We start from the raw sequence: 115343 nt of genomic DNA on the forward strand, positions 1-115343 counted from the left end.
TGAAGCCGGAAGCGGGGCCGACACGGCGACGCGGGGCCGACCTGGAGGATGCGATCCTGCGGGCCGCCGCCGACGAACTCATCGAATCCGGGTACGCCGGCCTGACCATGGACAAGGTGGCGACCCGCGCGGGCACCAACAAGAACGCGCTGTATCGCCGCTGGCCGAACCGGCTCGCCCTCGGCATCGCCGCCTATCGACAGCTGACCACGACGGTCCGGCCCCCCGACACCGGCGAGTTGCGCGGCGACGTCCTCGAGTTACTGCGCCGCGCCAACCGCCACTGGAGTTCGCCACTAGGCGCGATCCTTCGCGAACTCATGGCAGCCGCCGGTGGCGCCGCCGAACTCCTCGCACAGCTGCCCGATCAGTCCGTCGACGCCACCGCGCCCCTCTGGCTCACCGTGCTGGGCCGCGCGGTCGCCCGCGGCGAATGCGCCCCCGAAGCCCTGCGCCCCCGCGTCGCCACCGTAGCAATCGTCTTGCTACGCAACGAGTTCGTCACCCGAGGCCTCCCCACCGCCCCCGACGACGTCCTCATCGAAATCGTCGACGAGGTCTACCTCCCCCTGATCCGCCACCGCGGCCCCACCCCCTCTTGACCGGACCGGATTCCGGCACGCCCACAACCACTTTCCCAGTCGGCCACGCAGCAACGGCGGCGAAACGGCTCGCGACCGGTCGGCCATGGATGTGCGTGCCAGGACCCAGCGGGTCAGCCGAGGCGGCGGGGGCCTGTGTCGAAGCGGCTTGGTTCGGGGCCGATTCGGCCGCGGGCGTAGAGGATTTCGGCGGAGTTGGTGGAGGCCAGGACGGGGTCGAAGGAGAGTTCGCGCATGTGGGGGAGGTCGTCGAAGAGGGCTGAGATGCGTTGGGCGAGTTCGGCTAGGGCGGCCTTGTCTACGCGGGGGCTGGCGGGGGTGCCGGAGAGCAGGGGGGCTGCGCGGGGGGCGTCGATCAGGGCGGTTGCCTCGTCGGCGGTGAGGGGTAGGGCTCGGTAGGCGCGGTCGCCGAGGAGTTCGATGATCAGGCCGGAGAGGCCGAATTCGATGACCGAGCCGAAGGACGGGTCATCCTGGACGCGCAGGACGCAGCCGACGCCCTTGGTGGCCATCTTCTGGATGTGCAGCACCGGGTCGCCACACAGTTCGACCAGGTCCGCGTACGCCTGCCGCACCGCTTCGGGGCGCCACAGGTCCAGCCGGACACCGGTGAGATCCGGTCGGCGGCGCCACAATTCGCCGGTCGCCTTGGCCGCGACGGGGTAGCCGAGTTCTTCGGCCGCGGCGACCGCCTCGTCGGCGCTGCGCACCTCGCGGAACTCCACCACCGAAATGCCGTAGCAGCCGAGCAGTTCGACGGTTTCCAGGTCGGTGAGCCGGCGGCCGCCTGATTCGGCCATCCACTGCGCCACCAGCGTGCGCGCCCGTTCGGTGTCGATCCCGTCCGGGCGCATCACCTGCGACACCGGTCTGGTTCGCCACTCCGCATAGCGACGGACCCGAGCCAGCGCCCGTGCGGCGCGCTCCGGGTCGGGATACGAAGGAATCGATCCGCGGACGGCCGTCGCACCCGCGCCGCGGACCGCCAACAGATGCGGAATGCCCTGTTCGGCAATGAAAGTGGTCAGAATCGGTTTGCCCGAGTCAGGGACCGCCGCCGCGGCCTCGCGGATGGCATCGGCGAAACCGGCCATCGGCAGCGGGACCGGTGGCGCGAAAACCACTAGCACCGAGTCGATGTCCGTCGATTGCAGCGCCGCCACCGTCGCGTCGAAGTAGGCGCCTGGAGTCGCCTGCGGTCCCAGGTTCACCGGGTCGCCGACCGTTAGCCCCTCGCTCTGCGCGGCATCGACGGCCAGCCAGTTCAGCGCCGCACTGTTGCCGACCACCGCCAACCGGGAGCCGCCGGGGAGCGGCTGATAGCCGAGCAGTGCGGCGCAGTCGAACAGCTCCGAGATGGAGTCGACCTGCACGATTCCCGCCTGCGCGAACAGGTCTCGCACGATCGAGCGGTCCATATCGCCCGCCGGTTGAGCGGCGTGGCGACCGCTACTCACCGCGACGATCGGTTTGGTCCTGGCCACGCGGCGCGCGATCCGGGAGAACTTGCGCGGGTTACCGAAACTCTCGAGGTAGAGCAGCACGACGTCGGTATCCGGGTCGGTGTCCCAGTATTGGAGCAGGTCGTTGCCGGACACGTCGGCGCGGTCGCCGGCCGACACGAATGTCGACAGTCCCAGATTCCTGGCCGCGGCCTCACCGAGGATGGCCGCCCCCAACGGCCCGGACTGACAGAAGAATCCGATCCGCCCGCGGCTGGGCAGCACCGACGCCAGCGTCGCGTTGAGCGCCACGTCGGGATCGGTGTTCACGATGCCGAGCGCGCTCGGCCCGACGACCCGCATCCCGTGTCCCCGTGCGGCGGCGACCAATTCCTGCTCGGCTGTCCCGCCCGCGACACCGGTCGTGTCGAAGCCGGCGGTGAGCACCACAAGCCCTTTGACGCCCTTGGCCATACAGTCGTCCAGCACCGAGCCGATCGCCTCCGGCGGCACCGCGACCACCGCGAGGTCGACCTCGTCGGGGATCTCCCGCACCGTCGCGTAGGCCCGCACCCCGCGCACCGAGCGCCGATTCGGGTTCACCGGGAACACCGGACCTTGGAACACACCGGACAGCAGGTTGTTCAGCACCGCGCCGCCCACCCGGCCGGTGCTCGGTGTCGCGCCGATCACCGCGACCGATCGCGGGGTGAGCAGATTGCCCACGCTGCGCGCCTCGGAGGCCCGCTCGCGCGAATCCCGTACGGAGAGCAGGGCTTCGGTGGGGTCGATGGCGAACTCCAGGTGCAGCACCGACCCGTCCCTGCTGCGCTCCACCTGATAGCCCGCGTCCCGGAAGACCGTCACCATGGTGGTGTTCTCCGCGAGCACCTCGGCGACGAAGGTCTCGATCTTGTTCTCGGCGGCGGCACCGGCCAAGTGCTCCAACAGGATCGAGCCGAGCCCACGGCCTTGATGCGCGTCGGCCACCACGAACGCGACCTCCGCGGACCGCCGCCCGTCCCGGTCCAGCAGTTCATACCGGCCCACCGCGACGATCGCGGTGCCGAGCACCAGCACCAGGCCGACCCGGTCGTGATAGTCGACATGGGTGGTCCGGTACAGATCCTTCGGCGAGATCCGCGGGTACGGCCCGAAATAACGCAGATACCTGGTGCGATCGGACAGCGCGGCGTGGAACTCCTGCATCGCCTCGGCGTCGTCCGGCGTGATCGGCCGCAGCCGGACCACGCCGCCGTCGGAGGCGAGCACGTCGGCGAACCAGTGCTGCGGCGGCGGAGGCGGGACCGCCGGTGTGTCCGGAGTGTCTACGGGGTCAGTCACGAGGGTCCTCCGGGTCCAGGCCGAGCAGCCCGAAAGTCGCTCGGCGGGTGGCCAGCACGGCCGTGTCGATGGCGCGTTGGGCGCGGTCGAAGCGCGCGTCCCCAGTCTCCCCCGTGCCGCCAGGGCCATCCCACGGGCGGTAGGCGATGTCGCCGCCGTCACCCATGGTGCGCGGCGGTTCGACCTTCGGCGCCGCCGCGCGAACCTGGTCGATCCACTGCTGGGGGATCTCGGTCTCCGGTGCGATGGCGCGGTCGAGCGCGGTGGCCAGCAGGTGCGTCCATGCCCGCGGCACCACCCGGATCAGCCCGTAACCGCCACCTCCGACGGCGAGCCAGCGCCCTTCGGCGTACTGGTCGGCCAGGTCGCGCATGGCGCGGAAGGCGGCGCGCTGGCCGTCCACGGTGAGTTCCAGATCAGCCAGGGGGTCCTCCCGGTGGGTGTCCACCCCGCATTGGCTGACCACGATCTGCGGGCGGAACGCCGCCACCGCACCGGGCACGACCGCGTGAAAACCGCGCAACCACTGGGCGTCTCGGGTGCCGGGCAGCAGCGGCAGATTGATCGCGCTCCCCTCGGCGGCGCCCGCGCCCGTCTCCTCGGGCCAGCCGGTGTTCGGCCAGAGGGTCGCCGGGTGCTGGTGTAGCGAAACAGTGAGCACCCGCGGGTCGGCGTAGAACGCGCGCTGCACCCCGTCACCGTGGTGCACGTCGACATCGAGGTAGACGATGCGGTCGAAGCCGTGATCCAGCAGCCAGGAGATGGCCACCGCCGCATCGTTGTACACGCAGAACCCGGATGCCGAGTCCGCCATCGCGTGGTGCATGCCGCCGCCGATACTCACCGCACGCCTGGTCCGGCCCTCGGCGATCTCCTTTGCCGCGGCCAGTGTGCCGCCGACGATCACCGAGGCCGCCTGATGCATGCCAGGGAACACCGGGTTGTCCGGTGACCCCAGACCGAACGGCGGGGCCTGCGGCGAACCGGCGGGCGCCGTGACGTGCTCGACCGCGTCGATGTACTCGGCGGTGTGGATGCGCAACAAGTCGGCGCGATCGGCCGCTGCGGGTGCCAATAGCTCGACACCGTCGAGTAATCCGAGACTTTCGGCGAGCGCCATGGTGAACTTCAGGCGCGCAGGTTTCATCGGATGCTGCGGAGTCCAGGTGTAGTCGAGAAACCGGTCGGTCCACACGACAGTTCCTGGGCTGCGCTGTTCGCCGGGTGGCGCCGGACGTTCGCCGCGCGGTGCAGTGGCCATGCTCGCAACGCTACGCGGGAAGGTACGGACCCTGTCGAACGTTGGTATGCAGTAGAAATACAGATAAGTGCGATCGCGGCGGCTAGCCGTGCGCCGAACGGAATCCCGCATTGCCGCCGACCATGCGGCGCGACGCCGTCCGGCGCAGGGCCGTGTCGGTGTGCGTAGGTAGAATTCGTGCCGACGAAGGGGTAACTGGTGAAAGATCTGGTCGACACCACGGAGATGTATCTCCGTACCATCTACGACCTCGAGGAGGAGGGCGTGGTGCCCCTGCGTGCTCGCATCGCCGAGCGCCTCGAACAGAGTGGACCGACGGTGAGCCAAACTGTCGCTCGGATGGAGCGCGACGGTTTGCTGCTGGTCGCCGGAGACCGTCATCTCGAACTGACCGAGAAGGGCCGCAGCATGGCGGTCGCCGTGATGCGCAAGCACCGGCTCGCCGAACGACTGCTCGTCGACATCATCGGCCTGGACTGGCAGAACGTGCACGCCGAGGCCTGCCGCTGGGAACACGTGATGAGCGAGGACGTCGAACGGCGTCTGGTCGAGGTGCTCAACCACCCGACCACCTCCCCCTACGGCAACCCGATCCCCGGCCTGGACGAGCTGGGCATCGCGCCGCCGGCCTCCGCCGAGGAAACCTTGGTTCGGCTCTCGGATCTGCCGCAGGGTCAGGTGCACGCCGTGGTCGTGCGCAGGCTGGCCGAGCACATCCAGACCGACCCCGAGGTCATCGGTCAGCTGCGTGAGGCGGGCGTGGTGCCCGACGCGCGCGTGACCGTCGAGAACAAGCCGGGCTCGGTGGTCATCACCGTGCCGGGCCACGACGGGTTCGAGCTGTCCGACGAGATGGCGCACGCCGTCCAGGTCAAGCTGGTCTGACGCGTGAAACTTCTGGTCACCGGTGGTGCCGGGTACGTCGGCGGGGTCTGCGCGCAGGTGCTGCTCGAAGCAGGTCATGAGGTCGTCGTGGTCGACGACCTGTCCACCGGCAATGCCGAGGGCGTCCCGCCCGCCGCTCGCTTCGTCGAGGGCGATATCGCGCAGGCCGCGACCGCCCTGCTCGGGGCCGAATCCTTCGACGGCGTCCTGCATTTCGCGGCGCAATCGCTGGTCGGCGAGTCGGTGCAGCAGCCGGAGAAGTACTGGCACGGCAATGTGGTGAAGACCTTCGAACTGCTCGAGGCGATGCGCAAGGCGGGCACGCCACGACTGGTCTTCTCCTCCACCGCAGCCGTCTACGGCGAACCAGAACAGGTCCCGATCACCGAGGACGCGCCGACCCGGCCCACCAACCCGTACGGTGCGTCGAAGCTCGCCATCGATCACGCCATCACCTCCTACTCGATCGCGCACGGACTGGCGGCGACCAGCCTGCGCTACTTCAATGTCGCCGGCGCCTACGGTGGCCTCGGCGAAAACCGCGTGGTGGAAACACATCTCATTCCGCTGGTGCTGCAGGTCGCGCTCGGACATCGCAAGGCGATCTCCGTCTTCGGCACCGACTGGCCGACTCCGGACGGCACCGCCGTGCGCGACTACATCCACATCCGCGACCTCGCCGAGGCTCACCTGCTGGCCCTGGCCACCTCCGAGCCGGGCACCCACCGCATCTACAACCTCGGTAGCGGCACCGGATTCTCGGTCCGCGAAGTGATTTCGGCGTGCGAACGGGTCACGGGCCTGCCCATCGCGGCCCAGGACGCCCCCCGCCGACCGGGCGACCCGGCGACCCTCATCGCCTCCAGCGAGCGGGCCATCGCCGACCTCGGCTGGCACCCGGAGCACAACGATCTCGACGAAATCGTTTCCGACGCCTGGGATTTCCTCCAGTCCCTCGGTTCCCGCGCGCACAGCGCTCGCTGAGCACCCGCGTCCCGCATCGACCGGGGCAGCACGGCCGTCCACCTCCGCCGAGCTGCCCCGGTCGTCTGCTTCGTACCCGCGGGACCCAAAGGATCGACTGTCGCCGAGCACTGGTCCGCGCCCGGTGGGTCGTCCACGCCGCTGTTCATCGTGTGCCCTTCGCGGACACAACCGGCGTAGCGGCCCGCGACGGTGCCGACCCGCGAGCCAACTCGGTGACCGCTGGAGACCGACAGCACAACCCCGTATCGGGCTGGGGCTTCACGGGGCCGGAGAACCCAGATCGATACCGAGGTCCGCAGCCGTGTCGTAACCGCTGCGGGCCAAGCGACGCAGTTGGTCGGGACGCATACCGAGGTGCAATGAGGTCTCCAACAGTGTCGCCAAAGGGTGATCGGGGTCGGCATCCAACGCGGCGTCCAGTGCGATGCCGGCGAGTGGTCCGTCGCCGCGCACATAGGCGCTGTACCCGAGCAGTGCTGCCGCTTCGGCTCGATCGCGACCGGTCAAGGCGCGGGTCAGGGCCGCCCACAAACCCTCGGCGGCGACGGCGTGATCGCCGACGGCCAAGGCGAACATGGTGTCGCGGACCGCTCGATCCCGCAGGGCCGCAGCGAGTTCCGCGATCTCGGGCACCATGAGTTGCCCACCGGATTCGGTGTTCGCGATCTGCCACAGCACATAGTCGAGCGCTTCCCTGCTGTAGGAGCTCGGATCACCGCGCCGCACCGCCCGCGCATACCGATCACGAGCCACGGCGACCGCACTGTCCAACAGCGACGCCACCTGATCTTGCAACTCGACGTCCTCCACCACCATCGCCGTCAGTTCCGCTCTGGAGCCGCGCACGTGCTTGCCGTCGAGCACGTTCGACAGCGCGACCACCGAGGTCGCCGGATCCGGCAGCGCCCCACGCCGATCCGGGCCGAGCAAGCTCCACCAGCCTTCCTCGGGCTCGATCGCACACACCGCCCACGCGCCGGCCAGCGCGATATCGTGCGCGGCGAGCCGCCGGTCCAGCGCGTCGATCAACACCTCGAATCGCCCGGTGCCGCAATGCTCCCCGATCTCCGAGCGGTGCTCCGTGGGTTCCACGGCCCGATCATCGACCACCACCGCCAGCACCTCGGCCACGTCATCGTGCGCGCAGATCTGCATCACACATTTCGCCACCATCCCGGCCCGCAGCCTGCGCCGCCCACCGTCCTGGTCCAGATCGAACCGCACCACCGCGTCGATGATCGCCCCGCCGCCGCGCCCCGGCGCCGACCGCAACACCAGCACAACCAGCGACCGCTCCGGTGGAAACCCGATCATCGCCGGCACCGCCGCGATCAACTCCCCCGGCTCATCCACGTGCACAGCACTATCCGGCACGTCCGCCTCGAACGGTGGCGCCTGATCGGCACACACCACCATCCGCCCGTGCTCGGCCAGCTCGAACACGTCCCCCTCGTTCAGCGCGCCGAACCCGGCATCCAGCGAATCGCCGATCCGCTCGATCTCCGCATCGAACAGGGACGCACCGGCCTGATCGATATCCGCAGCGAGCACTGCATCTTCCGCTCGTACGGGGTCACCCCGTCGCACTGTGTCGTCTGTCCGGCCGGGATTTACGCCGAGCACGGCCGCCCCGGTCAGGTCGATATCAGCGGGGAGCGTGGCGTCTTCCGCCCGCGCAGCACTTTCCAACCACGCAGCGTCCGCCCGCACATCGGCTTCCGGTCGCACGTTGTCTTCAGGTCGCACAGTGGCACCCGCCCGCCCAGCGTCGCGGACTCGCTCGATGGCTTCCCCCAGCACTGTTGTGACATCCGGATCTGTATCAGAGGTGAGCACGACGCCGCCCAGTCGTACGGTGTCGTCGGGCTGACTGCCATCGTCGGAAGAAGTACTGCCAACGGGGTTCTCGCTACCGTCGAATCGCCCGTCACCGTCCGCCCGCTCCGTACCGTCCTCCTCCTTCTCACCTCCCGGCCGAAGAAACTCGCACGATCGCATCGCCGCAGCGAGACTCACGGGCGCTCGGGAACTGGATTTGCCGCGCAGCAGCGACGGACGCGCACAGAAAAGCTCATCGCCGGTCGCCCCGGCATCGCTGTGCTCGGAATCGGCCTGTGCCGCAGCACGACCGGTGGGTCGAGGGTTCGAGGGAGTGGTCATGGCGTCGAGACTGCCCGCCACCCGCACCGAGCACGCCACGCTGACCAGCCGGTTCAGTCACCCTGGGGAATTCCCCCGCGCTGTGGACAACTCAACCGCGGCGGCCCGTCACCACCACTCACCTGTCCGCGAGAACTGCTATCGTCCCGCGCCGGCTACCCGCCGCACCGCCGTGGTGAACAGCTCGTCCACCGCCGCCACATCCGGCTCGGCCCCGGAAAAAGACATATACGTCACAGTGATTCGCACATCGCCGACCTGCCCGACCGCCGTCCGCATCGTCTCGGTCAACCCGGCCCCACCGACATCCGGAGTCACCGTCCGCCGCAATGCCAGCGCATCGTCCGCTTCGATCGACGGCGCGGGCACGAGCTCGGTCGCCACGGTCGTCAGCGCCCCACCCCGGCTGACCCGCACCGACGCACACTGTTTCAGCTGGCTGCGCAGCGCGGCGAGCGGCTGCTCGGTCCGCGTCAATTCCAGCGTCAGGGTGGCGCGCGTGGCATCGTCGGTACCGACGGCGATCTCAGTCTTGTTGGCCCCGAACACCTGCTGCGGCGGCGTACATCCCTCCGGCTGCACCCGCGCACCCCGTCCGGCTCCGGTCAGATCCCCGGCCGCTTGCGCCGCCGCTTCGGGCGGCAGTACCACCGCCGGATACCTGGCCGGAAACTGCGCCGGTTCGACCAGCAAAGCCGACAGCGCGGCACCCACATGCCGCGTCACCACCGTCTGCTCGACCGCGACCGGATGACCGGCCACCGTCGCCCCACACCCGGCGAGCAACCCCGCACACGCCGCGGCCATGGCGAAGCTCACCCCCCTGCGCGCCGAATCCGCCACAGTCACCCGACCCACTGTGCCAAACTCCCGGTGCCCACCCGCCTCGCCACGCCGCCCCACCGGGAATGCGCGGGGCGCCGATGCTGTTGGCTCGTCGTATGGGTCGGTGTCCTGCCCGTGCTCGGTGACAGTCACCGGCATGGGGGACAATGGACATGGTCCCCGTCTCGGACGCCGCTCGTCTCGAACGACTCAGGTGTCGAACGCCCGAGCAGCAGCCGTGCCGGCGGACCCGCGCAGGAAGGAGTACGCGATGGACCACGAGTCGCGAATGTACGAACTGGAGTTCCCAGCTCCGCAGCTGTCGTCCGACGACGGCGCGGGTCCGGTCCTGGTGCACGGACTGGAAGGTTTCACCGATGCGGGGCATGCGGTGCGGCTGGCCACCACGCACCTGCGCGAGAGCCTCGAAAGCGAACTGGTCGCCTCGTTCGATGTGGACGAGCTGCTCGACTACCGCTCGCGGCGCCCGCTCATGACGTTCAAGACCGACCACTTCTCCGAGTACGCCGAGCCCGAGCTCAACCTCTGGGCCCTGCGTGACACGGCGGGTACCCCGTTCCTGCTGCTCGCGGGCATCGAGCCGGACCTGCGCTGGGAGAAGTTCACCACCGCGGTCCGCCTGCTCGCCGAGCAGCTCGGCGTGCGGCGCAGCATCGGCCTCAGCGCCATCCCGATGGCGATCCCGCACACCCGTCCGCTCGGCGTGACCGCGCATTCCTCGGACCGCGATCTCATCCCCGAGCATCAGCGCTGGCCCGGTGAGTTGCAGGTGCCCGGCAGCGCGTCCTCGCTGCTGGAATACCGGATGTCCCAACACGGTCACGAGTCGGTCGGCTTCTCCGTGCATGTGCCGCACTACCTCGCGCAGACCGCCTACCCCGAGGCCGCGCAGACCCTGCTGGAGAACGTCGCCGACAACGCGGGCCTCGACATCCCGCTCGCCGCACTCGGCGAGGCGGCGGCCAGGGTGCGCGAACAGGTCAACGAGCACATCGCCGGAAACTCCGAGGTGGAGACCGTCGTGCACGCGCTGGAGCGCCAGTACGACAGCTTCGTCACCGCTCAGGAACGCCAGTCGAGCCTGCTCGTCGGTGACGGCGAACTGCCCAGCGGCGACGAACTCGGCGCGGAATTCGAGCGCTTCCTCGCCGAGCAAGGCGGCTACGAGGGCGAGGAAGGCCCGGAACCGGGCGAACAGCGGTAGCAAGCCCGTATGCGGCAGCCCGTAGGGTGTTCGGAGTGGATCTGACCGAGCTGCTGGAGATACCGGGAACCGACGCCGACGCGCTGTACGAGTCCTTCGGGGCGTGGGCGGCCGAGCAAGGCACCCCGCTGTATCCGGCGCAGGACGAGGCGCTGATGGAGTTGGCGTCGGGATCCAATGTCATCCTCGCGACGCCGACGGGCTCCGGTAAGTCCCTGGTAGCGGTCGGCGCCCACCTCATCGCGCTGGCCCAGGGCAAACGCACCTACTACACCGCGCCGATCAAAGCGCTGGTCAGCGAGAAATTCTTCGCCCTGTGCGAGGTTTTCGGCGCTGACCGCGTAGGCATGGTCACCGGCGACGCCGCGGTCAACGCCGACGCACCGATCATCTGCGCCACCGCGGAAATCCTCGCGAACCTCGCCCTGCGCGAGGGTTCGGCGGCCGATGTCGGCCAGGTCGTGATGGACGAATTCCACTTCTACGCCGACCCCGACCGCGGCTGGGCCTGGCAGGTCCCGCTGCTGGAACTCCCCCGCGCCCAGTTCCTGCTGATGTCCGCCACCCTCGGCGAGGTCGACTTCTTCGCCAAGGACATGGAACGCCGCACCGGCCGACCCTCAGCGATCGTCGCAGGCACCGAACGTCCGGTGCCGCTGACCTTCTCGTACGCGCGCACCCCCATCACCGAGACCCTGGAAGAGCTCGTCACCACCCACCAGGCCCCGGTCTACGTGGTGCATTTCACGCAGGCCGCCGCCCTCGAACGGGCCCAGGCCCTGACCAGCGTGAATTTCGCCACCCGCGCCGAGAAGGACGCGATCGCCACGGCACTGGGCGAATTCCGCTTCGCTTCCGGCTTCGGCAAGACGCTGTCGCGGCTGATCCGCCACGGTATCGGCGTGCACCACGCGGGCATGCTGCCGAAATACCGCCGCCTGGTCGAACGACTGGCCCAAGAGGGCTTGCTGAAGGTGGTCTGCGGCACCGATACCCTCGGCGTCGGCATCAATGTCCCCATCCGCACCGTGCTGCTGACCGGCCTGACCAAGTACGACGGCGTGCGCACGCGCAGGCTGAAAGCCCGTGAGTTCCACCAGATCTCGGGTCGGGCGGGCCGGGCGGGGTACGACACCATGGGCACGGTCGTCGTGCAAGCACCGGAGCACGAAGTGGAGAACACCCGCCTGCTCGCGAAGGCGGGCGACGACCCGAAGAAGCAGCGAAAGGTGGTGCGGCGCAAGCCACCCGAGGGTTTCGTCTCGTGGAGCGAGGAGACCTTCGACCGTCTCGTCACCGCCCAGCCGGAGCCGATGGTGTCGCGCTTCAATGTGACGAACTCCATGCTGCTCAACGTGATTGCCCGTCCGGGCAACTGCTTCGACGCCATGCGCCACCTGCTCGAGGACAATCACGAGCCGCGCCCCGCCCAGCGCAAACACATCCTGCGCGCCATCCGCCTCTACCGCGCGCTGCGCGACGCCGGAGTGGTCCAGCAGCTCGACGAACCCGACGCGCAGGGCCGCCGCGCCCGCCTCACCGTCGACCTGCAACGCGACTTCGCCCTCGACCAGCCGCTGTCGCCGTTCGCGCTGGCCGCCTTCGAGCTGCTCGACAAAGACGCGCCCGGCTATACCCTCGATGTGGTGTCCCTCATCGAATCGACCCTGGAGGATCCGCGCCAGCTGCTGATGGCTCAGCAGCACAAGGCGCGCGGCGTGGCGATCAATGAGATGAAGGCCGACGGCATCGAGTACGACGAGCGGATGGAGCTGCTCGAAGAGGTCACCTGGCCCAAACCGCTCGCCGAGCTGATCGAGCCCGCCTTCGAGACCTACCGCGCCGGGCACCCATGGGTGTCGGAGTTCGCGCCGTCACCCAAGTCGGTGGTGCGCGACATGATCGAACGGTCGATGACCTTCGCCGAGCTGATCTCGCACTACGAACTGGCCCGCTCCGAGGGCGTGGTGCTGCGCTATCTCGCGGATGCTTACCGCGCGCTGCGCCGCACCGTGCCGGACGCCGCGCGCACCGAGGAACTCGACGACATCACCGAGTGGCTCGGCGAACTGGTCCGCCAGGTCGACTCCAGCCTGCTCGACGAGTGGGAGCAGCTCACCAACCCCGGCGCGGAGATCGACGCCGACCAGCTCGCCTTCGGCGCCGAGACGGTGCGCCCCATCTCCGCCAACGAGCGCGCGTTCCGGGTGATGATCCGCAACGCCATGTTCCGCAGGGTCGAGCTGGCCGCGCTGCGCCGCTGGGACGCGCTGGCCGAGATGGGCATCGGACCGGATTGGGAGACCGAACTGGCCCCCTACTTCGCCGAGTACGAGCGCATCGGCATCGGTCAGGACGCGCGCGGACCGCAACTGTTCCAGATCGAACGAAGACCCGGATTCTGGCAGGTGCGCCAGGTCCTCGACGACCCGGCGGGCGACCACGGCTGGTCGATCGTCGGCGTGGTGGACCTGGCCGAGTCCGATGCCGCCGGTGAGGTCGTCTTCGATGAAATCACGGTGTCCGCAGGCTGACCCCGCACCGCCGCTCCACCCGAAATCTACAGAATCCATACAGGTCACCGCCCTCTTCGCGCCCGTATTCTGGTGCGGTCCGGGGGTGCTACCGACGCGAGGTTTGACGGATTCGTTTCTGGGTAGGGGCCGCTGATACTCTCTCCGCTGCTGCCAAGCGAAAGATCAACTATGCCCGAATCACCGTTCCTTGTCATCTATCCCGAGCGAGTGCGCGAGAACTACAGCGCACTCCATGCCGTCATGCCCGCGGCAAGGATTCGCTTCGCGGTCAAGGCAAGTCCGGTGCCGGAGATCATTCGAGCACTCGACGAGGAAGGCGCCGAGTTCGATGTCGCCAGCATCGGCGAGATCGAGCTGTGCCTCGCGCTCGGTGTCGAACCGGACACACTCTGCTACGGCAATCCGATCAAGAAGGCCGCCGACATCGCCCGCGCCTACGCGCTGGGGGTACGCCGGTACGCCTTCGACACCGAGGACGATCTGCTGCGCATCGTCGAGCACGCGCCGGGCTCGGAGGTCGAATGCCGCTTCCTGGCTTCGGCGCCGGAGTCGCGCACGCCGTTCGGCGCCAAGTTCGGCTGCACGCCGGGCGAGGCGTTCCGGCTGCTGGTGCGGGCCCGCGATCTGGGGTTGATCGTCGGCGGGCCGTACTTCCACGTCGGGTCCCAGCAGCTCGATCCGGACGCGTGGCGGATCGGCATCGAGCAGGCGGGCCGGATCGTGGAAGCGTTGGCCGACAAGGACATTCACGTCCGATCCGTGAATATCGGTGGCGGACTGCCGATCACGTACGCCGACCCGGCGCCCGCGTTGCCCGAGATCGCGGCGGTGGTCGACGCCGCCGTGACCGAATTCCTGCCCGAGACCGCCGGATTGGTGGTCGAACCCGGCCGCGCACTGGTCGGTTCGGCGGGCATCATCCATGCCGAAGTCGTGGGCGTGCGCGTCGCGCCGGACGGCCGACGCTGGGTGTATCTCGACATCGGCCGCTACAACGGAATGGCCGAGACAGAGAACGAGTACATCGCCTATCGGTTCCGCACGGACCGGGACGGCGACCCCGTCGACGAGGCGGTGGTGGCCGGTCCGACCTGCGACGGAGACGATGTACTGTATCAACGCACGCGAGTCCTCCTACCGACCACGTTGCGAGCCGGTGATCGCATTCAGATCCTCGACACCGGCGCCTATACCGCGAGCTATTCGTCGGTGTCCTTCAATGGTTTTCCGCCCTTGACCGTTCATGTCTCGGGCGCTGAACCTACCCGCCCCGCCGGCTTCGCCGGCTGCCATCCCCCTAGGCGAGAGTGAGTATGCCATGACGGCGGATTTCACCGGCTGGCATGTGCTGGCCGAGTTCGGTGGTGTCGACGCGACCCTTTGCGACGACCTCGAACGCCTCGAATCGGCGTTGCGTGAGTCTTTGATCGCGGCGGGCGTCACCATCTGCGATGTCGTACACAAGAAGTTCGATCCGCAGGGGGTGACTGTCCTCGCGCTGTTGTCGGAGTCTCACGCCTCGATTCACACCTATCCAGAGTCCGGCGACATCTTTGTCGACGTCTTCACCTGCGGCAGTATCGGCGCCGGCGCGTCGAAGGCCGTCGAACTGTTGCGAGACAAGTTGTCTCCCAAGGATGTTCGCATGCAGGTCATCCGCCGAGGGCACGGCTCGCAGCGGATCGAGGAGCCGGTGGGCGCGGGCCTGACCCGCATCTGGGATCTGCACGAAGTGATCGTGGACACCCGTACTCCGTTCCAGCACATGGTGATCGCGCGCACCGAGCAGGGCATCAGCCTGTTCTCCGACGACGATCGCCAGTCCACGGAGTTCTCCCAGCTGACCTACCACGAGGCGATGATGGTTCCGGCCTTCGCGCTGGCCGCGAAGCTGGACAAGGTGCTCATCATCGGCTCCGGTGAGGGTGTGGCCAGTCAGATGTCGGTCGCCGCGGGCGCGACGCTGGTCGACCACGTCGACATCGATCAGCTCGAGGTCGAGCTGTGCGCCGAGCACCTGCCCTACGGCTACACCAGCGCCGACCTGGCCGCCGCCGTCAAGGGCGAAGGCCCGATCAAGGTGCACTACGCCGACGGCTGGGACTTCCTCGCCAAGGCCGCCGAGGCCGGGACCCGCTACGACGTCATCGTGATCGACCTGCCCGACGAGCGGGTCGAGGACGCGCAGCACAACCGCCTCTACGAGTCGGAGTTCCTGTCCCGATGTCGGGCCCTGCTCGCTCCCGGCGGCGTGCTGAGCGCGCAGGCCGGTTGCGCGACCATGTGGCGCAACGAGACATTGAAGCGGTCCTGGAATCGGTTCCACGAACAGTTCGGCACCGTCGTGCAGTACGGCAGCGACGAACACGAGTGGACCTTCCTGTTCGGCACGAACGAGCAGCTGGCCGATCCGGTGCAGACCATGACCGACCGTCTGCCCACCCTGCCCTACCACCCCGAAACCGTCGACGCGCGAGCACTCGTGCGCGGCGCGATCGAACCCCACGCCCTGCGCGTGTAGAACACCCCCGAAACGCACCGGGCCCCAGTTCCACTGGGACCCGGTGCGTTTCGGCGTTCAACGTGACGTACGTTGCATGCTCTTGACGTAGGTTGCAGCATGCGTCACGAGCACCTTCCATGCGTCAAGTCGCCTGGGCCTTGTGATGTTGTGGTCAGGTGCGGTTGCGGTATTCCTCGACGTTCAGGCCGCCTACGCCCCAGTTGGTGAGGTCTACCTCATCGATGACCACGTAGGTGGTTTCCGGGTCCTTGTCGAGGACGGTGTGGAGTAGGTCGGTGACGCCTTTGATCAAGAGCGCCTTCTGTTCTCGGGTGACGCCTTCGTTGGTGACCTTGATGTTCACGTAGGGCATCAGGCTGACCTTCCGGAGATGAAACCGCCGTCGATGGGGAGGATGTGGCCGGTGGTGAATTCGGCGTCGGCGAGATAGAGGACGGCGGCGGTGGTTTCGGATACCTCGCCGATGCGGTTCAGCAAAGCTAGTCGGGCGGAGGCGGTTTCGTCGCCGGTGCCGAACAGTGGGGTGCGGATGATGCCGGGGGCGACGGCGTTGACGCGGATGCCGTCGGCGGCGAGTTCGGCGGCGAGGCTGGTGGTCAGTGCGTGTACACCGCCCTTGCTGACCAGTGCTGCGGAGGCGGGTAGGTCGGCGAGGGCGTGGTCGACCAGCACCGTGCCGATGTTCACGATGCTGCCGCCGGTCGCCTGCCGCTGCAGCTGACGCACCACCGCCTGCGTGGTGAAGTAGGTGCCCTTCAGGTTGCCGTTCACGAAGCTGTCGAGGTCCTCCTCGGTGACGTCCACGAACGGTTTGGCGCCGAAGATGCCCGCGCTGTTGACCAGCACCTGCACACCGCCGAACCGTTCGACGGCAGTTCGTACCAGCTCTGAACCCGTTGCGGGAGAACCGATATCGCCCGCGAAGGTAGCCACTTGCTCCGGCGCACCGAGCTCCGCAGCCACGTCGGCGAGCTTGGCTGAGTCGCGGCCGTTGAGCACCACGTTGTCCCCGCGCGCCACGAAGGCACGGGCGACATCACGCCCGATCCCACTGGAGGATCCGGTCACGATCACCGTTTTCGTCATGTTCTCCTTCTTCCTTGAATACGACCGGTCGTCTTGGAATGTGCACAACGACCCGAAGCCTCGAATTAAATCTCTGATGAATGCCCTGGTTCAGGGCCGAAAATAGTCGTCCAGCAGACGATCCAAACACTTCTGCAGCGGTTCCAGCGTCCGATCGATCTTCATCCGGATCACCGCCCCCTCCCACGACTCCAGCAGCAGGTCAGCCAGGTCGGTCGCGTCGATATCGCTCCGAATCATCCCCAGCCCCTGCGCTTCTCGCAGCTGCTCCGCCACCCGATCCCGCCAAGCCCCCCAAGCCTTCGACAACGACTCCCGAAGCAGCTCACTACCTTCCAGCTCCCCACCCAAATTCGCGATCAAACACCCCCCGGTGAACTCCGCCTCGACGAACTCCGCCATCAACCGTCCGAAAAACGCCCGCAACCCACTCACCGGATCCGCCGCCGCCCCGAACGCCGCACTCAAATTCCGCTGCACGCACAGCGAATGATGCTCGATCACCGCCCGCCCAAAACTCTCCTTGCTATCGAAGTAGTTATAGAACGACCCCTTAGGCACCCCCACCTTGTCCAGCACCTGCTTGATCCCGGTCCCGTGATACCCACTCGCCAAAAACCCAGCCGCCCCCTCCTCCACCAAAAGCTGCCGAGTATCCCCACTCCGTCGCGGTCGCGCCATTCCCCGAATATACGACCGGTCGTCTACTAACGCAAATCCGGCTGGACGCATCATCAGGCGGAAGCCGCCATCGCGAAACCCGTTGCTCCGACTCCGCACTGGCGGCAACATCATGGGTGGGCCGGATGCCCGATGAGCGACCATGCAACGAGGACAGAGGGACGGGCGGATGGACGAGGTTTCTTCGGGCGTCAATACAGACGTGGGTCAGCTTCTGGCCGAGGAGATTCGGCGAGGCGTTGCCGAGGCCGAGGCAGGTTCGACGGTGGATCTGGGCGACTTCACACAGTTCCTCCGGGACATGCCGAAGTAGACCGTGTCGCTATAGCTGTTGGCGCCATTCGAGGCAGTGGGCTGCAAATTGGGTTAGGTGGGTGGTGGCGAAGGGTTGGGGGTGCCAATCGTTTTGGGTGACAGTGGATGTCCAGATATAGGTCCAGACCGGGGCGGTGGAGTCGGCTAACTGGATTGTGCGGAGGTCGTATTCGGTGTCTTCGAAGGCGTCGAGGATTTCCCACTCCGCTGCGGTGAGACCGCTGAGTACGGTGCCGTGGGCGAGGCCGTTCGGGGCTGGGACCAGGCCGGGATATAGGCGGTCGGTGAGGGTTGCGACTCGCCAGCCTGGTGCGGTGGCGGGTTGCAGTGGTGGGACGCGACCGATCAGGACCTCTAGTACCTCTGGAAATTGGAGCGTTCCGTAGACGAACAACTCGTGCTGCTGTCCAGCGTGTTGAGCAAGCCGGCTGGCATTTGGTGGTAACGAGTCCATCCGCATCCCTCTCATATCCGCGACATCCGGCTCACTGTGCGTGCCCGTCGTAGGTCGCGGGCGCCCTCCTGGTTCGAAGCCGCCTCCTGAGTCGCAGCCGCCCTTCTAAGTCGAAGCCGCCCTCCTAGGTCTCAGCCGGCCTCCCGGGTCGCGGGCGCATTCGCATGTTGCCACCTAGCCACCAGATTCGAAACCGACTGCCGCCGAACACCTTCGACCGCTACACCGGCCGCATCGTCCGAATAATGGCGGCAAGGTATTCATAGTCTTCCGCGCGGGCGGTCGAAGTGCGATACGCGAGACCGATGGTGCGCCCAGGTGCGGGCGTGGCGAAGTGGGCGGTGCCGAGGGTGCCGCGGGCGGTTTCGGAGGCGACGGCCATCTCCGGGATGAGGGTAACGCCGAGACCGCCTGCGACACACTGCACTACGGTCGCCAAGGAGGCGGCGCGGGTATCGCCGACGGCGGCCGGATGGACTTCGGCGGAGCGGCACAGGTCCAGGGCTTGGTCGCGCAGGCAGTGGCCCTCGTCGAGCAGCAGCAGGGGCAGCGAGTCGAGGACGGCGGGGGCTAGGTCGGTGCGGCCGGCCAGTTCGTGCCCGCGTGGCGTCACCAGCACGAATTCCTCGGTGTACAACGGGATCTCGATCAACCCCGGAACGTCGGTCGGCAGCGCGAGCAACGCGACATCGAGCACGCCGGTGCGCAGCCCGTCCAGCAGCCGCGCGGTCTGGTCCTCGATCACCTGCGGATGCAACGCGGGCAACTTCTTCTGCAACTCGGGCAAAAGGGCGGGCAGCACATATGGGGCAACTGTCGGAATTATCCCCATTCGCAGTGTGCCGCCGAGACCGTCGCCGGTCGCCGACGCGACGAAACGATCGGCCGCCTCGAGCGTCGCCATCGCTTTGGGCAGCAACCGCATGCCCGCGGCGGTGACGAGCACCCGCCGCGTACTGCGCTCGATCAGTTGCAGTCCGAGCCCGTGTTCAAGTGCCGCGAGCGCCTGCGATAGCGTGGGCTGGCTCACACTGAGCCGCGCTGCGGCAGTGCCGAAATGGCGATATTCCGCGACCGCCACGAACGCACGCAGCTGTGACAGGGTCGGCTGATAAGTCTGATCGGTCACGGCTATCAGTGTAGTGCGACTGATCACCTTTACCTTTCATCAGCCCGTCGGGCAAGATCGAAAGGGAGCTTTTCTGCTTTTCTGCACAGTGCTAGCAAACCCACCAGAACGAGGAGATTAGGCATGGCCTTGCTGACCATCGGCGACCAATTCCCGGCATACAACCTCACCGCTGTCATCGGTGGTGATCTGTCCAAGGTCGACGCTCAGCAGCCTGACGACTACTTCACCCAGATCACCAGCGACGATCACGCGGGCAAGTGGCGGATCGTCTTCTTCTGGCCCAAGGACTTCACCTTCGTCTGCCCGACCGAGATCGCCGCATTCGGCAAGCTCAACGAGGAATTCGCGGACCGCGACGCGCAGGTGCTCGGCGCCTCGGTCGACAACGAGTTCGTGCACTTCCAGTGGCGCGCCCAGCACGAGGACCTGAAGACCCTGCCGTTCCCGATCCTGTCCGACCTGAAGCGCGAATTGGCCGCTGCCACCGGCGTTCTCAACGCCGACGGCGTTGCCGACCGGGCCACCTTCATCGTCGACCCGAACAACGAGGTGCAGTTCGTCTCGGTCACCGCGGGTTCGGTCGGCCGCAATGTCGACGAGGTGCTGCGGGTGCTCGACGCGCTGCAGTCCGACGAGCTGTGCGCCTGCAACTGGAAGAAGGGCGACCCGACCATCAACGCAGGCGAGCTGCTCGCGGCCAGCGTCTGAGTCGAGTCGCAACGCACGATCCATGTACGAAATCCCATGCACTGTTCCCCGTTCACGCGGGGATGATCCGAACCGAGGAAGCAACGTATGAGCATTGAGAACCTGAAGAACTCCCTCCCCGAGTACGCCAAGGACCTCAAGCTCAATCTGTCCTCGCTGGCCCGCACCACGGTGCTGAACGAGCAGCAGCTGTGGGGCACGCTGCTGGCGTCGGCGGCCGCGACCCAATCGGCGACCACGCTGCGTGAGATCGCCGAGGAGGCCGCGGATGTGCTGTCCGAGCAGGCGTACAACGCCGCACTCGGCGCCGCCTCGATCATGGGCATGAACAATGTGTTCTACCGGGGCAAGGCGTTCCTCGGTGGCCGCTACGACGACCTGCGGGCCGGTCTGCGCATGCAGATCATCGGTACCCCGGGGGTCGACAAGGCCGACTTCGAGCTGTGGTCGTTCGCGGTCTCGTCGATCAACGGCTGCCAGCACTGCCTGGAGGCGCACGAGCACACGCTGCGTGAGGCGAGCGTGTCTCGTGAGGTGATCTTCGAGTCGCTGCGCGCGGCCGCGATCGTCGCCGGTGTCGGCCAGGCTGTGCAGTCGACCGAAACGCTTGCCGCCGCCACGGTCTGAGCACTCGATCCGAAGCCGCCGACGGTTCAGCCAATGAACCGTCGGCGGCTTCTTTCGTCTCTACCTGACCTGCGACGACAGCTCGATGAACAGCCGGTGTGGGCTACGCGACAGCTCAGTGTCGGACGGGACTAGTAGGGTCGAAAACATGGGCACACAGGTTGACGTGGTGCGGGTGTTCACCGACGCCGCCGGACGATTCGGCAACGAGCTGGGCGTCGCGCGGGCAGCGGACGTGGCCGAAGCCGACCGGCAGGCCCTCGCGACCAAAGCGGGCTACAGCGAGACCGTCGTGGTCGAGGACCCGGTCGACGAGGTCGCGCGGGTACGGATCTACACCCCGACCATGGAGCTTCCGTTCGCCGGACACCCCTCGGTCGGCACCGCATGGTGGTTCGCGGAACGCGGCGTACCCGTACGCCGGCTCAGCGTGCCCGCGGGCCCGGTGGCGATCGAGCTGACCGAGGGCCTCACCTGGATCACCGCCCGCGGCGAATGGGCGCCCGACTTCACCTTCCACCAGATCGCCGACCTCGACGAACTGGCGAACCTGCGCCCCGACGACTTCACCGGCGGCCCGCACTACTTCTGGGCCTGGACCGACGAGAACCGCGGCGCCCTCCGCTCGCGAATGTTCGCCCCCACCTTGGGAATTGCCGAGGATGAGGCGACCGGTGCCGCCGCCGTCGCCATCACCGCACTGCTGCGCCGCGGTCTGGTCATCACCCAGGGCAAGGGATCACAGCTGTTCACCGCCTGGGACTCCGATGGTTGGGTCCGCCTCGGTGGACGCGTAGTCGCCGACCAGTCCGTGGAGATCTGACCGTCGACCTCGAGTAAGTCGGAATCGTTTACGGCGCAGCCGCATACAGTCCGAAACCTCAGACCAACGGCACACCGGCGATAGGTGGACTGGTCGGCGCCACCGATCCACCGGAGGGTTCGACACTGACTGCCAGCGTCTCCCCGGGATCGAACGTCGTCACGAATGGCCTTGCCGTCGAAGGCAATTCGACGAGCACCCCCGCCGACCGCGGCCTCGGCTTTTCCCCAACGGGCACCAACCACACCTGATACACCCGCCCGGACGGCGGCTCGGCCACTCCGGTGAACGCGACGACCGCGAGCCGCTGCTGGGCGGAGAACTCCACCATGACCGTGCCGCCGCCGACCACCGGTTTGGTCAGCGTGCGCGAGTCCGGCTGCCGATGTATCCGCTCCGCGGTCGGCACCCCATCGGGCGGACTGCTGATCCGGTCGGCGATCACGCTCCCGCCGATCACCAGGCAGGCCGCCGCGGCCGCCGGCGCCACCCAGCGCATGCGCCGCTGCCAGGCGGACGGGAGCCTGGCGCGCCCGTCGTCGGGCAGTGCCGCCAGAATCCGCGCCTCCAGTTCGGGCGGCGGGGCCTGGGCGTCGAGCGCGGCCACCTGCGCCATCACTTCGCGCAACCGCCGCACCGTGTCCGAGAACTCTTGCCGCACAGCGGGATCGGCGGCGGCCAGCCGCTCTTCGATGCGCCGGCGTTCGATCTCGCCGACGGCGTCCAACGCGCACGGGTACGCCAGATCGAGCAGTTCCGCGTCCGATCGTGGCGGGTTATCGGCCATCGGCGCATTCTCCGGACAAGCAGCTCTCCAGTCTCTTCAGCCCGTCACGGATGCGGGTTTTGACGGTCGGCAGCGGCACCGATAGGTGGTCTGCGACTTCACGGTACGTCCGCCCGGTGTAGTAGGCGAGCGTGATCGCCTCGCGCTGCGTCGCGGTGAGCGCGGCGAGGCAGCCGAGGACCTCCTGTTCGTCCATGTGCTGCGTCACCGATTCGGCGACGACATCATGGTCGCGGCCGCCGTGTGAGTGCGCGTAGGCCGATTCCCGGACCGCGCAGGCGGCTTCGGCGCGCACCCGGTCGACGGCGCGCCGGTGCGCGAGCATCATGAGCCAGCCGATCGGACTGGCCAGTGCCGACTCGTAGCGATCGGCGGTCGACCACACCTGGAGGTACACCTCCTGGCTGACTTCCTCCGCCGCGGCCCGGCTGCGCAGGATGCGGGTGGCGAGCCCGAAGACCCGCGGACTGGTGAGCCGGTAGAACTCGGTGAAGGCAACGCGATCTCCGTCGCCGATCGCGGCGAGCAGTGCGACGAGGGTGCGACCGGACAGCGCCGATCGCTGTCGGTCGAACGCGGCGGGCGTCGGGCATCCGCATAACGAGTGGCTGTCCGCGTCGTCCAGCACGAGAGCACCGACCCGGTGTACAGCGGAGAGAACGCGGTCATTACCCGCCCCTCCCCCGCACCTGTCGGGTGCACACCGCACGTCGGCACCTGATTCGTTCGCTACCTCATCGATGACCGAATCTGCCCGCATAGACAGGGGTTCGGTATGGGATGGCGCGCGGATTGGTCTGCGGCACCAGTCAACTCGAAACAGCCGCGATGAGCATGTAGGCGGTGCCGAGATCCATCACCACGTGCGGCACCACCGCCGAACGTTGCCTCGGCCCGGTCAGTGCCGCGACACACCCACCGGAGCGCAGCAGAATGCCCAGGTGGCCCGGCGTGTCGGCGAGGGGGCGGCCGACGGCGAGGATGACCAACAGCGCGTCCGCGGCGAACAGTGCGGCGAGCCCGAGCGCCGGAATCATGGCGGGGCCGTCGGTGTGGCCCGGCACCGCGTGCCCGGACATGGCGTACAGCATGGCGGCGGCGGTTACCGTGTGGTAACCCAGCGGCACCAACCGGTCCAACGGGGTCGCGCGAGGCGCGCTGCGCCACTCCAGAATTCGGCTCGTCAGCAGGATGGCGAATACCACGGTCATCGCGGTGAGCACGCCGCGCACCGCGACCGGACTGGCGCCTGCCGGGAACACCAGCATTGCGAGCATCACCAAGCACATGATCAGGTGCGCGGCATCGGATTCATGATACCCACCGGTCGGTACGGACTCTGCCTTACGCGTCGAATCACGTTGCCGCCGGTCAAGTTCGGCCACCGGAACGAGAACAGCGCCCGCGGCATCCCTACCCGCGACCAGTGGCACAGGCGCAGCCAACCGCCCGAGCACGATCGCCACCGCGAGCAGAAACGCCGCCACCACCGACCACCGCAACGCGGCGTACTCCTGCACGAACTGAGCCACATCCACCACCCCTCCTACGGCGACCGTGGACCTGCCCATTCCATGGTCGCACCCGAGATCGATCAGGGTGCCCTTTTAAGGACGGCCGCCGCGACTTCAGCGCGGCACGGACTGCCGGTACCGGTCGACCGTCGAACGAGCGAATCGCCCCGGCGACACCCCGCGCCACTGCTTGAACGCATTCGAAAAGCTCGGCGCGCCCGAATATCCCATCCGATACGCGACGTCCTCCACGGTCAACCCGGTGGCGAGCAGTTCCTCGGCGAGCGTGCCGAACGTTTCCGCGCAGAGCTGCCGATAGGAGGTGCCCTCCTCGGCCAACCGCCGGCGCATCGTGCGCAGACTCATGTGCAGCCCGGCCGCGACGTCCTCCTGGCTGAGCCTGCTGTTCATCCGGTGCATCAACATTTCCCGCACCGTGCCCGCCACGCCCTGGCGCAGTCCGCGACGCTGCAGCAGATCGTCGCATTGCTCCTCGAACAGCTGCGCGGTGAGCGGACTGGCCTGCGGCATCGGCTCATCGATCCCGGTGGCGTCGAACACCGCGAGCTGCAGTTCCGCGGATTCACTGCTCGGAATCTCGAAGCTGTCGAACAGCGGTGCCAGCCGCGGCCGCAGCCCGCCCGCGATCTCGACGCGGACCACCGGCGGCGGCACGCCGAACACCATGAACCAATTGGTCAGCAGCGCAGAAACATCGCGTTCGGCAAGGAACGCGCGCAGCTCGCCGGGCAGGTCGCGGTCGTCGCCGTAGAGCAGAATCTCGTCGTCTCGGTAGATGTGCCAGGCGCGGGCGAACGAGGTCATCAGGCTGAAGTAGCGCATGGCGACATCGATGGCCTGGCGCATGGTCGGGCTGCTGAGCACCGCCAAGGCGAGTACGCCGTGGGTGGTGAGGTGCGTGCGCGTGCCCGCTTCGACGCCGAGACCCGGCGGATCGTCCAGCAGCGTGACGAGATTGCCGACGATGGCGAGTTCCTGCGCCGCGGTGATCTCGCCACCGGGCGTTTTCAGCAGCCGAGGATCGACGTCTGTGCCGCGTAGGCACTGATCCTGGGTGAGCCCGTGATCGTCCCCGAGTTCGACGAGGATCGCCGCGTTTGTTACCGACCGCCGCCACTCCCATGAGGCCACGTGTCCATCGTTGCCTGTCGTGGCCGATTTGCGCAAGGTTTCTGGCCGGAGATCGTATGTTCTGCTCTCCCAATGCGGTTCGGCCGCCCGAGCAAACCGTCCGACCGGTTCGTCATGGCCACAATCCGCAATGTTCTTGGCCGAAGTCGCGATGGACAGCAAACCTGCCACGCGACTGGCGATCGACCCTATTCGCCCTGGCCGGATTGTGCAAAGTGCTGACCCGATATCGCATGGAGCACCGCCCAGCGACCCTCTAGCGTGGTACAGAGACGAAGGCAGGCGAAACCATATGTCTCGGAAGACGCTCACTGGCAAACGGATCGCGATCACCGGGGGCGCGCACGGCATCGGCCGCGAGACAGCGATGGCGTTCCTGGCCGAGGGCGCCGATATCGTCATCGGCGACGTGGACGTCGGCGCGGTGCGGGCGGTCGCCGACCAACTCGGCAGATCCCGCGACGGCACCGTCGTCGGACTGGCCCTCGACGTCACCGACAGCGCCCGCTTCGGCAGCTTCCTCACCTACGCCGAACGCAGACTCGGCGGCCTCGACGTCCTGGTGAACGCCGCCGACGTGATGCCGTCGGGCCCCTTTCTCGCGGAGTCGGAAGCCGAATCGGACCGGCAGATCGATATCAACCTGCGCGCGGTGATCATCGGAACCCGGCTCGCCGCAGAACGATTCGCCAGTCAGGGACACGGCCAGATCGTGAACATCGGCACGGTGGGCGGGGTGACCGCGGCGCTGGGTGTCGCCGTGTACTGCGCGACCAAGAACGGCGTGGTCGGTCTCGGCGCGGCGCTGGACCAGGAACTGTCGGGCCAGGGCGTCACTGTCAGCACCGTCGCCTCGGGGTCGCTGGAGGACCCGGCGGCCGTCGCCGATTCCGTGGTCGACTGCGTTCTGCACGGGCGTGGCGGCCTGATCAGCGTGCCGCCCACCAGCTTTCTGCGGGCCGCGTTCCGGCCGCCCGGACTGGTGCGCCGGGTGTTCACCCGCAACGGCCGGTAGCGATCAGAGTTCGCGCAGAACGCGTTTGAGCACCTTCCCGGTCGGGTTGCGCGGCAGTTCATCGATGAACACGACGTCGCGCGGTACCTTGAACCGCGCCAGATGCGCCTTGACGTACTCGCGCACCTCGTCCTCGTCTAGCGAATGCCCGTCGCGCACAACGATTACCGCGCGCAGGCGCTGCCCGTATCGATCGTCGGGCACGCCGAAGGCGCTCACCTCGGCGACGGCCGGGTGCGCGGCCAGCAGTTCCTCGATCTCACCGGGGAAGACGTTCTCGCCGCCGGAGACGATCATGTCATCGTCCCGGCCATCGATGAAAAGCCTTCCCGCACTGTCGAAATGGCCGACGTCACCGGTGGACATCAGGTTGCCGACCCGCAGCTTGTCACCGCCGCCGGTGTACCCCTCGAACTGCAAGCTGTTGCCGACGAAGATCCGGCCGGTCTGCCCCGGCGGCAGCTCCGCACCGTCCTCGTCGAGGATGCGCACGGTCGCACTCGGCACCGGGCTGCCCACACAGCCCGGCTCGACCGCCAGGTCGGCGGGGGTGGCGACGGTCGCGTAGGCCACCTCGGTGGAGCCGTACATGTTGTAGACCACCGGGCCGAACGCCTCGGTCACCCTGGTGCACAGCTCGGCGCCCAGCTGTGAGCCCGCGACGAAGATGATGCGCAGCGCCGAGAAGTCGTGTCCGGCACGGGCTTCCGGACCGAGGTCGACCAACCGCTGCAGCATCACCGGCACCGCGACGAGGGCGGTGGCGCGATGGCGGTGCAGGCTGTCCAGCACCGCCTGCGGGTCGAAGCGGCGGCGGATCACCAGTGTCGAGCCGAAGCCGAGCGCGATGAACAGGTGCGCGAAGCCCAGCGTATGAAACAGCGGCGCCGGGCATTCGGTGATCTCGCGGGCCCGGAACGGCACCTTGTCCAGGATCGCGGCGAGCGGGGCCAGCGAGGTCGGTTCGCCGCGCGGGGCGCCCTTCGGGGTGCCGGTCGTTCCGCTGGTCAGCAGGATGACCTTCGCGGTGGTGGTGGCGCGCCGCGGTGCGGAACGGCTGGCGCCGGCGATCAGGTTGTCCAGCGTGTCGACACCGGGCCGATCGGCCCAGGCGCGATAGCGGCCACGCGGCGGGGTGAGGTCACCGAGCATGTCGGTGTACTCGTCATCGAACACCAGCAGATCGATGCCCTCCCTGGCCACCACCTCACGCAGCTGGGGGCCCGCGAAATCGGTGTTCAGCAGCACAATTCGGGCGCCGCACTTGGCCGCGGCGAAGACCGCGTAGTGGAAGCCGCGGTGGTTGCGGGCCAGGATCGCGACGCCCTCGCCGTCGCGCAGGCCGCGGGCCCGCCAGGCATTGGCCAGCGCGCTGGTGCGCTCGTCGAGTTCGCGGAAGGTGATCGAACCCAGTTCGTCGATGAGCGCGGCCCGGTCCCGGTAGCGCAGCGCGGCGACCGAGACGAGCCCGCCGAGCATCCCGGACCGAACGACTGCCGCACCCATCTGGGCGAGCCGGTCGGGCCGTTCCAGGGTCACCAGCCCGGCACGGACTGCCAATGAGGCGTAATAGGTTTCGTCGGCGACCCGGCGGGCTGCGCCCGCGGCCAGCGCGGTGACCTTGGCAAGCTTCATCATTGGACCCCTTGGCCGGACAGCGAGGTCCGTCTAGCAAGTGCGGGCGAGTGCCCTCTCAGTAAAGCGTGTCCGATCGGGGTCCGTCGAGTGATCGCCGCGGTGCGCCGCCGGGCATGATGAACAAATGTCTAGCAACACCGACCAGTCCGCTCCCGCGGGCGCTGCTAACGGCTCGCTGCCCGACCTCCGCATCGTGGTCGACGACCTCTCCGGACCGGAGATCGCAGCCCTGCTCACCGAGCACCTGACCGACATGGCCGCGCACTCCCCCGCCGAGAGCATGCACGCCCTCGACCTGGACGCGCTGCGCCGCCCGGAGATCACCTTCTGGAGCGGATGGGACGGCGACACCCTGGCCGGCTGCGCGGCCCTCAAACAGCTCGACCCCGAGCACGCCGAGATCAAGTCCATGCGTACCGCCGCGACGCACAAACGCCGCGGCATCGCCTCGATCATGCTGCGCCACCTGCTCGCCGAGGCCACCGCACGCGGGTACCGGCGGGTCAGCCTGGAGACCGGTGCGCCCGAGTTCTTCGTCCCGGCCCAAAAGCTTTATGCCGCGCACGGTTTCGAGTTCTGCGGGCCGTTCGGGGATTACGAACTCGACCCGTTCAGCGTTTTCATGACCCGGACGCTCTGAGGAGACCAGCACTCACCCGAGGGCGCGGGTGAACCCCTCGACCATCTCGTCGACCTGAGCATCGGTCATCACGAACGACGGCGAGATCTGCATCGCGCCCTGCCCGGCCGCACGGCTGGAAACACCGTGCGCACGAAGGGTTTTCACCATCGGCAGCCCCTCGGCCGGATCGACCAGCTGAACGGCGGCCACGGCACCCAGCCCGCTGCGCACCTCGGCCACGCGCGGATGCTCGGCCAGCGGGGCGAGCTTCTCGTGCAGGGTGGCTTCCAGGCGAGCCGACTCATCGAGCAGGTTCTCCCGCTCGATGATGTCCAGGTTGGCCAGCGCGGCCGCGGCGGCGCCCGCGTGCCCGCCGTAGGTGTAGCCGTGCCGCCACCAGACGCCGCCCGCGAAGAACGGTTCGGCGATGTGCGGTGCGATGAACACGGCACCCATCGGGACGTAGCCGGAGGTGAGGCCCTTGGCGGTGGTCATCAGGTCCGGTTGCAGGTCGAAGCGCGAGGAGGCGAACCAGGATCCGCCGATCCGGCCGAAGCCGGTGACGACCTCGTCGGTGACGAAGAGGATGTCGTTGTCGCGGCAGATGCGGCGCACCTCGGCGAGGTAGCCGGTCGGCGGCAGGTAGATGCCGCCCGCGCCGATGATGGGTTCGCAGAAGAACGCGGCGATGCGTTCGGCGCCGATCTCTTCGATCAACGCGAGCAGCGACTTGGCGTCGTCCCAGTCGACGGTGCGCGCGTCGGACATCAGCTCGCCGTAGCCCTCGCGGTTGGCCGGGATGCCCGCCAGCGCGGTGCCCGCGACATGCATGCCGTGATAGGCCTTGCTGCGCCCGACCACGATCGTCTTGTCCGGCCTGCCGAGCTCGTGCCAGTAGCGGCGGGCGAGCTTGGCCGCGGTGTCCACCGAGTCCGAGCCGCCGGAGGTGAAGAAGATCTTGCTACCGGGCACCGGCGCCATCGCGGACAACCGCTCGGCGAGTTCCTGGGTGGCCGGTTCGGTGAAGTCGCCGAAGTTGGAGTAGTGCGCGACCCGGCGCAGTTGCGCGGCGACCGCGTCGGCGATCTCGCCGCGGCCGTGGCCGACATTGGTGAACCAGAGCCCGGCCGTCGCGTCCAGGTAGCGGTTGTCGTCGGCGTCGTAGATGTAGGCGCCCTCGCCACGGGCGACGACGAACGCGCCGTCCCGCTCGACCGCACCCATGTCGGCAAATCCATGCCATAGCGAGTTCATGTGTCCACCTTTACCGGAGGGAGGTGTCGCCTTCCGAATCGTGCCGAATCCCGTCGAGGCCGCTCAACCCGGAGACAACCCGGTCAACCAGGGAAATTCACGATCACTGCACCTCGACCCTATGGCCATTACCACGTTCGACCGCGGCCGACCCGACTCACGGCGTTCGGAGCCGCGCTCGCCCGCCGACGGCCGCTATCGCGATGGCGAGCAGGGTGAAGACGCCGAGCAGGACGATCAGGCCGATCGTCAGCGAGATGTAACCCTGCTGCCGGGGATCGAGGAACGGGTACGGATACCAGTCGACGATCGGGCCGCGGATCAGCGTGTAGACGCCATAGACCACCGGGTAGATCAGCCACAGCAGGACGAGCCGCGGCGACAGGGCGAGCCGCTCGCGGGCCGGGACGAGCACCCAGTCGGCGACCAGCACGATCGGCAGCACGCGATGCAGGATGTCGTTGATCCAGCGATCGGTGAGCATCACGTCGATATTGGACAGCAGCACCGCGTAGACCACGCCGGTGATGAGCAGATACAGCGCGCAGGCCCCGCGCAGCACCTCCCAGCGGCGCCCCTGCGGGTCACGCAGTCCGCCGATCAGCAACACCAGCATGCCGAGCACATTCGATTGAATGGTGAAGAAGCTGAAGTAGTTTCCGGTGGAGAACGCGGCCTCGTGCAGATTGCGCAGCGGGATCCAGGCCAGCGCGACGGCGGCGAGCACACCGAAGGCGATCCGCAGTCCGCGGTATATCCAAGGCGTGCCCGACTCGGCGTCCATTGCCCGATCCTCGCATATCAAGCCCGGTTAACGTGCTAGATCCGAGCAGTCCGCACACTGTCGGCAACCCGGCCGCACCGCCTGACGGAAATACCAGTTGCCGCCCTTCGCTACGCTTATGAATGCAATGACCAGGACAGCTGACACCGGACCCCGCGAGCTCCGCACCCGCCTGGCGAATCTCTCCCTCCGCGACGAATACCGGCTGCGCCGCCGGCTCGACCGGGCGCGCGGCGGCGACCTCGGCGAGGTCGAGGCCGAGATCGCCGCGGCCGAGCTCCGCATCGACGCGCGCCGCGCCGCCGTACCGGAGATCCGCTACCCCGAGCAACTGCCGGTCACCCAGCGCCGCGAGGACATCGCCGCCGCCATCGCCGCGCATCAGGTGGTGATCGTGGCCGGCGAGACCGGCTCCGGCAAGACCACCCAGATCCCGAAGATCTGCCTGGAGCTCGGGCGCGGCATCCGCGGCACCATCGGCCACACCCAGCCGCGCAGGCTGGCCGCGCGCACCGTCGCCGAGCGCATCGCCGAGGAACTCGGCACCGAACTGGGCGACGTCGTCGGTTACACAGTCCGCTTCACCGATCACGCCTCGGACCGCACGCTGATCAAGCTGATGACCGACGGCATCCTGCTCGCCGAGATCCAGCGCGACCGGCTGCTGCGCCGCTACGACACGATCATCATCGACGAGGCGCACGAACGCAGCCTCAATATCGACTTCCTGCTCGGCTACCTCAAACAGCTGCTGCCACGCCGACCCGACCTGAAGGTGATCATCACCTCGGCGACCATCGACCCGGAACTGTTCGCCCGGCATTTCGCCGACGAGAACGGCGCTCCCGCACCGATTGTCGAGGTGTCCGGCCGGTCCTATCCGGTGGAGTTGCGCTATCGCCCGCTGTCGCTGGAACTGCCCGGCGCCGACGACGAAGACGACGAGGACACCCGGGTGGTCGACCGCGACCCGGTGGACGCCATCGGCGACGCGGTCAGCGAACTGTTCGCCGAGGGCGACGGGGACGTGCTGGTGTTCCTCTCCGGCGAACGCGAAATCCGGGACACCGCAGACGCTTTGCGCGATCTGAAGCTGCCGCGCACCGAGATCCTGCCGCTCTACGCTCGGCTGTCCACGGCCGAACAGCACCGGGTGTTCGCGCCGCACCCCGGCCGCCGCGTGGTGCTGGCCACCAATGTCGCGGAGACCTCGCTCACCGTCCCCGGCATCCGGTATGTGATCGACCCCGGCACCGCGCGCATCTCGCGCTACTCGATGCGCACGAAGGTGCAGCGACTGCCGATCGAACCGGTCTCCCAGGCTTCGGCCCGGCAGCGCGCCGGACGCTGTGGCCGCGTCGCCGACGGCATCTGCATCCGGCTCTACTCCGAGGAGGATTTCGAGTCCCGGCCCGCGTTCACCGAACCGGAGATCCTGCGCACCAACCTGGCCGCCGTCATCCTGCAGATGACCGCGCTCGGGCTCGGCGATATCGAGAACTTCCCGTTCGTGGAGGCGCCGGACAAACGAGCGATTCGGGACGGCATCGCGCTGCTGGAGGAGCTCGGTGCGCTGGGGCGGCGGACCTCCGACTCGAAAGACGCGGCCGAAACCCGCACCGATGACTACGGATTGACGCTCACCCCGATCGGGCGCGACATGGCGCAGCTGCCGGTCGATCCGCGGATGGCGCGGATGCTGGTGGAGGCGCACAGCAACGGCTGCCTGGCGGAGGTGCTGATCATCGTTGCGGCACTGTCGATTCAGGACGTTCGCGAGCGGCCCGCCGATAATCAGCAAGCCGCTGACCTCAAGCATGCGCGGTTCGTCGTCGAGGGCTCGGATTTCCTTGCCTACCTGCGACTCTGGGACTATCTGACCGAGCAGCGGAAGTCGTTGTCGTCCAACCAGTTCCGGCGGATGTGCCGGGAGGAGTTCCTGCATTACCTGCGGATCAGGGAGTGGCAGGACCTGCACGGGCAGTTGCGCACCATCACGAAGGGGCTCGGGTGGTCGGCCGACACGTCGGAGCGCGCCGAGGCGGAGGGCGAATCTGCCGCGGGCAGCTCGCGACGCGGGCGAGGCCGCGGCAAGGGCGGTCAGGACGCAGAAGGATCACCAGGCGGGCAGTCCGGCGTGCGGCAGCAGGCCGAGGCGGGTACGCGGCGTAGGCGGTCGGGCGGCAAAGCTTCTGCGCAATCCGCCGACGGCCGTCAAGGCGATGAACGCCCCAGCGCAGGGGGCTCGAACCGGCAGGACGCCAATAATTCTCGGGACGGCCGGACCGATTCCGCGACCGGTGGCGGGCAGCGGGGACGGCGCGGCGGTGCGCCGCAGGCTGCCAACGGTTCCTCGCTCGACTCCGATGACATGCCGTGGGATGCCACCGGCATCCATCAGGCTCTGCTGGCGGGCATGCTGTCCCATATCGGGCTGCGCGAAGCGGAGACGCGAGAGTTCCTCGGCGCGCGCAATGCAAAGTTCATGATCTTCCCCGGCTCCTCGCTCGCGAAGAAACCGCCGCGCTGGGTGATGGCCGCGGAGCTGGTCGAGACATCGCGGCTGTGGGGGCGGATGGCCGCCAAGGTCGAGCCGGAGTGGGCCGAGCGGCTCGCGGGCGATCTGGTGAAACGCACCTACTCCGAACCGCATTGGTCGTCCAAGCGCGGCGCGGCCAGCGCCTACGAGCGCGTCACGCTGTACGGGATACCGCTGGTGACCGGCAGGCAGGTGGATTACGGCCGGATCGATCCGGAGCTCTCGCGCGAGCTGTTCATCAGACACGCACTGGTGCAGGGCGAATGGCAGACCCGCCACGAGTTCTTCCACCGCAACCGCGAATTGATCGACGACGTCGCCGATCTGGAGCACCGCGCCCGCCGCCGCGACATCCTGGTCGACGACGAGGTGCTGTTCGAGTTCTACGACAAGCGCCTGCCCGCCGACATCGTCTCCGTGCGGCATTTCGACAGCTGGTGGAAGTCCGCGCGCCGCAAAGACCCCGCGCTGCTGGACTTCTCGACGTCGACCGTGGTCAACGCGGGCACCGCGGCGCTGGATCCGGCCGCCTTCCCCGATGCCTGGCGGCAGGGCGAGCTCAGTTTTCCGCTCACCTATCAGTTCGAGCCGGGTAACGAGGAAGACGGTGTCACTGTACGGATCCCGGTCGAGCAACTGGCGCACGTGCGGGCCGTCGGCTTCGACTGGCTGGTGCCGGGCATGCGCGACGAACTGGCCGCGGCACTGATCAAGACACTGCCGAAAGCGTTGCGGCGCAGCGTGGTTCCGGCGCCGGACTTCGCGGCGCGGGCACTGGCCGCGCTCACCCCGCGCGCCGAACCGTTGCGTATCGGGTTGGCGCGGGAGCTGTCACGGCTCGGCGCGATCACCATCGACCCGACCGACCTCGATACCGCCGCGCTGCCGGATCATCTGCGCATGACCTTCGCGGCGGTCGACAGCGAAGGCAAGGTGCTGGCCCGCAACAAGAGTCTGCCTGCGCTGAAAACACAGCTGGCCGAACAGGTTTCCGCCTCGGTTGCCCGCGCGACGGCCGGTGCCGAACGAGCGCCCGCTGCGGTGTGGACGTCGGAATCGCTGGGCACGGTCGAGCCGACGGTTCGCCGTGAGGTGGCCGGGCAGACCGTCACCGGCTATCCCGCGTTGGTGCCCGAGGGCGAGGGTGTGGCGGTCCGGGTGCTCAGCTCCCCCGCCGCGCAAGCCGCCGCGATGCGCGCAGGCACCCGTGCGCTCGTCCTGAACGCGCTGCCGACCTCCGTGCGCACCGTCACCTCGAGCCTGCGCCCGACGGAACGCCTTGCGCTGAGCCAGAATCCGTACGGATCGCTGGAGGCGCTGGTCGAGGACTGCCGGGCCGCGGCCGCCGACGAGCTCATCGCCGCCGCGGGCGGACCGGTGCACAATCCGGATGACTTCGCGGCACTGGTGGCGAAGATCCGCCCCGACTTCGTCACCGCGGTAGCGCGACTCGTCCGCCTGGTGGTGCCGATTCTGGCCGAGGCACACCGGGTTTCGGTGGCGCTGGCGCAGACCTCCGAACGCGACATCGCCGACGACGTCCGCGACCAACTCGACAACCTGGCCTTCCCCGGTTTCATCTCCGAATGGGGCAGCGCCCGGCTGCGCGAACTCCCCCGCTACCTGAAAGCCGCCGTCGTCCGGCTGGAGGCGCTACCCGGCTCCGCTGTTCGCGACCGGCAAGGCATGATCGAACTGGACCGCGCCCTCACCGCCTACGACCGGCTGGTCAACTCGCTACCGGAGAACCGGCGGCACGCACCGGCCGTCACCGAGATCTGGTGGATGATCGAGGAGTTCCGGATCAGCCTGTTCGCCCAGAAGCTCGGCACGCCATATCCGGTCTCCGCCAAGCGCATCGAGAAGGCGATCGCCGCCATCCGCCGGTAGCCGAACCTCGCATACCTGCTTGCCGCCTCGCATCGCGGCAACCTGGTCGCCGACCATGAAGCAGCAGACGCACGGAAACTGATTTCCCGCACCAGGAATCGCATGCGATTCCTGGTGCGGGAAATCGAACCGTCTGCGGCTGTTGCTATTCGGCGGGCACTGCGGCCGCCTCACGGGCGCTACGCATCTCCTGGATCTCGCGTTCGAAATCCGCTGCGGAGGTGAAGGATCGGTAGACGGAGGCGAAGCGGAGGTAGGCGACCTCGTCCAGGTCGCGCAGCGGTCCGAGGATGGCCAGACCGACCTCGTGGCTGGGTACCTCGGGAGAACCCTTGGCGCGCACCGCGTCTTCCACCTTCTGCGCGAGCAGGTTCAGTGCGTCGTCGTCGACTTCCCGCCCCTGGCAGGCGCGGCGGACACCGCGGATGACCTTTTCCCTGCTGAACGGTTCGGTGACGCCGCTGCGTTTGACCACGGACAGGATCGCGGTTTCCACCGTGCTGAACCGCCGCCCACAGTGCGGGCACGCGCGGCGGCGGCGGATGGCCGCGCCTTCGTCGGCCTCGCGCGAGTCCACCACCCGGGAGTCGGGGTGTCGGCAGTACGGGCAATGCATCCGGGGGATCCTTCGTCGATGCGCGTGCTCGCGGCCGGCCCGGCAACCGATCGGGGTGACCGTCCCGGCGAGCACGTGTACAGGGGCCTAGACCCCGGCACCAGGTAAACCTCAGGCGATATGCGGAATACCTGCATAGCACTTCGAGGATACCCGTCCGGGTACCCGGGATGTCTCACTCACCCTGTACCCACCGGCATTGTCCGTGGGATCGCCGGTCCGCTCGCCGCTGATCGTCGCCACTTCGTCGGCACGCACCTGCGCTGGGCGCTGGGCGCATGATCGGCTGGCCGACGGTGGCGGCGGAGCTATTCGACGATCTGCCACTGCGAGGTCAGGTCGGCGATCAGCTCGGGCAGGCGCGGGATCAGGCGGCCACGGGCCAGCTTGTTCCAGAACGACTCGCCGAGCACAGCGGGGGCGAGTGCGGGGTTGATCTCCATGTCGATGTGCCGCGGGACGAGGTCACCGGTGATGTAGGTCCAGCGGGTGTCGCGGTCGGCCCAGTTGAAGTCGGGCAGCGAGGTGCGCAGGGCCAGGGTGCGGCCGCCTAGCTCGGCGCGGACGGTGGCCGGTGCGAACACGCCCGGGGCGCGGACACCGGGCACGGCGGGTTTGCCCGCGATGGTGCTCACGTAGGTGAGGACCCGGCCGATCGGGGCGCGGCCCGCGGCGGTCGCGTCCCACTGGTCGGCGATCACCCTGTTCTGTTCGCGATCGGTCATCCGAATCAGCGCGTCGATATTGCCCTCGCGGGTGCCCTGGGCGATGGATTGCCATGCGGTGTGGATGTCGTCGTCGAGCACGCCGGCCTCGTACATCTCGTCGATGCCACGCATGCCCAGCGCGATGTAGGCCTCGTGCATCGGGACCAGGTCGGTGAAGATGTGCTTCTGCATGATCATCAGCCGGGTCTGGTACCAGGCGACGTCCTCGACGGTGAGCCGCGAGCCCTCGGTGGCGAGCAGCCGGATGTCGGCGGGCAGTTCGCGCACCAATTCTGGTGGGGTGTGGCGCAGGAGGTCGGCGACGGTGTCACCGAGTTGGTGGATGCCGGGCACGTCGAGCACCACGCCCACGTCGCTCATGTCGAAGAAGCCCGAGGCGAACGAGCCGCCCGCGATACCGGCCAGGCCGGTCCAGTAGAACTGCGGATGCTGCGTGGTGAGCCGCAGGTAATTGACGTACACCTGATTGAAGGTGCGTTCGTTGGCTCGGACGCCGCGGGCCGGATCCCAGGCCGCGAGGTCGATGGCGGCGTTGCGGGTCGCGACGACCAGCCAGTACTGATGCAGCAGGGTCGCGTACCGGCGCGGGGACACGCCGTCGGCGCGCGCCGCGTCCACCGCGGCGGACAGGGTCGATTCGTCCAGCGGGAGCGCCGGATTCAGCCCGCCGCCGCCCGCGCCGTCACCGTTGGCGGCGGGTAGGTCGAGGTAGTCCGCGTAGGCGGGCGCCGCATGGGCGGCCGGGATGGTGGCGGCCCCGAAGACCAGACAGAGGGCGATCCCGAAAGTTCGGGCGAGCAGCCGGGTGGAGCGTCCGGCGGTGGCGAGATGCGTCATTGCTAGATGTCCCGAACTCGTGCGTAGGCGACGGCCGCGTGTGGCAAAGAGCTTTGCCAGATCACGTGTTCAGCACACTAACAACATGTTCTAGTTGATGATCAACAAATTCGGCCACTCTGCGGCTGCACGGTCGAGGGCTGCCACACTGCTCCCGCAATGCGCGCGTTTGCCGAGAGGTTTCGACCCGAAGTGCAGCATCGCCGCCACCTCGGAGGCCGATTCAAGCGTGCTACTACGGCGGCAGCAACTAGTTGGCTGGCAGGCCGAGAACCATCCAGGAAGCAATGCCCGAAATGTCGGGCGATGTCGTCAACGGGTGCTGACACCTTGCGGCAGCACACTTCCGGGCACGGAATCCACGACCACCGACTGCCCGTCGATCACGGCGGGCACCGTGCCGGTACCGGCATCCCCACCCCAGTCCCCCGCCCGCAGATGCGCCAGCGTGATCAACGCGGCCACCACGAGCGCACTCAACAGCGCGGCCACCGCGAGCACGGCGAAACCGACCTGCGCCTGCTCGACCAGCTCGACCGGGTGGGCGCCGCGGGCCTGGCGCACCGGCGAATTCCGTGTGCCACGGTCGTATACGACGACCCCACCACCGGGCCGCGCGCCACGCGGGCGCCGGTCCACGGTCGACCGATGCGCCGAATCCACTGCGCGCGTACGCAACGTGCCTCGATGCACGCGCGGGACCGTCGCGAACGCGAGATCTATCTCGGCGGAATCGGTGTCGCGCGAGTCGACCTCACGCGTGCCGACATCGCGAACATCGTCGACACGCCGTGCGAGATCCGTGCCCGGCGCGCCGATCTCCGTGTTGATGTCGCTGATCGCAGTGCTCATCGGACAAACCTCCGTGGTGGGTGCTCCGTCTGTGTTCGAGCTGGGGTGTTCGAGCTGGGCGGACCGGTGGGGCTGCTCGGTACCGCTGTTCAGTGCCGCTTTTCGATGCATTGTTCGCTCAGGTGTTCGAAGAACTGATGTTCGATTTCTACCACGTGCCGCCGACAATGTCAGCAGGAAACGCCCGACACTCCTCGAACAGATGTTTGAAACATCGGCCCGACCGGACTAGATTCGAAAGACGAAATTCAAGACAGGCCATGCAGGGATATGCCGGGCGGCGGATCAGCCCGGATACAGCACGGAAGGGCGGTTGCGGTGAGGCACACAGACGACACGGGCGTAGAGAGCGAAGGCGGCGTCGACACGGCGGTTACCGAAGCGGATCTCACCGTGCGTCAACGCAAAGTGCTGGAGGTTATCCGGTCTTCGGTGAGCGAGCGCGGCTACCCGCCGAGCATCCGGGAGATCGGCGACGCCGTCGGGCTGACGTCCACCTCCTCGGTGGCTCATCAGCTGCGGGCACTGGAGCGCAAGGGCTTTCTGCGTCGCGACCCGAATCGTCCACGCGCCGTCGATGTTCGCGGCCTCGACGAGGTGGGGCGCGCGGTGACCACCCTGCACGCCGCCGCCGTCGACGAATCCGATACGGGCGCAGCCGATCCGAACCGGCCAACGCCGACGTTCGTGCCGGTCCTCGGCCGAATCGCCGCCGGTGGACCGATTCTCGCCGAGCAAGCCGTGGAGGACGTGTTCCCGCTGCCCCGCGAACTGGTCGGCGAGGGATCGCTGTTCCTGCTGAAGGTCGTCGGGCAGTCGATGATCGACGCGGCGATCTGCGACGGTGACTGGGTGGTGGTGCGGCAGCAGAACGTCGCCGACAACGGTGACATCGTCGCCGCCATGATCGACGGCGAAGCGACCGTGAAGACGTTCAAGCGCACCGGCAAGGATGTCTGGCTGATGCCGCACAACCCGGTGTTCGAGCCGATTCCCGGCAATGACGCACAGGTACTCGGCAAGGTCGTGACGGTCATCCGTAAGATCTAGCCGGAGTTCGATACGCGAACGGCCGCACGGTGATCCGTGCGGCCGTTCGCGTCTGATACCGCCGTCGCGGATCCTGCGGCATCGTTCACAGCACATTGCCAGCGAGCGCCCAGCGCCTTCACCGCTGCGCGGGTCATGCTCCAGCAGTGACCGTGATCAGTGCTGAACCGGCCCTGCCCGAGGCAACCACCGCAACGGCCCTATCCCCGGCTCGCCGCTGGGAGCGGGCCGGACTTGCCGCGCTGCTGATCGGTACGGCGGTCGCGTATCTCTGGCACATCACCGTCAACGGCATGGGTAACAACTTCTACGCCGCCGCGACCTGGGCCGGTTCACGGAGCTGGAAGGCGCTGCTGTTCGGGTCGCTCGATCCCGGCAACTTCATCACCGTCGACAAGCCGCCGGTCTCCCAGTGGGTGATGGGGCTGTCCGGGCAGCTGTTCGGATTCAGCAGTGCCAGCATGCTGGTCCCGCAGGCTTTGATGGCGGTCGCCGCGGTCTGGTTGTTTTATGCGGCGGTTGCCCGCGCGACCGGCAGCCGGAGCACCGGGCTGCTCGCCGGGGCGGTGCTGGCATTGACCCCCGTGGTGGCGTTGATGTTCCGGTTCAACAATCCCGACGCCGTGATGGTGCTGCTGATGACAGCGGGTGCCTACTGCACGATCAGGGCGCTGGAGCGGGCGAGCGCACGCTGGCTGGCATTGGCGGGCGTCGCCCTCGGATTCGCGTTCCTGGCCAAGATGCTCGAAGGGTTGATGGTGCTGCCCGCGCTGGGTGTCGCCTATCTGATCGTTGCGCCGACGACGCTGCGGAATCGGTTGTGGCACTTGGCCGGTGCCGCCGTCGCGCTGATCGTTTCGTCCGGCTGGTACGTCGTGCTGACCATGTTGTGGCCCGCTTCGTCGCGGCCCTACCTCGCCGGGTCGACCAACAACACGTTCATGGATCTGGTGCTCGGCTACAACGGATTCGCGCGCTTCCTCGGCCAGAATCACAAGGGCGGCAACCGCTTCGAGCTGCCGCCGGGTTACGAGATGCCCCACGACCTCGGGGCAGGCTTCGGCGGCGTCGGTGGATCGGGGCCGTGGCGGCTGTTCACCGGTGAGATCGGATTCGAGATCTCCTGGCTGCTGCCCGCGGCGCTGCTGGCCTTCGGGATTGTGCTGGCGTCACGCCGGCGGGCGCCGCGCACCGATCCGATACGCGGTGCGGCAATGGTTTTCGGATTGTGGTTGATCATCGACGGCATCGCGTTCACCACCATGCAGGGTGGCATGCACGCGTACTACACACTGGCCATCGGGCCTGCCGTCGCGGCGACCTTCGCGCTCGGTGTGCACGAAGCTTGGCGGCGGCGCGACGAGGCGTTCGGCCGAATTGCCGCTGCCGCATTGGTTCTGGCTACGGCCGGGTGGGCTTTCGTTCTGCTGCAACGCAACTCCGAGTGGCTGCCGTGGCTGCGCTGGATTCTGCTCACCGTGGCAGCGCTCGCCACGCTCGGGCTGCTGGCCGGCGCCTTCCCCGCCGTATCGCGTCGGCTGCGCACCCGGACCACCTCGGTGCTGGTGATCGTGGGCGTGCTGGCCGGACTCGGCGGTTCCACCGCTTACGCGGCGGCAACCTTGCCGCAGGCGCACGTGGGCGGCGGCCCGACCGTCGGTCCCGCCGAACCCGAAAAGTCTGGCCCCGCAAACGAAGTCCGCCGCGCGGTCACCGCGTTCCTCGACGGCTCGACCGAACCGCAGGTCGTCGAACTGCTTCGGAATACCACGACCACCTGGTCGGCCGCCGTCGATCGGTCCTCGACGGCCGCGAGCCTGGAGCTGGCCAGTCGCACCCCCGTGATCGCCATCGGCGGCTTCACCTCCGACGATCCGGTGCCCACCCTCCCCGACTTCGAGTACTTGGTCAGCACCCACCAGGTCACGTATTACCTTGCGCAGGAAGTGAAGTTGCCCGACGCCTGGAAAGTCGCCGATCAGCCGGGAATCATCCCGGAACCGGGCCAGCACACCGGCAACGGCCTGTGGCGGCCGACGGGGAACAAGGACATCGCGGAGTGGGTTGCCGTGCACTACACCCCGGTCCACTTCGGCAACGTAGCTGTCTACGACCTGACGGTGACGCCGCATTGACGTTCATGATCGACGGGACATTGCGGCGGCAAAGTGCGAGAAGGGCCGCCGCCATGTCCCGTTGGATCACGAAGTTACGGCCGTGCGGGACATGGCGATTCAGGCGGATCCCCGTTGCGGGTGCCGCCGGACCGAATCAGGTCGTCTCGGCCCGCCGGCAAAGTACGAGAAGCGCCGCCGACGTGTCCCGTTCGGTCATGAAGTTACGGCCGTGCGGGACATGGCGATTCAGGCGGATCCCCGTTGCGGGTGCCGCCGGACCGAATCAGGTCGTCTCATCGGGTGGCGACGACTCCCGCGAGGATGACGCGCAGGCCGTGGTCGAACTCGGCGTCGGGATCGGCGGTGAAAAGCTCGTCGACCAGCGCGGTGGTCAAGGGGTATCGAGTTGCGTCGATGAGGTTTTCGAGGCGCTCGGGCCGGTAGGGGTTGTCGTCGTATTCGGCGCCGGCTCGCGCCTGCTCTTCGATGACGAAGCCGATGGTGTAGTGCAGCAGGATCGGGAAGACGCGGACCGATTGGACCATCGCGAAGCCCGCGTCCTCCAGCGTGCGCAGCGTCAATTCCACTGTGCGCCACATTGCTTCGTCGTTGACGTAGGTGCCCGCGAGCACCTTCGCGCCGTCACGGTAGCGCAGCATCGACCGGCGCAGTCTGCTGGCGAGCTGGATGGTCCAGTCCTGCCAGCCCTGCCCGCGCCGCGGTGCCTCCAAGCCGTCGACGGCGGCGACGAAGACGGTACGTGCCATCGCGTCGAGCAGTTCACGCTTGTTCTTGACGTGCCAGTAGAGCGCGGGGGCCTGCACGTCGAGCGCGGCCGCCACCTTGCGCATGGTCAACCCGTCGAGGCCGACGTCGTCGAGCAGGTTCAGCGCCGCCTGGGCGATGACCTGGGTATCGAGCTTCACAGCCGCCTCCTGTTTCGAACCGGTTGACAGCTTAACAATGTTCATGTCTCCTTAACATCGTTAAAGAGCTTAACATCGTTAAGGAGAAGGTCATGGAGACGACCCAAGTAGTTGTCGCTGGTGGCGGGCCTACCGGACTGATGCTGGCCGCCGAATTACGACTAGCCGGCGTGGACGTTGTCCTGCTCGACGGGCTCGCGCAGCGCACCGGCGAATCACGGTCCGGCGGCATCCACGCCCGCACCATGGAGATCCTCGACCAGCGTGGACTACTCGACTGTTTGCTGCCACAGGGACGCATCATGCAGGCCGGCCACTTCGGCGCGCTCCCTTTGGATTTCAGCGACTTCGACACTCGTTATCCGTACATGCTCGCCGTGCTGCAATCGGTGGTCGAGCGCGAACTCGACCGGCACGCAACCGAACTCGGGGCGCCGGTGCGGTGGGGATCGCCGGTCGTCGGGTTCCAGCAGGACGCGACGGGGATCGACGTCGAAGTCGGCGGACCGGACGGCACCCGCCGAATTCGGGCCGACTACCTGGTCGGTTGCGACGGCGGGCGCAGCGCGATCCGCAAGCTGGCAGGCATCGACTTCGTCGGCACCGACGCGACGATGACCGGGATGCTGGCCGACGTCGAACTGGCCGAGCCGCCCTCGGAGCAGTTCTTCGGCCACCGTCGCGGCGGCGGCGATTTCTCCGCAGTCCAGTTCGAGCCCGGTTGGTATCGACTGGTCGTCCAGCGACACGACCTCGTCATGCCGCGCGGATCAACCCTGACGTTCGAGGACTTCCGGGCCAATTTCGCCGAGATCGCCGGCACCGATTTCGGCATGCACAGCCCACGCTGGGTGACCCACTACGGTGACGCGTCCCGTCAGGCGACGAGCTACCGCGACGGACGCGTGTTCCTGGCCGGAGATGCCGCACACATCCACTACCCCGCAGGCGGCCAAGGCCAGAACCTGGGCGCCCAGGACGCAGTCAACCTCGGCTGGAAACTCGCAATCGCCTTGCACAGCAACGGATCAGACGCGGTGCTCGACACTTACGAATCCGAACGCCATCCAGTCGGCGCCCGCGTCCTGAACAACACCAGGGCGCAGACCGCACTACAGCGGCCCGGCGCGCACACCGAAGCGCTGCGCACTGTGCTGAGCGACCTGATCGACATGGACGCGGTGCGGCAACGGCTCGGACTCATGATCACCGCCCTCGACATCCGCTACGACGTCAAGGGCGATCATCCACTCGCCGGGCGACGGGTGCCCGACGGTGACCTCACCACCGCCGCAGGCGCCACCCGAGTATGCGAACTACTGCGCTCGGGCCGACCAATCCTGGTGCGCCTCAACGGAAACCAGATCCCATCGGCAGCAGGATGGCACGACCGAGTCGACGTGATCGACGCCCGCAGCAGCGCCACCCACTGGCCCATCCCCGGCGTAGGCGACATCGCAGTTCCCGCCGCCATCCTCATCCGACCCGACGGCTACGCAGCCTGGGTAAGCGCCGAACCCGGTACCGACGGCCTCGCCGAAGCACTGACCACCTGGTTCGGCCCAGCGGTCTGAGCCGTCGGCGGGCGGCAGAGCGCCCACCCGCCGTTCACCTCCATGCTGTCCCGGTCGGTGGTCGGTGGTCGGTGGTCGGTGGTCGGTGGTCGGTGGTCGGTGGTCGGTGGTCGGTGGTCGGTGGTCGGTGGTCGGCGGTCGGTGGTCGGTGGTCGGTGGTCGGTGGTCGGCGGTCGGCGGTCGGCGGTCGGCGGTCGGCGGTCGGCGGTCGGACCTCAGCGGTCGATGCTCGGTGGCTGGTGCTTGGCGCTCGACGGTCGATGCTTGGTGGCTGATGCTTGGCGCTCGGTGGCCGGACCGTGGCGGTCAGCCATCAGCGCTCGGCCCTCGGCGCTCGATGCTCGGTGGCCGGACCGTGGCGGTCGGCCCTCAGCGGTCGGCAGTCGGCAGTCGGCAGTCGGCAGTCGGCAGTCGGCAGTCGGCAGTCGGCAGTCGATGCTCGGTGGCCAGCGGTCGGCCCTCGGCGCTTGACGCTTGGCGCTCGGTGGCCGACCCTCGGCGCTTGGTGCGATGCTCGGTGGCCGACCTTGGCGGTCGACCCTCGGCCCTCGGCGGCCGGACCTCGGCAGTCGGCAGTCGGCAGTCGTCGGCCAAGGTTGGATGACCACGGCCAGGGTAGGGCGTCGGGCCACGACCAACGCCGGGGATCGAAGGCTGGGGGCAAGGTTCGGGACGGAGGCCAGAGGTGGGCCGGAGCCGAGGCATTGCCGAGTGCCGACTGGGAATCTCACGGTGGACGGGTTGGCGGCGTCTTCCTCATGTGAGCCTGCAACTCAGATTGTCCGGAAACCACGCTTCGCGCTCGGCTGAGCTCCCTTGGCGGGTGGCCGAGGTGATGCGCGGCGACAGTCGTCCATCGCCGAGGTTGCGAAATCTGGCTCCCATCGGTGCGACTCCCCTACCGCACACCGATGCCGAGCTGGAGCGGCTGCTGACGATGGTGCGGCAAGGTCTGCGCAACGGTACGACCGTCAGCATTGGGCACAGTCGAGATGCCAACTCCGTCGCTGCGGCGGACGCATTCGCCGCCACATGGCGCGAGCGCGGTTTCCATGTGTCAGCGGTCGTCGACTGGCCGGAGGATGCTGCTTCCTGGCTGCGGCAGGCGCGGCGGCTCACCGCAGGGGCGCCCGACGCTTGGGTGATCGCGGCGGAAGTCGCGGGTTTCGTCCAATTGAGCAGACGGCTCGTGCACTCCACGGACTGGACCGCGCGACGCACGTTCGCGTTCGGGTCGCTGGCTGATCCGCGGTGTGGCGCGCTGGCGGGCGCCGGGGTTCGCGATGGACTGCGCGGTGCGACCCGCGACGGGAAAGGGTGGGAGGTCTGCGGCGGCGCGATCGTTTACGGTGCCAACTGACCTACTCGGTTTGGTCGTCGATTGTCGCGACGGAGGCGTTCTTCTTGACCGACTCGATGCCGTTCTTGGCTGCGGCCTTGCTTTCGTAAGCCTGGCTCGCGGCGATGACCTCGCCATTCGACGCCTTCAGTCGCCAGCGGGTCTTCGATGCCTTGTCCGTGTACAACTCGAATTTGGCGGCCATGGTTGCTCTTCTTTCGCTCGACCGGATAACTCCTGTCGTTCGAAGGAGTAACCGTCCAGCGTTTTCTCAATCCTCGCGAAGGAGTCACTACCGGTAGCTAACCATTTGCGGTTAGCAGAACTGGGGGCTCGCTCCCGCGAGATCAAGTGGTCGCCGCTTCTTTCCCGAGCGGTTCCTCCGCATGCGTCGCACCGATCCAGTGCAGCAGGTCGTGGACGGTGTCGTCGGCGAGGCGGTAGCGGACGATGCGGCCGTGTTTGGCGGCGGCGACCCAACCCTGTTGGCGGAGTAGGCGTAAGGCGTGCGAGACGGCGGTGCCGGACATGCCGACCGCGGCGGCGAGGTCGCTGACGCTGATGTCGGGGGCGTGGTGCAGGCACAGCAGCAGCCGGAGCCGGTTGGCATCGGATAAGAGCTCGAAACGGTTCGCCCAGCGTTCGATGCCTGCGATAGCCAGACCCGATGCGGCGCGGTCGGCGTGATCGGGATCCAGCGGAATGCTCACTGCCACACGTCTACTCTGCCGTTCCTGGGCGAATACGACCAGCGCTTGTGAACATCAGAACATATGTTCAGTTGATCAGGTATCGCGGGTATCGTCTCGAGGAGTGAGCAGTACAACCCAAGCCATGCACATGAGCGACGGCATCGTCGACGCGCCGACCTCGTTGATCTTCGCGGTGATCGCGGTCGCGGGCCTGGGCTTCGCGGCGTGGCGGGCCCGCACCGAGCTGGACGAGCGGGCCGCACCGATGGCTGGTCTGGTGGCGGCGTTCATCTTCGCGGTGCAGATGGTGAACTTCCCGATCCTGCCGGGGGTGAGCGGGCATCTGCTCGGCGGCGCGCTCGCCGCGATTCTGGTCGGCCCCTATGTCGGGGCGCTGTGCGTGGCGATTGTTCTTGTCGTGCAGGCACTTCTGTTCGCCGATGGCGGGCTGACCGCGCTCGGTACGAACATCACGAACATGGCATTGATCGGGGTCGCCGTCGGTTACACGGTCGCCCGCCTCTTGCTGCCGGTGCTGTCCCGGCGGCGCGCCGACGCGGGGATCGGGATCGTCGGATTCGTCGCGGCGTTCGTCGGAACCGTCGGCGCGGCTTCGGGTTTCGTCGTCGAGTACCTGGTCGGCGGCGCGGCAGGCTCGACCGTCGGCGCGGTCACCGGATACATGCTGATCACCCACGCGTTGATCGGTGTCGGGGAAGGGATCATCACCGCCATCACACTCGTCGCCGTGGTCAACGCCCGACCCGATCTCGTCTATCTGCTGCGGGTAAGCGGTCAACGTCGCACCGCCACAACACCATTGCGGCCTAAGCTCTCGATGACCGGATTCCTGCTGGCGTTCGCCGCGGTGGCCGTGCTCGTCGCGGGACTGCTGTCCTATGTGGCGAGTTCGCAGCCGGACGGGTTGGACGCGACCACGCAGCGCGGCTGCACCGTGGTCCAGGTCGATGGCGCCGAAGAGCTCCAGGGCGACTGCATCGCCAAGAACGCGCAAGACCACCATCTCGCGAACTCACCACTGGCCGACTACACGATCGACGGCGACGACAAACTGACCGGTGTCGCAGGCATTCTCGGGGTGGCCGCGGCTTTCGCGGTGCTGTTCGCGGTGGTGAACCTGATCCGGATGGGACGACGGAAAGACACTGCCGCGGTGACCGAGTCGGGGTCGACGTAAGTGGCGGTTGCCAGTCACCGCCTGTATCTGCCGGGAAGTTCACCGGCGCACCGGGTACCGGCCGAAGTGAAGATCGTCTGCGCGGTACTCACCGTCTTCGCCGTCGTGGCGACTCCGCGAGAACTGTTCTGGCCCTTCGGTTGTTACGCGCTGGGCTTGGTCGCGCTGTGGCGCTGGGCGGATATCCCGTTGCGCTGGATCGCGCCGCGACTGCTCATCGAACTGCCCTTCGTGGTGCTCGCCGTCCTGCTGCCGTTCGCGGCGGGTGCGCCGAGGACGACGTTTCTCGGACTGTCGCTGTCGACGACCGGGCTGTATGCCGCGTGGGGCATTGTCGCGAAAGGGACCATCGGCGTGGGAGTTTCGCTCACATTGGCCGCGACGACGAGCGTGCGCGAATTGCCGGCCGGCCTGACCAGACTGCGCGTGCCCGGCATGATCGTCACCATCGTGGTGTTGATGCTCCGCTACGTCGACCTCCTGCTGGAGGAAGCCGGCCGGATGCGTGTGGCGCGGATTTCTCGCGGCGACGACCCACGAACCCTGCGCCAAGCAGGTGCGACCGCACGCGGTGCGGGCACATTGTTCCTGCGTTCCTATGAACGCGGGGAACGCGTCCACCTGGCGATGCTGTCGCGCGGATTCACCGGTGCCGTACCGGATTTCGGCGCCCGGCCCGCGACGCGGACGCAATGGATGCTCGGCTGTGTGCCCGCTGTCATCGCGGTCTGTATCTGCGTCACTGCTTGGGTGATCCGATGACCGAATCCGCAACGCCCGCAGTACGTCTGGTCGACCTGACGTTCGCCTATCCCGACGGCACCGGCGCCCTGCACGGCGTGAACCTCGACATCGCCCCCGGCGAACGGATCGCCGTCCTCGGCCCCAACGGCGCCGGGAAATCCACCCTGATGCTGCACCTGAACGGCGTGCTCACTCCGGCATCCGGCGAGGTGCGGATCGGTGGAATCCTGCTGGACCGCAGCACTGTCCGCACCATCCGCCAACGCGTCGGCCTGGTCTTCCAGGACCCCGACGACCAACTGTTCATGCCGACCGTCGAACAAGACGTCGCCTTCGGACCCGCGAATTTCGGCGTCCGCGGCGCCCAGCTCACCGAGAACGTCCGCGATGCCCTCGCCGCGGTGGGCATGTCGGATCGTGCCGAGCGCTCCCCCACCCAGCTCTCCGTCGGCGAGCGCCGCCGCGCCGCACTGGCCACCGTCCTGGCCTGCCGACCAGAAGTACTCGTCTTGGACGAACCCGCCGCCAACCTCGACCCCGTAGCCCGCCGCGAACTGGCCGACGTACTGACCACCCTGCCGACCACCATCCTGATGGTCACCCACGATCTCCCCTACGCCCAACGCATCTGCGACCGCGTGGTCATCCTCGACGCAGGCCGCATAGTCGCCGACGGCCCCACCAACGAAATCCTCGATGACGCAGTGCTTCTGGCCAAACATCGCCTGAGCTGAGCCGCTCGAGCGGACCATTGAAGGCTTGCACCGGCGTCTGGCCGACGGGGCGGCCTCCTCACATGACGTCGGAAGATGGCTTCAGCTAATGACGAATCGGGACTCACTGGGCGGGAGACATCATTTCGCCGCCCCGGCCGAGGACACCGCGATCGACCTGGCGCAGGCGCTGCTCGCCTACGGCTTCGCATACGTGGGTGTGTCGCCGTGGCAGCGGGAGTGGATGGTCACCGTCTTCGATGAGGGACCCTACTCAGCCGACGAGCTGGGCGAGCGCACGATGACAGCGGTCCGCAAAGCCGCTGCCGCGATCGCGCGCGAGAACGGCGCCCGATCGGCCGGCGCGTTGGTCGAGTACGTCGAGGACGTAGCCGAAGGTATCGCAGACGCTGACCTGCTGTTCCGCAATCCCGGTGCGCGCCCGCCGATCCCGCTGCTCCCACCGCTTCCCGATCCTCCGCCGGACGCCCACTGGGAGCTGCCAGCCGACGTGGTCCCGTCGGCCGACGCGTTACTGCCCGCCGACGAACTGGCCGGTCTCGGCGACATCGACTGGCCGATCGTGTCGCAAGACGACCCGGACGAGATCCCGGGGGACGTCCCTACGCTTTTCGCCGCGCTGCGACGGGAAGACGAGGACTGGGAGTGGCTGCTCGCCGAGCTGTGCTACGTCCATCTACTGCCGCACGGAACCTGTTATCAAGCCACCCCGATAGGGATGCGGCACCTCGCGAGGCTCGCGGCGCCCGGCACGCTGCCCCTGGTCGCCGAGATCTCGGCGTGGGCCCGGCTCGACCTCGACGACATCGGCCTCACACCGCAGCTGACAGCCGCCTTCATCCTCACCGACTGCCGCAAGTAGATATCGCTACCCGCACCGAGTAGCGACCGGCGCCGACGACCTCAGGCGCCGCGACCAGTGCGCTGCTGGAGCTCATCGATCAGCTCCGACGCCTGCGCTTTGGTCAACCCCTCCGGCACCTCCTCGCCCGCCTCCTGGGCCAGGGTCTGCAGGTAGGACTTCTGCGGCCCGGTCATCGGCTCGTCACCGGTGGTCCACTGCTCGGGATCCTTCTCCGGATTCGGCTGCACCATCATCGCTCCTCACACTCGACAGAACGCATGTTCGACCCCTACTTACCCGGATCATCGATCCTCAACCACCGCAGTCGAGCGGCAGTGTCGGGTGGTGCAACCGAATGGAGACCTCCGTATCAGGACAGCTTCAGCGACCGCCCGATGATTTCCTTCATGATCTCGGTGGTGCCGCCGTAGATCGTTTGCACGCGAGCGTCCATGTACGCCTTCGCGATCGGGTATTCCTTCATGTAGCCGTAGCCGCCGTGCAGCTGCAGGCAGCGGTCGATGAGCTCGACCTGCTCTTCGGTGCTCCACCACTTGGCCATGGCGGCGTCCTCGACCGAGAGCTTGCCGTTGTTGAGGTCTTCGATGAAACGGTCGACCAGCACGCGGACCGCAGTGGTCTTGGTGGCCAGTTCGGCGAGGACGAAGCGGGTGTTCTGGAAGGTGCCGATGGGCTTGCCGAACGCCTTGCGGTCGCGCACGTACTGGATGGTCATGTCCAGGCACGCCTCCATGGCGGCGGCGGCCATCACGGCGATGGAGAGGCGCTCCTGCGGGAGGTTCTGCATCAGGTGGATGAAGCCGGCGCCTTCCTGACCGAGCAGGTTGGCGGCGGGCACCCGGACGTCGGTGAAGCTCAGTTCGGCGGTGTCCTGCGCCTTGAGGCCGAGCTTGTCGAGGTTGCGGCCGCGCTCGAAGCCGGGCATGTCGCGCTCGACGACGAGCAGGCTGAAGCCCATCGCGCCCTTCTCGGGGTCGGTCTGCGCGACCACGATGACGATGTCGGCGTTGATGCCGTTGGTGATGAAGGTCTTGGCGCCGTTGAGCACCCAGTCGTCACCGTCGCGGACCGCGCGGGTCTTGATGCCCTGCAGGTCGGAGCCGGTGCCCGGCTCGGTCATCGCGATCGCGGTGATGATCTCGCCGGAACAGAAGCCGGGCAGCCAGCGCTGCTTCTGCTCCTCGTTGGCCAGTTCCAGCAGGTACGGCGCGATCACATCGTTGTGCAGGGCGAAGCCGAGACCGGAGTACTGGCCGCGGACCGACTCCTCGGCCACGATCGCGTTGTAGCGGAAGTCCTTGACCCCGCCGCCGCCGTACTCCTCCGGCATGGCCATACCGAGGAAGCCCTGCTTGCCCGCCTCGAGCCAGACCGCGCGGTCGACGATCCCCTGCTCTTCCCACTCAGCGTGGTTCGGCGCGACATGCTGATCGAGAAACTTGCGGAACGACTCCCGGAACAAATCGTGCTCGGGTTCGAACAGTGTGCGCTCCACACCAACCTCCTAGGGGACAACACCCGGCCGGTCCACACCGACCCGTCGTTGCCTAATACGGTACCCGGAACGAGAATCGCAGTTCACTTCTGGGCCAGAATCGCGAAGTGACCAGGCGTGAAGACGCGGCACGTGGAAGAAGACCGAGATTCTCGACAAACCGCGGCGGGTGCGGCAGTGTCCGCAACCACACAGTTCCGACGCGGTGTTTACCCGCTGTCCAACTTTTGGTGAACATCACCATGCGACGGTGGGGCCATGGCGGCGACCCTCATCGCGACGGCTCCGACCGGTTCCGTTGCCTCATCCTCCAGTACGACAGCCCTGCCCCCGGTCCGACCGGTGGAGCGTCTCGGGTTGGCGGTGCTGCTGCTCGGAACCGCGCTCGCGTACCTGTGGCACATCACCGTGAACGGTATGGGCAACAACTTCTACGCGGGCGCCACCTGGGCCGGCTCGCGGAACTGGAAGGCGCTGCTGTTCGGGTCGCTCGATCCGAGCAACTTCATCACCGTCGACAAGCCGCCGGTCTCCCAGTGGGTGATGGGGCTGTCCGGGCAGCTGTTCGGGTTCAGCAGTGCCAGCATGCTCGTTCCGCAGGCTTTGATGGCGGTCGCCGCGGTCTGGTTGTTGTCTGCGGCGGTGGCGCGGGCGACCGGCAGCCGGGGCGCCGGGCTGCTCGCCGGGGTGGTGCTGGCGGCAACACCGGTGGTGGCGTTGATGTTTCGGTTCAACAATCCGGATGCGGTGCTGGTGCTGCTGATGACGGCAGGCGGCTACTGCACGATCAGGGCGCTGGAGCGGGCGAACGGTCGCTGGCTGATGCTGGCCGGTGTCGCGCTCGGGTTCGCGTTCTTGACGAAGTTGCTCGAAGGGTTGATGGTGCTGCCCGCGCTGGGGGTGGTGTACCTCGTGGTCGCGCCGACCTCGTTGCGGAATCGGTTGTGGCACTTGGTCGGTGCCACTGCGGCGTTGATTGTTTCCGCCGGTTGGTATGTGCTGCTGACCATTCTGTGGCCTGCCTCGTCGCGGCCCTATCTTGCGGGGTCGACGGACAACACGTTCATGGATGCGGTGCTCGGCTACAACGGATTCGGGCGGTTCCTGGGTGACACCCCGGCGTCGGGCCAGATCGCGCTGCCCGCCGGCTATCAAACGCCGCCTGGGCTGGTGCAAAGTTTCAATGATTTCGGATCGCCCGGAGTTGGTCGACTCTTCTTGGGCGAGAGCGGATTCGAGATCTCGTGGCTGCTTCCTGCGGCGCTGCTGGCGTTCGTGGTGGTGCTGGCTTCGCGGTGGAGTGCGCCGCGTACTGATCTAATACGTGGTGCCGCATTGCTTTTCGGGCTGTGGCTGATCACCATGGGTGGCGCCTTCAGTGCGATGAAGGCTATCGAGCACTCCTATTACACGTTGACGCTCGCGCCCGCTGTGGCCGGGTTGGTGGCGGTCGGGGTGCACGAGCTGTGGCGACGGCGCGACGAGCTTTTCGGCAGGCTCGGTGCCGCCGCGCTGGTGCTTACCATGGGATTATGGTCTTCGGTTGTGCTGCAACGTAATTCGGATTGGCTGCCGTGGTTGCGCTGGGCCGTGGCGGGGACGGCAGTGGTTGCGGCGCTCGGGCTGCTGGTGACGGCGATCCCGGTTACGGCCGGCTGGCGGACCGCTCGAGCCAGAGCGACCGCGCTGCTGGTGATCGTCGGCGTGTTCGCCGGACTCGGTGGGTCGACAGCCTATGCGGCGGCCACCCTGCCGCAGGCCCATGTCGGGCGCAGTCCCGTCGTCGGGCCGGCCAAGCCCGTCGAGACCGGGATCGAGGCGCTCATCCATCGGCAGACGCAGAACTTCGCCGACGGCGGCGCGTTCACCAACCCGCAGCTCGTCACCATGCTGATGAGCACCACGACGAAATGGTCGGCCGCGGTCGATCGCGGCTCGATCGCCGCCGCGCTGGAATTGGCCAGCCGCACCCCGGTGATCGCCATCGGCGGGTTCGCGGCAGAGGACCCGGTACCAACGCTAGAGGAGTTCCAGCAGATCGTGGCCGACCATCAATTGACCTACTACCTGGTGCAGGAAATGCAGCTGCCCGCGTCCTGGAAAGTCGGCGGCCAACCCGGCGCCGCCACACCCTCCGCCCCCGAAAAGCCGTGGCAGGTGACCGGGAAGCCGGAGATCGCGACCTGGGTGAGTCACCACTACACCGCAACGCACATCGGCAATATCGCGATCTACGACCTGACTCCGCACCCGAATTAGATGTCCATCTGAGTCGGTGCGGTTAAATCCGCCGACCCAGCCCGATGATTGCCAACCCGGTCGGGCGCAAGGGCAGGCACCGCGCCCACTCCGTGGCAATTGGACTGAGTGCAGGAACGGGTTGAGCCAGGCAGGCGAGCAGGGTGGACAGACTGGTTGGCTCAGCACGGTGCAACGGACCCACGCACTCGGACTCCGCACCAGCCCTGTCTCAGCCGATCACCCTCAACGACTCTCGGCACGCGACAATCAACGCTGGCACAGGCCGCGCATGCGGGCACAAGACGGGTCTAGTCGCGATTGCGGTCATGACCGCAATCGCGCTGCACTAGCCGCACCCGTGTGGCATCGCTCTCCGCACAGCTCGTATTCGGCTACACGTGTCGCCTAGCGACGATCAGCGCTGGACCCAGTCCCGCATGCGGCCGAACAAGGTGCGGCCGGAGTCGCGTTCCCGTTCGGTGAAGAGGAATTTCAGTTCCTCCTCCAGGGACTTGCGGACTACGTCGCGCAATTCCTCTGCGGCCGTGTCGATGTCGTCGACGTCGCGCCAGGGGGCCGGGTCGATCGGGGTGCCCGCGGAGAAGTAGAAGCGTTCGGGGCGCGGCAGGACGGTCGGGCCGAGGCCGCGCAGCAGCGGCGGCGTCAGTTCGGGGTTGATGCCGAGGGCTTCGACGGTCCAGCGCAGCGGGCGCAGCAGCGGGTGGTCGCCGTCGATCACGATGTCGTAGGCGTCGTCGACGCCGATCATCGCGATCGGCACGATCGGCGCGCCCGCCTCGATCGCCATCCGAGCGAAGCCGGTGCGGCCCTCCCACTTGAGGAGGTACTTCTCGTTCTTGCGGCGCACCGCTTCCCGCCCGCCGCCGGGGAAGACGATGACGGCCTCGCCGCGCTTCAACAGCGCGAGGCAGTTGCCGCGGGTGCCGCGGACCGCGCCGTAGCGGTGCAGGAAGTGGCGCACGCCCGGGACCGCGATCAGCACGTGTTCGGCGAGCCCGCGGATCAGACGGCCGCGACGGCGCAGCACCTCGGGCAGCAGCAACGGTGCGTCGATGCCGCCCATCAGGTTGTGATTGCCGACGAGCAGCACGGGTCCCTCGGTCGGGATGTTGTCGAGTCCGTAGAACCGCGGACTGGTCCACGCCCGCAACGGCGACAGCAGCGCCTCGATTACCCGCAGATCGCTGTCGCTCAGCGAAACCGCCAGCGGAGCCCCATCACTGAGCGCAGGCTTCTCCAGTACCAACGCCCCGGACGCGCCCTCCACGGAACCAACGGAACCCGAACGGTCGTGCGACATACATCCCTCCTGATGTCGCCCCGAACGATACCGTAACGAATTCCACTGTGCCGCATCACATGTGAGCGCCAACACAGTCCACCCGGTCTGCTATGAGCTCCGGCGCACGCTCCCCCGACACCAAAACCACCGCCGGCCTGCCCCGCAGCCCCCCATCCCCCAACCCAAGAGTTTGCTGTCAATTCGTCCGCAACCACACAACGTCCCCACATCAGCGTGGCTCGAATGCGCCAACCACCACGTATGCGCATGCCAGTCGTCCCGCCGACACTCACCGCGTGCCCAGCCTCGACCAGCGCCGTTTCTTCTGCCGCACAGAACCGCCAGCAGTCGCCGCTTATCTCCGCTCCGACCACCTTCGACAGCACGCGAGTGCTCCTGCCAGCCAGCCGTTAGCAGGCCAAGGGTCACCGACAGGAACATGACGGCGCCAACCGCGAATGGGAACGCCATAAGGTCCCGCACGGTCATAGCCACCCCGTCGAACGGGACATGACGGCGACGAAACGCGAGTGGGCGCGCCCTGATGTCCCGCTCGGTGATCAGCAGCTCGCTGAAGGGGACACGATGGCGGCGAAACGCGAGTAAACGCACCACTATGTGTCCCGCTCGATGATCAGCAGGCCGTCGAAAGGGGACATGACGGCAGCGAGACACGAGTAGGCGCGCCCTGGTGTACCGGTCGGTGACGATCGTTGCAACTGTCGCCCCACTGCGGAGCAGACGTAGCCACGCGTGGCTACTCGTCTCGTCGGCTGCCATGCCGCCTGGTGGCACACCAGCTGTCCCACCGAGCGGGACATGGCAGCGGCGAAAAGCGAGTGGGCACGCCATGGTGGCCTGTCCGACGATGATTCCGATGCGGGCTGATCGCCGTGCGTGGAGCAATGATCTGCGCCGCACATGGCTGCTCGCCTCTTGCAGGCTGTCGTGCCGACGCGCGCTCCCGCGAAAATGATGGCGCCAGGACACGGGGAGACGCGCCGTGAGGTCCCGGTCGGTGATGGTCAGCCCGCCGAACGGGACATGACGGCGGCGAAACACGAGTAAGCGCACCATCATGTCCCGCTCGGTGATCAGCAGGCCGCCCAATGGAACGTGACGGCGGCGGAACGGGAGTGGGCGCGCCGTGGTACCCCACTCGGTGATCAGCAGCCCGTCGAACGGGACACGACGGCGGCGAAACGCGGGTAAGCGCGCCCTGATGTCCCGCTCGGTGATAGGCAGCTCGCTGAAGGGGACATGATGGTGGCGAAACGCGGGTGGGCGTGCCCTGGTGTACCGGTTGGTGACGACCATCGCAGCGATCGCCTTGGCGCGGAGCAGACGCGGCCACGCGTGGTTACTCGTCCGGTCGCTGCCATGCCGCCTGGTGGTACACCAGCTGCCCCACCGAGCGGCACATGACAGCAGCAAACGCGAGCACGCGCACCGTGATGCCCCACTGGTGATCTACAGCCTGTCCAACGGGACATGACGGCGGCGAAACGCGAGTCCACGCGCCCTTATGTCCCGCTCGGTGATCAGCAGGCCGCCAACGGGACATGACGGCGGCGGAATGCGAGTGGGCACGCCTTGGCGTCCCGTTGGGTGCTGGCTGAAGGCTGAACAGCCCTGGTGTGGAGCAAGGGTCTGAGGGCCATGGCTGCTCACCCCCTATGGCCTGCCGTGTGGAAGTGCGGGGCAGGTCCCGTCGAACGGACATGGTTGCGGCCGTGCAGACCATCGGGCTGGTCGCCATGGGTGGAGCAACGGTCTGCCCACGCCACCATTGCCGCCTTTACGGCCCCTCAATCCGGACCTGCGGGACTACTCCCCGACGTGCCCGTTGGTGTCCGGGTCGACCGCGCCACCGGCGTGGGCGAACTCGGACAGGGCGGCCGCGAGTGAGTGGGGGACGCGGGCGTGGACTCGGGTGCCACCTTCCTCGTGGGTGGAGTCGAGGATGCGGCCGTCGGCGTGGATGCGGGCGAGGAGGTCGCCGCGGCTGTAGGGGACGACGACGCTGACTTCGACGTCGAGGCCGCCGAGCACTTCGGCCAGGCGGTCGCGGAGGGTGTCGATGCCGAGGCCGGTGTGTGCGGAAACGAAGGCGGCGTCGGGCAGCTGGCCGCGCAGGCGGGTGAGCGCCATCGGGTCCAGTGCGTCGATCTTGTTGACCACCAGCAGTTCCGGCGGGGCGGGGGTGCCCTGTTCCTTGATCACGTCGGTGATCACCTCGCGGACCGCCTTGATCTGTTCGGCGGGCAGCGCGTCGGAACCGTCGACGACGTGCAGCAGCAGGTCGGCGCCGGTCACCTCCTCCAGCGTCGACCGGAACGCCTCGACCAGCTGGGTCGGCAGGTGCCGGACGAAACCGACGGTGTCGGTGAACACGACCTCGCGGCCGTCGTCGAGGTCGGCGCGACGGGTGGTCGGGTCCAAGGTCGCGAACAGCGCGTCCTGCACCAGCAGCCCGGCGCCGGTCAGCGCGTTCATCAGGCTGGACTTACCCGCATTGGTGTAGCCGACGATCGCCACCGACGGGATGCCGCTGGAATTACGGCGGGCCCGCATGGTGTCGCGCGCGGTCTTCATCTCTCGGATCTCACGGCGCAGCTTGGCCATTCGCTCACGGATGCGCCGACGATCGGTCTCGATCTTCGTCTCACCAGGACCTCGCAGACCCACACCGCCGCCGTTGCCGCCGGCCCGACCACCGGCCTGCCGGGACATGGACTCACCCCAGCCGCGCAGTCGCGGCAGCATGTATTCCATCTGTGCCAGCGCGACCTGCGCCTTGCCCTCGCGGGAGGTGGCGTGCTGGGCAAAAATGTCCAGGATCAGCGCGGTCCGGTCGATCACCTTGACCTTGACGACCTTCTCCAGCGCGGTCAGCTGCGCGGGCGTCAGTTCACCGTCACAGATCACGGTGTCGGCGCCGGTTTCCAGCACCACGGCGCGCAGCTCTTCGGCCTTGCCCGATCCGATGTAGGTGGCCGGGTCCGGCTTGTCCCTGCGCTGGATCAGCCCTTCGAGCACCTCGGAACCGGCGGTCTCGGCGAGCGCGGCCAGTTCGGTCATGCTCGCGTCGGCCTGCGCCGCACTGCCCGCGGTCCAGACACCGACCAGCACGACCCGTTCCAGGCGCAGCTGCCGGTACTCGACCTCGGTGATGTCGGTGAGTTCGGTGGACAGCCCGGCGACTCGGCGCAGCGAACTACGCTCGTCGAGCTGCATCTCGCCCACGGTGGGGTCGGCGGCGGTCCAGCCACCGGACCGCTTCATCCGCGCGGCGTGCTCGGCGACCACATCACCGGTCTCGGCCTCGTCGGCCGATGCGTCGGTGGCGGCATCGTCGAGCTGGATGTCGTCATCGGCCGTCTCGGTGAAGTCGTCGGCCGGAGTGAATTCATAAACTTTAGATTTCGTCATACAAGATCCATGATCCCACGATGCACCGACATGGCGCATTCGGATATTCGGCACAGCGTGTTGGACGCTGCCGGGCGGTGTTCCCGCAACCGTGCACGGTCGAGGTATGCCCGGGCTTGCGTGCCCTAACCTTCAGCGTTCGCACCTGACGCTAGGCGGATATGGCTGGCGCGACCATCAAGCTGAATGCCGGCCGACCGCCATTTGCCCAGTCGCCGACTACCGCCGGTCGCCGACTTCCAGCGCCGCCTGCCACCTGCCGGTCGTGACCGCCAACCGCTGACTGCGGGGTCAGAGGTGCTGCCACCAACCCTCGGAGATCGTCCCTGAGGCAACCAGCACCGAAGGCCCGCGCAGCGAAGCACTACCGCCCTCGAACCCGACCGTGACCTCACCACCGGGCACCCGCACGCGAACCTCCCCCGTATCGGAGGCGATCCGGAACCCCTCACGAACCAGCGCCGCCGCGGCAGCAGCGACGGTTCCGGTTCCGCAAGAACGGGTTTCGCCGACCCCACGTTCATACACACGCATATCGACCGAACGCTCGGCGTCCAGTGCGGTCAAAATCTCCACGTTGACGCCGTGCGGAAACAAATCCGGGTCATACCCGGGCGGCACGGTGAGATCGAGCTTGGCCAACCCCTCCGCGGACAGCTCGGGATCGACACAGGCCAGATGCGGATTCCCGACATCGATACCGACCCCGGGGTACGCCCAGCCCGCAACAGTCGCAGTGGATTCACCGAGTTCCCGAACGGGCCCCATGTCCACGGTGACCTCACCATCCACCGCGGTGGCGGAATGCACCACGACCGGACGCCCACCCGCGCGGCTGACGACGACGAATTCCCGGCTGTCCGTCAACCCCGAAGCCACCAGATAGTGCGCGAATACCCGCACACCGTTCCCGCACATCTCGGCAATCGAACCATCGGCATTGCGGTAGTCCATGAACCAATCCGCATCATCCACCCCCGCGGGCAGCTCGTCGAGCACACCCGCGGCACGCAACGCACCGGCGCGCGCCACCCGCAGCACACCGTCGGCACCCAACCCGCGCTGACGGTCGCACAGCGCACTGACCCGCTCGGCGGTCAGCTCCAGGCGAACCTCGAGGTCCGGCAGCAGCACGAAATCGTTCTGGGTGCCGTGCCCCTTGGTGAACTCGATATCCGACACGTGCGTGTTCTCCCTACCTTGTCGTCACTTGGCAAACGTCCGGCGCTGCCGGGAAATTTCGTACAGTGCGACGGCGGCCGCCGAGGGCGCGCCGAGCGAGCTGGCGGTGCCGCCCATCGGGATGTGCACCATGTCGTCGCAGGCGTCCTGCCATGCGGCGCTCATCCCGGTGGTCTCGTTGCCGACGACGAGGATGGTGGCCTCGGTGAAGTCGTAGTCGTAGGCCGCGCGCGGTCCGTGCTCGTCGGTGCCGACGATCCGGGTCGGGATGCCGCGGCGCACCTGCCTGTCCCGGAATTCGAGGACCTGCGCGGCGCCGGCCGCGCGCAGCACCGGCATCGCGAACAGCGAGCCGGTGGACGCGCGCACGGCCTGCGGGTCGTACTGGTCGGCGCCGTGCCCGGTGACGATCACCCCGCTGGCACCGAACGCGTCGGCCGACCGGATCAGCGTGCCGAGGTTGCCCGGCGAGTTCGGCCGATCGAACACCACGACCACGGGTGCGTCCTCGCCGGGCTCCCCTGGTTCGAAGGTGTCCAGCTCCTGCTGACGCGACACCGCGACGGCCACCAATTCCGGTATGCCACCGACCTTTTCGCCCAGCTCGGCCATCAACTCCGGCACCAGCCCGACCTGCGGGACGTCGCTGGTGTCGAGTAGCTCCCTGGCCCAGCTGGACAGATCAGGGGTGCCGAGACGATAGAGCAGCGTCTCCAGCGGCCAGTCGTTGGCGACGGCCTGGGTGATCGGGCGCACGCCCTGCACCAGAAAGCGCCCGTCACGGTGGCGTTTGGTCCGGTTGTTCAGGTAGGCCTGCCACACCTGGACCGAGGCATTGCGGGTGCTCACACGTCGGGTCACTGCGGAGTCCGTTCTTTCTCGTCGTGCAGGGCGAGCGCGGTCGCCACCAGATCGGGGGCGGCACCGTCCACCCAGCGCACCCGTGGGTCCCGCCGGAACCACGAGCGCTGCCGTCGAACGTAGCGCCGGGTGCCGATCAGGGTGCGTTCTTGCGCGTGCTTCATGTCGTATTCGTTGTCGAGATACGCCAGGACTTGTGCGTACCCGATGGCGCGCCGGGCAGTCACCCCGTCGCGCAGGCCCTGGTCGATCAGCGCGCGTACTTCGTCGACCAGCCCGGCGGCGAACATCAACTCGGTGCGGCGTTCGATCCGCTCGTCCAGCTCGGCGGTCTCGCGATCGACACCGATGATCACCGTGCCCCAACGCGGCCTGCCGATCTCAGGTGCGGACGCGGCGAACGGCTGACCGGTCAGCTCGACGACCTCGAGCGCGCGCACCATGCGGCGGCCATCGGTGGGCAGGATCGTGGCCGCGGCAGCGGGATCGGCCTGCCGCAACGCCGCGTGCACGGCGGCGACACCGCCCTCGGCGAGCACCGCCTCCCAGCGCGCCCGCACGGCCGGATCGGTGGCCGGGAACTCCCACTTGTCCAGCAGCGCTTGCACATACATCATCGACCCGCCGACGATGACGGGAACGCGACCGCGCGCCATGATCGCGGCCACGTCCGCGCTCGCCGCGGCCTGATAGGCGGCGACGGTCGCGGTTTCGGTCACGTCGAGCACATCGAGCTGGTGATGCGGGATGTCACGCCGTTCGGCCACAGTGAGTTTCGCGGTGCCGACATCCATGCCGCGGTAGAGCTGCATCGCGTCGATGTTGACGATCTCGCCGCCGAGCCGTTCGGCCAGGTCGAGGCCGAGGTTCGATTTGCCGGTGGCGGTCGGGCCGACCACGGCGATCGGGGTGATGTCGGAGTCGCTCACGCGGACCTCGCCGGTCGCCACAGGCTCACCTGATACCCGGAGCCGAAACTCCCCACGGTGCTCTGCCCACGACTCGCGCTCATGCGGACACCGTCCCGGCAGGTCGCCACAGACTCACCTGATATCCGACCCCGAAAGGCGCGTCGCTGTACAGCGTCTCGACCATGGGATCAGTCTCGAACAACCCGGCCAGCACCTGATAGGCGGCTCGCCCGGACATCACCAGTTCCGCACACAGCGCCGGATCCAGCGAGCGCAGCGCAGCCCGGTCCCCCGCGGCCAACGCGCGATCGAGTCCATCCTGCACAGCGGCGGCCCGCTCATCGAGATAGCCGGGCGCTTTCAACGACAACGTCGCGGCACCGTCGGCCACCACGAGCACGCCGTGCTGCTCAGCGGAACCATTCAGTTCCGCGCGCAATTTCGCACCGAGTTCGACGCAGCGGTCCTCCCGAGTATCGGCGGCGACGATCCGAACTTCCGCGCCGACGGCGGGCGCCACCTGCTCCCGCAACCATCCAGCGATCAATACCGGTAGCGGAAGCTGAGCATCCGGTTCGGCCGTAGCGGTCGCGGACAGCGCGACCCGGAGATCCGCCCCGAAGCCGCGAAACGTACCGACCGTTTCCGGACCGAACACCTGGTCGGCGGCACCGGTACCGATTACTGTCCAGCGGTCTGACACCCGCGCGAGCGCGGTCGCGGCGGCGAGCACGGCAGCCCGCAGCACCGCCCGCGGATCGCCCGGATGACCGGGAACCGCGCCTGTCACACCGCCGCAGAGCTCGGGCACCAGGATCGGTGGCGACGGGACCAGGGCGGCAATCGGGAACACGGGCTAACCGTAACCGTTGCGCGGGACACCGATACGCACCGCGGGTACCGCCCAGCTTCGAGTGTCTCTGCCGCAAACCTGGCCGAGATTGCTACTGTTCGAGGAGCTACAACCCAGGTCATCAGGGGTTGCAATCCCCGTGATTCCGCCGAGTGAGGGCATGGGTCGATGGTCACAAGAGCTCGGACCGGGTTCAATGGGATGAGCTAGGGCGTAACCAGGCAGCCGTGACGCGCGGCAGGGACGAGGAGCAATGACCGACAGCAACGGAACCGCGAAAGCCAGCCCCGGCGCGATGCCGCGCTCTTCCGGTGCCCCGAAACCCGGCGGCTCGGTCCACCCTCCCAAGCCGCACGCGACGCCGGGCCAGACTCAGCACCCGCACCCCGTGGTGCCCACCGTCTCCGACCCCAGCGCCTGGGGCCGGGTCGACGAGGACGGCACCGCCTGGGTGAAGACCGCCGAGGGCGAACGTCAGGTCGGTTCCTGGCAGGCCGGCGACGCCGCCGAGGGGCTGGCCCACTTCGGCCGCCGCTTCGACGACCTGGCCACCGAGGTCGCGCTGCTCGAGGCGCGCCTGGCCGCGGGCGCGGATGCCCGCAAGACCAAGGCCGCCGCCGTCGCCCTCGCCGAATCGCTGCCCACCGCCGCCGTCATCGGCGATATCGACGGGCTGGCCAAGCGCCTCGCGGCGATCGCCGAACACTCCGAAGAGGCGGCCGCGCACGCCAAGGAGGAGAAGGACCGCGCGCGCCACGAGCACACCGAGCGCAAGGAAACGCTGTGCGCCGAGGCCGAGAAGATCGCCGCCGAATCCACCCAGTGGAAGGCCGCGGGCGACCGGCTGCGCGAGATCCTCGACGAGTGGAAGTCGATCCGCGGCGTGGACCGCAAGGTCGACGACGCGCTGTGGAAGCGCTACTCCAAGGCCCGCGAGGCATTCAACCGCAGGCGCGGCGCGCACTTCGCCGAGCTCGACCGGGAACGCGCCTCCGCGAAGACCCGCAAGGAAGAGCTGTGCGTGCGCGCCGAGGAGCTGTCCGGCTCGACCGACTGGGTCGGCACCGCCGGCATCTTCCGTGACCTGCTCGCCGAGTGGAAGGCTGCCGGCCGGGCGCCGCGCGAGGCCGACGAGGCACTGTGGCGGCGCTTCAAGAGCGCGCAGGACGTGTTCTTCGCCGCCCGCAACGCCGCCGTCACCGAACGCGACGCCGAGTTCGACCAGAACGCGGCTGCGAAGGAAGAGCTGCTGCAGGCCTACGAGCACATCGACCCGGCCAACGGCTTGGAAGCCGCCCGCGCCTCGCTGCGGGAGTTGCAGGACAAGTGGGACGCCATCGGCAAGGTGCCGCGCGAACGCATTCAGGAACTGGAAGGCAAGCTGCGCGCCATCGAGAAGCGGGTCCGCGACGCGGTCGACGCGCAGTGGCGCCGCACCGACCCGGAGGCGATGGCCCGCGCGGCCCAATTCCGCGAGCGGGTAGCGCAATTCGAGGAGCAGGCCGCCAAGGCCCAGGCCGCAGGCAAGGCACGCGACGCGGAGAAGGCCCTCGAACAGGCCAAGCAGTGGCGTGAATGGGCCGAAGCCGCAGAGGGCGCGGTCACCAACCTCTAGCTAGACCCAGCCGCACACTTTTTGATGCGCCGCATATCGAATCGCATGCGATTTGGTGTGCGCCACATCAGAAAGCGTGCGGCTGCTTGCGTCACAGCGGCGAGTGGGCCAGCACCCCGAGGCGGCGCACACTCCGGCAGCGCTACTCCCCGGTGAGGCGGCGACGGTCGCGTTCTTCGGCGGCAGCCGAGGCATTGCGGCGCTGCTCTTCGGCGGCCAGCTGCACCGCAGTGCGACTCCAGACCACGCGAATCCAGTGGAACGTCAGCACGATCGCGGCAATGGTGCCGAGGATGAGCCCGATGGCGGGTCCCGCACCGTGGTAGTTGCCGATACCGGGCGTCTGCCGATGCCAGATGGAGAAGACGCCGAACACGCTGGTGATGGCGGTGCCCGCGACGGCGATCCAGGCGAGGAACCAGCGCCGCGTCATCAGCGCCAGCATCGAGAAGCCGATGCCGAAGATCACCAGGAACCAGACGAAGATCCGCGACGGCAGCCCGATGTGCTCCAGCTGTGCGGCGTTGGTGCCGAGCAGCACGTCGAAGCCGCGCGCGCCGCCGGCGTGCGGCAGCACCAGCGAGAGCAACAGCACGAACACCGCGCCCGCGACCACCATGGCGCGCACCCCGGGGTCGATCTCCCCGGCGATGCGACGTTCCACCGCGTCCAGTTCGTCGCGGAACTGCTCGAAGTTGCTGTTCTCGACCGAGTTCACTGAACCCTCGTTTCGTTCGGCTTGTCCGTGGTTCGCTGCACTGCCCGCGTCCACTGTGCCAGCATCGCGTTCGTTCGCCGCAGCCGACCCACTACCGCCGGTAGTAGGTTTGGTGTTCTGCGACTGCGCGGCCGGATCCGGCGTGAAGTTCTCGCCCGATCCGTCGCTGTTGTCGCTCGGCTTCTCGCTCACGCCGCCCCTTCGCTGACATTCGGTTCCGCCTCGCACGGTGCGCGACGGTGCCTGACTGGCTCGCTGTTGTGCACATCGCGTCCGGCGTGGCTATCACTAAGCAATCCGACTGTGCCGGTGGTCGACCGGTTCATGCCGCCGCCACGACGCCGTGCTCTTTCAGCATGCGCGCCATCCGGCCCGCTTGCCCACCGATCCGCCGCACCGACGCTCGGTTTCGACGCCCGCGCCGCCACATACGTCGCGTTCTACGACCCGCAGCCGGTCGAACAGCCCACGGCCGCAACCGGTTCCGGCGCGGGGGCGCCGATGCGAGGCAGTCCGAGGCCGACACCGATGGGTTCGGTCTTCGGCGTGATGCCGCGTTCGTGCGCGTCACCAGCGGCGGTGCGCCGGTGCGACTTGATCGGCGAGTCGGCGATCAGGTGATGCGGTGCCGCCTCGGTGAGATCGACGGTCACGATATCCCCGGGCCGGATCGACTCGGGCGTGCCGCCGGGCCGGAAGTGCACCAGCCTGCCGTCGCGCGCACGCCCGCTCATCCGCGCGGTGGCGGCGTTCTTCTTGCCCGCCCCGTCGGCCACGAGCAGCTCGACCTCCGTGCCGATGAGCGCCCGGTTCGCGTCGAGCGAGACTTCCTCCTGCAACGCGATGAGCCGCTCATAGCGTTCCTGCACAACGGCTTTCGGCAGCTGATCGGGCATGTCGGCGGCGGGGGTGCCCGGCCGCTTGGAGTACTGGAAGGTGTACGCGCTGGTGAAGCGGGCCCGCCGGACCACGTCCAGGGTCTCCTGGAAGTCCTCCTCGGTCTCCCCCGGGAACCCGACGATGATGTCGGTGGTGATCGCCGCGTGCGGCATCGCGGCCCGCACCTTCTCGATGATGCCGAGGTAGCGCGCCTTGCGGTAGGAGCGGCGCATCGCCTTGAGCACCTTGTCCGAGCCGGACTGCAGCGGCATGTGCAGCTGCGGGCAGATGTTCGGGGTCTCGGCCATCGCCTCGATGACGTCGTCGGTGAACTCGGCGGGGTGCGGCGAGGTGAAGCGCACACGCTCCAATCCGTCGATGGTGCCGCACGCGCGCAACAGCTTGGCAAACGCACCACGATCGCGCGCCTCGTCCGGGTCGGCGAACGAGGCGCCGTAGGAGTTCACGTTCTGCCCGAGCAGCGTCACCTCGAGCACGCCCTGGTCGACCAGCGCCTGCACCTCGGCCAGCACGTCACCGGGGCGGCGGTCGACCTCCTTGCCGCGCAGCGCGGGCACGATGCAGAAGGTGCAGGTGTTGTTGCAGCCCACCGAGATCGACACCCAGCCCGAGTACGCGGACTCGCGCTTGGCGGGCAGACTCGACGGGAACGCCTCCAGCGATTCCAGGATCTCCACCTGCGCCTCGGCGTTGTGCCTGGCCCGCTCCAGCAGCACCGGCAGCGAGCCGATGTTGTGCGTGCCGAACACCACGTCCACCCACGGCGCTTTGCGCACCACGGTGCCGCGGTCCTTCTGCGCCAGGCAGCCGCCGACGGCGATCTGCATGCCGGGCTGGTCGGCCTTGATCGAGGCCAGGTGGCCGAGGGTGCCGTAGAGCTTGTTGTCGGCGTTCTCGCGCACCGCGCAGGTGTTGAGCACGACGAGGTCGGCCGTCGCCCCCGGCGCGGCCTTCACGTACCCCGCGTCCTCCAGCAGCCCGGACAAGCGCTCGGAGTCGTGCACGTTCATCTGGCAGCCGAAGGTGCGGACCTCGTAGCTGCGCAGGCCCTCTGTGGGCGGTTGGGCGGGTGCCAACACTGCCTGTCCGATCGAATCCACGCGTCCAGGGTACGGGCAGGCCCGAATCGGACGACGTTCGGGCGACCCAAATTTCGGGGGCATCGGCACATTTTTTAACGGCACGTTTTTTGCTGGCACGGTCGCTCCGGGCCTAACGGCGCTAACACCTTCTGATCAGGCACGCTTTGCCTTCAACCGACCCTCCGCCGGACCCGCCGACGCCTACTCGGACGAACCGGGCAGCCGGGTTAACACGGCGTGTCGCCCCGGCGTGGCGGAACGGTGTGTCGCCGAAACTCGGGCAAATCCGGATTTTGCCTTTAAGGTCTTGGACCATGACCGACGACGCCGCCGCGCCCGATACGACCGGGAACGCTTCAACCGGGGACGCCAGCGCCGCCAGCGTGCCGATGATCTCGATGCGCAACGTGCAAAAGCACTTCGGTGAACTGCACGTACTGCGCGATATCGACCTGGAAGTCCCCAAAGGACAGGTAGTCATTGTTCTCGGGCCTTCGGGTTCCGGGAAGTCGACGCTGTGCCGCACCATCAACCGCCTCGAACCCATCGACTCCGGTGACATCGCCATCGACGGTGTCCCGCTCCCTGCCGAAGGCCGCGGCCTCGCCGCGCTACGCGCCGACGTCGGCATGGTGTTCCAATCGTTCAACCTGTTCGCGCACAAGACGATCGTCGAGAACGTGATGCTCGCGCCGATCAAGGTTCGCAAGATCAAGAAAGAAGCGGCGCGCAAGCACGCCATGGAACTGCTCGACCGGGTCGGCATCGCCAACCAGGCCGACAAGTACCCGGCGCAGCTGTCCGGTGGACAGCAGCAGCGCGTCGCCATCGCCCGCGCCCTGGCGATGAACCCGAAGGTAATGCTGTTCGACGAGCCGACCTCCGCACTGGACCCCGAAATGGTCCAGGAGGTGCTCGACGTGATGGTCTCGCTGGCCAAGGACGGGATGACCATGCTGGTCGTCACCCACGAGATGGGCTTCGCCCGTCGCGCGGGCAACCGAGTCCTGTTCATGGCCGACGGCCAGGTGGTCGAGGACGCCGAACCCGAGGTGTTCTTCACCGCGCCGAAGTCCGACCGTGCCAGGGACTTCCTCGGCAAGATTCTGACCCACTGAAACGTAGAGATCGATCGCTGGCCCGTGCCGAACCGATGGACGGCCTAGTCCAAACGTCCACGGCCAGCAAACCCATGAGAGAAGGAAATTCGATGAGGATCAACCGTGCCCTGCGACTCGGTGTCGGTGCGATCGCACTGACACTCGCCGCCGCGACCGCCACCGCGTGTGGCGGCGGTGAGTCCAAGTCCGCCCTGGATAACGCCAAGGACGGCAAGCTCACCATCGGCATCAAGTTCGACCAGCCCGGCCTGGGCCTGCGCAACAAGGACGGCTCCTACAGCGGCTTCGACGTCGAGATCGGCAAGCTGGTCGCGGAGAAGCTCGGCGTGAAGGCCGACGGCATCACCTGGAAGGAATCCCCGTCCGGCCAGCGCGAGACGCTGATCGAGAACGGCCAGGTCGACTACATCGTCGCCACCTACTCGATCAACGACGCGCGTAAGCAGAAGGTCGACTTCGGCGGCCCGTACTACATCGCGGGCCAGTCGCTGCTGGTGCGTGCCGACAACACCGACATCACCGGCCCGGACAGCCTCAAGGGCAAGAAGGTCTGCTCGGTGAAGGGCTCCACGCCCGCGCAGAACATCGAGAAGAACTTCAAGGACACCCAGCTGCAGACCAACGACACCTACTCGCTGTGCCTCGAGGGCCTGCGCGCCGGTTCGTGGGACGCGGTGACCACCGATGACATCATCCTGGCCGGTTACGCCGCCCAGAGCACCGGTGCGTTCAAGGTCGTCGGCAAGCCGTTCACCACGGAGAACTACGGCATCGGCCTGAAGAAGGGCGACAAGGAGCTCCGCGACAAGGTGAACGACGCGATCGAGGCGATCATCGCCGACGGTTCCTGGAAGAAGGCGTTCGACTCGACCGTCGGCATCTCCGGGTACCAGGCGCCGGAGCCGCCGAAGGTCAACCGGTACTGAGTTCTTCCCTCGCACGGGTGGCCTGACCGCGCCGGTTGGGCCACCCGCCGCACATCCCCTGACAATCGAGACCCGATGGGAGGGACACGTTCGCCGTGTTCGACCTGATCTCGAGGTATGACGATCAAATCCTCGACGCCTTCTGGGTGACCATCAAACTGACCGTTCTGTCCGCGGTCGGTGCGCTGATCCTGGGCACTTTCGTCGCCGCGCTGCGCGTGTCCCCAGTACCGATCGCCCGTGCGGTCGGCACCGCCTACGTCACCATCTTCCGTAACACTCCGCTCACGCTGATCATCATCTTCATGTCGCTCGGCCTGTACACCACGATGGGCTGGAACCTCGCGGGTGAGGGACCGAATTCCGTGGCGGACAACAACTTCCGCTACGCCATTCTCGGATTCAGCATCTACACCGGCGCTTTCGTCTGCGAATCGCTGCGCTCCGGCATCAATACCGTGGCGATGGGGCAGTCGGAGGCGGGCCGTTCGCTCGGCCTGACCTTCGCCCAGAACCTGCGATTGATCGTGCTGCCCCAGGCTTTCCGGGCGGTCATCGCCCCGATGGGCAGCGTGCTGATCGCACTGACCAAGAACACCACCATCGCCTCCGCCATCGGCGTGGTCGAAGCCGCAACCCTCATGGCGAACATCAATGAGAACGAGGCAGCGGTGGTTGCCGTGGGTGCCATCTTCGCGCTCGGCTTCGTCATCCTGACCCTGCCGACCGGGCTGCTCTTCGGCTGGCTCGCCAAACGATTCGAGGTGGCCCGATGACCACTGCGCCTTCGGTTCTCTTCGATGCGCCCGGCCCCAAGGGGCGTATCCGGCACCACATCTACTCGGTTGCCGTGGTCGCCGCCGTCGCGGCCTTCCTCTGGGTCCTCTACAGCGGCTTCGCCGACAAGGGGCAGTTCACGGCGGAGAAGTGGAAGCCGTTCGTCGACCTCGAGGTCTGGGAGACCTACCTGCTCCCCGGCTTGAAGGGCACGGTCGTCGCCGCACTGCTGTCGATCGTGTTCGCTCTGCTGATCGGCATGGTCTTCGGCATCCTGCGGCTGTCCGAGCACCGCGTGGTGCGCTGGGTGGCCGGCGCGGTGGTCGAGGTCTCGCGGGCCATCCCCGTGCTGATCCTGATGATCTTCCTGTTCGCCCTGTTCTCCCAGAACAAGGTGTTCAAGGTCGATGACCTGGCACTGGCCGCCGTGGTGATCGCACTGACCGTGTACAACGGCTCGGTCATCGCCGAAATCGTCCGCGCGGGCATCCTCTCGCTGCCCAAGGGACAGACCGAGGCGGCGGTCGCGCTCGGCATGCGCAAGAACCAGCTGATGCGGTTGATCCTGCTGCCGCAGGCGATTACCGCGATGCTGCCCGCGCTGGTCTCGCAAATGGTTGTCGCGCTGAAGGACTCGGCGCTCGGCTACCAGATCACCTACACCGAGATCGTGCGCTCCGGCCAGCAACTCGGTGCGGCGGAACAGAACACGGTGCCCTCGCTCATCGTGATCGCCATCGTCATGATCATCCTGAACAGCGCGTTGACCATCTTCGCGACCAAGCTGGAGAAGAAGTTGCGCTCCCGCAAGAAGGGCAAGGCGGTCCTCACGGCCGACTCGATCATCACCGATGCCGCGCCCGGGATGGATCTCACCAAGAAGTAACTGTTCGACGTCGAACGCAACGCGATACGGCGGTGCGCTGGATGCGGTAATCCGCTCCGGTGCACCGCCGTTCGCGTTCCGGTGGTACGTCGGCGCGCGGGTCGGCGGCGGGCGTTGTTCGCCGGATCAGCCAACTGGTCGGAGGGGCCGACTACGATCGCGTTCGTGCGAGTAGGGCTACGGATCTCCGGTTTTCTGGCGTTTGCTGTCCTGCTGGCCGTGGCGGTGCTGACGGCGTGGGAGCAGCAGCCGCGCGGGCATCGGCCGGAGTCGGCGGCCGGGGATGTTTTTAGTGCTGAGCGCGCGTTTCGGGTGGTCGAGGAGATCGCGCGACAGCCGCATCCGATCGGCACGGCCGAGCACGATCGCGTGCGTGACCATCTCGTGGCGGAACTGCGGAATCTGGGGCTGGAGACCGAGCTCCAAGCGGGGGTCGGCAAGTATCCGCCCGGGCTCCAACGGGATGTGCTCGGGATGGGGCGGGTCGCCAATATCGTTGCCAGGCTGCCGGGCACGAATTCGACCGGAACTGTTTTTCTGACCGCACACTATGATTCGGTCGCCTCCGGGCCGGGCGCGAACGACGACGGAGTCGGGGTGGCGGCGGTACTGGAAGACGTTCGCGCACTGCGCGCGAGTGGCACCGCATTGCGCAACGACGTGGTCGTGCTGCTGACCGACGCCGAGGAGACCGGCCTGCTGGGCGCGGAAGCGTTCGTCGCCGCGGGCCAGGACGGTCGCGACACCGGCGTGGTGATCAACCACGAGGCACGCGGTGCGGGCGGCCCGGTGTTGTTGTGGCGGACCACCCACCCCGATGACACGCTGATCCGCGCCGTCCAGCGGGTCGCGCCGTATCCGAACACCGACTCGCTGTCGACCACCCTGGCCGGTGCGCAGACCTCGGGCAACACCGACTTCACCGCCTTCGAGCCGGGCGAATTGCGGGTGCTGGACTGGGCCTTGGCCGGTCGCAGCGCCTACTACCACAGCCCTCTCGACGATCCGGCCCACGTGGACCTGGCGGCGGTGCAGCAGCTGGGCGACAACAGCCTCGCGCTGGCCCGGGAATTCGGCGACAAAGACCTCACCGTCACCGACGACACCGATCGCTCGTTCTTCCAGTTGCCGTTCGGGGTGCTGGTGGTGCTGCCGTTCTGGGTGATCATCGCGCTCGCGGTGGCCACCGTCCTTGCCGTGGCCTGGGTCAGCAGGCAACTCAGACGGTCCGGGGAGACCAGTCTGCGGCGGATATTCGGTGCCGCCGCAACGGTTTTCGTCGCGGCACCGCTCGCGGCGGGCGCGGTATACGGGCTGTGGGAAGTGCTGAAGGCCATCCGGCCCGAGTACCGCCCGCTGTTCGTCGACCCTTATCGGCCCGAGTTCTATCACGTGGCGATTCTCGTGCTGTCCGTCGCGGTGCTCACCGCCTGGTTCGTGCTCGCACGGCGACTGTTCGGTGCCATGGCCGCCGCGGCCGGGCTGCTGTGCTGCCTGGCGGTCCTCGGTCTGGCGCTCGCGATCCTCGCTCCCGCCACCGCGCACGTGCTGGTCGTGCCGACCTTCGCCGCAGCCGTGGGAGTGGCGGCTACTTTCACGGTGCCGGAGCGGTGGCGGTTGCCGGTCTTGACCGTCCTCCTCGTGCCCGCGGCGATATTCCTCGGCAGCGCAACGTGGCCCGTGCTGCAAACCGGTATCACTACTGCCCCGTTCCTGGTCGCGCCCGCGGTGGTACTGCTCGGTGGTCTGCTCATGCTGACGATCACCCAGGCGTGGCCGGCCAAGCACGGCTGGGCCATCCCGTCGACCGCGGTGGTGCTCGCCATCGCCCTCTCCGCCACGGGTCTGGCGGTGGACCGCTTCGATGCCAACCATCCGATGTCGTCCCAGCTCATCTACGCGCTCGACGCCGACCGGAAGGAGGCGCGGTGGCTGTCCCACGAAGCCCCGGACCGCTGGACCCGCGATCTGGTCGACACCACCGCCCCCACCGAGCGGTTCGCTGAGCTCTGGCCCACCGCCGTCGCGAGCGGCCCAGCGCCGGCAGAGGCCCTCTCCGCGCCGAGCGCTGAAATCCTCTCCGACACCACCGAATCGGGGCAGCGCACGGTCCAGCTGCGCCTGCGCTCCACCCGCGGTGCCACCAGCATCGCCCTGCGTTACGACACCCCGCCCATCTCGATGCGGGTCGCAGGCCGCGAGGTGACTCCGCTACCCGACGCGGGCTTCCTGTTTCAAGCACCCGGGCCCGACGGCGTCGACGTGCACCTTGTCGTTCCCGCCGGTCCCTTCCCGCTGCGACTGGTCGACTACACCTGGCTCCCCGACTCCGGCCTGCAGTCCTACCGAAATCCCCCGAACGACATCTACTTCCGGCAGGACAGCGCGGGCGTCGTCTTCATCACCGTCCCCGGGCTATGAGTCCAACTCGCTGAGCACCTGCAAGATGAGGCCGCGCGCGTCGCGGCCGTACACGGCCGCACCTTTGAGCACCTCGAACATGCGGGCATACATGGCGCACTCGGCGGGCTGGGTGACCTGAATTCCTGCGGTCGGTGTCTCGAGCGCGACCATGGCGTCGTCGAAGATCCAGAATCCGGTGGCAGCGACGGCTTCCCGTTCGGTCATCAGCGGGATGATGCCGAGCGAGATGTTGGGCATCGACATCAGCTCCAGTAGTCGGCCCAGTTGTCCCGCCTGCACCTCCGCCGTGCCGAACCAGGTGCGCAGCGCCTGCTCCTCGAGTACGGCCACGAATCGCTTTCCGCCACGGAGCAGGACGCGCTGACGTTCCATCCGTACGGCCACGGCTTCGTCGAGGTCGTTGGGGGTGTCGAGAAAGCGGATCCAGAACGACAGCATGGCGGCGGTGTACTCCGCGGTTTGGAACAGACCGGGGATGACGTTGTGCTCGTAGATCCGGAATACCTTCGTCGCCTGGTAGCGCTCGGGTGTGTGGGCACCGAGCACCCGCTTCATGCCCGCCCGGCTCTGCCGCCGGAATTCCAGATAGGCCGAGTCCACCGCGCGCAGCGTCGCGACCAAGTCGAGCTCCTGATCGACGGCGGCGCACACTCGGCACCAGGCCCGGATGTCCCGATCGGTCGGGAACTGAACGCCGTTCTCTATCTTGGACACCCGGGTGAAGTGCTGGCCGGTCTCCGCGCCCAGCTGCCGGATGGTGATCCCCGCGGCCTTGCGGATATCCCGCAGCCGATTGCCGAGCGCCCGTCGGGCCTCCTGCGCGGAATTAGCTGGGCCGGTAGTCACGGTGCGGTATGGACAGCCGCCACACGGCCTCGAAGGCGTTGCGGCAGAGCTGAATATCGTGCGGATCGCGGGAGGTGACCCGGTCGGTGGCCACGCCGCTGCCCGCGTAGTGGAGGAAGATCACGAGTCGGTTGTCGAGGAGGTAGAAGTCGTTGCCCGGGATGGCCACCGAGGACATCAGTCGCCGCGGCACCCAGCGGATATCCTCGCCGGCCTCGACCATCGGGTCTGCGATGCTGTTGGACCAGCGCTGGTACTCGCTCAGCGGCTCCGACACGATCCTGGCCCGGCGGACCGAGCGGCCTGCGGCCACATGGTCGCGAACCGTATCGCACCAGCCTTGTAGCCAGGCCAGATCATCTAGTTCCCCGGCTGTCCACTGTGCGAGATGCGGTAGCTCGGCCGCCGTTCGATAGGTGTCCCGTGTCTCCAAATGCACTGATTCGACAACGAACTCGCCTAATAGCCGCTCGAACTCTTCATAGGCTATCGATGCCACGGGCTCCCTTCCTGAAGAACTGAATCATTCTGTCGGGGATCTCCACACAGGTTTCACCCTGCGGGATGTTCATGTGGGCAAGAGCCTCGGGGTCGGTGACTACCCATCCCTGCACAATCCACGAATCTCGGTCGGTGCGATACACCGTGGGCGAACCGTTCGGATTCGAGCCCGGATCTTCGCCGATAAAAGTCAGACGCATCGTTGACCCCTTGTCATGGGATGTTGCGAACTGTTGCCCCGAGCCCGTCGATTGTCCCGCCCCGCGGGACCGGGGGTCAAGGGCTGGTCAGCGGGTGAATACGCATGCGGTGCAGTGAAATCCGACCGGAGGTTCGGTTCTCCCACCAGCACCGACCGCAAAGCCCGCAACTTTTCGCAACATGCTATCCCTGTGGCACCGGCCACTTCTAACCTCGGAGGTTGCACGCATGATCAGCTTCGACGAGAGGGCAACTGGGGATGTGGGGACGGCCTACCGCGATCGGCTATCTGCGCCGCGATGTGTCGGGGGTGTCGCAGGTCTGGGACGAGACGCAGATTCGCAGCGTGGCAAAGAGACTCGGGTACGAGCTGGCCAAGATCGTGGTGTTCGGCCCGCAGACCGGCAACCCGGTGCCGCAGTTGCTGGACACGATCGAACGGGTCGGCGCCGACGCCGTGGTGATGCCGACCCTGCAACATCTGCCCGATGCGTTGGACCTGGTGGTGCGGGTCTGCGACGTGATCACGGTGAACCCGGAGAACACCTACGCCCGCTGGGTGCTACCGGAGAACAGCTGGCCGAAGCCGGGAGCCGAAGGCATTGTGGCAAGGGGGGTTACTGGAAACGAGCAGTCGCCACCAGACGGTTTCGGACGTACGGACTGAACCCCGACTCGGCTTTCCCGCCTAGTCTTGGTCGGTGTCGATGTCTTCGGTGTCGAACTCTGCTTGGGCCAGTTCGGCTTTGACGACGGTGAAGGCGGTGGATTGGTTGTAGCCGCGGCGGGCGAGCATGCCGACGAGGCGGCGGATTGTTTTGTCGCGGTCGAGGCCGGCGGGGATGCTGCGGAGTTTGCGGCGAACGAGTTCACGGGCGCGGGATTCTTCGTCGTCGGAGCTGATGGCGTCCAAGGCGGGGGCGGCGTCTTCCTGGGCCACGCCTTTACGCCGGAGTTCCAGCGCCAGTGCTTGTTTGCCCTTGCCGGAGAAGGTGTGCCGGGCGTGCACCCACTGTTCGGCGAAGGCGGCGTCGTCGATGAGGCCGACCTCGGTGAGCCGGTCGAGGGCGCGGTCGGTGATTTCCGCTGCGTAGCCCTTGGTCGCCAGGCGCTGCGCGAGTTCGGCACGGCTGCGGGCGCGGACGGCGAGCAGGCGAAGACACGCCTCTTTCGCCTGCTCGACCGTCCCGCCTGGCGGGTCCAGCTCCGAAGAGCGGGTACCCCGCTCGGATCCGGCCGCCACCGGATCCGCCCATCGGCCTTCGGCATGTTCGGAATCAGCCGAGTGGGAGTCTGTGCGCCGGGACGACTTTCGCCGTCCACGGCCGGACCCAGCCGAACGCGCCCGCTGCGGATCGGACGCGCTCGACCGAGTTCCCATAGTGTCCGATTCGGCCGAACCACCTTCGGCCGACCGGACTCGTCCGGGGTCCTGTTCGCCGGGCCGAGATCCAAGCGGATCGGTGGCAGCACCGGAGGCGGACAGGAGTTCGTGAAGTCGGCGCCGCATCTCCTGCACCGGCTCGGACCGCGACTCATCGGGCGCGGTCCGGCGCGGTGGGGGCGTGCGTCGACCGTTCATCGGATCAGAAATCGGCGGGGACCTCGGTGCCCGCGTCTGCGGTCACATCGGCGCCGATGCCGAGCTTCTCCTTGATCTTCTTCTCGATCTCGTCGCGAATGTCGGTGTTCTCCAGCAGGAACTTGCGGGCGTTCTCCTTGCCCTGGCCGAGCTGATCGCCCTCGTAGGTGTACCAGGAGCCGGACTTGCGCACGAAGCCGTGCTCGACACCCATGTCGATGAGCGAGCCCTCCTTGGAGATGCCGTGGCCGTAGAGAATGTCGAACTCGGCCTGCTTGAACGGCGGGCTGACCTTGTTCTTCACGACCTTCACCCGGGTACGGTTGCCGACCGCGTCGGTGCCGTCCTTGAGCGTCTCGATGCGGCGCACGTCGAGGCGGACCGAGGCGTAGAACTTCAACGCCTTACCGCCCGTGGTGGTCTCGGGCGAACCGAACATCACGCCGATCTTCTCGCGCAACTGGTTGATGAAGATGGCGGTGGTGTTGGAGTTGCTCAGCGCACCGGTCATCTTGCGCAGCGCCTGGCTCATCAGCCGGGCCTGCAGGCCGACGTGGCTGTCGCCCATCTCGCCCTCGATCTCGGCGCGCGGCACCAGCGCGGCCACCGAGTCGATGACGATGATGTCGATGGCGCCGGAGCGCACCAGCATGTCCGCGATCTCCAGCGCCTGCTCACCGGTGTCCGGCTGCGAGACGAGCAGCGCGTCGGTGTCGACACCCAGCTTCTTGGCGTAATCCGGGTCGAGCGCGTGCTCGGCGTCGATGAACGCGGCGACACCGCCCGCGGCCTGCGCATTGGCCACCGCGTGCAGCGCGACGGTGGTCTTACCCGAGGATTCCGGGCCGTAGACCTCGACGATGCGGCCACGCGGCAGGCCGCCGATGCCGAGCGCGACATCCAGCGCGATGGACCCGGTCGGGATCACCGCGAGGGGCTGACGTACCTCGTCACCGAGACGCATGACCGCGCCCTTACCGAAGTTCTTCTCGACCTGGGCCAGCGCGAGTTCGAGAGCCTTGTCGCGGTCGTACGCCTGTGGTGCCATGTCCTGATCCCCTTTTCGACGGGTAAGTCTCGTTCTGTGGTTGGCGCCAACATTAGAGGGCGGCACCGACAGGTTCTGGCGCCAAGATTAGACGAACAGATGTTCGAGTCAAGCGACGCGCCCGGCAACACGCGATCGGACTTCTATCCCGCTTCGCCGCACCGCCGCTAGCGAGTATTCATGCCAGGTCGACGTGGTGACGCGGCGCCGTTCGCAGTCGGCGGTGAGTTGCCGAGTCAGGTTAGCTGGTCCTCGGCGAGCCATCTGTGCAGTGGCGAAACCAGGGCGCGACCTGGGTCAACGCACCAGGGATACCCGGTCGCTGGTGAGCAGGGTTTGTGCCTGCTTGAGCACGCGCAGAGCTGGGGTTACCTCGAGGTCGTTGATGCCGTTCAGCGCGCCGAGGCGTTCGGTGATGTAGCGGTAGAGGTGGGGCGTGTCGCGGCAGATCACCGACGCCATCATGTTGGTCGGGCCGGTGGTCGCCGCGACGAACACGATCTCCGGGTGGGTCGCCATCGCGCGGCCCACCGCGTCGAGATCGGCCGGGCGGACCCGTAGCCACAGGGCCGCCCGCGCGGTGTAGCCCATCCGCTCGACGGCGAAGTCGAGGTCGAAATACAGCACGCCGGAGTGGGCGAGCTCGCTCATCCGGCGCGCGACTCTTGGTGCGGTCCAACCGGTTTCGGCCGCGATCTGCGCGTACGGCGCACGGCCGTCGCGGCCGAGCAGCGCGAGCATCGCCTCGTCCTCGGGGGTCAGATCCGGCGGGGTGTCCGGGCCGGTGCGCTCCGCGTTCGCGCGGCGCAGGCCCACCGCGCAGCCGGCGCGCTGCACGCCCAGCTCGCGCAGTTGCTGGTCGGTGAAGAGGTGGCTGTCGCGCGGCCATTCCTCGTCGGCGGGGAAACGGTGCATCACCTCGTGCGCGGTCACGTCGCGCACCTGACTCGCCCGCGGCAGGGTGTGCAGCAGCAGGGCGTCTCGTCGCTCGACGGAGCGTGGCCTGCTCACGCAGGTCACCTCGGAGCCGGTGGACAGCAGCGTGACCCAGCTCAAATCCGGGAATCTGGCCAATGATTCGGCAAGCCGCAGTGCCTTGTCGGGTGTCGATCTGATCCGCAGCACCCAGCGCGCGTGGCCGAGCGGGACGGCGTTCACCTGACCGGAGACGTGCATGATGCCGCGCTCGCGCAACGCGCGGTAGCGGCGCGCCACCGTCTGCTCGGAGACGTCGAGGACGGCGCCGAGCTTGGCGAACGGGATCCGGGCGTCGTGCACCAGCGCGTGCAGGATCTGCCGATCGAGGACGTCCAGCGCGGAGGATTCCGTAGACCTGTCGTACTGCATAGGAGGAATCTAACGCAGCACACCATCCGGCTAGGGGGATGCGTTCGATTGCCGCAACCTTGGCGTCGATATCGTTCGAATCCGCCACGGAGGCCCCTGTGAAGAAATGGCTCCCCCTGTTCGCCGCGTGCCTCGGCACGCTGATGCTGCTCATCGACGTCACCATCGTGAATGTCGCGTTGCCCGACATCGCGGCCGATCTGCACGCCGGACTGTCCAGCCTGCAATGGGTCGTGGACGGCTACGCGCTGGCTTTGGCCGCGCTGCTGCTCGTCCTCGGTTCGCTCGCCGACCGGATCGGCGCGAAACGCGCCTACCTCGCCGGGCTCGTCCTGTTCGCCCTCGCCTCACTCGGCTGCGGCATCGCCGACACCTCCTCGAATCTCATTGCCGCACGGGTGCTTCAGGGCATCGGCGGCGCTGCCATGTTCGCCACCACCCTGTCACTGCTGCACTCGACCTACTTCGGCCGGGAACGCGGCATCGCGTTCGGCGTCTGGGGTGCGGTGACCGGTGCGGCGGCGGGCATCGGGGTGGTGCTCGGCGGTGTGCTCACCGAGGCACTGTCGTGGCGGTGGATCTTCCTCGTCAACCTGCCGATCGCGGTGCTGGCAATCGCGTTGACCGCCATGGTGTTTCCGGCCTCGGTGCGTCGCACCGACCGCAGGGTGGACGTGCTGGGCATGCTGTCCTTCGCCACCGCGGCGACCGCACTCACCTACGGGGTTATTCGCGGCGGTGAGCACGGCTGGTCGGACGGTCGCGCGGTGACCACACTGCTGCTCGGCGTGGTCGCGGCCGCGGTGTTCGTGGTCGTCGAATCACGCAGTGCCGCACCGATGTTCCCGCTCTCGCTGCTACGCAACCGCGACTTCGGCGCGACGCTACTCGGAGCGAGCGGCCAAACGTTCGCGGCGTTCGCCAGCACTCCCCTGGTCTCGCTCTGGCTCCAGCAGCAGTTGCGGATGTCACCGCTGCACGCAGGCCTCGCATTGCTCCCGATGGCCGCGACCGCATTCCTGGTCGCCGCGGTGTTCGGGCGGTTCATGCACGACGTCGCCCCGAAGTGGACCATCGGCGCGGGACTCGTGGTCGTCGGAATCGGCACCGGACTGCTCACCGTGATCGATGCCGGATCATCCTGGGCAGCACTGGTTCCCGGGTTCATAGTGCTGGGCGCAGGCATCGGCATCAACGCGCCCGCACTCGTATCGGTGGGCATGGCCGCGGTACCCCCGCAGCAGGCAGGCACGGCGGCCGGCGCGGTGAACACCGCCCGCCAACTCGGTCTCGCACTCGGAGTCGCAGTGCTGGGCACAGTCTTCCGCACAGCCTCCGGCCCAGACCAACCGATAACCTTGCCGCACTTCGTATCCGGACTGGATGCGGCCTTCACCGTCGCCGCAGCCGTAGGCATCGTATTCGGACTACTCGCCTTCACGTTGTTCCACCGCCAACGCCCCGCCACTGAACCCCTCACGGCCGAGCACAAAGTCGCCGCCTAATCCCTTCATAATCCGCACCCCCTCTCGGACCTGCACCTCAGTGCCGGCCAGAGTGGGGTGCGGATCCCGAGAACGCCTACCGGAACCGGCCGACCACAACCCTGCCATGGCCAACGGGCACGACGGCAGACCCACTCGCGGCCGATACCGCCCCCATGTCCCGTCGACCATGCCCAACGCCACCCAACGGGACATGACGACGCCCCCACTCACACTCCCCCGCCCTTATGTCCCCTCGGCCATCCCCAACACCAGCTAGCGGGACATGACGACGGCCCACTTGCGGCCGACACCGCCTTATGTCCCGTCGGAAATACCCCAGCACCACCCAGCGGGACATGACGGCAGCCCCACTCACACTTCCCCGCCCTTATGTCCCCTCGGCCATCCCCAACGCCAGCCAACGGGGCATGACGACGGCCCCGCACACACTTCCCCACCCCCATGTCCCATCGCGCCCACGCCAACACCACCCAACGGACATGACGGCGGCCCACTCGCGGCCGACACCGCCTCATGTCCCGCCGGAAGTACCCCAGCACCACCCGCCCATGACCAGCAGGACAAGAGGGCGGCCCACGCGCACTTCGGCGCCCTCATGTCCCCGCAGCCATGCCCAGCACCACCCAGCGGGACATGACGGCAGCACCACTCACGCTTCCCCGCCCCATGTCCCCGCAGCCATGCCCAGCACCATCCGGCGGGACATGAGGGCGGCCCCACTCGTACTTCGGCGCCCTCATGTCCCGTCGATCATGATCCCGACACCCACACCGCAACACGACCCCCAACAGACTCACTCGCACCGACATCCGCACCCGATTCCGACAGCCGCACCCACTCTCGGGAGCCGCACCCACTACGGGCACCCGAAGCCAGTGCAGCCCCCGAGAGTGGGTGCGGCTGTTGCCCTCAACGGCCCGGTGTGCGACCAATGCACCCGCTCCATCGCTGTCTGCCCACCCAACTGGCCCAGCGGCCACCCGTGCTAAATCGCACACCCTTTTGCAAAGCCGCACACCCCCTATACCGGGTGTGCGGCTCGGGAAAAGGGTGTGCACCTGCACCTCCGGGCATGCCTCGGACCCAGCCCGCCTACCCACGGTTGTCCCGACCGATCGCTGCGGCCCACGCCCAACCGCCAGCCTGATCCCAACAGTCCACCTGAGCCCAACCGCTGATCTGTCCTCAACCGTCCGCTCACTCCCCCGAGCGCCGACCTACCCCAACCGTCCACCTGCCCCCTCCCCAGCACGGCCCAACCGCCCGTCCGCCTCGCCTGCTTCGGACACACCCATTCGACCGTTCCACTCCTCGAAGAATCCCGAAAACAGCACCACAGCCAGTCCTCACGCCGGGACCCGCACCCTGCCCATCCCGGGCCGCGGAAGAGAAAGCCGGGTACCCCACCCCACGTGCCCAGCACTATCCGGGCATCCCACGAACAGTCATCAACCCCGAGCAAGCACACCCGAGAAGTCACTGAGCGGACACCACTGAACAGGTACACCAACAAACCCTTGCAAAGGCGCACCTCCCCCGGCACAACCAAAAACTCCCCGACCGAGCAGCCCAGTGAGCTGAAGACCCACCCAGGTTTTCCCGTGAGTAGTGCTGGGCACGTCGCCTGCCGTACCCGGCTTACCTCCGCAGTCAGTCACGCGACGTGAAGTTCCAGCGTGGTCATCTGGCTGTGGTTGCGGCACAAACGCTTCGGACACGAGGACTGGTAGCGGGGGCTATTGCTGCGGGAGGATCGACTCGTCCCCCGGGTCGCGTGGGCCGAGGATGCGGCGGTCCGATTCGGTGATGCGGACGTCGTTGATGCTGGCTTCGCGGCGGGACATCAAGCCATCCGGGGCGAACTCCCACTGTTCGTTGCCGTAGCTGCGCCACCATTGGCCGGTTTCGTCGTGCCATTCGTATTGGAAGCGCACCGCGATGCGGTTGCCTTCGAAGGCCCAGAGGTCTTTGCGCAGTGCGTAGCCGTTTTCCGAAGCCCATTTGCGGGTGAGGAATTCGATGATCGCAGCACGACCGGTGAAGAACTCGTCGCGGTTTCGCCAGACCGAGTCCGCGGTGTAGGCGGCGGCGACTCGTTCGGGATCGCGGGTGTTCCAGGCATTTTCGGCGGCTAGCACCTTGACCTTGGCGGATTCCAGATCGAACGGCGGCACTGGGGGTCGCATGAACGGCTCTTTTCTATGAGCGGGTGGTGTCAGGGGTTGACGGGGGACAGCTCGGGCGGGCCCCAGCGCAGTGGGCCCGCGCCGGAGCGTTCGATGACTTCGGTGAGGGTGAGGTCGATCGAGCATTGCGCGCCGGCGGCGAAAGTCTCCGGCGCCCAAGTCAACTCGGCGGTGCCGGTGAGTTGCAGGGTGCCGCCGGTGGCCCAGTCCGGGATGAGGATGCCGCAGCGCGGGTTCACCTGGATGTTCCCGAGCGTCATGAACATCGAGTTGCCGCGATAATCGGGCCAGCGCAGGTGGGTCGGCGAAAGCACCTGGAGGAAACCGGGATTGCCGCCGCGATGCGAGGCGTCGGCGTTCCCCTCGGTGTCGGCGGTGGCGACGAAGAAGGTGTCGGCCGCCGTAATCATCGCCTGCTGACGTGCGTCGAGTTCGGTGCCCTGTCGCGGCAGCGACGGCTCGGCATCGGGCTGATAGGACTCGAGTTGCCTGCGGGTGATGTATTTGGGGCAGTTCGAATAGACCTGGTCGGTGACGATCCGCAAGCCGTCGCCCACCGCGGTCGCGGTGCCGTTGACCCGCATCCGCCTGCGCCGCTGGGGTTGCAGGGCGATCATGCCGATGGGCACCGACCCAGTCAGCGCCTCCCGCAACGGATCTCCCACCGCGGGCCGTGCGTCGACGGCGATGGTGCCCGCGTCGACCGCGTGCACGAACCCCGGCGGACCGGCCAGTTCACTGGCCCACAACCGTCCGGTGTCGTCGGCGGCACCGACCACCACCATCGGCTGCTCGGCCAGGAAAGACGCGGCGACGGCCGGGATGTCGGCCCGGATCATCCGGCCGACCCGGTCGGCGACCGCCGCCTGACCCATGCGCTGCTGCACGGCGAGTTCGCCGGAATGGAAGGGCGCCATGGCATTTACTCCTGTCGCGGGCGTTGCTCCGGCGGATCTGCACCGCCGGAGCGTTCAACAAGGCTCAGAAGAATCCACAGGTCGGGGCCGCGCCACTGGGCGCGGGGGCGGACTCGGCGCCGGTCGGCGCGTAGACCTCGAGCCGGATGCCGTCGGGATCGGCGAAGAAGATGCCGCCGGACGCCACGCCTTCACCGTGCGCGACGACGCCGTCGTGCACGATCGGCACCGACTGCTCGCGCAGCGCTGCCTCGACCGCCCGTACCTGGTCGATGGTGTCCACCTGGAACGAAAGATGGTGCAGGCCCGGGGTTTCGACAGAGAACGCGCCGGCGCTCTGCTGCCACAGCGTCAACGTGAGCTTGCCCGCCGCGCCGAGAAACGCCCATTTACGTTCCCCGTCGGTGCTGGCGGCGAGCTGCTCGAAACCCAGTGCGCGGCGGTAGAACTCGACCGAACGATCCAGATCGGACACGTTCAGTCCGATGTGCCCGGTAACGAGCTGGGGTGCGGCAACCGTGGTCATGCAATCCTCCTCAATCGGTTAAACCGTCTATATCGGTTTAACTGGTTAGAAGATAGCCACAGCCGAGCCGCTCCGTCAACCTGTAAACTGTTTTTAACCGGTTAGAGACGCGCCGGATGCCTCGGCCACCGGAAGGAGCTCGATACCCTCAGTCATGCACGATCCACGCCCCCACCTCGGTGAACCGCTGGCTCTCGACCTGCTGGACACTCGGTGGAACGAGAACGGACACCCACAGGACCTGCTCACCGATGTGGCAGGTCTGGGCATCTGGCTGGCCTCGGCCGGGCTGAGCGATCGTGCGACCGCCGGCCAGGCGACCCTCGACGCACTCTGCGCAGCGCGGACCGCCATCTACGACGTGGTGCAGAGCGCCGCCCACACCGCGTTGAACGAGGTGCTCGAGCACGGCCGGATCCGGCGCACGCTCACCGACACCGGTCCCGCCGATGTCGTCGACGTCCCCGACCCCACCTGGCTACCCGCCTGGCTGGCGGCCGACAACCTGCTCCAGCTGCTCGCCGAAGCTCCGGACCGCATCCGCCAGTGCGCCCACCCCGACTGCGTGCTGTTCTTCTACGACACCTCGAAGAACGGCACCCGCCGCTGGCATTCGATGGCGACGTGCGGCAACCGCACCAAAGCGGCCCGCCACTACGCGAAAAAGGCTTGAGCCTCAGAACAATTCGTCGAGCAGACGGTAGTACTCCAGGCGACGGCGATCCGGTTCATCGAGGCCGTACGCGGCGAAGAAGGCGGTCACTTCGGCCTCGCCGAAGTCGTCACGCAGATCCCGCACGGCCAGCGCCAGGTCGCGGTAGCGATCCGCCACCCCGAGCGCGCCGACGTCCAGCAGGATCGCACCCTCGAGCACGTTGGGTGGCGTGAAGTCGCCGTGCGCCACCACCAGGTCCTCCTGCTCGGGACGTTCGTCGAGCAGACGCGCGAGGATGTCTTCGGCGGCGAGTCCCGCGTTCTCGTCATCGAAGTTGTCGAGGTCGACCAGGCCCTCGATGACCTGCCGACGCGCCTGCGCCAGCACCGCGTCGAGCCGTCCGTCGAAGGGGCACTCGGCGATCGGAATGTCGTGCAGCCGGCGCAGCAAGGTCCCCATGACCGCACCCACCGACGACTCACCCGCGCCCGCGTCGTCCCGCGCGGCCAGGCTCGCGGCGCCCGCGTCGGCCAGCACCAGCACGTCACCGTCGAACACCACGGTCTCCGGCAGCCGAATCCCCCGGTCGCGCAGCCAGTTCAGCCGCTCGTGTTCCGCGACGGCCTTCGGTCCCCGCTTGACCCAGTAGTTGTCGTTGACGAAAGCGACGCCGCCGCTCTGCCCTTCGTGCTCGACCGACCAGGTCGCATCCGCACCGAGCAGCGCGGCGACCTTCGGCGGCAATGGAATCGGCAGTGCGGGAAGTCTTTCCAGCGCGACCCGGGTGGATTCGATCAGTTCCGGGTCGCCTTCGGCCGTCCGCAGGTCGAACGCCTCGCGTAGCAGCGCGTGCGCCTCGGTCAGCTGCCCCTGCTCGGCCAGCGCCTTGCCGAGATGCTGCACGGCGAAGGACAATACCTCCGGCGCGACCACCCGCGCGTGTTCGACCGCCCGGCCGTACAGCGTCTCGGCGGTAGCGGCATCGCCGTGATAGCGGTAGACATCGCCGAGATTGATCCACACCGTGATCCGGCGCTCCTCGGTGTCCACCAGCTCCAATGCCCGATCCAGCAGATCGAGGGCTTGGTCGTAGCGGCCGAGCAGCATCGCTTCGATCCCGGTCTGCCGGAAGCCGGTGAAGTCGGTGGGCTGTGCCTTCGCCAGCCGCGCCGCCAGCCGTTCCGGATCCACCGGGATCATCCGCTCACGCTCGTCGAACCGGTAGAGCGGTTCCTCCTGCTCCACCGCCCGCCCCGGCGTACTCACCAGCGTCCCCGCGGCACGTCGAACTCCGAGCAAAGAGCCCGCCACACATCGCGCGGATCGACCCCCGCTTCGATGGCATCGGCCCCGGTCCGCCCCAGCGCCGGGATCACGTGATCGGCCAGCAGGGCATCACCCCGCGCCGATCCGAATTGGGTATGCAACAGCTCCTGGAACTCCGTCAATCGCACCGTGCCCAAGATACTCGCGCAGACCCGGCGCCCCCACCTGCCCTGCTACTCACCGACCGCGGCCGCACGGAGCAGGCGCGGTCTTACCCGAACGGGCCGGCCACAACGACGGCGCTCCGCAGCGGCCCGATGACGGCAGCGGTGTCCAACACGACACCGCCAAGCGCCGCGGCGCACTATCCCGTGCGCACCGAGTCGAGGACGCGGTGACACAGCTCGATCGGATCGGCGACGTCCGCGGCACCGGCCGCAGCTTGTTTCGCGGCAGTGGCGAAGCGAGGGGTAGTCAGAATCTCCAACACCGCGGCACGGACCGCGGTCGCGGTCAGCGGCCGGACGAGGAGTGAACTTCCTTGGCGGACAGCTCGATTGGCGAGCTCCCATTGGTCGCCGCCGCCGGGAACGGTGACGACGGGAACGGCGGCGGACAAAGACTTCGCGAGCAGGCCGTGCCCGCCACCGCCCACGACTACCGAAGCGTGCGTGAGGAGTTCATCCTGGCGCCCCAAACCGGCTGTAGCCCAAGGTGGTAGGTCGGCGGGCGGGGTGTCGAGCATCGAGATCGCCACGCGGACATCGGCACCCGCGAGGGCTTCCAGCACCGTCTCGACCATGCCGGCGACGCCGGTGTGCGCGGTGGACGGGGCGACCATCACCAGCGGAGCATCCCCGGGCGGCGGCGCCAGGATCGCCTCGGTGGGTTCCCAGAAGAGCGGGCCGATGACGTGGGTGTTGTCCGGCCAGTCGGGACGCGGCACCTCGAGCGCGGGCAGGGTGGCGATCAGGCGGGCGGCGGGTCCCGGGTCGGTGGCAGGCAGGCCGACACTTTCGCGGGCCTGTTCACGCTGACGCAGACCGTTGCGGATGTCACGAGCGGTCATGGTGCGCAGCACACCGTCGCGCATGCGGCCACGCAGACCCTCGCCGGGCGCCAAGCCACTCCCGATGGGCGGCAAGGCTTTCGAAGGCAGGTAGAGCGGGTGCGGGGACAGCTCGACCCACGGCACGCCGAGCCGTTCCGCGGCCATCCCACCGCCCGCGGTGAGCACATCGGAGACGACCAGTTCGGGCAGCATGGCGCCGAGGTCGGGCAGGATCTCGGTGGAGATGTGCGCGGCACGCTCGTGGATGCGCTGGCCCGCGTCGGTGTCGTCGTCGGCCGGGCGTGGGGCGAGCCCCTTCAACCGGCGCACGCCGATACCGGCATCGCGGGCGGCGTCGAACCAGCGCGGGCCGGTGAACAGCACCGGCTCGTCACCCGCGGCCAGGAAACGCAAGCACAACGCGATGGCGGGAAAGGCATGCCCCGGATCGGGTCCCGCAACTACGGCTACTCGCATCCGCATAGCCTGCCACACGCGGTTACGGCTCGACAGCAGCTACGTGCCGCGTCTTCACCTGCTCGACAGCAGAACTTCACGTGACCTCCGCGGCGAGCGACGTTATGGTCTAGACCAATAGGTGCCGGAGAGTGGGAGCGATCGTGCGGGTGTCCACGGTGGACGAATTGATGGTGCTGCTGGCGAACGGCGCGGACGTCTGGGACATGCCGGACCGCAGCGGCGATCCGGTCGACATCCTCGACCACGACCGGCAATGCGCGGAACTGCTGCGGCAGCGTTATCCGCTGGATGAGGAGTTACAGGTCGCCGGGCTGGTGCACGACATCGGCCACCAGCTGGTGCCCGGCGACGACGCAGGCCACGGCAGAAACGGCGCGGACGCGATCCGTGCACTGCTCGGTGATCGCGTCGCGCGGCTGGTCGAGTTGCATGTGGTCGCGAAACGCTATCTGGCGGCGACGGATTCAGCGCACACCGCAGGTCTGTCCCACTCCAGTCAACGCACCTTGCTGGCGCAGGGCGGCCCGATGAACGCCGCGGAGATCGCCGAGTTCCGGGCCGATCCGGATTTCGATGCCGCCCTCGCGCTGCGGCGTGCCGACGATGCGGGCAAGGTGGTCGGCCTGACCGTCGCGCCGCTGGACTCCTGGCTTCCCGTCATCGAACGCGTTGCTGCTGAACAACAATCGTTGAATTGAAGTAGCCCCAGGCCGCCCTGGCACCGAGTCAGCCGCCGAAGTTGTAGAGCTCGAAGCCGACCGCACGCTCGGCGGGGAAGCCTTCGATCGGGCCGGTTGCCCTGTCGACGATGGCGCGAACCTGGTCCTGCACCGGTTCCGCGCTGAGCACCTCCAGATAGCGGCGATGCTCGGCCAGGGACGCCTCGGCTTGTTCGATGTTCGCGGTGACGTCGACGGCGTGAGTTACCTTGGGGCCCACCACCGCTGCCCAGCGCGCCGACCACGGCGCATCGGTCAGCTCCGGGAAAATCCACTCGTTGCCCGCGTCGGAGACGGCGTCCAGTGCCGCGCGGCCGACGGCACGATGATCGGCACTGTTGGCGAACCCGGGAGCCCAGGTGTCGCCGAAGTTGAAGAGCACCACCAGTTCTGGCTGGTGACGGCGGATCGCGGCAGCCAGATCCCGACGCAGCTGCAGGGTCTCCTCGACGCGCCCGTCGGGGTAGCCGAGGAACTCCACCTGATGCGCGCCAACGGCTTTGGCGGAGGCGATCTCCTCCGCCTCACGCAGCGGCCCGGATTCCGCGGGTGGCAGTCCGGCGATCCCGGCCTCGCCACTGGTGACCAGGACATAGCGAATGTCTTTGCCCTGCCCTGTCCAGCGCGCCACCGCCGCAGCGGCACCGTATTCGATGTCATCGGGGTGCGCGACGACGACGATTCCGCGATGCCAATCCTCCGGAAGCTGCTGCACTAGGAATCCTCTCTCACTGTTTAGCGTGTTCAGGCCAGACTAGTGGGTGGTGATCGATCGAGTTCGCAAGCCGCGCAGCGAAAAGGGGCCGCGCGCTTTCCCCTCATCGGGGAGCGCACGGCCCCTGGCCGGACGGGTTCGCGACTTCGCTCGCGCCTCCTGGTGGCATCCCGGCCACACCTGGATCCGTCCGACTACCGCCCGCACGGCTTCGCAGCGCTTCCCGGCGCGCAGAAGCCGTCTGCGGACGGGAGCTACAACTTGCTGACCGAGGAGTTGTCCGAGCCCGACACCGCCTTGTACAGCAGGTACAGCCCGAACACGATGGCGCTGATCACCAGGATCGGGAACAGCCCCTTGATCAACGCACCGATGATGGCCAGCGCGATCCAGACGACCGCGACGATACCGATGATCTTCCACAACATGTGCCAGCCTCCGAGGGTCTCTGCGAACCGCTCTCCGACGATCCGACATGTTCCACTCTGGCAGCTGCGTGACGATAAATCACCAGGTCAACACCGATATCCGGGTGAAGATCAGGGTTCACCCTGACTACCGACCCGCCGCAGGTAGCACCCCGGCGATCAGGACGTTTCGATCGTCGCGCCCTCGGCGACCAGCTCGGCGCCCACCTTTCGCGCGGTCCGGACGAACGCCGACACCAGCGGCCGATCGTCGCCCGCGCGGCAAGCGACGGCCAGTTCCGCGGGCGCCACATCGAGCAGTGGCCGGGCGACGACACCCGACCACGGGAAGAACCGGGACACCGAGTCGACCGAGACCGCGACCGCCTGGCCACTGCCCACCGCGGCCAGCAGATCCTCCAGCGTGGTCACCTCGGCGCCGATGAGCAGCGGGCCGTCGCGGTACTCGGCCAGCGTCATGAAGTCGCGCGACGCGAGATCCCGGTTGTCGATCCACCATGCGAACGGTTGGACGGCCAGGTCCGCGGGCAGGACCGCGGTGCCTGCGGCGAGCGGATGGTCGGCGGGCAGCAGGGCGATCCGCTGCTCCGCCAGCAGCGGCGTCACGTCCAGGCCGTCCGGCGCGGGCAGCCAGATCAGCCCGACATCCGAGGTCCCGGCCAGCACGCCGGCACTCGGATCGTCGAATTCGACCTTGCCGACGGTCAGCGCGACGTGCGGATAATCTGCCGCGAAGGCGCGCAACACCCGCGGCGTGATGTCCAGGCCGGTCGCCACCCGGATGCCGATGGTCAACTCGGTGCGCTGCCCGGACTCGGTGTCGCGGGTATCGGCGATCGCCGCGCCGACGGTGTCCAGGATGCCGGGCACCCTGGCCAGCAGCGTCCGACCGGCGTCGGTGAGCGTCACCTGACGGCTGTTGCGTTGGAAAAGCGTTGCGCCGATGCGTGTTTCGAGCTGCTTGATCTGATTGCTCAGCGCCTGCTGGCTCAGGTGCAGGCGAGCCGCCGCCCGGGTGAAGTTCAGCTCGGTAGCTAGTACGTGGAACGCACGCAGGTGCCGGAATTCCACATCCACAAGTCTGGATTGTAGATCCGACAGCGGATCGGTGTTTCCGTTCTCGGGCCGGCGGATCGACCATGAACACATCGGGGTCACCAATCGAGGAGCCGCACCTTGCCGGAACTACACCGTCACGAGCTCGGGCAGCACCAGCCGATCGCGGAATGGGCGTTCGGGTGCCTGGTGATCTGGCATCAACTCGCCGAGACCACGGGCGGGGTGCTGTCGCTGGCGGAGGTCGTGGTGGCGAAAGGTGACGAGCCGCCAATCCATCTGCATTCCCGCGAGGACGAACTGTGCTTCGTACTGGACGGTGAGCTCACCGTGCAACGCGGACTGGCGCGCATCCACGCCGAACCCGGCACTTCCGTGTGGTTGCCACGCGGCATCCCACACGGTTTCGCGGTGCACACAGCAACGGCGCGGGTGCTGCACCACTACACACCCGCCGGTGTCGAAAAGGTGCATCGCGCGTTCAGCACAGCGGCCACGGAACTTGCACTGCCGCCCAACAGCTTTCGCCGTCCCTCGGGTGCGGAGGTCGAAGCCGAATTCGCGCCCTACGGGATCACCCTCATGGGTCCAGCTCTCGCGTATCGGAGGGGAGCGCGAGAATGACTGTGGCACAGGTCAGCACCTGCCCAGCGCCAGCAGGTCGGGGTAACACGAGATCGCCTGCGGCACAATGCATCGCCAGTCCAGCGTCCACTGTGCACCGGAACAAGCGCGGCACACGGCATCACCGGTCCGGCAACCGTGCACCGGGCGGTGGCCTGAGGATCACTGTGCCGCGGGGTATCGCAAGTCCGGCAAGCGATCCGACGATCGGCGACACCGTGGCACGCCTTTGTGCGGAGTCCTCGGATCGGATACCGAAGTGGGTGCTGCCGGTGGCGCGGCAGCGACTTGCCGAGAACGGCGCACATCCGACGGAGGGACGGGAATGACTGCCGCACAGGGCATCACCCGTCCTGTCGGCATCTCTGACACGGGGCACGCGCAGGTGCGTGTGCTCGGGCCGGTGTGGGTCACCGACGGTGTGCGGACGATCGGGGTGGACCGTCCGCTGGAGCGGGCGGTGCTGGTCCGGCTCGCGCTCGCGGGTGGGATTCCGGTGCCCGATCGGCGACTCGCCGCCGACCTGTGGGGTGACGGGGAGATCTCGCGACCCGTCGAGCGATTGCGGGTTGTCGTGTCGCGGTTGCGGACGGCACTGGGCGAGCACGGCGCGACCGTGCTGCGTACCCCGGCGGGTTATCGCACGACGATGACCGCCGGTGATCTGCTGGCCGCCGAATCCATCGCGGATCGGCTGCATGCCGCACGGCGGGCGGGGCGGTACGCCGAGGTCGGCGCGGCCGCCGACGCGGCGCTGCGACTGTGGCGCGGGCCTGCGCTGGCCGACCTGCTGTGGGCGCCGTACGCGGCGGTGGAGGCGAGCAGGCTGGACGAGTGGCGGCTGGAATTGACCGTTGCCGGGCTGGATGCGGCGCTGCGGCTCGGCTCCGGGCTCGAATGTCTCAGGGAGATGGGCATTTTGGCGGGCGAGCATCCGCTGCACGAGCCGCTGGGCCGGCTGCACGCGCTGGCGCTCTACCGTGCGGGCCGGCAAGTCGACGCACTCGATCGCCTGCGCTGCTTACGACTGAAGCTCACCGAGCAGTTCGGTGCCGCTCTCGCTCCGGAAACCGTCGAGCTCGAGCTTCGCATCCTCCGGCACGATCCGGCGCTTCATCCGGCTAGGCTCGCCGAAAAGGCAAGCACGCCTTCGTATTCGACTCAGCGGATAATCCGGTACCGCGATGTTGCGACCGCCGCACATCGTTTCCGGCGCTTGACGCCAGGTTGCTGAATACTGCTGCCACCCTCGCCTACCGGCCAACAGATATCTGGGTGAGGATCAGGTCTACCCCGATCCTCACCCAGTGATATCTATCGATGAACCGATGCTCACCTACGACCCGGGTTGCGGCGATCGTTCTCCACACCCTCGGTCTCGATCCGCTCCTTGCGCACCGTGTCGGAGACGGTCTGCTCGTCCTGGACCTCGTCGACGGCGAGGCGGACCCGCTCGACCGGCACGGCTTCCTTCTGCACCGTCACCCGCTCCTCGTGCAGCGTGACCTCGGCCTCCTGCTCGCCGATGTCAGCGCGACCCATCTGCGACCGGTCGGTGATCGGCTCGCGCTCGATCCGGACCTCTTCGTGCGTGGTCGGCACGGTGACGGTCTGCTCCTCGGTCACCACGTACTTGTGCAGACGTGCGTGGCCGACCTCCTCGTTCTGCTTGCTGACCGCCAGGCGCTCCTCGGAGCGCACCATCCCCTTGTCGTCGGGGCGTCGGCCGCCGCGCATCTGCTGCTTGCCGCCCAGCTCCATGCCGGCCCGGTTCGGGTCGATGTGGTAGTGGTCGAACAGTTCGCGCTCGGCTTCGGGGCTGATCAGACCGTCGTGCTCGAGATGCGGCGCGGTCTTCACCTCCTCCTTCTCGACGCGCACCTGCAGTGCTTCCGGGTCGTGCCGCAGTTGGGCACCCGCCAGCGGGACCAGCGAATCGCCGCTGAACATCCCGGTGGTCACCGAGACCCAGGTCGGTGCGCCGGAGGTGTTGTCGACGTAGATCCGCTTGACCTTGCCGATCTTGTCGCCTTCCGGGTCATACACAGCGCTTCCGATGAGTTCTTCCAGCATTCCGGTCATGATGTGATTCCTCCGCGTTACATTCGATGGAATTGATTCAGGCACTTGCCTTTTGATCGGACTGGTCGAGATCCTCGGCGATTCGCTGCGATTGCCGCGAGCGTCGGACCGGATCATCGACGTTGCCCCAGGCCAGATATCTGCTGACATCCAGCCGTTGCGTGTCCTGGTCGATCGCGGATTTTCGGTAGGCAATATCAAGCATCAGTCTGCTCCTGCCCTTGTAGTGAATGTTCCCGATTCCTGGGATGGAATCCGGCCGATCAGCTACATGAAGGCAACTACCCGGCACATGCCCCACCAAACACCCAGTCGGCGAAATCGGCCCTCAAGCGGGGGATATGTCACGGGCGAACAGTGCAGCCTGGACCCGGTTGGTGACCCCTAGGGCGGTGAGAATGCGGCTGACGTGTGCCTTCGCCGTGCTCTCACGCATGCCGAGGGCCGCGGCGATGTCTGCGTTGGTCGCACCTTCGGCGAGCAGGGCGAGCACCTCGCGCTCACGTGGAGTCAGCCGGTCGATGCGCTGCTGGGCCGCGGCGGCGCGTGGGCGGGCGGTGTGGTGGTAGCGGTCGATGAGCCGACGAGCGGCCACCGGATGCAGCATCGCCGACCCCGCGGCGACGAGGTGGACCGCGCGCAGGATCTCGGCGGGGTCGGTGTCCTTGAGCAGAAATCCGTCGGCGCCGGCGGCGAGGGCGTTGTAGACGTACTCGTCGAGGTCGAAGGTGGTCAGCGTGATGATCCTCGGCGGATGCGGCAGGGCGCGCAGCCGCGTGATCGCGGTGATGCCGTCCATCCGGGGCATCCGCACGTCCATCAGGGCGACATCGATGCGGTGCGCGGTCGCCTGCTCGATCGCCTGGAGACCCTCGGCGGCCTGCGCGACCACCTCGATACCGGGATCGGTGCCGAGCAGGTCGCACAGGCCGAGGCGGACGAGGGCGTCGTCGTCGACGATCATGGCTCGGATCACTGGACGGTTCCATTCTGCGTGGGGCGGGGCAGGGTTGCCGCGACGCGCCAAGCGCCCGCGACCGCAGGGCCTGCCTCGAATTGCCCGCCGAGGGCGGCGACGCGTTCCCGCAGACCGATCAGCCCGAAGCCCAAGGAGACGACTGGATACCCTTGCGCCCCAGCAGTATTGGTCACCTCGACAGTAGTCGTCAGGTCGGTGTACGCGACCCGGATGACGATCGCGGCGTCCCCTGCGTGCTTGCGGGCGTTGCTGAGTGCTTCCCGCACGATGCGGTACACGGCGAGACGGTGGGCGAGCGGGGCCTGTTCCGGGTTGCCCACGGTGCTCGACTCGACGTCCTGCCCCGCTGCGCGCGCCTGGTCGACCACATCGTCCAGCTCTTGCAGGGCGGGTGCGAGTTCCGGTGCGGCACCGGTCTGATGCAAGGCACCGAGAACTTCGCGAAGCTCGTTCAGCGCGGCGGTCGAGGTGCTGCGCAACAGGCCGAGCCGTTCGACCACCGGGGCGGGCAAGGTGTCGGTGCGGGTGGCGAGCACGCCGCTGTGCAAAGCGAGCAGGCTGAGCCGGTGAGCGAGCACATCGTGCATTTCCGCGGCAATCGCCGAGCGTTCGGCCAGCCGGGCGGCCTCCTCACGCAGTTCGCGTTCGGTGCGCAGGTGCTCGACCTGCTGGGCTAGCGCGTCGATGAGCCGCCTCCGGCTGCGCACCCACATACCGAGGGCCACGACGAGAGCCAACAGCAGGGCGTCTGTCTCCACTCCGCCACCGTAGAGCTGGATACCGGTCGGTTACCTCCGCCTATCGGCCGCATCGACCCCCTACTTTCGTCGGGGTTCCGCGTCGCACAACGGCGGATTTGCGCAGGCCAGTTGCTGCATAGCGTCGAAAACCATGCAGCGCCATACTATTTCGCACCGTCAAGGGTCCTCGGGGTGGATGTTCCTGCGCGAAGCCGCCCGCGATCAGCGCACCACCGGGGCGATCGCGCCGAGCAGCCGCCGCCTCGCCGCCGCGCTCACCGCACCGGTGCGCGCGCAGGCCCAGCGGCCGCTGGCGGTGTTGGAGGCCGGGGCCGGCACCGGATCGGTCACCCGCGCGCTGCTCCCGTTGATCGGGCCGGGCAGCCGGTTGGACGTAGTGGAACCCAATCCTCGTTTCGCCCAGCACCTTCGGGACTTGGTGCACGACCACCCGGAGGCGGCGGGCACCGCGCGGCGCGTGCACGTCCACGAAAGCTTCGTCGAACAGCTCGACACCGGATGCCGCTACGACGTGATCGTCTCCGGACTGCCGTTCTCCAACTTCACACCCACCGAGGTCGAACGAATCATGCGCCGATACTTCGAGCTCTTGCATCCGGGCGGGACGCTGACCTTCTTCGCCTACCGCGGGACCCGCGTGGCTCGATCGATCCTGTCCTCGCGCACCGAGACGTCGCGACATCGTCTCGTCGACGACGTACTGCATTGCTACCGAGACCGATACAGCGATGGGCGCGTGCACATTTGGGGGAATCTGCCGCCCGCTGACGTCTGGCGTCTCAGGGCTCCCGTAGCCGCCGGGGCTGCCCTCGGATCGGTGGCCACCGGCCTCAGCGACAGCGAACTACCAAGGCGCACAACATGACTGTTCTCACGGATCTGCTGGCTCGGATCCCCGCCCTCGCAGCCTATGGCGTCGTAGTCGCCGCCGTACTCGCCGAATCAGTGCTTCTGATAGGCGCTTTCATACCGACACTCACGATTCTCTTGACCGCGGGAGCGCTGGCCAACACCGGACAGCTCGACCTGGTCGTGCTGATCTGCGTTACCGCCCTCGCCGTCATGGCCGGCGATGCGCTCGGGCATCGGACCGGGCGGCTGCTCGGTGATCGACTCCGGACCCATCGGCTCGGACGGCGAATACCAGAGGCGATGTGGCGGCAGACCGAACGCGCGATGGATCGGCGGGGCAGCGAAGCGGTAGCACTGGGACGATTCCTGCCCGTGATCCGGACGCTGACACCGCATCTGGCGGGCGCGACGGGGTTGCCGTACCACCGCGTCGCGCCGTACAGCGCGGGCGCGGCCGTAGTGTGGGCAACAGCAGGGGCAGGGGTCGGATATACGGCCGCTACCTCCGCACAACGCCTGATCCCGCTGGCCGCCCCCGCGCTCGCCGCGGTCGCCGGCCTGATAGCGCTCGTCACCTGGATGCGGGCGCGCCGCTCGAGGCTTGCGGGCGCCCGGGTGCTGGACACGATGACGACCGAGGAGGAGCGACACCTTGCCCATTGATGTGCCATCGTGACGTCGGCGTCGGCCGCTCTCCTCGACGCGCGGTTGAGCGCGGCCGGGATCTCCCTACCGTCCGTCACCATCACCGCCGCTGACGTCGCAGCGGGCAAACCGGCCCCGGATGGCTATCTGCTGGCCGCGCACAAGCTCGGCCGGCCGATCGAGCACTGCGTGGTCTTCGAGGACAGCGTCGCCGGGGTGGCGGCAGGGATCGCGGCCGGACCGCATTGCGTCGTCGGCGTCGGCGAGCAAGCCCTGGATGGTCCGGCCGACCTCGTCGTGCGCGACCTCTCCGGTATCAGCCGGACCGAGCACGGTTTACGCTTCGCGGAGGCTTCGATTTTGCGCTCTCCCGGCCGTGACCTCGGTCAGTGTACGGTTGTACTCTGATCTTGCGCGGAGCGTTCCGGATAGCGGCAGTCAGGAAGGGATGGTCGATCTATGCACACCTGTTGTTCGGCACACACTTATTCACTCGATCTCACGTGACGGTCGGTGCCTGATGGAAAACGAACTCGCCCAAGAACTCGCGGCCGCCGCACGCCGCCACGGTGGCGCGATCGCCGGCATCGTCGGCGGTGCCGCCCGCAAAGCCTCCTGGGAGGTGCTCGACCTGATGGCCGAGGGCCGCGAACTGGTCAATGCCGCGCTGCGCGCCAGGGCCGAAGAACTGCGCCGCCGAGACCAACTGCGCTGAATCCGGGCTGGTAGCGCACCATTCGCCGACGGCGGGTGACAGACGTGCAGCGGGTGCCGCGGCGGATATTGGCTGCAGCGGCGGAAACGGATGCCTACCTCCCAGGTAAGCATTTTGCGACCGTCCGGGGCAGCGTGACGCGCTGCCCTGTCAGCTATTCGGTGGATACCCAGATGCCTACCGAGAAGCGACTATGACGAGATGATCGATCCGTCGCCCTCGCGCCCGCCGGAGTACTCGGGTGCGCGGCGTCCGGCCCTGCTACCGCAGGACGCGCGCCCTGCCTATTTGGCGGCCCAGTACCTCGGCCCCCCGTTCCCGGCACCACGGCCCACGGCGGCCACACCGCTGAACGGAACCGCCAAGACCGCAGCGGTTTTCGCCCTGCTCGGCACAGTCCCCCACCTCATCGGCGGATCCAGCAATCTGATTTCCGTGGCCGCCCTCGACGCCGACAGCGGACCGAAAACCCTGAGCTACACCGGTTGGTACAGCGAATACCTCGTCGGCTCCGGCATCGCGCAAGTAATCGCCGCCGCCCTGCTCGGCATAGGAGCCGTCTTCCTGCTGCGCCGCCGCTTCGCCGGCCGCGCACTGATCACCCTCGGCTGCCTGACAGTAATCATCCTCGGCGTGCTGTCATTCTTCGCAATCCGCGCCCGCAACGCAGTCCTGTACCGAGACATGGCCGCAGACAACGTCGACTCCTTAGCCGCAATCGCAGGCGGAATATCCCTGGGACTGCTCGTCTTCCCAGTCCTCACCCTCCTGCTGGCCTGCGCGACATCGACCACCCAGTGGCTCCAGCACCGGACGTAGCAGTGCGTCTCCAGCCCGTCCGAACCGCACCGCCGAACGGAAACACATGTACGACCAGACCTCGATCAGGCTCATGCCTGGCGAAACGCTGCGGCTGTCGACCCACTTCAGCCCGCACTTGATTCTGAGCCATTTGAAGGTCGGCTTGGCGGTGACCGATCGCAGGGTGGTTGTGCACAGGCCGAACACCATTTTCGCGGTGATTCCGCACGGCAGCCTGGAGCAGGCGACACCGCTCGGCAAAGTGAGCGAGATCGCCGTCGGCGAGGCGGTATCCACCCGGCATCTCGTCTACGGGGCCGGGTCGTTGCTGGTGGCGTTGCTGTCGCTGTTCAGCGCGCCGGCCATATCTGGTGTGGCCGGCTTTGTCCTCGGCCTCGCGCTACTGGGTGTGTCCGCATATTTCTTCTCAACGGCGAGACAGTTCGGCATCTGGGTCCGCAATCAGGGCGGAGGTGTGCTTCGCGTACCCGCCGGTCATCATGAACGGCGCCTGATCAGCGCCGCACAAAGCTGTCTCGAGACACTTATCTTCGGAAACGATGTAGCCGGAAGTACCTCAGCGGCAACGGATTACGGCTTTCCAGCGCCGCCCATCCCAGGCGCCATCACACCGGACACGCAGCGAAGCCACACCGGGCACACCCCACCGAACACCCAACCCGGTCACACCGCACCACAGCCCCAGACCCGCCACTCGGCAGCAAGTACGCCGACCAATCGCGTGGGGTACGCGGCACCGAACGCACAGTCCACCTACCCGGAATACGGCGCGGGCACCTCCGCGCTCGACGCCCGGCCGGACGGTGCCCGGGCCGCAGACCCACTGACCGCACCGGCCGTACTGTACGAAATCGCCCAGCGCTGGCCGCAATTGCGTGCACGGATCGCAACGAACCCGGCCGCCGACCCGGACCTGCTGACTTGGCTCAGCGAACTCGGCGACCCCGAGGTCGACAGGGCGCTGGCCAACCGCCAGTAGCCGGCGCGGACGCCCAGCTGTGCGGCGCAGCGCTCAGAGTTGACCGGGGCGGGAGATCGGGACCTGCTGGTCGGCGACTTCGGTGAGGGCTTGGGCCCAGCCGTCCAGGCGGTCGGCGGCGTGGCGCAGGTCGGCGACGATGGTGTCGAAATTGTGGCGCATGACCGCGCTTTCGGGGACGGCGAGGATGCGGCCTGCGGCGGCGACTACCTGTTCGTATTCGGTGACGCCGGTGTCGAGGCGGTCGAGGGCGAATTGCAGGTTGCCGGTGAGGGCCACCGAGGCGGGGGAATCGGCGCGGCCCATGGCGCCGAGGGCCTGTTCCATGGCGGTCACGTCGGCGGCGAGGGCGTGCAGGGCGGCGGAGCCGGAGGCCGCGGTTTCCAGCATGTCGGTGAGTTCGTCGTCGGGCAACCGGTTGCCGCGGGCGATCTGGGTGCCGAGTCCGTGCAGCGCGCGTTCGGCGCGGACCAGTTTGGCGATGGGTCCGCGCGCCCGCGACCACAGCGGCGGCTGTTTGCGCGGGACGAAGGTGGGCTGCGGCAGGGGTGATTTGCGCAGTCGCAGGTAGCGGCGGGCGCTCAGTGCGGTGCCGGTGACCAGCGCGACCGCACCGCCGCCGAGCACGACGACGATCCAGGCGGGTGCGGAGATGACCACCAGCCCAACGGCTCCCGCGGTGGTGAGGCCGGAGGCGGTGCCGAGCTGGAAACTGCGGCGGCGGGCGCGGCGGCGACGGCGTAGTTCGCGTTCGCGCGGATCGGCCCAGCGACGCACCGCGACCAAGGCGCTCTCGCCGACCTCGCGCAGACTGTCGGGCAGGCTTCCCGGTTGCGGAGCGAGCGCGGCCTGCGCCCGGATGATCGCCGCGTCGCGCTTGCGGCCCGGAAGCGCCTTGTCCCGAGTCATGCCATCTCTCCCACTGGTAGCGCGGATCGGACCAGCACGGTCCCGGCGCGGCCGACGGCCGGCCTGCCGGGTGCCCGTGCTGTGTTCGCCAGTGTTCCAGTGACCACCGACAAAGTCCTCGCCGAGCGGTGAACCGTTACTGCTGTGCGGCCTGGCCCTTGTTCATCTGCGGCTGGGCCGGGTTCGCCTGCGCCGGTGCGGGATTGACGGCCGGCTGGGCCGCGCCACCCGCGGGCAGCTGATCGCCGCGCATCGACGCACGGATCTGCTCGAGCTTGCTGTGCCCGGCCATCTGGATGCTGGCCTGCTGTACCTCCAGCATGCGGCCCTGCACCGTGTTCTGCGCGAGCTCGGCCGAGCCGAGGGCATTGGCGTAGCGGCGCTCGATCTTCTCGCGCACCGCGTCCAGGCTCGGCGTGCTGCCGGGCGCCGACAGCGTCGAATCCATCTGCTGCAGCGACGCGGAGACCTGCTCCTGCATCTTGGCCTGCTCCAGCTGGCTGAGCAGCTTGGTGCGCTCGGCGACCTTCTGCTGCAACAGCATCGCGTTCTGCTCGACGGCCTTCTTGGCCTGGGTGGCCGCCTGCAGCGACTGGTCGTGCAGCACCTTCAGGTCCTCCACCGACTGCTCGGCGGTGACCAGCTGGGCGGCGAACGCCTCGGCGGCGTTGGTGTACTGGATCGCCTTCTCGGTGTCGCCCGCGGCGCCGGCCTGGTCGGCGAGCGTGACCGCCTGGCGTGCGTTGGCGTTGAGCTTCTCGACCTCGTCGAGCTGCCGGTTCAGTTTCATTTCCAGCTGCCGCTGGTTGCCGATGACCGACGCGGCCTGCTGCGAGAGGGCCTGATGCTGGCGCTGGGCTTCCTCGATAGCCTGCTGAATCTGGACCTTCGGATCCGCGTGCTCTTCGATCTTCGAGTCGAAGAGGGCCATCAGGTATTTCCAGGCCTTGACGAACGGATTAGCCATCGATTGATCCCGCCTCCATCTGACGTGCCGCGCCCTCGACGCGGCTCCGGTGCGCGACCGTCACGCACTCGATATATGCCTATCCTCCACCATGCGGCCGTTGCACCGGGTATACCCGGCCCAACCGACGCCTAGTGAGAATCTATCCGCTTTCGGCGCCGGTCCGCAGCGTTGCCGCGGCCGCCACCTGTCGCTGGGTGTCACATGCCCTTCACCAGGACCAGCATGTCGGCCTTGGGTGCGGGGATGACGATTCTGGTGTCCATGGCCAGCGGCAGCGGACGCACGCCCGAGCCTGCCACCGACAGGCTGGCACTCGCGGGCGCCAGCGCGGGCTCTGCGGCTGCGGCGGGTGCGGCGGCCGGTGCGGCTTCGGCGGCGGCGGTCTCTTCCGCGTCGACCGGCAGCGGTGCCGCCGCGGCGTCCGCCGGGGTACGGGTCGGCAGGCCGTCGGCGCCCGCCATGATCGTGCTCACATCCCATAGCACCCGGGACAGCGGCACATCGAGGGCCGCGCAGATCGCGGCCAGTAACTCACTGGAGGCTTCTTTACGGCCCCGCTCGACCTCGGAGAGATAGCCCAGGCTCACGCGCGCGGAGGTGGACACCTCGCGCAGGGTCCGGCTCTGGGCGAGACGAGCACGCCGCAGACTGTCCCCGATGGCCTCTCGCAGCAGCGTCATCTCGTTCTCCTTCGCTCCCTGTCAGGGGACCCGCATGACACTCACGAGTGCCACGCACGCCGTTCTTTCTGGCACAACGTCGGACGAGGCCCGGTTGGTTCCCGCCCGGCGCAAATCACTCACCTTGCCTGCTCGTACCCGCGTCCGGTCGGCGTACACATCGCAGCAGTTCCCGCACGGCGATGTGCGTCGCGCCGATCCTGATCGTCCACCGGTCCCCGAGGAGTTTCAACCGCATCACCTCGGTGTGCCCCGGCCCGGCGAGTCCGAGGAAAACGGTGCCGACCGGATGTCCGTCCTGCGAATCAGGTCCGGCCACACCGGTCAGTGCCACTCCCCAGTCTGCCCCGCATCGCGTGCGAGCGCCCACCGCCAGTTGTTCGGCGGTACTCGCGGCGACCGGACCTTCGCTCTCCAGTACTTCGTCGCTGACGCCGCCGAGGCTGTGTTTCAGGTCTGTGGCGTACACCACGATGCCACCGCGCAGCACCGCGCTGGCACCCGGGACGCCCGCGATGGTCGCGGACAACAGCCCGGCGGTGAGCGATTCGGCGGTCGCGACGGTCTGGCCCACCGTGCGCAGCGCTAGGACCAGGTCGGCGACTTGCCCGTTCGCGATCAACGGATCGGTCGGTGCCGTGGATGCCGGGCTCATGCGCCGCGCGTTCGGCCCGGCCCGCCCGCGAACCACACCCGCATCGCCTGCCCGACATAGTCCAGGCCGGTGATCACGGTCAGCGCGACGGCCACATACATCAGCACCATGCCCGCCCCGAGGAGCCAGCCGCCCAAGGGCAGCAGCAGGACCGCGATCGCGATCGACTGCATGAGGGTCTTCAGTTTGCCGCCGCGGCCGGCGGGGATCACGCCACGGCGCACCACGGCGAGGCGCAGCAGGGTCACGCCGATCTCCCGGCCGCAGATGACCAGGGTGATCCACCAGGCCAGATCGCCGAGTACGGACAAGCCGATCACCGCGGAACCGATCAACGCCTTGTCCGCGATGGGGTCGGCGAGCTTGCCGAAATCGGTGACCAGACCGTATTTGCGTGCCAGTTGCCCGTCGAACCGGTCGGTGATCGCGGCGATGCCGAACAGCGCGGCCGCGACGAGCCGCCAGAAGGTCTCGTGCCCGTCGCCCACGAACAGCGCCACCACGAACAGCGGGACCAGCGCGATCCGCAGCATGGTCAGGATGTTCGCGATATTCATCAGCGGCACCACGGGTTCGGCGTGCGGCGTCACCATGCTCGACGGGATCGGGTCGGACGCGGCCCAGCGTCGCTCGATCTCCTCGGGTTGCGCACTCATCGCCGCACCTCGCCGACGCTCAGCTCAGGCACGAACGCGAGCGGCTGCGAGATGGTTCGCCGGCTCACGATAAACACTCCAGACAACGCACATGACCGGCGCCTACCCGGCGCGGGTCATGCCGAACCCGCTGCCCGGCGTGATGCGGTGAGCGGGAGGACTGGATGTGCGGCACACGTTCAGCCTATCGGTAACCCGCCCGACTACTCTGCACCCCATGAACTCTCGGGGACCACTAGGTGGTTCGACCAGCGACGCACATCCGGGCGTGCCTCTAGGCGCGCAGAACGCCCCGCTGGTTGTCCGACGCGCGCGAACCTCCGACGTGCCCGAGATCAAGCGCCTCGTCGATGTCTACGCCGGTCGGATACTGCTGGAAAAGAACCTGGTCACGCTGTACGAAGCGGTGCAGGAGTTCTGGGTGGCCGAGCTCGAGGGTCGCGTCGTCGGCTGTGGCGCGCTGCATGTGCTGTGGGCCGACCTGGGTGAGGTGCGCACAGTCGCGGTGCACCCGGATGTCAAGGGCGGCGGGGTGGGCAGGCTCATCGTGGAGCAGCTGATCACGGTGGCGCGCGAGCTGGAGCTGCGGCGGGTGTTCGTGCTGACCTTCGAGGTGGATTTCTTCGCCAGGCACGGGTTCGCGGAGATAGACGGCACGCCGGTGACGGCCGAGGTGTACGCGGAGATGTGCCGGTCCTACGACACCGGTGTCGCGGAGTTCCTCGACCTCAGCTACGTCAAGCCCAACACCCTCGGCAATACTCGGATGCTGCTCACGCTCTGATATCCGACGTATAGGAAGCGATCCCCCGTGCCGATCTTCGCCGTTCACTACACCTACTCCGCGGCCACGGTCCCGGACCGGGACACCCACCGGCCCGCGCATCGCGCCTGGCTGGCCGGTCAGCTCGACGCGGGCAACCTGCTGACCAGCGGGCCGTACCCGGACGGGTCCGGTGCGCTGATCCTGTTCCGAGCCGAGGATGCCGGTGCGCTGAACGAACTGCTCGCCGAGGACCCGTTCGCACGGGAGAAGCTGATCGATGACGTGCGCGTCGTCGAATGGCTTCCGGTGCTGGGCGCTTTCACGTCTTGAATCCATCTCGTCCCGATTCCCCGCTCGCCGGTTCGGTGGGCGGGGAATCGGGCAACCAGGACAGGTCGTTAGTCGAAGTCAGCTAACTTGCGGCGACACACCGTGCGTGATACGGACATACCGCCTGTTCCACACGGCAGACTCGCGCCATGCGCACTTACGTAGCGGTTTTCGCGTCGACGGCTGCCACCGCAGGCCTGTTGTACGCGTATCTGGGTGTACCGGACAAAACGGACCCAGCAACCTCTTCCTCGGCCCGTCCGCTGACCCGGCCCGGGGTGGCCGACCCGGCGCTGTACCGAGCCGTCGACGGCTATTACTTCCAGACGCCGGACCGGCACATCACCTGCGGCATCCTCGATCAGCCGGTCGGCCAGCCCCGGCGCACCGCGGGATGTCAGGGCGCGACCGGCCCCGCGCCGCCGCACATGCAGAAGTGCTGGAGCACCGATCCGGCCGCCGCCGCGGTCGCGGTCGGCGAGGACGCCGGATATCTGTGCGTGAACCAGGGTTTCTACACCGGGCCGGAGGTCCAGCCCGGTGCGGGCCCCGGCGTCGGGCCGGTGCTGCCCGCCGGAGCGACCCTGAGCGCGCACGGATTCACCTGTCGGGCCGAGACTTTCAGCGTCATCTGCAGCAACGACGAAGACGGGCACGGGTTCGAGATCGCCCCGGACAGCAACCGGGTGTTCTGAACGTCAGCGCTTCGCTGCGTCCGCACGGGTGCGCGCCAGGCTGGCGACCGTCGCGATGACCAAGATGCCGAGAATGACTCCCAGCGACACCGTGGTGGAGATCTCCGGCACGCTGACGTGCTCGCCGCCGTTGATGAACGGCAGCGTGTTCTCGTGCAACGCGTGCAGCACCAGCTTGACGCCGATGAACGCGAGGATGGCCGACAAGCCGTGGGACAGATAGACCAGACGATCGAGGAGTCCGCCGATCAGGAAGTACAACTGCCGTAAACCCATGAGCGCGAACGCGTTTGCGGTGAATACCAGGTACGGCTCACTCGTCAGACCGTAGATCGCCGGGATCGAGTCCAGGGCGAACAGCAGGTCGGCGAAGCCGATCGCCAGCAGGGTGAGAAACAGCGGGGTCACCGCGCGACGTCCGTCGACGCGGGTGATCAGCTTGTCGCCGTCGTAGCTCTCGGTGGTCGGCAGTACCCGTTTGGCCAGCGCGACGATCCTGCTGTCGCGCTTTTCCTCGTGCTCGACCTCGTGGCCGCTCTCCTTCATCAGCTTGGCGGCGGTGTAGATGAGGAACAGGCCGAAGAGATAGAACACCCAGCTGAACGCACTGATCGCGGCCGCGCCGACGGCGATGAACACTCCGCGCATCACCAGCGCGATCACGATGCCGATGAGCAACGCCTTCTGCTGATAGATCCGCGGCACCGCGAAGGTGGACATGATGATCAGGAAGATGAACAGGTTGTCCACCGAGAGCGCCTTCTCGGTGACGAAACCCGCGTAGTACTCCCCCGAGAACGTCGAACCCCACCGCCAGGCGACGAAACCGCCGAAGGCCAGGGCGAGCCCGATGTAGACGGCGGACCAGAAGCCGGATTCCCGGAAGGTCGGCTCATGCGGGGTGCGCACGTGCGCGTAGAAGTCGAAGACGAACAGGGCGAGGATCACCACGATGGTGATCACCCACTCGAGTGCGGTTACCTGCATGCTGCGTGTCGATCCGTAGCGAGGGTCATGACGTTCATAATGCCCGATTTGTCCGTTCCGGTCGGCTTGCGGGGTGATTGCTGACCATAATTTCACATGCGCTCGCCGCGGTCGCCATGCCACAGTGGCGACTGTGACCGACGACTACCTGCTCCTCAATAAAGCCAACTGGGACGAGCGCGCCCCGGTCCACGCCGCGGCGCGCGACTACGCGGTGGATCGGTTCCTCGCCGAACCGGACTTTCTGAGCGAGGTGGTTCGGTTCGATCGTCCGTTGCTCGGCGACATCAGCGGGTTGCGCGCGGTGCACCTGCAATGCCACATCGGCACCGACACGCTCTCGCTGGCGCGGCTCGGTGCCACCATGACCGGACTCGACTTCTCCTCCGCATCCCTCGCGCAGGCTCGGGAGCTCGCCGAAAAGACCGGGGCTCGCATCGATTTCGTCGAGTCCGACGTCTTCGATGCGGTAACCGCGCTCGGCGGTGCGCAATTCGACCTGGTGTACACCGGAATCGGTGCGCTGTGCTGGCTTCCGAGCATCGACCGCTGGGCGAAAACTGTCGCCGGACTGCTGCGGCCCGGCGGACGGCTGTTCATCCGAGACACCCATCCGATGCTGGCGACGATCAACGAAACCCACACGGACCGGCTGGTTGTCGGCTACCCGTACTTCGAAACCCCTGAGCCGATGGTGTTTTCCGAAGGCGGCACCTATGTGGAGACCGACGCCGAGTTCCAGCAGACCACCACCCACGAGTGGAACCACGGGATCGGCGAGCTGGTGACCGCCGTGCTGGACGCCGAACTCTCGATCACCGGGCTCACCGAACACCGCAGTGTGCCGTGGCATGCCCTGCCCGGGCAGATGACCCTCGGCGCCGGCGGCGAATGGCACCTCACCGAGCATCCGGAGCGGCTACCGCTCAGCGTCACTTTGCAGGCCCGCAAGAACTGATCGCGGACGCCGCCACCTGCGGCAATGAGATCGTTCCGGGTGGGGCGCGGCCCGGCGCGTCCCGTTCGAAAGCCGGGCGGCGCGGTACAGAATGCCGTCATGCAAATCCGAGGAGCTCGTATCGCTGTGGTGCCCTGCGCCGTCGCGCTGGCGTTGCTGGCCGGGTGTGGAAACGACGACAAGGGTTCGGGCACACCGACCTCCAGTTCGGCCGCGCCGAGTTCGCCCGTGGCGAGCTCGTCCACTGCGCCGACCACCACGGCGACCGCCGCGCCGACTTCCTCCACCACACGCCCCCATGCCTCCGGGCCGGTCGACCCGGCCCAGTATCGGCAGCAGATGGGGTACTACTTCCAATCGCCGAGCGGATCGTTCCTGTGCGCGATCCTCGATCAGCCGATCGACGACAACGCTCAGGTCGGCTGCCAGGGACCCACCACACCGGCGCCCGCGGAGTTCACAGAATGCTGGAGCAAGAATCCGCAGGGCAGCACGCTGACCGTCGGCAAGCGCTCGGGCGCACGCTGCTTGAACCAGGGCGTGTTCGTCGGCGCACCGATCGACGGCGGCAGCCGCGGCGGCGGCCGGGTGCTGCCGTACGGCGGGGTACTCACCGTCGGCGCGTTCACCTGTGACTCCGCCGAGAACGGAGTGACCTGCACCAACGACACCACCGGCGCCGGGTTCACGATCGCCCGCGAATCCAACCGCACCTTCTGACCCGAAAACCGGTTCCCAAGCCGAAATTCGGATGTTAACGTCGGTACCAGAGAACACACACGATCAGGAAGGCGAAGACATGACCGGGACCCAGCAGCGACAGTGGTCGCGCAGCGGTGCCTGGCAGTCGCACGCCAACTCCGTGCTATCGACGGTCGCCTATCGACGGCTGACCGTACGGAGCGGCCCCTGACCCGTGTCTTCCACAGACCCGTGCAAGGGGTCACTCCGCGGCAATCGCCAAGGGGTGACCCCTTTTTCGTGTTTCACATCCGTGTAGCTCAGTGGAAGAGCAGCACCCGCCGAAGGTGCAGGTCGGTGGTTCGACTCCACTCACGGATACGAAACCCGATCCCTCGTAGCCCAATCGGTAGAGGCACCGGACCTAGATTCCGGGAGGTGCGAGTTCGAATCTCGCCGGGGGAACATACAGCATCCACACAATTGGCGTTCCCGCGTTGACCTGCTATTTCCGTGGTCACGGTTGCCGTGGTAGTGCCTATGGTTACCGCAGCGCGGGCGATGTCAGGCAACTGGTCGGCGGGCAGTTTGATGGTGATCGTGACATGCGTGCTGTCGTCGCTCAGCTGAACTGTGAGCTGTGTGACTTCGAAGAGCCGCTGGAGCAGTTGCTCTGGTGCCGCGGAGAGATTGAGCGTCAAGTAGGGCAGCACATCGAGCAGGGCGATATCTGCGGTGCTGGGGCGGCCTGGGTCCAGATCGTCGGCGACGTCGAGCCCTGCGATAGCGGCCACGGCGATAGACTTCTCGGTCTCCAGATCGTTGTAGGTGTTGCGGAGCGCCTTGGTGAACGGATCGTCCGGTTCGCCATGTTGTGCCTGGCGCAGCACGGAGTCTTGTCGTCGCGTTAGGTCGTCCACGCTGCGTTGGTACCGTTCCCGGTCGGCCCGTCGTTGCCGCGCGTCGCGATCATCGATACCAGCGAGATCCGCTACGAGCCTCTCATGACGATAAGTGCCGAACACGCGATCGGCGAAGAATTTCGACACCGCATCTAGTATCGCGTCCTCACGGACGTAGACCGTTTTGGGATGACCGGCATATTTCTCTGCACATCCTCGATTATTTCCTCGAGGCCAGCACGTGTAGTAAGTGTCTCCATGTCGTGGAGCGCCCTGCATTCTTCGGGAACAAAAGCAAATGATTCTCGCCCGAAACAGGTAACCCCGTTTCGTTAGGGGATGCTGGTTATCGCTATTGCCTTCGCGTGAGCCGCGCCGATCGTCACGACGGGCGGCCATCTCGTCGTACATCCATTTCGGGATCAATGGTTCGTGTGCGGGTTCGGGAGACCATACCCATTTCATCTGGTCGTTGACCTTGCCGCGCCGCGAGCGGGTCGCACGCCGATTGAATACCTGAAACCCAGTGTACTTCGGATTCTTCAGCACCTCGTATACGCTGGTCTTTCCCCATGCTCCACGCGCTCGATGCGGGGCCGTTGGTTCCGGTGGCGGGTATCGCGTCAGGTCAGCGTTCAATCGCTCGGCGATAGTGTCGTAGCCCAGCCCTTCGTGATAGCGCCACAGTGCGATCTGGGTGACCGTTTCTCCCCGCACGCCGTCGGGTTCCAGCCGAGATTTGGTTTGTCCGCGTGCGGCCTTGGTCGGGTTGGGGTGACGGTAGGACTTCGCCTTATACCCGTAGGGAGGTTTGCCAATGTTCCACCCCTCTCGTACATGGGTGCAGAGCCCACCCCAGGATTGTTCGAGGGTGTTGAGTACCTCGTACTCGGCGACCGACTGATTGATACGGCGCTGCAGGATCCGCTGGGCGCGGCTACCGCTGATCGTGATCGGCTCGTTCGCCGCGAACAACGGCACCTCGACGCGTTCGAGTACCCGCTCGATCGACAGGCCCTCGTAGGTACGTCGCGCGACACGTGACACGGACTCGCAGATCACGACGTCGAACCGACGCCCGGGGTGTCCGGCTTCGTCGAGTAAGTCGTTGATGCCACCGTCGCGGGCGATCGGAATATCGAATCGTTCGTAGCCGGTCTTCTGTCCGCGGTCTCCGAGCTCCATCCGCCCGGACTCAACATCGTAGAAGTGCGCGACGATCACCCACGACTCGGGAACCGCGGCCTTAGAGTTGCCGAGCTGCCGCATCAGCGATTGTCGCGGATCCTGCTGATCCTCGGTCGAGGTTCGGCCGAGAAATGCGACCCTCACTTCGCCGCGGAGCAACGTAACCGGCATACCGAGTGGCGAGACTTCGTAGTCCGATAACCCGGACGGCCCCGACTCCGGCACGGCTGTCGAGCGGCGTGCGAATGCACGGAGTGGCGGTTCAGCGCTTGAGTCGCCAGGGGTCATGCGGCCTCACTATCCTCAATGAAATGCTCATTATCCTGCTGTCGGATTGCCCATTCGAGCAGGTCGCGTACGACCTCGGCGAGCTCGCCACGAAACCGTTCCCCTTCCGAGCCGTGAATATATAATATACGGCCGGAATAATGACGATCATCGCCCCGTTTCCGTCGCTGATCGTATATCCATGCTGGATTTTCTTCTAACGTTTCCGGGCAGCATCGGCCATAGGAAATAGAGGCTATTTTCGAGCGGGTGATTTTATTCGCCTTGGCAGTTACTTCAGCGCTGCCTGCCGCATCGTCATAGTCACTCATAATTCCCCCTTGCGCGTTCGCAATTACAGGTAGGTCCGCAGCCGTCAATTGGGGTAACGCGGCAATATTCGCTAGGAACCAGCCTCCTTATGAGGCAGGTAATTTCCGCGCCAGAGTGGTAGTCCGGACAGGCCACCGCTGAACGTGGGATAGCGGACGTCTCACCATTACCCGCGCTTGACCGGTACGCTGCAGTGCTCAGCGCCAGAAGAGATTGACTGGCGCGTTTTACCGAAGGTGCGTCGGGATCGGTGCGAGGTCCAGAGCATGAGAAGCCACCCTCCTGATCGACGGAAGTCTGCGTGCGTCAATGCACTGGCACATCTCCGGTCGAAAATCGCCGGACAGACCCAAATGACTTCGAGCAGCAACCGGGCCAGCGGAGCGGCAACTTCGTCGACGCCGGGGTGCCCGGCGATGGGCATGTGAGAGCCAGGTTGTCTTGTGTCGTCGATGTTTTCGAGCTGGCCAGCTTGGCTTGTCAGGACGCCTGTCGCGATCGAGGTGATCACGACATTACCGTCGACCTCAGCAGTCGAAATCCGTTGCCTCCATGCGATTTCCGCTTGCCCGGGTCTTTGCGTCGACAATCCTCGCGGCCGGGACATCCGATGGCACAACGTCTCACCGGATGACTCACTTGCCGAAGTCCAGACGCGCAGGTGGCTTCCACCCTGAAGCGCTGTTCGTCGTTCAACTAAACCCTCGGTGGAGGTTAGCCAGGTTTGATTGCACGTGTGTAGGAGTAGAGATCGTGGGCGCGCAGTTTGTGTCCGGTCAGCAAGTTGTTGAGATCGTCTGGCTTGTCCCACCGGGCAGCAGCAACCAGTGCGTCGGCATAGTTGCGGATCGCAGTACGCAAGGCTTCCAGTCGAGCTTCTGTGATGACCCTCGCCCCGGTCGGCGCACTAGCGTCCCTGGCGAGGGTATCGGCGGGGTGGACCATGATAGCTATCGCCGTCACGGTTGAGTCGTATTGCGTTTCAAACCAGTTCATTGAGCCGGCGAGTTGATTGATATAACGCTTTTGTATGGACATCGCCGTAGCCCCGCTCTTGGCTTCGATGACCCAGTACTTGAGCTGACCGAGCGCCCAGAGACCATCCGGGCCGCGGCCGATTTCGTGTTCGGGCCGTTGCGCGGCGAGGCCGATGTGCTGCGCAACATCGGCAAGCGCCTGCTCGAATTGATCGGTTCGTTCTGGATCGAATCGCAGGTCTTCCAGCAGCGCTTCTACGCCCATCCTGAGCTGGACCTTGTCCTTATATCGACGCGAAAGATAATCGCTGGCGGTAGTGGCCTGATGGTCAGATCCTGTCAACTTCTGGTACGTGGCACCTGCCAAGGGGCGCAAGACCGCTCCGTTCTTGGAACGTGCCGATATGAGCACCATTTGTGCGTGGCCGGGGTCAGTCCGGTCGATGTAGGTCGCTTGCTGCTCGAGCAACCATCCTTGTTGGTGGGTGTCTCCAGTGTTTGAAATCGCCTCTGTCAACGCGGCAGAAGCTCCGGTCAGATCGCCACCGACTGCGCGATCGAACGCGGTTCGCCGCGCAATCGCAGCCGTACTGACGTGTCCAGGCGAGGGCTCTACGTGAGCTAGTCCGCGGCGGGCGTAGGTGACCCACCCCGGATCGCGATTGAGTGATTGCTTGGCGACATCGATGATTGCTTCGAGGGGCTCGTTCTCCAGCCCACCAGCGATCCGGCGAGATTGTTTGAGCTGGGCTTGGGTGGCCGGGCTGAATCGCGCCAGGGTATCCGGGTCGTATACGAGTTGGGTCAAGCGTGCGCCGAGCAAGAACACCACACAGTGATCCTCGTTGCTGCGCACTCCCCGGCCCATTCCTTGTTCGATGCGTTGTACCTGTTGGCCGTCGATACCTGATGCGTGAGTTGTCAATTGGGTTTCGAGACGTTCTTCGCCACTGAAGGATTCCGGCAGGCCGTCGAGAACGAGGACACGACACGCGTCGCCAGGCAGATCGATTCCGTCGTACTTGTTCACGAGTACGACAAGCCCAACGAGTCCCGCGCGGAGTTTTCCGACGATATCGGCCACGGCGTCGGCTAGGATGATATTGCTTTCAGGCGTGTATTCTCTCCACAAGTCAGCGATACGCCTGCTCGGGGCGATAACGACGACATTGTGCGCCTGCGCCAGTGACGCGATTTCTTCGCGAACTTCTTCGATAGCCAACTGCGGATTGAGCTCCATTGGCGCTAAGATCATTCGTTCGCCGATATCACCGGCGGTTCGAGGAGTTATGGGGTTCGCGACGCTGGTCGGAGCGGCACCGAAGTCGGTTACTAGCACCGAGTCGTCAGCAAGAGTCGCTGTGAGATAGATTCGCCGCGCGGCTGAGGTGAAGTTTGTGATGTGCGTTACCGGACTGCACAGCGGAGTGATCGTCACCTGTCGTCCGGTGAATACGACCCGGCAATACTCAAGTACCTCCCTGACCGCTGGCCATGACCAATAGAGTTGATCCCCCTGAGCTGCGTTATTCTGCGCCCGATGCAGAATCCTACGGGCGGCCTCCAAGTGCGATCGCCAGACCCAGAACGGCACGCGCAGCAGGGCTCCGGGACTTCGCTCGGTGACGTCAAGAAGTTCGTTGGGCGAGTACGCCTCCAGATCGGCACGAAACTCATCGAGCAGCTCCGAGAACGCGGCGTCCCCGTACGGGATGTCAATCGACAGACAGTCGCGAGCGGTGCTCAGCGCTGCGTGTGCGTCATCGATGACCACAATGCCTATAGGCGCTGGAGTCCTCGTCGGGCGTGGCCGAAAGACCGACCGCCCATTGAACAACTTCCATGCGTTGACCACGCAGATAGCTTGAGAAGAACGGTATTTGGTGCCGTCAGGATCATCGACGGTAGCCAGCCCGATCCGCGAGGCCTCCTCGACGACTTGCGTGACAAGGTACTTGTTTGGAGCGACGTACAGCGCTGGCCCGAGCCCCTCGTTAAGGTAGCTCTGCAAGACCACCAAGCCGTCGATCGTCTTTCCAGCACCGGTGTTGACCTTGATGACGAGATCACGCTCGATGCGACGATCATGCCAGGCAGACAGAACCTGACCTTGAACATCGCGCAAATACCCATATCCTTCGGCCTTGTTCGGTAAGGACGCATAGAGTTCACGCGGCTCGACCGGCAAGTCATCGTTACTCTCGGCAAGCAACTTGTCGAAATCCATGATGCTGATTCTTCGCCAATCGACCAGCGCTCGGCAGCGGTTACGGAAAGTTGCCACTCGTCGCGCATCGAAGCAAGTGATCGCGTTGCGTGCGGCGGCCTTGAGATGACCCCGTCCTGCGGAGATCGGTGTCGAATTCAGCCAACCGACACGGTTGAGTCCCGATGAAGCTCGGCAGACTGAACTGCGTAGTCCATCGACTTCGGCACAACCGAGATGCGCGGCGTGGGCATAGCGTGCCCAGGTCACCCGCATGCTCACGAAGGGGTGTGGCCGCACAGATGGACCGAACAAACGACTCAGCATGAAGCGCGCCTACCGCATTAGCGCGGTTGCCAAGCGCCTCCACGTCGCTATCCGGTAGGTGATGACAGATGTCCCGCCCGGCAGCTGCGCCCCCTGGGGTGAGCCCGACCGACGTTGTCGAAACATGCGCAAGAGGCGAGGAGTCGTCGCCCGAAGGCACTGCAAAAATTGGGTGGAACGGATCTGGCTCTCGTTGTCGTGAAGTCTATGTGACGATGAATGCCTCACACCCGGATGCGAACATGACCACCCGTCCTCAACCGATGGTCGACGAGATCGTCGCCATACAGCGCAGCGAACTCCTAGTCGATCCCGACGACGAGAGGGCTGCACCCGACCAGTACCCGAGTATGCGACACTTGTCGGCGGCACATATTTGCAAGGCCGTCATTCGTGCAGAGGTGCCGGAGCCCCAGGAGTACGTGACGCTTCCGATGTGGTCACGGCGACCGGACCGCATCGAGTTCCAGCTGGCAGTGGCCAAATGGAACACCTTCTGGGAGGCCGCCCAGTTCCGACGTCGCTTCTTCGGAGAGGACCTCCCGCCGGAGCTGCTGAAGATCGCTGAAAAGGGCGATATCAACGTTGTTCTCCTGCCACGCACCCGATCTCGCTACTACGAGTACTCACCCTTGTTCCACTTGCTTTCGCGCTCCACGCTCGAGCGCTACCGCCTACCGCTCTTGCACCGAGGACAGTGGCCTTTCAGCATTGCCGGCTTCGATCCAGACCCATACCTGCCGACAGACTTCTGCGACAAGTTGTCGCGTGCATGGTCATCCGCTGTGTGGCGGGACCTCATGCCAGGATCGCCCAGTAGCGGTTTCACCAAGTCCGACCCGATCCGACTGCTATCCCACAACCTCGACTTCTGGCTACCACCGGTCACCGAGGTAATACAGCAGGAGCTCCGTCAATGGAACACCATCGACAACGGTGGCTCGGAGGGGCCGGTTTCGCTGGATGACGGGTCTTTCCTGGAAGGAGCGACAGCCGCCCATCCGCGTGCTGGAGGGAGTCTGTGGTGGGGCGAGGACGAGGCAGCCTGTTTTGTGTCTCGCACTGTTGAACAGGCCGACCCCGACGGTCGACTCCGCGGCATCCTGGACGCCGTGAGGTCCAACCGCGTCGAGGACGATTTCTCGGATCGATGGACCTTTGAGAGAGAAGACTTCGAACGCAAGCTTTACCGCAAGCGCTCCAAGATCAAGGTGCGCTTCGTCGAACTGACCGACACCATCCCAGTCCAAGGACCCGAGACAGAAACCATCGATCGTGTCGTCTACAGCGACTTTCTCGCCCTGCTCAACGAACGCGACCGCGAAGTAGTTGTCCTGCTCCACAGTGGCGTCACCAGCCTCACCGAGATCGCCGACATCATGGGCTACAGCAACCACAGCCCAATCTCCAAGCGGCTCAACCGAATACGCAAACAAGCCGCACATTTCTTCGGAGACCACTGACAATGAACGGTGTTGTAGAGGGCGTAGGTGGGGCTCTAACTGGCATGGGAGTCTTCATCTTTGGGTTGGTGTGGTGGCTGCAACAGGACGGTCCGGGTCGACTTCTAGCTGCAATCGTTGCTTCTACCACAAAAGATCAAGGTAGGCGGACCGCAGCCCTCACGGTGCTGCAGCTAACCCGCAGCGCGAGATGCCAAACGAACTCGCGAAGACCAGCTGGACCAGAAGCAGATACGTCCAGTTATCGTGCCTCTCAACAGCCGGAGGTAGCTGCGTCCGAGACACAGCTCTGTCGCGCAGGTCAGCCGGAACTGGCTTTCGTGCCCGAACATCCCGAGGCAGGACGGTGCGATCGTTCGTGCGGATCGCGGCTCCTACCTTCCACTCCCCTAGCGGATTCCGCTGTAAACAGGGCACCGGCCCATGAAGGCCAGGGCGAGTCGTCCTGGCCTGGCCAGTGTTCTCAGTAAGCATCGGCGCACGCTGTCGCGTGGTGGTCCGCCCGCCCGACTCCTTACTGAAACGCCCACGCCGTACCAGTTACCGAGGACAAGCAGTCTCTGACGCAGCGTGGCGTCCGGTGTTAGTCGACCTCCGAGGGCTGCGTGGGAGTGAACCAATGACGAAATCCAATAGGGTACGCACCTGGGCAATGCGCCAGCGCATGGCCTAGAACGGGCCGAACTACACACGCGCCGCACGGGAAATAGGTGGTGCGGATGCGCGATCTGGTCCCAACACTGACTTGATTCGCGTTCATGTTCGAGCGTTATTGTCGGGCTTAGCCGACGATGTGCAGGAGCGAGTGGCGCTGTCCGCGAACTTGGCGTCGGTTGTTCGTGAATGATGACGGCGTGTCACCACCTGTGGCGCTTGAATGTCCACGAACGCCGACGTATGCGGCGGCTTGTATGCACACGGTGCGCGTGCGCTCGGCCTGGTCGGGACGCTCATCGGTGCCGGGCACGATCAGCTCCTGAATGAACTCTGCGCGCACGCTGATAGCTCCGGCGACTCGTGAAACGAAACTAAACAGGCGACCTGTGACACGGAAACCACCGCCTGAGCTGGGTGGATTCCAGGCTGTAGCGTCTGGTAGCCTAACCGCTCGAAGGGCATTTCTGTGCCCACACCGAAGCCCCGGCTCATCTGAGCGGGGCTTTCTCGTTCTAACCCTCAAGCCCTCGGCACTCGCCGGGGGCTTTCTTGCGTTAAAAGGAGATACGTTGTCCGCGTTCATTGGTGCTGCTGCACAGTTCGGGGGCTGGGTCATCGTATGGCTGCAGCTGCCCCTGCTGGTGATTGCAGCCGCGATCCTGGTGGGGTCAGTCATTGCGTTGATTCGCGCCAGGCCGGAGGATATTCCGAGTGTATTCGGCATGCTCACAACGGGTTTCGGGCGCTGGCCCGAGTGGTTCCGCCGGGACAGCGCCCATGAGCACGAATCTAGTGCACAGCCGAAAAACGAACCTCTGCAGGAAACCGCGAAGGAGGAGGGGTGAGCAGACGCCGAAACACCCAGCGGCGGCCGGTCGAAGACCGCGCCACCGATCTAGTCGACTACGAGAAGTTCGATGAACATTTGCAGGTCGCGCTAGCGGTGGCGTGGCCTGACTCGCGGGATTTTGACACCGTCCGCACCTTCACCAGCCTCCTGGCAGGCACCTGCGCCCCCGCCGTCGACGATGTCCTGAACGCTATTCCCGTGTTTGGGCCACAATGTGGGACGACTTTGGCCTGGGGCGACACTGTGAAGTTGATCCAGATGCTCGAAAAGGCCCAAAGGCATATCCGGAAGTCGCGAACTCCGCTCACTCCAGCCGATCTCGATCGGCTTCTGCGCCACGCCGATTGGCTGCCCGGCCCCACCGTGGCGGACTTGCATAACGACATTGTCACGCTGGTACGGTGTCCAGTATCGGCTCACGGCTGGACCCTAAGACCCCCGGCCTCCCTCAACGTCGACATCCCCTGGTGTGCACACTGCCCATGTCCGTTACCACGCAACAACACTGGCCGCCGGGCGAAGTACTGCACTCCGTACTGCCGTCTCGCAGCGCACCGGGGAAAGGCTTCGGTACAACCTGCTG

The 115343-nt window shown here is 67.0% G+C and carries 108 protein-coding genes, 2 tRNA genes and 2 pseudogenes (1 of these 112 only partly in view); 52 read left to right on the top strand and 60 right to left on the bottom strand.

The genetic code is table 11. The features are described 5' to 3' along the window. Positions 1-602, top strand: the 3' portion of a protein-coding gene (locus IBX18_RS24545) for a TetR/AcrR family transcriptional regulator (RefSeq protein WP_194836009.1). The gene continues 1 nt to the left of window position 1, outside the view; the window shows 602 of its 603 coding nt (coding positions 2-603); its start codon straddles the left edge of the window (only 2 of its three bases are visible, at positions 1-2); the stop codon is at positions 600-602. Positions 603-715: 113 nt separating this feature from the next. Here the strand turns inward: IBX18_RS24545 and IBX18_RS24550 are convergent, their stop codons facing one another. Next, on the bottom strand, positions 716-3388 hold the full coding sequence (locus IBX18_RS24550) for a GNAT family N-acetyltransferase (protein WP_194835860.1): 2673 nt from the start codon (positions 3386-3388) through the stop codon (positions 716-718). Continuing rightward, positions 3381-4649 carry an acetoin utilization protein AcuC gene (locus tag IBX18_RS24555; protein WP_194835861.1) on the bottom strand — a complete coding sequence of 423 codons (1269 nt, stop codon included), beginning with the start codon at positions 4647-4649 and terminating at the stop codon, positions 3381-3383. The genes IBX18_RS24550 and IBX18_RS24555 overlap by 8 nt, the downstream gene beginning before the upstream one ends. A 198-nt stretch (positions 4650-4847) precedes the next feature. Here IBX18_RS24555 and IBX18_RS24560 point away from each other — a divergent pair, with 198 nt between their 5' ends. Both IBX18_RS24560 and galE read left to right on the top strand, forming a co-directional pair. Then, entirely contained in the window at positions 4848-5534 is a 687-nt protein-coding gene (locus IBX18_RS24560) for a metal-dependent transcriptional regulator (RefSeq protein ID WP_194835862.1), read from the top strand. 3 nt (positions 5535-5537) lie between these two features. Next, positions 5538-6518 carry a UDP-glucose 4-epimerase GalE gene (gene galE, locus IBX18_RS24565; protein ID WP_194835863.1) on the top strand — a complete coding sequence of 327 codons (981 nt, stop codon included), beginning with the start codon at positions 5538-5540 and terminating at the stop codon, positions 6516-6518. Positions 6519-6779: 261 nt separating this feature from the next. On the opposite strand, the gene IBX18_RS42280 is transcribed toward galE, so the two are convergent. After that, positions 6780-8681: a DUF4192 domain-containing protein gene (locus IBX18_RS42280; RefSeq protein WP_228541640.1), complete on the bottom strand. Its 1902-nt coding sequence runs from the start codon at positions 8679-8681 to the stop codon at positions 6780-6782. A gap of 138 nt (positions 8682-8819) precedes the next feature. Further along, positions 8820-9530 carry a sensor domain-containing protein gene (locus IBX18_RS24575; RefSeq protein ID WP_306796387.1) on the bottom strand — a complete coding sequence of 237 codons (711 nt, stop codon included), beginning with the start codon at positions 9528-9530 and terminating at the stop codon, positions 8820-8822. A gap of 247 nt (positions 9531-9777) precedes the next feature. Between IBX18_RS24575 and IBX18_RS24580 the strand changes: the two genes are divergently transcribed. From IBX18_RS24580 to speD, 4 genes are all read left to right on the top strand, one after another. Continuing rightward, positions 9778-10731, top strand: a complete 954-nt coding sequence (locus IBX18_RS24580; protein WP_194835864.1) for a proteasome assembly chaperone family protein — start codon at positions 9778-9780, stop codon at positions 10729-10731. A 35-nt stretch (positions 10732-10766) separates the two neighbouring features. Continuing rightward, positions 10767-13265: an RNA helicase gene (locus tag IBX18_RS24585; protein ID WP_194835865.1), complete on the top strand. Its 2499-nt coding sequence runs from the start codon at positions 10767-10769 to the stop codon at positions 13263-13265. A 171-nt stretch (positions 13266-13436) separates the two neighbouring features. Then, positions 13437-14579 (top strand): type III PLP-dependent enzyme, encoded by a 1143-nt coding sequence (locus IBX18_RS24590; protein WP_194835866.1) that lies wholly within the window; start codon positions 13437-13439, stop codon positions 14577-14579. Between the two features lie 7 nt (positions 14580-14586). Next, on the top strand, positions 14587-15789 hold the full coding sequence (speD, locus tag IBX18_RS24595) for an adenosylmethionine decarboxylase (protein ID WP_194835867.1): 1203 nt from the start codon (positions 14587-14589) through the stop codon (positions 15787-15789). 154 nt (positions 15790-15943) lie between these two features. On the opposite strand, the gene IBX18_RS24600 is transcribed toward speD, so the two are convergent. The 3 genes from IBX18_RS24600 to IBX18_RS24610 form a co-directional block, all read right to left on the bottom strand. After that, the gene (locus IBX18_RS24600; RefSeq protein WP_194835868.1) at positions 15944-16144 is read right to left on the bottom strand and encodes a 4-oxalocrotonate tautomerase family protein; all 201 of its coding nucleotides are present in this window, start codon (positions 16142-16144) and stop codon (positions 15944-15946) included. Beyond that, positions 16144-16878 (bottom strand): SDR family NAD(P)-dependent oxidoreductase, encoded by a 735-nt coding sequence (locus IBX18_RS24605; RefSeq protein ID WP_194835869.1) that lies wholly within the window; start codon positions 16876-16878, stop codon positions 16144-16146. Before IBX18_RS24605 ends, IBX18_RS24600 begins: the two co-directional genes overlap by 1 nt. Before the next feature lie 90 nt (positions 16879-16968). Next, entirely contained in the window at positions 16969-17613 is a 645-nt protein-coding gene (locus IBX18_RS24610) for a TetR/AcrR family transcriptional regulator (RefSeq protein WP_306796402.1), read from the bottom strand. A gap of 115 nt (positions 17614-17728) precedes the next feature. Between IBX18_RS24610 and IBX18_RS24615 the strand changes: the two genes are divergently transcribed. Then, a complete protein-coding gene (locus tag IBX18_RS24615; protein ID WP_194835871.1) occupies positions 17729-17872 on the top strand; it encodes a hypothetical protein in 144 nt (47 codons plus the stop codon). Between the two features lie 9 nt (positions 17873-17881). Here the strand turns inward: IBX18_RS24615 and IBX18_RS43475 are convergent, their stop codons facing one another. Both IBX18_RS43475 and IBX18_RS24625 read right to left on the bottom strand, forming a co-directional pair. After that, positions 17882-18343: a gamma-glutamylcyclotransferase family protein gene (locus tag IBX18_RS43475; RefSeq protein ID WP_194835872.1), complete on the bottom strand. Its 462-nt coding sequence runs from the start codon at positions 18341-18343 to the stop codon at positions 17882-17884. A gap of 205 nt (positions 18344-18548) precedes the next feature. Beyond that, a complete protein-coding gene (locus IBX18_RS24625; protein WP_194835873.1) occupies positions 18549-19457 on the bottom strand; it encodes a hydrogen peroxide-inducible genes activator in 909 nt (302 codons plus the stop codon). A gap of 123 nt (positions 19458-19580) precedes the next feature. Between IBX18_RS24625 and IBX18_RS24630 the strand changes: the two genes are divergently transcribed. The 3 genes from IBX18_RS24630 (at position 19581) to IBX18_RS24640 (ending at position 21618) form a co-directional block, all read left to right on the top strand. After that, positions 19581-20168, top strand: coding sequence for a peroxiredoxin (locus IBX18_RS24630; protein WP_107658151.1), 588 nt, complete (start codon positions 19581-19583; stop codon positions 20166-20168). 87 nt (positions 20169-20255) lie between these two features. After that, a complete protein-coding gene (locus IBX18_RS24635; protein ID WP_194835874.1) occupies positions 20256-20795 on the top strand; it encodes a carboxymuconolactone decarboxylase family protein in 540 nt (179 codons plus the stop codon). Between the two features lie 148 nt (positions 20796-20943). Next, on the top strand, positions 20944-21618 hold the full coding sequence (locus IBX18_RS24640) for a PhzF family phenazine biosynthesis protein (protein ID WP_194835875.1): 675 nt from the start codon (positions 20944-20946) through the stop codon (positions 21616-21618). 58 nt (positions 21619-21676) lie between these two features. Here IBX18_RS24640 and IBX18_RS24645 read toward each other — a convergent pair whose 3' ends face one another. The 4 genes from IBX18_RS24645 to IBX18_RS24660 all read right to left on the bottom strand — a co-directional run bounded on the left by IBX18_RS24645 (position 21677) and on the right by IBX18_RS24660 (position 25071). After that, entirely contained in the window at positions 21677-22405 is a 729-nt protein-coding gene (locus IBX18_RS24645) for an anti-sigma factor (RefSeq protein WP_194835876.1), read from the bottom strand. Continuing rightward, entirely contained in the window at positions 22395-23033 is a 639-nt protein-coding gene (sigK, locus tag IBX18_RS24650) for an ECF RNA polymerase sigma factor SigK (RefSeq protein ID WP_306796388.1), read from the bottom strand. Before sigK ends, IBX18_RS24645 begins: the two co-directional genes overlap by 11 nt. A gap of 181 nt (positions 23034-23214) precedes the next feature. After that, positions 23215-23943, bottom strand: a complete 729-nt coding sequence (locus IBX18_RS24655; RefSeq protein ID WP_194835878.1) for a DUF5134 domain-containing protein — start codon at positions 23941-23943, stop codon at positions 23215-23217. Between the two features lie 90 nt (positions 23944-24033). Next, the gene (locus tag IBX18_RS24660; protein ID WP_194835879.1) at positions 24034-25071 is read right to left on the bottom strand and encodes an AraC family transcriptional regulator; all 1038 of its coding nucleotides are present in this window, start codon (positions 25069-25071) and stop codon (positions 24034-24036) included. A gap of 292 nt (positions 25072-25363) precedes the next feature. Between IBX18_RS24660 and IBX18_RS24665 the strand changes: the two genes are divergently transcribed. Beyond that, entirely contained in the window at positions 25364-26086 is a 723-nt protein-coding gene (locus IBX18_RS24665) for an SDR family NAD(P)-dependent oxidoreductase (protein ID WP_194835880.1), read from the top strand. Positions 26087-26089: 3 nt separating this feature from the next. Here the strand turns inward: IBX18_RS24665 and IBX18_RS24670 are convergent, their stop codons facing one another. Further along, positions 26090-27721: an acyl-CoA synthetase gene (locus IBX18_RS24670; RefSeq protein WP_194836012.1), complete on the bottom strand. Its 1632-nt coding sequence runs from the start codon at positions 27719-27721 to the stop codon at positions 26090-26092. Positions 27722-27848: 127 nt separating this feature from the next. Here IBX18_RS24670 and IBX18_RS24675 point away from each other — a divergent pair, with 127 nt between their 5' ends. After that, positions 27849-28364 carry a GNAT family N-acetyltransferase gene (locus IBX18_RS24675; RefSeq protein WP_194835881.1) on the top strand — a complete coding sequence of 172 codons (516 nt, stop codon included), beginning with the start codon at positions 27849-27851 and terminating at the stop codon, positions 28362-28364. A gap of 12 nt (positions 28365-28376) precedes the next feature. On the opposite strand, the gene IBX18_RS24680 is transcribed toward IBX18_RS24675, so the two are convergent. Both IBX18_RS24680 and IBX18_RS24685 read right to left on the bottom strand, forming a co-directional pair. Next, positions 28377-29600 (bottom strand): aspartate aminotransferase family protein, encoded by a 1224-nt coding sequence (locus tag IBX18_RS24680; RefSeq protein WP_194835882.1) that lies wholly within the window; start codon positions 29598-29600, stop codon positions 28377-28379. A gap of 157 nt (positions 29601-29757) precedes the next feature. Next, complete coding sequence (locus IBX18_RS24685) at positions 29758-30384, bottom strand: Pr6Pr family membrane protein (protein WP_194835883.1); 627 nt, start codon at positions 30382-30384, stop codon at positions 29758-29760. A gap of 127 nt (positions 30385-30511) precedes the next feature. Between IBX18_RS24685 and hrpA the strand changes: the two genes are divergently transcribed. After that, complete coding sequence (gene hrpA, locus IBX18_RS24690; RefSeq protein WP_194835884.1) at positions 30512-34813, top strand: ATP-dependent RNA helicase HrpA; 4302 nt, start codon at positions 30512-30514, stop codon at positions 34811-34813. A 145-nt stretch (positions 34814-34958) separates the two neighbouring features. Here the strand turns inward: hrpA and nrdR are convergent, their stop codons facing one another. The 3 genes from nrdR to IBX18_RS24705 form a co-directional block, all read right to left on the bottom strand. Then, positions 34959-35429, bottom strand: coding sequence for a transcriptional regulator NrdR (nrdR, locus tag IBX18_RS24695; RefSeq protein ID WP_040736946.1), 471 nt, complete (start codon positions 35427-35429; stop codon positions 34959-34961). Between the two features lie 308 nt (positions 35430-35737). Next, on the bottom strand, positions 35738-36994 hold the full coding sequence (locus IBX18_RS24700) for a hypothetical protein (RefSeq protein WP_194835885.1): 1257 nt from the start codon (positions 36992-36994) through the stop codon (positions 35738-35740). Between the two features lie 312 nt (positions 36995-37306). Further along, on the bottom strand, positions 37307-37846 hold the full coding sequence (locus IBX18_RS24705; RefSeq protein ID WP_194835886.1) for a hypothetical protein: 540 nt from the start codon (positions 37844-37846) through the stop codon (positions 37307-37309). Positions 37847-38164: 318 nt separating this feature from the next. Here IBX18_RS24705 and lexA point away from each other — a divergent pair, with 318 nt between their 5' ends. Beyond that, positions 38165-38896, top strand: coding sequence for a transcriptional repressor LexA (gene lexA / locus IBX18_RS24710; RefSeq protein WP_194835887.1), 732 nt, complete (start codon positions 38165-38167; stop codon positions 38894-38896). A 146-nt stretch (positions 38897-39042) separates the two neighbouring features. Beyond that, on the top strand, positions 39043-41031 hold the full coding sequence (locus tag IBX18_RS24715; protein ID WP_194835888.1) for a glycosyltransferase family 39 protein: 1989 nt from the start codon (positions 39043-39045) through the stop codon (positions 41029-41031). A 275-nt stretch (positions 41032-41306) separates the two neighbouring features. On the opposite strand, the gene IBX18_RS24720 is transcribed toward IBX18_RS24715, so the two are convergent. Then, entirely contained in the window at positions 41307-41939 is a 633-nt protein-coding gene (locus tag IBX18_RS24720; protein ID WP_194835889.1) for a TetR/AcrR family transcriptional regulator C-terminal domain-containing protein, read from the bottom strand. Between the two features lie 92 nt (positions 41940-42031). On the opposite strand from IBX18_RS24720, the gene IBX18_RS24725 reads away from it, so the two are divergent. Next, complete coding sequence (locus tag IBX18_RS24725) at positions 42032-43513, top strand: FAD-dependent monooxygenase (RefSeq protein ID WP_194835890.1); 1482 nt, start codon at positions 42032-42034, stop codon at positions 43511-43513. Between the two features lie 823 nt (positions 43514-44336). Further along, positions 44337-44873, top strand: a complete 537-nt coding sequence (locus IBX18_RS24730) for a hypothetical protein (RefSeq protein WP_228541645.1) — start codon at positions 44337-44339, stop codon at positions 44871-44873. 1 nt (position 44874) lies between these two features. Here the strand turns inward: IBX18_RS24730 and IBX18_RS24735 are convergent, their stop codons facing one another. Both IBX18_RS24735 and IBX18_RS24740 read right to left on the bottom strand, forming a co-directional pair. Next, positions 44875-45057 carry a YegP family protein gene (locus tag IBX18_RS24735; RefSeq protein WP_194835891.1) on the bottom strand — a complete coding sequence of 61 codons (183 nt, stop codon included), beginning with the start codon at positions 45055-45057 and terminating at the stop codon, positions 44875-44877. A gap of 142 nt (positions 45058-45199) precedes the next feature. After that, positions 45200-45550 (bottom strand): helix-turn-helix transcriptional regulator, encoded by a 351-nt coding sequence (locus tag IBX18_RS24740; protein WP_228541758.1) that lies wholly within the window; start codon positions 45548-45550, stop codon positions 45200-45202. Between the two features lie 136 nt (positions 45551-45686). On the opposite strand from IBX18_RS24740, the pseudogene IBX18_RS42285 reads away from it, so the two are divergent. The 5 genes and pseudogenes from IBX18_RS42285 to IBX18_RS24760 form a co-directional block, all read left to right on the top strand. Continuing rightward, a pseudogene (locus IBX18_RS42285) lies at positions 45687-46331 on the top strand (energy-coupling factor ABC transporter permease); the annotation flags it as partial. 51 nt (positions 46332-46382) lie between these two features. After that, positions 46383-46742: a PDGLE domain-containing protein gene (locus IBX18_RS42290; protein ID WP_228541759.1), complete on the top strand. Its 360-nt coding sequence runs from the start codon at positions 46383-46385 to the stop codon at positions 46740-46742. Continuing rightward, positions 46743-47504, top strand: coding sequence for a cobalt ECF transporter T component CbiQ (gene cbiQ / locus IBX18_RS24750; RefSeq protein WP_306796390.1), 762 nt, complete (start codon positions 46743-46745; stop codon positions 47502-47504). Then, entirely contained in the window at positions 47501-48220 is a 720-nt protein-coding gene (locus IBX18_RS24755; RefSeq protein ID WP_194835894.1) for an energy-coupling factor ABC transporter ATP-binding protein, read from the top strand. The genes cbiQ and IBX18_RS24755 overlap by 4 nt, the downstream gene beginning before the upstream one ends. An 88-nt stretch (positions 48221-48308) precedes the next feature. Next, the gene (locus IBX18_RS24760; RefSeq protein ID WP_194835895.1) at positions 48309-49082 is read left to right on the top strand and encodes a hypothetical protein; all 774 of its coding nucleotides are present in this window, start codon (positions 48309-48311) and stop codon (positions 49080-49082) included. 41 nt (positions 49083-49123) lie between these two features. Here the strand turns inward: IBX18_RS24760 and IBX18_RS24765 are convergent, their stop codons facing one another. Both IBX18_RS24765 and IBX18_RS24770 read right to left on the bottom strand, forming a co-directional pair. After that, complete coding sequence (locus IBX18_RS24765; protein ID WP_194836015.1) at positions 49124-49315, bottom strand: DUF3072 domain-containing protein; 192 nt, start codon at positions 49313-49315, stop codon at positions 49124-49126. Between the two features lie 119 nt (positions 49316-49434). Then, positions 49435-50580, bottom strand: a complete 1146-nt coding sequence (locus IBX18_RS24770; RefSeq protein WP_147139984.1) for an acyl-CoA dehydrogenase family protein — start codon at positions 50578-50580, stop codon at positions 49435-49437. Between the two features lie 258 nt (positions 50581-50838). Between IBX18_RS24770 and IBX18_RS24775 the strand changes: the two genes are divergently transcribed. Beyond that, entirely contained in the window at positions 50839-52839 is a 2001-nt protein-coding gene (locus IBX18_RS24775; RefSeq protein WP_194835896.1) for a glycosyltransferase family 39 protein, read from the top strand. Positions 52840-53236: 397 nt separating this feature from the next. Here the strand turns inward: IBX18_RS24775 and IBX18_RS24780 are convergent, their stop codons facing one another. From IBX18_RS24780 to IBX18_RS24805, 6 genes are all read right to left on the bottom strand, one after another. Continuing rightward, positions 53237-54142 carry a lysophospholipid acyltransferase family protein gene (locus IBX18_RS24780; RefSeq protein ID WP_194835897.1) on the bottom strand — a complete coding sequence of 302 codons (906 nt, stop codon included), beginning with the start codon at positions 54140-54142 and terminating at the stop codon, positions 53237-53239. 1809 nt (positions 54143-55951) lie between these two features. Beyond that, the gene (gene hflX / locus IBX18_RS24785) at positions 55952-57409 is read right to left on the bottom strand and encodes a GTPase HflX (protein WP_228541761.1); all 1458 of its coding nucleotides are present in this window, start codon (positions 57407-57409) and stop codon (positions 55952-55954) included. 438 nt (positions 57410-57847) lie between these two features. Next, the gene (gene dapF, locus IBX18_RS24790; protein ID WP_194836016.1) at positions 57848-58729 is read right to left on the bottom strand and encodes a diaminopimelate epimerase; all 882 of its coding nucleotides are present in this window, start codon (positions 58727-58729) and stop codon (positions 57848-57850) included. Between the two features lie 33 nt (positions 58730-58762). Beyond that, positions 58763-59599: an RNA methyltransferase gene (locus tag IBX18_RS24795; RefSeq protein ID WP_107658180.1), complete on the bottom strand. Its 837-nt coding sequence runs from the start codon at positions 59597-59599 to the stop codon at positions 58763-58765. Continuing rightward, a complete protein-coding gene (miaA, locus tag IBX18_RS24800) occupies positions 59596-60549 on the bottom strand; it encodes a tRNA (adenosine(37)-N6)-dimethylallyltransferase MiaA (protein ID WP_306796391.1) in 954 nt (317 codons plus the stop codon). Before miaA ends, IBX18_RS24795 begins: the two co-directional genes overlap by 4 nt. A gap of 58 nt (positions 60550-60607) precedes the next feature. Next, complete coding sequence (locus IBX18_RS24805; RefSeq protein ID WP_194835899.1) at positions 60608-61363, bottom strand: hypothetical protein; 756 nt, start codon at positions 61361-61363, stop codon at positions 60608-60610. Positions 61364-61616: 253 nt separating this feature from the next. Here IBX18_RS24805 and IBX18_RS24810 point away from each other — a divergent pair, with 253 nt between their 5' ends. Further along, positions 61617-62978 (top strand): DUF349 domain-containing protein, encoded by a 1362-nt coding sequence (locus IBX18_RS24810; protein WP_194835900.1) that lies wholly within the window; start codon positions 61617-61619, stop codon positions 62976-62978. Positions 62979-63120: 142 nt separating this feature from the next. Here the strand turns inward: IBX18_RS24810 and IBX18_RS24815 are convergent, their stop codons facing one another. Next, the gene (locus IBX18_RS24815) at positions 63121-63696 is read right to left on the bottom strand and encodes a hypothetical protein (protein WP_107660732.1); all 576 of its coding nucleotides are present in this window, start codon (positions 63694-63696) and stop codon (positions 63121-63123) included. A gap of 440 nt (positions 63697-64136) precedes the next feature. Then, positions 64137-65696 (bottom strand): tRNA (N6-isopentenyl adenosine(37)-C2)-methylthiotransferase MiaB, encoded by a 1560-nt coding sequence (miaB, locus tag IBX18_RS24820; RefSeq protein ID WP_194835901.1) that lies wholly within the window; start codon positions 65694-65696, stop codon positions 64137-64139. 371 nt (positions 65697-66067) lie between these two features. Between miaB and IBX18_RS24825 the strand changes: the two genes are divergently transcribed. From IBX18_RS24825 to IBX18_RS24845, 5 genes are all read left to right on the top strand, one after another. Next, the gene (locus IBX18_RS24825) at positions 66068-66796 is read left to right on the top strand and encodes an amino acid ABC transporter ATP-binding protein (protein WP_194836018.1); all 729 of its coding nucleotides are present in this window, start codon (positions 66068-66070) and stop codon (positions 66794-66796) included. A gap of 92 nt (positions 66797-66888) precedes the next feature. Next, positions 66889-67725, top strand: a complete 837-nt coding sequence (locus IBX18_RS24830) for a glutamate ABC transporter substrate-binding protein (RefSeq protein ID WP_107658184.1) — start codon at positions 66889-66891, stop codon at positions 67723-67725. Positions 67726-67820: 95 nt separating this feature from the next. After that, complete coding sequence (locus tag IBX18_RS24835) at positions 67821-68501, top strand: amino acid ABC transporter permease (RefSeq protein WP_107658185.1); 681 nt, start codon at positions 67821-67823, stop codon at positions 68499-68501. Beyond that, the gene (locus tag IBX18_RS24840) at positions 68498-69388 is read left to right on the top strand and encodes an amino acid ABC transporter permease (RefSeq protein ID WP_194835902.1); all 891 of its coding nucleotides are present in this window, start codon (positions 68498-68500) and stop codon (positions 69386-69388) included. Before IBX18_RS24835 ends, IBX18_RS24840 begins: the two co-directional genes overlap by 4 nt. A 165-nt stretch (positions 69389-69553) precedes the next feature. Further along, positions 69554-71809, top strand: coding sequence for a M20/M25/M40 family metallo-hydrolase (locus tag IBX18_RS24845; RefSeq protein ID WP_194835903.1), 2256 nt, complete (start codon positions 69554-69556; stop codon positions 71807-71809). Here IBX18_RS24845 and IBX18_RS24850 read toward each other — a convergent pair. From IBX18_RS24850 to IBX18_RS24860, 3 genes are read right to left on the bottom strand one after another with little or no spacing between them, the layout of a single operon-like run. Then, the gene (locus IBX18_RS24850) at positions 71804-72658 is read right to left on the bottom strand and encodes a helix-turn-helix transcriptional regulator (protein ID WP_194835904.1); all 855 of its coding nucleotides are present in this window, start codon (positions 72656-72658) and stop codon (positions 71804-71806) included. The two genes, IBX18_RS24845 and IBX18_RS24850, sit on opposite strands and share 6 nt — an antisense overlap. Next, positions 72639-73157, bottom strand: coding sequence for a DUF6879 family protein (locus tag IBX18_RS24855; RefSeq protein WP_194835905.1), 519 nt, complete (start codon positions 73155-73157; stop codon positions 72639-72641). The genes IBX18_RS24850 and IBX18_RS24855 overlap by 20 nt, the downstream gene beginning before the upstream one ends. After that, the gene (locus tag IBX18_RS24860; protein ID WP_194836026.1) at positions 73138-73359 is read right to left on the bottom strand and encodes a hypothetical protein; all 222 of its coding nucleotides are present in this window, start codon (positions 73357-73359) and stop codon (positions 73138-73140) included. The genes IBX18_RS24855 and IBX18_RS24860 overlap by 20 nt, the downstream gene beginning before the upstream one ends. A 260-nt stretch (positions 73360-73619) precedes the next feature. Here IBX18_RS24860 and IBX18_RS24865 point away from each other — a divergent pair, with 260 nt between their 5' ends. Next, positions 73620-74027: a hypothetical protein gene (locus IBX18_RS24865; protein ID WP_194835906.1), complete on the top strand. Its 408-nt coding sequence runs from the start codon at positions 73620-73622 to the stop codon at positions 74025-74027. Between the two features lie 21 nt (positions 74028-74048). On the opposite strand, the gene recX is transcribed toward IBX18_RS24865, so the two are convergent. The 3 genes from recX to IBX18_RS24880 all read right to left on the bottom strand — a co-directional run bounded on the left by recX (position 74049) and on the right by IBX18_RS24880 (position 77337). Beyond that, positions 74049-74603, bottom strand: a complete 555-nt coding sequence (recX, locus tag IBX18_RS24870) for a recombination regulator RecX (RefSeq protein ID WP_194835907.1) — start codon at positions 74601-74603, stop codon at positions 74049-74051. Positions 74604-74946: 343 nt separating this feature from the next. Further along, positions 74947-75990 (bottom strand): recombinase RecA, encoded by a 1044-nt coding sequence (gene recA / locus IBX18_RS24875; protein WP_107658191.1) that lies wholly within the window; start codon positions 75988-75990, stop codon positions 74947-74949. Between the two features lie 297 nt (positions 75991-76287). Beyond that, a complete protein-coding gene (locus IBX18_RS24880; protein WP_194835908.1) occupies positions 76288-77337 on the bottom strand; it encodes an Lrp/AsnC family transcriptional regulator in 1050 nt (349 codons plus the stop codon). 98 nt (positions 77338-77435) lie between these two features. On the opposite strand from IBX18_RS24880, the gene IBX18_RS24885 reads away from it, so the two are divergent. After that, positions 77436-78842: an MFS transporter gene (locus tag IBX18_RS24885; RefSeq protein WP_306796392.1), complete on the top strand. Its 1407-nt coding sequence runs from the start codon at positions 77436-77438 to the stop codon at positions 78840-78842. Between the two features lie 1739 nt (positions 78843-80581). Here the strand turns inward: IBX18_RS24885 and IBX18_RS24890 are convergent. The 3 genes from IBX18_RS24890 to IBX18_RS24900 all read right to left on the bottom strand — a co-directional run bounded on the left by IBX18_RS24890 (position 80582) and on the right by IBX18_RS24900 (position 82474). After that, a complete protein-coding gene (locus tag IBX18_RS24890) occupies positions 80582-81031 on the bottom strand; it encodes a nuclear transport factor 2 family protein (protein ID WP_194835909.1) in 450 nt (149 codons plus the stop codon). Between the two features lie 29 nt (positions 81032-81060). Further along, the gene (locus IBX18_RS24895) at positions 81061-81948 is read right to left on the bottom strand and encodes a pyridoxamine 5'-phosphate oxidase family protein (protein WP_194835910.1); all 888 of its coding nucleotides are present in this window, start codon (positions 81946-81948) and stop codon (positions 81061-81063) included. A gap of 64 nt (positions 81949-82012) precedes the next feature. Then, on the bottom strand, positions 82013-82474 hold the full coding sequence (locus IBX18_RS24900; RefSeq protein WP_194835911.1) for a VOC family protein: 462 nt from the start codon (positions 82472-82474) through the stop codon (positions 82013-82015). Positions 82475-82628: 154 nt separating this feature from the next. On the opposite strand from IBX18_RS24900, the gene IBX18_RS24905 reads away from it, so the two are divergent. Continuing rightward, positions 82629-83147, top strand: coding sequence for a CGNR zinc finger domain-containing protein (locus IBX18_RS24905; protein WP_194835912.1), 519 nt, complete (start codon positions 82629-82631; stop codon positions 83145-83147). Between the two features lie 3 nt (positions 83148-83150). On the opposite strand, the gene IBX18_RS24910 is transcribed toward IBX18_RS24905, so the two are convergent. The 3 genes from IBX18_RS24910 to IBX18_RS24920 form a co-directional block, all read right to left on the bottom strand. Next, complete coding sequence (locus IBX18_RS24910) at positions 83151-84395, bottom strand: phosphotransferase (protein WP_306796393.1); 1245 nt, start codon at positions 84393-84395, stop codon at positions 83151-83153. Continuing rightward, on the bottom strand, positions 84392-84583 hold the full coding sequence (locus IBX18_RS24915) for a DUF3046 domain-containing protein (RefSeq protein WP_194835913.1): 192 nt from the start codon (positions 84581-84583) through the stop codon (positions 84392-84394). The genes IBX18_RS24910 and IBX18_RS24915 overlap by 4 nt, the downstream gene beginning before the upstream one ends. 176 nt (positions 84584-84759) lie before the next feature. After that, positions 84760-85923, bottom strand: a complete 1164-nt coding sequence (locus IBX18_RS24920) for a glycosyltransferase (protein WP_194835914.1) — start codon at positions 85921-85923, stop codon at positions 84760-84762. Positions 85924-86054: 131 nt separating this feature from the next. Here IBX18_RS24920 and IBX18_RS24925 point away from each other — a divergent pair, with 131 nt between their 5' ends. Further along, on the top strand, positions 86055-86624 hold the full coding sequence (locus IBX18_RS24925; RefSeq protein ID WP_194835915.1) for an HD domain-containing protein: 570 nt from the start codon (positions 86055-86057) through the stop codon (positions 86622-86624). Positions 86625-86652: 28 nt separating this feature from the next. Here the strand turns inward: IBX18_RS24925 and IBX18_RS24930 are convergent, their stop codons facing one another. From IBX18_RS24930 to IBX18_RS24940, 3 genes are all read right to left on the bottom strand, one after another. Continuing rightward, a complete protein-coding gene (locus IBX18_RS24930) occupies positions 86653-87360 on the bottom strand; it encodes a PIG-L deacetylase family protein (protein WP_194835916.1) in 708 nt (235 codons plus the stop codon). Between the two features lie 254 nt (positions 87361-87614). Further along, positions 87615-87788 (bottom strand): hypothetical protein, encoded by a 174-nt coding sequence (locus IBX18_RS24935; protein WP_167768782.1) that lies wholly within the window; start codon positions 87786-87788, stop codon positions 87615-87617. Between the two features lie 159 nt (positions 87789-87947). Further along, the gene (locus tag IBX18_RS24940) at positions 87948-88865 is read right to left on the bottom strand and encodes a LysR family transcriptional regulator (RefSeq protein WP_194835917.1); all 918 of its coding nucleotides are present in this window, start codon (positions 88863-88865) and stop codon (positions 87948-87950) included. Positions 88866-88964: 99 nt separating this feature from the next. Here IBX18_RS24940 and IBX18_RS24945 point away from each other — a divergent pair, with 99 nt between their 5' ends. Continuing rightward, positions 88965-89468 (top strand): cupin domain-containing protein, encoded by a 504-nt coding sequence (locus tag IBX18_RS24945; RefSeq protein ID WP_194835918.1) that lies wholly within the window; start codon positions 88965-88967, stop codon positions 89466-89468. A gap of 325 nt (positions 89469-89793) precedes the next feature. Continuing rightward, positions 89794-90702: an AfsR/SARP family transcriptional regulator gene (locus IBX18_RS24950; RefSeq protein WP_194835919.1), complete on the top strand. Its 909-nt coding sequence runs from the start codon at positions 89794-89796 to the stop codon at positions 90700-90702. 98 nt (positions 90703-90800) lie between these two features. On the opposite strand, the gene IBX18_RS24955 is transcribed toward IBX18_RS24950, so the two are convergent. The 4 genes from IBX18_RS24955 to IBX18_RS24970 all read right to left on the bottom strand — a co-directional run bounded on the left by IBX18_RS24955 (position 90801) and on the right by IBX18_RS24970 (position 93287). Next, a complete protein-coding gene (locus IBX18_RS24955; RefSeq protein ID WP_194835920.1) occupies positions 90801-91550 on the bottom strand; it encodes a PRC and DUF2382 domain-containing protein in 750 nt (249 codons plus the stop codon). Between the two features lie 37 nt (positions 91551-91587). After that, positions 91588-91755: a hypothetical protein gene (locus tag IBX18_RS24960; protein WP_159080611.1), complete on the bottom strand. Its 168-nt coding sequence runs from the start codon at positions 91753-91755 to the stop codon at positions 91588-91590. A 123-nt stretch (positions 91756-91878) separates the two neighbouring features. Next, the gene (locus IBX18_RS24965; RefSeq protein WP_194835921.1) at positions 91879-92526 is read right to left on the bottom strand and encodes a response regulator transcription factor; all 648 of its coding nucleotides are present in this window, start codon (positions 92524-92526) and stop codon (positions 91879-91881) included. Continuing rightward, on the bottom strand, positions 92523-93287 hold the full coding sequence (locus IBX18_RS24970; RefSeq protein ID WP_306796394.1) for a histidine kinase: 765 nt from the start codon (positions 93285-93287) through the stop codon (positions 92523-92525). The genes IBX18_RS24965 and IBX18_RS24970 overlap by 4 nt, the downstream gene beginning before the upstream one ends. Positions 93288-93465: 178 nt before the next feature. Between IBX18_RS24970 and IBX18_RS24975 the strand changes: the two genes are divergently transcribed. The 6 genes from IBX18_RS24975 (at position 93466) to IBX18_RS25000 (ending at position 97303) form a co-directional block, all read left to right on the top strand. Continuing rightward, positions 93466-94155 carry a methyltransferase gene (locus IBX18_RS24975; protein WP_228541650.1) on the top strand — a complete coding sequence of 230 codons (690 nt, stop codon included), beginning with the start codon at positions 93466-93468 and terminating at the stop codon, positions 94153-94155. Further along, a complete protein-coding gene (locus tag IBX18_RS24980) occupies positions 94152-94805 on the top strand; it encodes a DedA family protein (protein WP_194835923.1) in 654 nt (217 codons plus the stop codon). The genes IBX18_RS24975 and IBX18_RS24980 overlap by 4 nt, the downstream gene beginning before the upstream one ends. 9 nt (positions 94806-94814) lie before the next feature. Next, the gene (locus IBX18_RS24985) at positions 94815-95195 is read left to right on the top strand and encodes an HAD-IA family hydrolase (protein WP_194835924.1); all 381 of its coding nucleotides are present in this window, start codon (positions 94815-94817) and stop codon (positions 95193-95195) included. Between the two features lie 112 nt (positions 95196-95307). Next, positions 95308-95502 carry a hypothetical protein gene (locus tag IBX18_RS24990; protein ID WP_194835925.1) on the top strand — a complete coding sequence of 65 codons (195 nt, stop codon included), beginning with the start codon at positions 95308-95310 and terminating at the stop codon, positions 95500-95502. A 201-nt stretch (positions 95503-95703) separates the two neighbouring features. Next, positions 95704-96321, top strand: a complete 618-nt coding sequence (locus tag IBX18_RS24995; protein ID WP_194835926.1) for a hypothetical protein — start codon at positions 95704-95706, stop codon at positions 96319-96321. Positions 96322-96367: 46 nt separating this feature from the next. Next, on the top strand, positions 96368-97303 hold the full coding sequence (locus IBX18_RS25000; protein ID WP_194835927.1) for a hypothetical protein: 936 nt from the start codon (positions 96368-96370) through the stop codon (positions 97301-97303). A gap of 33 nt (positions 97304-97336) precedes the next feature. Here the strand turns inward: IBX18_RS25000 and IBX18_RS25005 are convergent, their stop codons facing one another. The 5 genes from IBX18_RS25005 to pgsA form a co-directional block, all read right to left on the bottom strand. Then, the gene (locus tag IBX18_RS25005) at positions 97337-98212 is read right to left on the bottom strand and encodes a hypothetical protein (RefSeq protein WP_147140036.1); all 876 of its coding nucleotides are present in this window, start codon (positions 98210-98212) and stop codon (positions 97337-97339) included. Between the two features lie 136 nt (positions 98213-98348). Next, complete coding sequence (gene pspA / locus IBX18_RS25010; RefSeq protein ID WP_194835928.1) at positions 98349-99179, bottom strand: phage shock protein PspA; 831 nt, start codon at positions 99177-99179, stop codon at positions 98349-98351. A 200-nt stretch (positions 99180-99379) separates the two neighbouring features. Beyond that, positions 99380-99862, bottom strand: a complete 483-nt coding sequence (locus IBX18_RS25015) for a helix-turn-helix domain-containing protein (RefSeq protein ID WP_194835929.1) — start codon at positions 99860-99862, stop codon at positions 99380-99382. A gap of 115 nt (positions 99863-99977) precedes the next feature. Then, complete coding sequence (locus IBX18_RS25020) at positions 99978-100517, bottom strand: CinA family protein (RefSeq protein WP_194835930.1); 540 nt, start codon at positions 100515-100517, stop codon at positions 99978-99980. Next, a complete protein-coding gene (gene pgsA / locus IBX18_RS25025) occupies positions 100514-101173 on the bottom strand; it encodes a CDP-diacylglycerol--glycerol-3-phosphate 3-phosphatidyltransferase (RefSeq protein WP_194835931.1) in 660 nt (219 codons plus the stop codon). The genes IBX18_RS25020 and pgsA overlap by 4 nt, the downstream gene beginning before the upstream one ends. 217 nt (positions 101174-101390) lie before the next feature. On the opposite strand from pgsA, the gene IBX18_RS25030 reads away from it, so the two are divergent. The 3 genes from IBX18_RS25030 (at position 101391) to IBX18_RS25040 (ending at position 102964) form a co-directional block, all read left to right on the top strand. Beyond that, on the top strand, positions 101391-101957 hold the full coding sequence (locus IBX18_RS25030) for an amino-acid N-acetyltransferase (protein WP_194835932.1): 567 nt from the start codon (positions 101391-101393) through the stop codon (positions 101955-101957). 27 nt (positions 101958-101984) lie between these two features. After that, positions 101985-102269, top strand: a complete 285-nt coding sequence (locus IBX18_RS25035; RefSeq protein WP_194835933.1) for a YciI family protein — start codon at positions 101985-101987, stop codon at positions 102267-102269. Positions 102270-102418: 149 nt separating this feature from the next. Beyond that, a complete protein-coding gene (locus IBX18_RS25040; protein ID WP_194835934.1) occupies positions 102419-102964 on the top strand; it encodes a hypothetical protein in 546 nt (181 codons plus the stop codon). Positions 102965-102967: 3 nt separating this feature from the next. On the opposite strand, the gene IBX18_RS25045 is transcribed toward IBX18_RS25040, so the two are convergent. Next, positions 102968-103951: a TerC family protein gene (locus tag IBX18_RS25045; RefSeq protein ID WP_194835935.1), complete on the bottom strand. Its 984-nt coding sequence runs from the start codon at positions 103949-103951 to the stop codon at positions 102968-102970. Positions 103952-104084: 133 nt separating this feature from the next. Here IBX18_RS25045 and IBX18_RS25050 point away from each other — a divergent pair, with 133 nt between their 5' ends. From IBX18_RS25050 to IBX18_RS42295, 5 genes are all read left to right on the top strand, one after another. After that, positions 104085-104909, top strand: coding sequence for a bifunctional 2-polyprenyl-6-hydroxyphenol methylase/3-demethylubiquinol 3-O-methyltransferase UbiG (locus IBX18_RS25050; RefSeq protein ID WP_194835936.1), 825 nt, complete (start codon positions 104085-104087; stop codon positions 104907-104909). A gap of 99 nt (positions 104910-105008) precedes the next feature. Continuing rightward, on the top strand, positions 105009-105629 hold the full coding sequence (locus tag IBX18_RS25055; protein ID WP_194835937.1) for a hypothetical protein: 621 nt from the start codon (positions 105009-105011) through the stop codon (positions 105627-105629). 270 nt (positions 105630-105899) lie between these two features. Continuing rightward, a tRNA-Arg gene (locus IBX18_RS25060) sits at positions 105900-105971 on the top strand. A gap of 10 nt (positions 105972-105981) precedes the next feature. Beyond that, a tRNA-Leu gene (locus IBX18_RS25065) sits at positions 105982-106055 on the top strand. A 32-nt stretch (positions 106056-106087) separates the two neighbouring features. Continuing rightward, entirely contained in the window at positions 106088-106501 is a 414-nt protein-coding gene (locus tag IBX18_RS42295) for a hypothetical protein (protein WP_228541651.1), read from the top strand. Between the two features lie 378 nt (positions 106502-106879). Here the strand turns inward: IBX18_RS42295 and IBX18_RS43480 are convergent. From IBX18_RS43480 to IBX18_RS25080, 3 genes and pseudogenes are all read right to left on the bottom strand, one after another. After that, a pseudogene (locus IBX18_RS43480) lies at positions 106880-107968 on the bottom strand (recombinase family protein); the annotation flags it as partial. Next, positions 107965-108279 (bottom strand): hypothetical protein, encoded by a 315-nt coding sequence (locus IBX18_RS25075; protein ID WP_194835938.1) that lies wholly within the window; start codon positions 108277-108279, stop codon positions 107965-107967. The gene IBX18_RS25075 and the pseudogene IBX18_RS43480, both read right to left, overlap by 4 nt. Before the next feature lie 715 nt (positions 108280-108994). After that, complete coding sequence (locus IBX18_RS25080; protein WP_228541652.1) at positions 108995-111484, bottom strand: helicase C-terminal domain-containing protein; 2490 nt, start codon at positions 111482-111484, stop codon at positions 108995-108997. A gap of 548 nt (positions 111485-112032) precedes the next feature. Here IBX18_RS25080 and IBX18_RS25085 point away from each other — a divergent pair. Next, positions 112033-113253 (top strand): sigma-70 family RNA polymerase sigma factor, encoded by a 1221-nt coding sequence (locus tag IBX18_RS25085; RefSeq protein ID WP_194835939.1) that lies wholly within the window; start codon positions 112033-112035, stop codon positions 113251-113253. Positions 113254-114479: 1226 nt separating this feature from the next. Further along, the gene (locus tag IBX18_RS25090; protein WP_194835940.1) at positions 114480-114755 is read left to right on the top strand and encodes a hypothetical protein; all 276 of its coding nucleotides are present in this window, start codon (positions 114480-114482) and stop codon (positions 114753-114755) included. Positions 114756-115343: the final 588 nt, after the last annotated feature.

Origin of the sequence: Nocardia sp. XZ_19_369, from assembly GCF_015355715.1 — a bacterium.
Taxonomy (GTDB): domain Bacteria; phylum Actinomycetota; class Actinomycetes; order Mycobacteriales; family Mycobacteriaceae; genus Nocardia.

Bases quoted from the DNA above. Each gene is read 5' to 3' on its own strand.
- IBX18_RS24555 (WP_194835861.1), bottom strand. From the start codon at position 4,649: ATGGCCACTGCACCGCGCGGCGAACGTCCGGCGCCACCCGGCGAACAG.
- IBX18_RS42280 (WP_228541640.1), bottom strand. From the start codon at position 8,681: ATGACCACTCCCTCGAACCCTCGACCCACCGGTCGTGCTGCGGCACAG.
- IBX18_RS24580 (WP_194835864.1), top strand. From the start codon at position 9,778: ATGGACCACGAGTCGCGAATGTACGAACTGGAGTTCCCAGCTCCGCAG.
- IBX18_RS24590 (WP_194835866.1), top strand. From the start codon at position 13,437: ATGCCCGAATCACCGTTCCTTGTCATCTATCCCGAGCGAGTGCGCGAG.
- speD (WP_194835867.1), top strand. From the start codon at position 14,587: ATGACGGCGGATTTCACCGGCTGGCATGTGCTGGCCGAGTTCGGTGGT.
- IBX18_RS24600 (WP_194835868.1), bottom strand. From the start codon at position 16,144: ATGCCCTACGTGAACATCAAGGTCACCAACGAAGGCGTCACCCGAGAA.
- IBX18_RS24605 (WP_194835869.1), bottom strand. From the start codon at position 16,878: ATGACGAAAACGGTGATCGTGACCGGATCCTCCAGTGGGATCGGGCGT.
- IBX18_RS24610 (WP_306796402.1), bottom strand. From the start codon at position 17,613: ATGATGCGTCCAGCCGGATTTGCGTTAGTAGACGACCGGTCGTATATT.
- IBX18_RS24615 (WP_194835871.1), top strand. From the start codon at position 17,729: ATGGACGAGGTTTCTTCGGGCGTCAATACAGACGTGGGTCAGCTTCTG.
- IBX18_RS43475 (WP_194835872.1), bottom strand. From the start codon at position 18,343: ATGAGAGGGATGCGGATGGACTCGTTACCACCAAATGCCAGCCGGCTT.
- IBX18_RS24630 (WP_107658151.1), top strand. From the start codon at position 19,581: ATGGCCTTGCTGACCATCGGCGACCAATTCCCGGCATACAACCTCACC.
- IBX18_RS24635 (WP_194835874.1), top strand. From the start codon at position 20,256: ATGAGCATTGAGAACCTGAAGAACTCCCTCCCCGAGTACGCCAAGGAC.
- IBX18_RS24640 (WP_194835875.1), top strand. From the start codon at position 20,944: ATGGGCACACAGGTTGACGTGGTGCGGGTGTTCACCGACGCCGCCGGA.
- IBX18_RS24645 (WP_194835876.1), bottom strand. From the start codon at position 22,405: ATGGCCGATAACCCGCCACGATCGGACGCGGAACTGCTCGATCTGGCG.
- IBX18_RS24665 (WP_194835880.1), top strand. From the start codon at position 25,364: ATGTCTCGGAAGACGCTCACTGGCAAACGGATCGCGATCACCGGGGGC.
- IBX18_RS24670 (WP_194836012.1), bottom strand. From the start codon at position 27,721: ATGAAGCTTGCCAAGGTCACCGCGCTGGCCGCGGGCGCAGCCCGCCGG.
- IBX18_RS24675 (WP_194835881.1), top strand. From the start codon at position 27,849: ATGTCTAGCAACACCGACCAGTCCGCTCCCGCGGGCGCTGCTAACGGC.
- IBX18_RS24680 (WP_194835882.1), bottom strand. From the start codon at position 29,600: ATGAACTCGCTATGGCATGGATTTGCCGACATGGGTGCGGTCGAGCGG.
- IBX18_RS24685 (WP_194835883.1), bottom strand. From the start codon at position 30,384: ATGGACGCCGAGTCGGGCACGCCTTGGATATACCGCGGACTGCGGATC.
- hrpA (WP_194835884.1), top strand. From the start codon at position 30,512: ATGACCAGGACAGCTGACACCGGACCCCGCGAGCTCCGCACCCGCCTG.
- nrdR (WP_040736946.1), bottom strand. From the start codon at position 35,429: ATGCATTGCCCGTACTGCCGACACCCCGACTCCCGGGTGGTGGACTCG.
- IBX18_RS24700 (WP_194835885.1), bottom strand. From the start codon at position 36,994: ATGACGCATCTCGCCACCGCCGGACGCTCCACCCGGCTGCTCGCCCGA.
- IBX18_RS24705 (WP_194835886.1), bottom strand. From the start codon at position 37,846: ATGAGCACTGCGATCAGCGACATCAACACGGAGATCGGCGCGCCGGGC.
- IBX18_RS24725 (WP_194835890.1), top strand. From the start codon at position 42,032: ATGGAGACGACCCAAGTAGTTGTCGCTGGTGGCGGGCCTACCGGACTG.
- IBX18_RS24735 (WP_194835891.1), bottom strand. From the start codon at position 45,057: ATGGCCGCCAAATTCGAGTTGTACACGGACAAGGCATCGAAGACCCGC.
- IBX18_RS42290 (WP_228541759.1), top strand. From the start codon at position 46,383: ATGACCGGATTCCTGCTGGCGTTCGCCGCGGTGGCCGTGCTCGTCGCG.
- IBX18_RS24755 (WP_194835894.1), top strand. From the start codon at position 47,501: ATGACCGAATCCGCAACGCCCGCAGTACGTCTGGTCGACCTGACGTTC.
- IBX18_RS24760 (WP_194835895.1), top strand. From the start codon at position 48,309: ATGACGAATCGGGACTCACTGGGCGGGAGACATCATTTCGCCGCCCCG.
- IBX18_RS24765 (WP_194836015.1), bottom strand. From the start codon at position 49,315: ATGGTGCAGCCGAATCCGGAGAAGGATCCCGAGCAGTGGACCACCGGT.
- IBX18_RS24775 (WP_194835896.1), top strand. From the start codon at position 50,839: ATGGCGGCGACCCTCATCGCGACGGCTCCGACCGGTTCCGTTGCCTCA.
- IBX18_RS24780 (WP_194835897.1), bottom strand. From the start codon at position 54,142: ATGTCGCACGACCGTTCGGGTTCCGTTGGTTCCGTGGAGGGCGCGTCC.
- hflX (WP_228541761.1), bottom strand. From the start codon at position 57,409: ATGAAGCGGTCCGGTGGCTGGACCGCCGCCGACCCCACCGTGGGCGAG.
- IBX18_RS24810 (WP_194835900.1), top strand. From the start codon at position 61,617: ATGACCGACAGCAACGGAACCGCGAAAGCCAGCCCCGGCGCGATGCCG.
- IBX18_RS24825 (WP_194836018.1), top strand. From the start codon at position 66,068: ATGATCTCGATGCGCAACGTGCAAAAGCACTTCGGTGAACTGCACGTA.
- IBX18_RS24830 (WP_107658184.1), top strand. From the start codon at position 66,889: ATGAGGATCAACCGTGCCCTGCGACTCGGTGTCGGTGCGATCGCACTG.
- IBX18_RS24840 (WP_194835902.1), top strand. From the start codon at position 68,498: ATGACCACTGCGCCTTCGGTTCTCTTCGATGCGCCCGGCCCCAAGGGG.
- IBX18_RS24860 (WP_194836026.1), bottom strand. From the start codon at position 73,359: ATGCGTCTGACTTTTATCGGCGAAGATCCGGGCTCGAATCCGAACGGT.
- IBX18_RS24865 (WP_194835906.1), top strand. From the start codon at position 73,620: ATGTGGGGACGGCCTACCGCGATCGGCTATCTGCGCCGCGATGTGTCG.
- recA (WP_107658191.1), bottom strand. From the start codon at position 75,990: ATGGCACCACAGGCGTACGACCGCGACAAGGCTCTCGAACTCGCGCTG.
- IBX18_RS24880 (WP_194835908.1), bottom strand. From the start codon at position 77,337: ATGCAGTACGACAGGTCTACGGAATCCTCCGCGCTGGACGTCCTCGAT.
- IBX18_RS24890 (WP_194835909.1), bottom strand. From the start codon at position 81,031: ATGCGACCCCCAGTGCCGCCGTTCGATCTGGAATCCGCCAAGGTCAAG.
- IBX18_RS24895 (WP_194835910.1), bottom strand. From the start codon at position 81,948: ATGGCGCCCTTCCATTCCGGCGAACTCGCCGTGCAGCAGCGCATGGGT.
- IBX18_RS24900 (WP_194835911.1), bottom strand. From the start codon at position 82,474: ATGACCACGGTTGCCGCACCCCAGCTCGTTACCGGGCACATCGGACTG.
- IBX18_RS24905 (WP_194835912.1), top strand. From the start codon at position 82,629: ATGCACGATCCACGCCCCCACCTCGGTGAACCGCTGGCTCTCGACCTG.
- IBX18_RS24920 (WP_194835914.1), bottom strand. From the start codon at position 85,923: ATGCGAGTAGCCGTAGTTGCGGGACCCGATCCGGGGCATGCCTTTCCC.
- IBX18_RS24935 (WP_167768782.1), bottom strand. From the start codon at position 87,788: ATGTTGTGGAAGATCATCGGTATCGTCGCGGTCGTCTGGATCGCGCTG.
- IBX18_RS24950 (WP_194835919.1), top strand. From the start codon at position 89,794: ATGACTGCCGCACAGGGCATCACCCGTCCTGTCGGCATCTCTGACACG.
- IBX18_RS24955 (WP_194835920.1), bottom strand. From the start codon at position 91,550: ATGACCGGAATGCTGGAAGAACTCATCGGAAGCGCTGTGTATGACCCG.
- IBX18_RS24960 (WP_159080611.1), bottom strand. From the start codon at position 91,755: ATGCTTGATATTGCCTACCGAAAATCCGCGATCGACCAGGACACGCAA.
- IBX18_RS24975 (WP_228541650.1), top strand. From the start codon at position 93,466: ATGTTCCTGCGCGAAGCCGCCCGCGATCAGCGCACCACCGGGGCGATC.
- IBX18_RS24980 (WP_194835923.1), top strand. From the start codon at position 94,152: ATGACTGTTCTCACGGATCTGCTGGCTCGGATCCCCGCCCTCGCAGCC.
- IBX18_RS24990 (WP_194835925.1), top strand. From the start codon at position 95,308: ATGGAAAACGAACTCGCCCAAGAACTCGCGGCCGCCGCACGCCGCCAC.
- IBX18_RS24995 (WP_194835926.1), top strand. From the start codon at position 95,704: ATGATCGATCCGTCGCCCTCGCGCCCGCCGGAGTACTCGGGTGCGCGG.
- IBX18_RS25000 (WP_194835927.1), top strand. From the start codon at position 96,368: ATGTACGACCAGACCTCGATCAGGCTCATGCCTGGCGAAACGCTGCGG.
- IBX18_RS25005 (WP_147140036.1), bottom strand. From the start codon at position 98,212: ATGACTCGGGACAAGGCGCTTCCGGGCCGCAAGCGCGACGCGGCGATC.
- pspA (WP_194835928.1), bottom strand. From the start codon at position 99,179: ATGGCTAATCCGTTCGTCAAGGCCTGGAAATACCTGATGGCCCTCTTC.
- IBX18_RS25015 (WP_194835929.1), bottom strand. From the start codon at position 99,862: ATGACGCTGCTGCGAGAGGCCATCGGGGACAGTCTGCGGCGTGCTCGT.
- IBX18_RS25020 (WP_194835930.1), bottom strand. From the start codon at position 100,517: ATGAGCCCGGCATCCACGGCACCGACCGATCCGTTGATCGCGAACGGG.
- pgsA (WP_194835931.1), bottom strand. From the start codon at position 101,173: ATGAGTGCGCAACCCGAGGAGATCGAGCGACGCTGGGCCGCGTCCGAC.
- IBX18_RS25030 (WP_194835932.1), top strand. From the start codon at position 101,391: ATGAACTCTCGGGGACCACTAGGTGGTTCGACCAGCGACGCACATCCG.
- IBX18_RS25040 (WP_194835934.1), top strand. From the start codon at position 102,419: ATGCGCACTTACGTAGCGGTTTTCGCGTCGACGGCTGCCACCGCAGGC.
- IBX18_RS25045 (WP_194835935.1), bottom strand. From the start codon at position 103,951: ATGCAGGTAACCGCACTCGAGTGGGTGATCACCATCGTGGTGATCCTC.
- IBX18_RS25055 (WP_194835937.1), top strand. From the start codon at position 105,009: ATGCAAATCCGAGGAGCTCGTATCGCTGTGGTGCCCTGCGCCGTCGCG.
- IBX18_RS25075 (WP_194835938.1), bottom strand. From the start codon at position 108,279: ATGAGTGACTATGACGATGCGGCAGGCAGCGCTGAAGTAACTGCCAAG.
- IBX18_RS25080 (WP_228541652.1), bottom strand. From the start codon at position 111,484: ATGGATTTCGACAAGTTGCTTGCCGAGAGTAACGATGACTTGCCGGTC.
- IBX18_RS25085 (WP_194835939.1), top strand. From the start codon at position 112,033: ATGACCACCCGTCCTCAACCGATGGTCGACGAGATCGTCGCCATACAG.